This is a genomic window from Microbacterium nymphoidis (assembly GCF_021044885.1).
In the GTDB taxonomy this organism is placed as follows: Bacteria; Actinomycetota; Actinomycetes; order Actinomycetales; family Microbacteriaceae; genus Microbacterium; species Microbacterium nymphoidis.
In genome coordinates this window covers 1-112,405 of sequence record NZ_JAJNOD010000007.1, presented here as the reverse complement: position 1 = coordinate 112,405, position 112,405 = coordinate 1, and the positions used below count along the sequence as shown (strand labels likewise).

The window sequence follows — 112,405 nt, the reverse complement described above, 5'->3', positions numbered from 1 at the left end:
GCGCACCGCGGCCGTTGCTTGCGCTGGCCGTCCTGGCGGTGGTGACCCTCGCGGTCGTCTCGATCGTGACCCTGCGCTGGAAGCTCTCCATCCATGCGACGCTCGCGGTGTTCTTCGCCGGGCTGCAGGTCTGCCTGTACGGCGCGATCGGCCTGGTCGCGCTCGTGATCCCCGCGGCCGTCGTGTGGGCACGCTTTCATCTGCGCGCCCACACGCTCGGCGAGCTGGCCGCCGGCGCCGCGCTCGGTGCCGCGATGAGCATCGTCTACGCTCTCGCGATCACCGCGGCGTGAGCGTCGTGATCACGTCCGCGTGGCCCGGAGGGTGTAGCTGAGCGGCATCCGCTCCGGCCGGTCCGCGAGCGCGAACTCACCGTTGTCGCGCTCGATCATCTGTCCGGGGAGCGCCTCCCACGGCACGCTGTCATGCTCCACGAGGAGGTCGATGCGCATGCCCGCCTCGATGAGAGCAGTCACGATCTCTCCCATCGAGTGATTCCACTCGTAGGTGCGGGTGTGTGCAATCGGCGCGGTGACGTCCACGTAGGTGGTCGCGTCGTCCCACACCAGCGGCTCGTCATGCTCCCAGTACGGATAGTGCAAGTGCACGTCGTCGTCGCGGGTCTCGTCGGCGGCGAACAGCACCGGGTGCCCTTCGCGGATGAACAGGAATCCCCCCGGTTCGAGCACCGACGCCACGACACGAGCCCATCCACGGACATCGGGCAGCCACCCCAGCGCGCCGATACCGGTGAACACGAAGTCGAACTTCTCGCCGTCGAGGATCGTGGCGGCGTCGTAGACGTTGCCCTCGACGTAGCGGACGTCATCCCCGGTCTCCGCCACCAGGCGGCGGGCCGCGTCCACGGCCTCTCCGGAGAAGTCGAGCCCGGTCATGCGCGCGCCGCGACGGGCGAGCGAGAGGGTGTCGGTGCCGATGTGGCACTGCAGATGTACACCGCGACGTCCGTCGACATCGGGGAGCAGGGGGATGTCGAACCGGACGACGTCGCTCAGCAGCGCGCGATCCTCGATGAAGCGGCCCACCCCGTAGCCGCTGCCGTCGCGTGCGGCGTGCAGCACGGCACGGTCGTCCCAGTTGGCGCGATTCGCGTCGAAAAGCTCGTTCATGTGCGTCCTTCCGCCCGGCGCACGCCGAGCCGATCAGGCTATCAGCCGCGCCCGCAGCGACGCACGAGGGCCGTCCGACGAGGCGGGACACGCCAGATAGACTGAACCTGCTCGCCCACCCTCGAAATCTGGAGTGCAGCCGCGTGACTTCCGCCGCAGAATCCACCGCCCGCCCCGTCGCCGACACCGTCGAGAACGCCATCGCGACGCCGGAGAAGGAACAGCCGTACGCGGCGCTCGGGCTGAAGCCCGATGAGTACGCCCAGATCCGCGAGATCCTCGGCCGCCGCCCCACCTCGGGTGAGCTGGCCATGTACTCGGTGATGTGGTCGGAGCACTGCTCCTACAAGAGCTCGAAGATCTACCTGAAGAAGTTCGGTCAGAAGGTCACGCCCGAGATGAAGGAACGTCTCATGGTGGGCATGGGACAGAACGCCGGCGTGGTGGACATCGGCGAGGGCTGGGCGGTCACCTTCAAGGTGGAATCGCACAACCACCCCTCCTACATCGAGCCGTTCCAGGGCGCGGCCACCGGCGTCGGCGGCATCGTCCGCGACATCATCTCCATGGGCGCGCGCCCGGTCGCGGTGATGGATCAGCTCCGCTTCGGCGCCATCGACAACCCCGATACGGCGCGCGTCGTGCACGGCGTGGTGTCGGGCATCTCCTTCTACGGCAACTGCCTCGGCCTGCCGAACATCGGCGGCGAGACCGTCTTCGACGCCGTCTACCAGGGCAACCCGCTGGTGAACGCCCTGGCCGTGGGCGTGCTCCGCCACGAGGACCTGAAGCTCGCCAACGCCACGGGCGCCGGCAACAAGGTGGTGCTGTTCGGCGCACGCACCGGTGGCGACGGCATCGGTGGCGCGTCGATCCTCGCCTCCGACACCTTCGCCGATGGCGGGCCCACCAAGCGCCCCGCCGTCCAGGTCGGCGACCCGTTCGCCGAGAAGGTGCTCATCGAGGCGTGCCTCGAGCTCTACAAGGGCGAGCTGGTCGAGGCCATCCAGGACCTCGGCGCCGCGGGCATCTCCTGCGCCACCAGCGAGCTGGCCGCCAACGGCGGATCCGGCATGCGCGTGGACCTCGACGACGTGCTGCTTCGCGACTCCTCCCTCACCCCGGAGGAGATCCTGATGTCGGAGTCGCAGGAGCGCATGATGGCGATCGTCGACCCGGCCAAGCTCGACGCGTTCGTCGCGGTGCTCGACAAGTGGAACGTGGAGTACTCGGTGCTCGGTGAGGTGACCGGAGACGGGCGCCTGCAGATCTTCTGGCATGGCGAGGAGATCGTCAACGTCGACCCGTCCACGGTGGCCGTCGACGGTCCGGTCTACGAGCGTCCGGTGGCATACCCCACCTGGATCGACGCGCTGCAGGCCGATTCGGCCTCGGCACTCCCGCGCGACAACGCCCCCGAGGCCATCCGCGAGCAGATCATCCGGGTCACCTCGGCCCCGAACCTCGCCGACCCCAGCTGGATCACCAATCAGTACGACTATTACGTGCTGGGAAACACCGCGCTCAGCTTCCCCGACGACGCCGGCATGATCCGTGTGGACGAGGAGTCGGGCCTGGGCTTCGCCATCGCCACCGACGCCAACGGCCGCTACTGCCAGCTGGACCCGTACCAGGGCGCGAAGCTCGCCCTCGCCGAGGCCTTCCGCAACGTGGCCGTGACCGGCGCGGTCCCCGCCGCCGTCACCGACTGCCTCAACTTCGGGTCCCCGGAGAACCCGGAGGTCATGTGGCAGTTCGGCCAGGCCACCGACGGCCTCGCCGACGGCTGCGTGGAGCTGGGCATCCCGGTCACCGGCGGCAACGTGTCCTTCTACAACCAGACCGGCGACACCCCGATCTTCCCGACCCCCGTGGTCGGCGTGATGGGCATCATCGACGACGTCGCCCGCCGCATTCCGTCGGGCTGGCAGGATGCGGGCGAGAACCTGTACCTGCTGGGCGTGACCAGCGATGAGCTGTCCGGCTCCGAGTGGGCGGCCACCATCCACCAGCACCTCGGCGGACGCCCGCCGGCGGTGGACCTCGCGGGCGAGAAGCGCCTGGCCGAGACGCTGCGCGCCGGAGCCGAGCAGGGGCTGGTCTCCTCCGCTCACGACCTCTCCGAGGGCGGCCTCGCGCAGGCCCTCATCGACGCGGTCACCCGCTTCGGTGTGGGAGCGCGGGTCTGGCTGAGCGAGATCATGGAGCGCGATGGCGTCGATGCCGTCACCGCCCTGTTCTCGGAGTCCACCGGCCGCGTGATCGTCTCCGTCCCCCGTGAGGAGGACGTGAAGTTCCGCGGCCTCTGCGAGGGTCGCGGCTACCCGGTGCTGCGCATCGGCGTGACCGACACCGAGGCCACGCTGGAGATCCAGGACATCGCCACCTTCTCCGTCGACGAGCTGCGCTCCGCCAACGGCGCCACGCTGCCGAACGCGTTCGGCGCGGTCATCCCGCAGGGCGTCTGATGACGGACAACACCATCCCACCCGAGCTGGAGTTCGCCGAGGACGACGACATGCGACAGCGCGACCGCCGCCTCAACCGCACGCGGCTGGTGGCGTGGATCGTCATCGGCGCACTGATCCTCACGGGTGGCGGCGCCACGGTGCTGGCACTCATCTTCGGCTGACACGCCGAGAACGGTGGGTCGGGATTCGTCCCGGCCCACCGTTTCGCTGTACCCGGTGCGCGCGGGTGGAGGATGGAGGGGTGACAACTCCCGCACCGCTCACCCCCATGCCCGCACCCCAGTACGTGATGAGCGGGGAGGGCCATCGCATCGCGACCTACTCGTGGGGCGAGGACACCAGCCCCACCGTGCTCGCCGTGCACGGATTCGCGTCGTCGATGCGGGACACGTGGGTGGACACCGGGTGGGTCCGAGAGCTCCTGCGCCGCGGGTTCCGCGTCATCGGGGTGGATCTGCGCGGCCACGGCGCCAGCGACAAGCCGCATGACGCCGATCAGTACAGCATGGCGGCGATGGTGGCGGACCTGTTCATCGCCCTCGACACCTACCTGGTGGATGAGGCCGCGTACCTCGGCTACTCCCTCGGAGGGCGCGTGGGCTGGCAGTTCATGACCGCCCACGCTGAGATGATCACCCACGGCGTGCTCGGCGGCATCCCCGATGGCCGGCCGCTGGGCAGACTGCAGCTGGATGAGGCCCGCGCTCACGTGGAAAGCGGGTCGCCGATTCCCGACGACATCACCCGCCGCTACGTCACGCTCGCGCAGCGTCTGCCGAGCAACGACATCCGTGCCCTGCTGGCGCTCGCCGAAGGACTGCGCCTGCACGAGGACGTGCCGCCGATGGATCGTCCGCCCCAGCAGCCCACGCTCATCGCCACCGGCACGGATGACCCGATCCTGGCCGACTCGCGCACCCTCGCCGGCGTGCTGCCGCAGGGGTCGTTCCTGGAGATTCCCGACCGGGATCATGTCCACGCTCCGGGTGCGCGGGTGTTCCGCACCGAGGGTTCGGCGTTCCTCGCCGCGCGCTCCGGTCTCTGAGCGCACCTCCATCCGTCGCCGGCCCGCCCGCTCCTGCGCACTCCGGCCCCTCCTGAGCACCCCGCCCCCCGTGCTCAGCACCCCGGCCCCCCATTCGGCGGTCTCAGAGGGTGCGTTGGGCGGCGACCGACACAGCAGCAAGTGAGACCACACCGCTGCGAGTCCGCCGGGCAACCGGGCGACCACACGGGGAAGAGCAGAAATGCGGGGCCGGGAGTTCATCCCCGGCCCCGCATCATTCCCCCGGGGCTCTCGCATCACACCCCCACCGGGTGTGATGCTCGCTCCCCTTCGGACGGACGGCTGCGCGGCCGTCCGTTGCTGATTGCTCAGCGGCTTTCTTTGTTAAACAACGAAAGTCTGCGCCCTACGATAGACAGGTCGACCGATCAACGCAAGCCGTCACGGAGGTGAAGCGATCATCGGGCACTCCAACCACGAGGAGATGCGCCGCGCCAACACGCGGCGCCTGTTCCAGCTCATCGCCGACGGCGCCGGACAGCAGACCCGCGCGGGCCTGTCCCGCCGCAGCGGGCTCACCGCAGCCACCGTCTCCTCGATCGTCGCCGATCTGATCGAGACGGGTTACGTGCGTGAGGCGGGGCTCGCCGAGAGCACCGGCGGCAAGCCCGCGATGCGCCTGGCGCTGGACGGTGCACAGCACCGTGTCGCCGCCGTCGTGCTGACCCGTCACGCGTCGAGGTTCGTGTTCAGCAACCTCATCGGCGAGACGCTCACGGAAGCGGTGTCCCTGCCGGCTGTCGGATCTCCCGATGATCTCCGGGCCGTGCTCGCGGAGGTCGCCGCCGACGGCGGTGCCGACCTCCTCGCGATCGGCATCGAGGTCCCCGGCGCGGTGGACAACGACCACATCCTGCAGTGCGTCCAGCTGGGACTGGAGGACGTGGATGTGCGAGCGATCGCGGCGGGGGTCACCTCCGCGCCGACGTACCTCATCAACGACGCAGACGCCGACGCTCTGCGCGAATACGCGTTCCGCAGCATCGACGCCCCGAACGTGCTGTGCCTGAACGTGGGCGATGGCGTGGGCGCAGGCATGGTGATCGATGGCGCGCTGTACCGCGGCGAACACGCCCGCGCCGGCGAGCTCGGTCACGTGCGCGTGGACTTCGGCGACGACGCCCTGCCGTGCCCGTGCGGTCAGGTCGGATGCCTGGAACGATACGTCGGACTGAGATTCGTGTTCGATCTGCCCCTGGAGGAAGACCTCGACGCCGTCGATCTGGAGGATCTGGCGAAGGAGCCGGCACACGCCCGGTCCGTGGAGCGCATGGCGCTGCGCCTGGCCAACAATGTGCGGCTGCTCTCCGCGGTGCTCGACATCGAGACGGTGGTCCTCGGCGGCGCCCTGCCGCGCCTCGGTGACGAGGTGCTGGAGAAAGTCCGTCGCGCCGCCGAGTCATTGAGCCCCGTGGGCGCCACGACGATCGCGCTGGACTACGCACGGATCAGCCCCGAGGACCGCTTCCGCGGTGCCGCACAGCATGCGGTGCGCGAGCGTCTCGGCATCGTCCGCAGCTGACGCGCGCCTCGCTGGGGACCCTTCTCGTCCCGCTGCGCTTGCTGGGAGCCGGAGGGGTGCGACGCCGCGCTCACGCATCACGCTCCTCCTCTGCCGCTGGGCGCTGAACTTCCTCCACCAGGCCGGCGATTCGCGAGCGCCCCACGCCGGTGTTGACATTGCGCGACTTCCATGGTTCATTAGTCGAGTAACTAACCAACACACCGGAGGTGGACGTGATCGACGATGGGAAGCCGATCTTCGTGCAGATCGCCGAGATGGTCGAGGACTCGATCGTCGACGGCAGCCTGCCCGAAGGCAGTCAGGCTCCGTCGACGAACGAACTCGCCGCCTTCCACCGGATCAACCCGGCCACGGCCGCAAAAGGAGTGAACATGCTCGTCGACAAGGGTGTGCTCCTCAAGCGCCGCGGTGTCGGGATGTTCGTGGCAGAGGGCGCTCGCGACGCCCTCCTCACCGAGCGCCGCACGGCGTTCGCCGACCGATTCATCGGCCCGCTGCTGGCCGAGGCCGACAAGCTCGGCCTCACGGCGGCAGACGTGGCCGCACTCATCCGTTCCCGCGCCGGAGAGCACACCTCCGGCACAGACGAAAGGACCGCCCGATGACCGTCGTCATCGAGACCCGGGACCTCGGCAAGACCTACCGCGAGACCGTCGCGCTGGCCGATGTCACCCTCTCCCTCGAGAAGGACACGATCTACGGACTGCTCGGCCGCAACGGCGCCGGCAAGTCCACCCTCATGTCGATCATCACTGCTCAGAACTTCGCCAGTACCGGCGAGGTCCGGGTCTTCGGTGAGGATCCGTACGAGAACGCCGCGGTGCTCGGCCGGATGTGCTTCGTCCGCGAGAGCCAGAAGTACCCCGACGATTTCAAGCCCGGGCAGGCTTTCGCCGCCGCCCGCATGTTCTTCCCGAACTGGGATCAGGACCTCGCGGACGACCTGGTGAAGGCGTTCCTGCTTCCCATGAACCGCCGCATCAAGAAGCTCTCGCGCGGCCAGCTGTCCGCGGTCGGTGTCATCATCGGCCTGGCCGCTCGCGCGGAGATCACCTTCTTCGACGAGCCGTATCTCGGCCTGGACGCCGTCGCCCGTCAGATCTTCTATGACCGGCTGCTGGAGGACTACGCCGAACACCCGCGAACGATCGTGCTGTCCAGCCACCTGATCGACGAGGTCGCGAACCTCCTCGAACATGTGATCGTGCTGGATCAGGGGCGGGTGCTGATCGACGCCTCCGCCGACGATCTTCGCGGCCGCGCCGTCACGGTCGTGGGCGATGCCTCCGCCGTATCCGGCTTCACCAGCGGACGGGAGGTGCTGCACACCGAGAGCCTCGGACGTGTCACCTCCGCGACCGTACTCGGCACGATCGATGCCGCCGAACGCGATCGCCTCACCGCTGCGGGGCTCGACATCGCTCCGGTGTCGCTGCAGCAGCTCGTGGTCCGCCTCACGCAGAAGGAGGAGGTGCGCTGATGGATCGCATCCTCAAGGTCGTGCGCCTGCAGAACCTCAACAAGATGACCTTCATCGGCATCCCGCTGATCATCCTGGGCGGCGCATTCGTGCTGTCGCTGCTGATCTTCGCGCTGGTCCCGGTGACGCCCTCGCTCGGCTACAAGTTCGCCGGCGGCGCGCCCGTGGCACCGATGTGGTACTTCATGGGCGCAGGCATCTACGCCCTCACGCTGACGTTCCCGTTCTCGCAGGCGATGAGCGTCACGCGCCGGGAGTTCTACCTGGGGACGATGGCCACCGCCGCGCTCGCCAGCATCGGCATGGCCCTGATCTTCACGGTGGGCGGATACCTCGAGCAGGCCTTCGACGGCTGGGGGCTGAACGGACGGTTCTTCCGCATCCCCGGCCTCTGGGACGAGAGCCCCTGGCTGCAGGCGCTCACCTACTTCACCGCCATGATGCTGTTGTTCACGCTGGGATTCGTGTTCGCCGTCATCTACCGCCGGTGGGGACGGACAGTGATGCTCATCGTGATCTTCGCCATTGTCGCCGCACTTCTCCTGCTCGGATTCGCCGCCATCAAGCTCGGCTTCTGGGTACCGATGTTCGAGGCCATCGCGGGGATCGGCGTCTGGGGATGGACCCTCATCGGCATCGGCGTCACCGCCGTGCTGGCCCTGCTGTCCTACCTTCCGCTGCGGCGCTCGATCGCCTGAGATCGCACTGCCCCTTGTCCGCCGAGCAGAGAGACCTAGGCTGACCACATGAACGTGTTCGACTTCATCTCCGAATACTGGTGGATGGCGTTCCCGGCGTTCGGACTGGCCACCGCGGTCTACTACACGTTCGGCGGAGGCAAGAAGGTGGAGCGGGAGCGTCATCAGCGCAAACTCGAGCTCATGGCGGCGAAGCGGGGTGAGTTCCCGCCCGGGTTCCTGGAGTCACGCGCCACGGCCCCACGCCCGGCGGAAGACGCCACTCGTGAGAACGTGCAGCGACTGATCGACGAGCACGACGAGGTCACCGGCCGGTGGCTGGACTACGAGCTCGATGTGGCGAAGACCATCGCCTTCCCCGCGATGAGCGACGGTCGAGAACCCCTGACGGCGGCCTTCCTGCGAGCCAAGCGGGTGGCGGACCGCCTCCGCCCGGTGACCGCGGATGTCCGCCTCACACCGGAGCAGTTCGCCGAGTATCGCGAGGCCGTCACCGACTTCGCGGTGAAGTTCGACGTCGCCGAGCAGAACGCCCGGCGCGTGCGGGACACCGGCTTCACCGAGGAGGAGCGCCGTCGTCTGGAGCGCGCTCAGCAGCTGCTGAAAACCGCGGTGGACAAGTCGGCCACCGCCGCCGAGCGACAGGTGGCATACCGCCGCGTGCGCGAGGAACTCGACGGGCTCCTGGTGCTCTCGGACGACGCGGTCAGCATCCTGGAGACGCGGGTGGGCAAGGAGATCACGAGCGGCCCGGACGCGGCGGGAACGACCGGAACCGGAACCACCGGAGCCGGAGCCGGAACCGGAGCCAGCGGAACCGGAAGCGGAGCCACCGGAACCGCCAACGCGACTCACACGCGTGTCCCGCTCCAACCACCGGCTGCGCCCGGCACGCTGTGAGCAGCGCCGCATGACGAAGGCCGGGGCGTCACTGCCCCGGCCTTCGTCATATCCCTCCGCGTCAGACGCGGGCCGCTTCTCCCTCTGCGGCATCCGCCGTCGCCTCGGGCTCCTCGTCGGCGCTGTCGTCTGCGAACGGCAGCCCCTCCCGCTGGGCGTTGTACAGGTCGACGTCGAGGATGCCCTCCCGCTTCGCGACGATCGTGGGAACGAGCGCCTGGCCGGCGACGTTCACCGCGGTACGACCCATGTCGAGGATCGGATCGATCGCCAGCAGCAGGCCCACACCGTCCAGCGGCAGGCCGAGGGTCGACAGGGTCAGCGTCAGCATGACGACGGCGCCGGTGGTGCCGGCCGTCGCTGCGGAGCCGACCACCGACACCAGCACGATCAGCAGGTACTGCACGAACGACAGCTCGATGCCGTAGAACTGCGCCACGAAGATCGCCGCGATGGCCGGATAGATCGCCGCGCAGCCGTCCATCTTCGTGGTCGCGCCGAGGGGCACGGCGAAGGAGGCGTAGGAGCTCGGCACGCCCAGGTTTCGCTCCGTCACACGCTCGGTGACGGGCAGGGTACCGATGGACGAGCGGGAGAAGAACGCGACCGTGACCGCGGGCCACACGCCGGTGAAGTACTGCTTGATGGAGAGCCCGTGCGTCTTGATCAGCACCGGGTAGACCACGAACAGCACGATGGCGAGGCCGATGTAGATGGCACCGGCGAACCAGGCGAGGGAGGTGAGCTTGTCCCAGCCGTACTGGATGACCGCGTTTCCGATGAGGCCGAAGGTTCCGATCGGCGCGATGCGGATGATCCACCACAGCACGCGCTGGATCACCTTCAGCAGCGACTCGGTGAACGCCAGGAACGGCTCGGCACGTCGGCCCACCTTGATCGCCGCGATTCCGACGGCCACGGCCACCACGATGATCTGCAGCACGTTGAAGCCGACACTGGTGGTCGCCTTCTGCGCTTCGAAGTCCACCGCCGTCGAGGCGGTGAGGCCGAGGAAGTTCTGCGGGATGAGGCCCGTGAGGAAGTTCCACCAGGTGCCAACGGCGTATGGATCGGACGGGGTGAGTCCATCGCCGGCGCGAGCTCCCGGCTGCACGGTGACGCCGAGCACGATGCCGATGATCACGGCGATGAACGCGGTGATCGCGAACCACAGCAGCGTCTGACCCGCCAGGCGCGCGGCGTTCTGCACACGACGCAGGTTGGAGATGCTCGCCACGATCGCGGTGAACACCAGCGGGATGACCGCGGCCTTCAGCAGGGTGACGTAGGAGGAGCCGATCGTGGCCAGCGTCGCCGCCAGCCCGTTCGCGCCGCCCGCCTCGTCCGGCCCCAGCTGCTTGCCGATGAGTCCGGCGACGACGCCGAGGATCAGGGCGACGAGGATCTGGAATCCGAACGACGTGAGGAGCTTGCGTACCGGCCCGCGGGTATCGGGCGCCTTCGTTCGAGCTGTGGTCTGGCTCATGGGGGGTCCTTCTCGGCTGGAGCTGGCCGCAGAAAAGTGCGGCATCAGCCACGGTAGGAGTGTCGAGGCGCCCCTGTCTGCCGAGGCGCAACACGGCGTCACGGCACGTCACACCCGCCGAAACACGAGGCCCCGATCAGCCGCCTGCCGATGCGCGGGGTCTCGGCTCCATGCCGCGCGGTGAACCGCTGAGCGGGAGCGGTTCCCGAGGTTCCGGAAGGCCGTAGAGGCGGCGCACCCAGCGCCGCGCGTCCTCCAGCGGGTACGTGTCGCCAAAGACCGCGAACTTCACGAACACGCCCTCGAGGGTGCTGCGCAGCATCACCTCCTCCAGCCCTGGATCGGCAGCGCCGCGGGCGCGAAACAGCGCGCGGACGGCGTCCTCAGCCGCGGTGACGCCGGCCGCATGGCGCTGCTCCGACTCCGCGAACAGGCGGTGCGTGGCCGGCTGCAGCTGCATCGCCAGCACCGCCCGCTGCAGCGGCACGGCGAACGCGGTGGCGAGCAGGGCGCCGTCGATGATGGCGGCGAGTGCGTCGTCGGGGGTGCCCTCGACCCGCGAGATGCCGATCACCGTCTCGAACCAGCGGTCGATCACGGCGGAGATCAGCTGATCCTTGCCGCCGAAGTGATAGCTGACGAGACCCTGCGCGACCCCCGCGAGACGGGTGATCTCAGCGATGCTCGCGCCCGCGACACCGCGTTCGGCGAACAGGGTGATGGCGGCATCGAGAAGCGCCTCCCGCGCACGCTCGCGCGCCTGCCGGTTGTGCTCTTCGGAGCGCGCCATGGGGCCTCCTCCTCTGCACGCGAGCGTCGAACTTCCCAGTCGGACGTCTGCCGTATACATTAATCACTGAACAGTCGTTCAAGCTAAAACTTTCCGGAGACATTCATGCGCCCTGCCGCCCGCCTCGACCTCAACGATCTCGGTTCGCTCCTGGAATGGCTCGTCGCCCAGTGGTGGGTGTGGGCGATCGTCGGTGCCGTGGTGCTGTTCTTCATCGTCATCTGGATCCTGCCGGCCTCGAAGGTCAAGGCGGACGAGCGTTTCTCGACCACCGACCGCGAAGCGAACGAGCTGGCACTCGGCTTCCTGCAGATCGTGAACCTGCCGTCCGGCCACTGGAACGACCCCACGGCTTCGGCCCTGGGCGACCGCGAGAAGAAGGTCCTCGTCGAGCAGTGGGGCGTCTACAGCCGCCAGGACTGGCTCGACAACATCGAGCGCCTGGTCACCGTCCGCCGCCGCCGGGAGATGTGGGTGCTCTACCTGGCCGTGCGCGCACAGCTGGGCGAGCGGCTCGGCCGGGCACCCAAGGCGAAGGAATGGCTGAACGCGATCGTCGCGGAGGGCGGCGACAAGCGTGATGCACGCGCCTTCGTCACGGCGATCGAGTACACCGAGGCTCAGGTCCGCAAGCGCGTCGGCAAGGACATCGTCACCCCCGATCTGTACGTGAAGACCCTCGACGGCTACGCGATCGGTCAGGCGGTCGGCATGACCACGTGGGGAGTGGCGCTCGGACACGGCGACATCCCCGAGGCCCGCCAGATCATCCACCGGATCAACGAAGAGGCGCGTCCTGCGTTCTCGTCCTGGGCGGACTTCGGCCTGAGCTACAACGTGGGCCGTGTCATGCACTGGAGCGACGGAAACGTCGACGAGAAGGCCTTCGAGAAGTTCGAGGGATGCAACGACTTCCAGGCTGCGGCCACCGCGAAGCGCAACGGGCCGTGGACCACGCTGCCGTGGCGCCTGTAAGCGTCGACCTCGAGCCACTGCGGCACGGCGCGGGGCTGCGGGACATCCTCACCTACGAGAGGATCTGCCGCACCCCGCCGTACCGCCGGTTCCTCGTGCTGCTCGTCACAGTGCTGCTGTTCGCCGCGGCGATGCTCGTGGCCCTGTGGTGGCTGGTGCGCTCCGAGTTCCTGATGGTGGCGCCCATCCTCGGGCTCTTCGTCATCGGCTACACGGTGCTGGCCGCACTGTCCTTCGTCTGGCACACCGTGCTGCTCGCACGGCGCGTGAAGATCGCCGCCTTCGCGTGGGCCAATGGCTGGGCCTACGCCGACGCACTGGAGGACAACCGCCGGCCCGGGGCCGCGTTCGCCCGCGTGGCCCACAGTCAGGAACGCGCGGTCGTGGCCTGCGCAGATCCGCGCCTGCCGTTCGAGCTCGGCATCCACCACTCCGTGGCGCGCGGCCAGGGAGCCGCCACGATCCAGCGCCCATTCGGCTTCATCGAGGTGCCGCTACCGGCACCGGTGCCGCACATCGTGCTGGCGAATCGTCGACGCAGCATCATTCCCACACTGGGCCTGGGACGAGGCGCTGCGCGGATGGACCTGGAGGGCGACTTCGCGTCGGTGTTCCAGCTCATCGTGCCGGAGGGGTACCAGCGCGATGCGCTCTACATCTTCACGCCCGACCTCATGGCCCGGGTGATCGATCTCGGCTCCGGCGCGGAGATCGAGCTGGTCTCCGATCGCCTCTACGTCTACCTGCCGGCGAACACGCGCTTCGATCGCGCTGAGACGATGGCCACGGCGGTCACGCTCGCCGAGGAGTTCCACCGCCGTTTCGCGGCGCGCACCGAGTCGTACCGCGACGATCAGGCCGGCGAGCTGGCTGCACGGGCGGGGGTCGCCGTGGGTCTGCGCGGTCAGCGACTCGGCGGGAGCGGCGGGAGCGGTGTGTCGGTGATGGCGGTCGCGGCCACGGTGGGCGTACTGCTGCTCTCGGCCGGAGTGACGGCGTTCTCGCTGTTCGGCGGCGACATCCTCCGCACCTTCACGGGCTGACGCGAGCGCCCGTCAGCTGCCGAGCGATAGGCGGACGACCTGCTGGGGCGAGGCCTCGGTAAAGGTGGCCGTGGCTCCTGTCCCGTCGACTGTGGCGACCAGAGTGCCCGGGTTTCCGCCGGTGTAGATCCCATGCGTCAGCGTCTGCCCGCGCTCCGCGGTCACCGTGCACTCATGGAACGTGCGCTGCCACTGGAAGCTCACGCTCGTGGAGGCACCCGCGGGAACGGGGTCGCCGGGGCCGCTGCGCTGCTGCAGCAGGATCACCGTGTACGCGCCGAGCGGAACACCTTCCAGACCCACGACATCCTCACCGTCCGCGGGGATCTGCGCGGCCCAGCCGACCCGTCCGGTCGCAGCGTCCACCAGAGCGATCGTGATGGGCTCGGGGGCGGAGTAGTCGGTCTGGCAGCTGGCCAGCGCGTCCTGCAGCGGCACGTCCTGTTCAATGTTGCCGCTGTCCTCGATGAGCTTGACCTGCGTGGGAGCGGTCAGATACGCGTTGTACAGGTCGTGGATGCTGCCGAGGTCGACCGCGAGAGTTCCCGTGGGGCCCGTCTCAGTCGCCTCCGCACTCGGCTGCGCCGTGGCCGCGGCCGACGGCGGGCAATCGGCGGCTGCTGCGGGAGCCGGCGAGGCGAACATGCTGCCGCCGGCGAGGAGGAGCACTCCGATCGCGAGAGTGCCCGCACCGCCTCGGCGGCGCTTGGACACCACCGCGAGCACAATGCCGAGAACGATGATCACGGCGGCCACGCCCACGAGAAGCGGAAATGCCGGATTGCTCATGAACCCGGGAGGGCAGACAGCGTTCAAGATCGGTCCCCTTTCGCGCCGCCCGCCGATGAGGACGTCGCCGAACCACCCTACGCGAACGACGTGCACCGCACGCATTCGACGCCGCCCACGTCGCGAACCCATTGCACGGAACGACGTCGCCGCACGGCGACGACGGATCCCCTCACGCACATCGACGAGCTCCTCACACACGACGACGAAAGCCCCTCGGGCGGAAACGACGAAGGGCGAGTCCTGACGGACTCGCCCTTCGTGCGTTTGCGGGTGCTTACCAGCTGGACTTGGTGACACCGGGCAGCTCGCCACGGTGTGCCATGTCGCGGAAGCGAACACGCGAGATGCCGAACTTCGACAGGTGGCCACGGGGGCGACCGTCGATGACGTCGCGGTTGCGAACGCGCACCGGCGAAGCGTTGCGGGGCAGCTTCTGCAGGCCCACGCGAGCGGCCTCGCGCTCTTCGTCGGTCGACGACGGCGACACGAGGGCCGCCTTCAGCGCCAGACGCTTCTCGTTGTAGCGAGCGACGATGACCTTACGCTGCTCGTTCTTCGCGATCATGCTCTTCTTAGCCATGGATCAACGCTCCTCTCGGAATTCGACGTGCTTGCGGATCACCGGGTCGTACTTCTTGAGAACGATGCGGTCGGGGTTGTTACGACGGTTCTTGCGAGTCACGTAGGTGTAACCCGTGCCAGCCGTCGAACGGAGCTTGATGATCGGACGTACGTCCTGTGCCTTCTTCGCCATTAGAGCTTCACACCCTTCGCGAGGAGGTCCTTCACAACGGACTCGATGCCACGGGCGTCGATCACCTTGATGCCCTTGGCGGACACGTTCAGCGTGATCTTACGACCCAGCGACGGGACGAAGTACGTCTTCTTCTGCACGTTCGGGTCGAAGCGGCGCTTCGTCCGGCGGTGCGAGTGGCTGATGTTGTGACCGAAGCCGGGAACAGCTCCAGTCACCTGGCACACTGCGGCCATGGTGTCTCCTTCTGTACCGTGAAGCCGGACGGCTTCACCCAAGATCCCTTGTCTGCTCCCACGCCGGCATCCGCCCGGATGGGCGGAATGAAGAGTGGGAACGAGCTGCGTGCTGGAGTGCGCGCAGACAAAGAGCAATCCTAGCATGCGCGCGGACGCCCGCCGAATCCGCAGGAGAACGACGACGCCGCGAGCCCCCTCCGGGCTCGCGGCGTCGCGTGAATCGGGATCAGACGTCGGTGGACGAACCCGACGAGTCAGCGTTCACGCCGTCCGCCTCACGGCGTGCGCGACGCAGACGCGCGACGAGCAGCGCAGCACCACCGGCGACGATCACCACGACGGCGATGATGCCGATCACCAGAGCCTGCGAGCCGTCCGAACCGGTCGCCACCAGCGTGGGCTTGGGCGCCGGGTTGCTGGGCTCCGGAGCCACCGTGGCTTCCACCTGGCAGTCCACGGTCACCGGAATGGTCACGCTGGAGCCCGTGGGCTGGACGGTGATGCGCACCCACGCAGCCCCGACGGCCCCCGCCGGCACGGTAAGCGGCACGACGACCGTGTTCGGTGCGGCCGGGTCGACGCTCGCCTGCCCGATCTGCGTGGGCTCAGTCGTGGTGGTCCCGTAGTACAGGTCCACGTCGACCGCCTGGTTCTGCACGTAGCCGAGCGATGCCAGATCGAAGCCGGCAACCGTGATGCTCTGACCGATGCAAGCCAGCGGCTCGCGAGAGGCCAGTCCCTGCACCTCGATGCCGTTGCGGCGGTTGTCCGGAACGATCGCGGTGCCGGTCTCGCCCGAGACCATGCGGAACCACGCGGGGAAGGCATCGGTGTCGATGATTCCCACGCTCTGGTTGCCCACGTTGTCCAGCAGCGCACGGAAGTTGTCGCCGCCGGCAGCCAGGAAGGAGCTCATCGCCACGTTCCAGGTGAGGCCCGGATCCAGCGGCATCCCGTTCAGGGCCATGCCGGTGATGCGGTCGCCCTCGGGGCGCGTGGAGTCGTAGGTGTAGGTGAAGCCGTCCGACAGTCCCAGCTGCAGGTAGGGGCGTGAGGGGATCGAGCCGTCGACGTTGCGCTGCCACTGCTGCTCAAGGGTGGCCTTGAGCGTCTCCGTGGTGACCGTCACGACGTTGAGGTCGTTGGCGAAGGGCACCACGGTGGCGGCTTCCTTGTAGGTGATCTTGCCGTCGTCGTCGAGCAGGTCCGCGCGCACACCACCGGGGTTCATGAGGGCGAGATCCGCATGGGCGTTTCCGCGCGCGTTGATGACGTCGACCATCGACTGCGCGACGAGGTCGCTCAGGTTGGACGCGTTCGCCCGGTCGTCAGGAACCGAGACGGTGCCCGACGTGACGCCCGTAGCCGGGTCGACCGTGATCGATCCGTCCTCGTACTGCTTGGCTCGCGTGATGTCGCCCGTCTGGGTTCCGACGACCTCGCTGCCGAGCACATCCGCCTTCGCCACGGCGTCGGCCACGATCTGTGCCACCTGCTGAACGCGCGGGTCGGACTTCAGGTCGTCGGGGATGGCGTCAGCGGCGAGGGTCGGCACGACGGACGACGAGGAAGCGGTGACCTTCTTGTCGGCGTCGAGGGTGAGCACGACCTGCCCGATGAAGCCCGCGTACGAGCCCGCCTGCACGACGGGGCGGGTGCCGCTCTGACCGGGGATCGGCGCATCGTACGCATAGGTCTGGTGCGTGTGGGCCGTGTAGATGGCCGCGACCGAGGGGTCGGTGTCGTTCACGATGTGAGCGAACACCGCACTCTTCTCGTTCTCGTCGAGCGGCACATCGGACTGCGGACCGCCCTCGTGGTACGACGCAATGAGGACATCAGCCTCGCCGTTGGCCGGGTCACCGTCCGTCAGCTGGGCCGCGACACGGTTCACCGCCTCCACAGGGTCGCCGAAAGTGAGCCCTGCCACGGAATCGGGGGCGGACAACGCGGGCGTCTCCTGGGTGACCGCGCCGATCACGGCCACGCTCGTGCCGTTCACGTCGAAGACCGCGTACTCGTCGAACGGGTGCGCGCCGGTCGAGTCCGTCACGTTGGCAGCCAGGTCGGGGCCGTTCGTGGCGTTCTGGATGCGACCGATGGCGTCGTCATAGCCGTGATCGAACTCGTGGTTTCCCACCGTGAAGCTGTCGACCCCGAGCGCGTTCAGCGCGTCGATGGTGGGGGCGTCCTTCTGGATGGCCGACTCGAAGACGGAGGCGCTCACCGCGTCGCCGTTGGACAGCACCAGGGAGTTGTCCTCGCCGAACCCCTGCTGCGCCTGCAGCACGGTGGCGGCGAAGCGCTCGGCGTCCAGGATGCGGCCGTGGAAGTCGTTGAACCCGATCAGGTTGATCTGCGTGGTTCCCGAGGTGGGGGTGATCAACTCCGGCGTGTCAACGCTCGCCGATGCAGCCGCAGGCAGAGCGAGGGCGAGGGCGACGGCGGCTGATGCCGAGATCGCGGTCGCACGGACGATGGATTTCTTCACGGGAACTCCTCAGCAATCGCACGGACGGGTCCACTCTTGCAGATCCGAGCCGATCCCGCACCCCGTAGCGCGCTCCTGTGAACGGCTGTCCACAGGCCGCCGATTCAGCCCGCGGACGCCGCCTCCACGGCTCCTCGTCCGGCGCGGAAGACCGACACCGTCGGGTCGCCGGCCAGGAAGAACCGCCACGGGAACGCCGAGGTGCCGGCGATGCCCGCCACCCCCACGCGCGGTCCGGCGGCGATCCCCGGGGCCAGGGCATTGCGCAGGTGCAGGGACACGGGTCCGCCGCCCACGGCATCGACCCCGTCGTCGGCCGGATGGCGAAGCCCGATGGCCTGGCCGAAGCGACCAGGCCCCCGCGCGAGATCGCGATCGGCGATGGCGGGCGTGCATCGCACAGCACCGTCCGGACCGGGTTTGCGCTGCTGGCGGCGATGTCGTGCCAGGTCGGCCCCCTCCACCACTTCGCCGCCGCGAAGCAGCACACCACCGGCCAGCCCGTCCGGGCCGCACACCACGTTGACGCAGGAGTGGATTCCGTGACTGAGGTACACGTAGAGGTGACCCGGCTCGCCCCACATCGTCGCGTTGCGATCCGTCCGGCCCATGCGGGCGTGAGATCCCGGGTCCGGGATGTCGCCGGTGCCCTGGCCGTGGTACGCCTCCACCTCGGTGAGGCGGATCGCCACGGCGCCCTCCGCCGTCTCCACGCGCAGAATGCCGCCGAGGAGCCGGGGGGCAACCTCCAGCGGCAGTCCCGACAGCTCCTCGCGGGTGGCGAGGTGCAGGCCGTCAGCGACCGCTGTCATCGGTCCCGTCGGCAGATGTCCCTGCTGCTCGCGCCGCAGCGGCGCACTCCGCGCACAGGCCGAAGATGTCGACGACGTGCTCGGCCTGCTCAAACCCGTGCGAGGCCGCGACGTTCTTCGCCCACTGCTCCACGTCGGTTGCGGCGATCTCGACGGTGAGACCGCAGGAGCGGCAGATGAGGTGATGGTGATGGCCGGAGGAGGAGCAGGCTCGGTAGAGCGACTCGCCCTCGGGGCTCTGCAGGGAATCGGCTTCACCCGCTGTGGCCAGGCCCGCCAGTGTGCGGTACACCGTGGCCAGGCCGATGCCCGTGTTCTCATCGCGCAGCGTGGCATGCAGGGCCTGAGCGCTGACGAACCCCCGCGCATCGCCGAGGGCCTCGCGCACCCTCTCGCGCTGCCAGGTGTTCCGCTGAGCCATGCTCAGATCCTATCGCCGCCGGTCACCCGTGGGCTCGGCGTTCCCCCACGGCGCAATCCGTCGCTGCCGCCGCAGACCTCTCCGGGAAGAGCGAAAGAGCACCGCGGAGCGCGACCGGACGTGCGATCGCCCTCTTCCCTGCCGTCCGCACGGGCCTCAGAACGGACCACGCTCGCACCAGGACAGATCGAATCCGGCGAGGTTGCCGACCACCTCACCGCTGGCCACGTCGATGATGACGGTGCGCAGGGTGCTGGGCAGCGGACGATACGCGCCGTCCAGCGGATTGCGGGCATAATCCGGTGCGACGAGCGCAGCCACCTGCGAGCCGCTCGGTGATGCGCAGGCCTGCAGGATCGGGTCTCCGGTCACCCGGCGGTACAGCTCTCGCAGCTGGCCCGACGCATCCGATACCGAAATCACTCCCGCTGTCGGCATGCCGGCGGCGTCGCGCTCAGTGTGGTGCCACAGCGTGGTGGCGGGAGTCAACGGCAGGATCGCATCCACCGTCCCCGACAGGTCGGGCAGGCTGAGCGGCTCCTCGGTGCCGGCGCGAAGGTCGAGCGCCACCCAGCCGTCCACCTTGTCGACGATGGCCTGATACGTGCCTCGGGACAGCCCCTGGAGCTTGATCGCCGTGCCGAAGCGGACGGGCTCCGATCTCCCCGCCGGATCCACGAGCATGAGGTCGCCGCTGAAGGGAACCATCAGCACCGCATCCGAGTCCGGCACGAACGCCCAGTCGTCCACGCTCGGAGCCTCGCCGCCTGCCGCCACCGCGGTGACGGTGTCGTCGGTGAGCGAGGTCAGGAACAGCTGGCTCTTGATACCCGTGGTCTCGGTGAGCTCGCGATCGGAGTATGTGAAGCCGATGCGCCCCGAACGCTCCGAGACCTGGAGCTGGCCGAGGTAGCCGATGCCCGGGAGCGTGATGCGACGCGTGTCGCCGGTGGCAGGGTCCACGACCAGGAGCGCGGCCCGGTCGTTCTCCATCACCGACACCACCAGCTGACCGTCCAGCTCACGGAAGTCCTCGATGGCGGGGTGCAGGAAGACGATCTCCGCGTTCTCGCCGTCGACATCCGAGCGCGTGATGGTGTCCGCACCGGTGGTGCGCTGGAGGACGTAGATCTGCGCCTTCGGAGTGCTGACCGTGGTGTCGAGCGTCGCGGTGGGCCCGCCACCGATGCCGCGGACGTCGGACACGGTGATGCGGTAGTCGGTGTTCTGGTCCAGGGGCACCGTGAATCGCACGCCGATGCTGCGACCCGAGGTGTCCACGGTGAAGTCCGCGGCCGGCGACACGCTCACCTGGGCGGGATCGACGGGCGCGACCGCCTGATCGGTCGTGAAGATGACGCGGGCTCCCGCCGTGTCGATCGCGGCGGCGGGATCGGCGCTGACGCCGGTCTGTCGCGGCCCCTGTCCGAGTGCCACGACGGAGCCCGCCGCCACGAGCACCGACAGCAGCACCACGACTCCCGCGAACGCGACGAGGAACCGGCCGCGCGACCTGCGTTCAGTACTCATACGGGTCCGCCGGCTGGTCGATCGGGGTGACGGCCGTGGGCTGGACGAGAAGCACGCCGTTGCCGCTCTGCTCCACCGTCCCGGTGACCTCCACCCACTGTCCGGTGGCGAGGTCCGCATCGATGCTCGCCGTGGCAGCCGAGACGGCGACCGTGACCGCGGCGGGCTGGGCATCGATCACGCAGTGCGTGACCACCAGTCGCGTGAGCCGGATGTCGTCGCTGCCGTCGGCGGCCGGCGCGACGAAGCCCACGAGGTTGACCGGTGTTCCCGCGAGCGAGGCGGGGTTGGAGGTGGCGGCGAAGGCGGCGGCCCAGTCTCCCACCCCGAAGTTCGCAGCGTCCGCGGTGGTGGCCAGCGCCACCACGTCGGCGCCGCCGAACAGCGGTGGTGCGCCGAGGTCGCGCTCCATCGCCAGTTCCGCCGACAGGGCCGCCGGCGGAAGCAGCAGAGCCGGAACCATCACGGCCGTCGCGAGCACGCCCCCGGTCGCTGCGGCGACCCCGGATACGCGGCGACGCAGGGTCGGTGACGGCGCGGGGCGCGGAGCGGACTGCGGCTGTCGCGCGCGCAGTTGCGCACGCGTCAGAACCCCGGCCTGCTCCGGCAGTTCAGCCTCGCCGTGAGAGTGATCGTGATCATGCGCATGGTGATCAGCCCCGTCACCGTGGTCGTGACCGTGTTCCGCCTCGGCGCCCAACGGCAGGGCGAAGGATCCCGCCGCGGCCAGGAGGCCCAGCACCGCCATGCCCACGGTGAACCACGCGCCGTCGGGATTCACGTACATCGCGAGGCGGCCGGTGACCGCGAGCCCCACGGTGATGACGCACACCAGCGACGCCAGTCCGACCCCCAGCCACCGGGAGTCGATCGCATGCAGCACGCGGGAGCGCTCAGCCGACAAGATTCACCCCCAGGGCGATCGTGAACGCACTGAGGATGACGACCACCACGATGCCCGCCAGCGCGCGGACCGTGAACGTGGTGCGCATCAGCGCGAGCATCTTGACGTCCACGATCGGGCCGACGAGCAGGAAGGCGATGATCGAGCCGGTGGAGAAGGTCGATGCCATGGACAGTGCGAAGAACGCATCCACGTTGGAGCACAGCGCCACCGTGAGGGCCAGCACGATCATCGTCACGATCGACAGCACCGGGTTGGAGCCGATGGCCACCAGCACGTCGCGCGGGATGAGCACCTGCACCGCCCCGGCGATGGCGGAGCCGATGACCAGGGCTGGCATCACCGCCCGCAGCTCGATCACCAGCTGCGCGAGGGAGCGGCGGCCCCGGCTCCCGGTGACGGCTTCCTCGGCACGCTGGTCGAGGCGGAAACGCTCGGTGAGCAGCTTGTCCGGGTCGTCCTGTCGCGAGTAGAGCCAGCCGATGAGGTTGGCGATGACGAACCCGCCGATCACGCGCATCACCAGGATGCCGCCGTCCCATCCGAATGCCGCGTGGGTGGTGATGATGACGATCGGGTTCACGATGGGCGCAGCCACCAGGAACGTCAGCGTCTCGGCGGGCGCGAAGCCCCGCCGCAGCAGGCCGCGGGCGAACGGCACGTTGCCGCACTCGCACACCGGGATGACCATGCCGAGCAGCGACAGAGCGAGCCGCCGGGCCCACGCCCGCCGTGGCAGGACGCGCTCCAGCGCCCCGGGAGGCAGCCACACCTGCACGACGATCGAGAACAGCACGCCCAGCAGCACGAACGGCATCGACTCGATGAGCACGCTGAGCGACAGCGTGAGTCCGTCCTGCAGGCGTCGTTCCACCGGAAAGGCGAAGAACTGCGGCACGAGCAGGTTGACGATGATGAGGGCCGCCACCGCACCGAGCCCGATGATCAGGGCGTATCCGGCTCCCCCGCGGCTCTGCGGCGCACGATCGCGCACCGCGCGATCCGTGGAACGCGCGGTGCCGACGGGGGCAGAGGTCATGAAGACGAGCCTAAGCGGCCGCCCCGACAATCTCTCGGGAGTTCGCCCTGATTCGCGCCCGTCGCTCAGCGGGGCGGCCGATGATCCGGCACACCAGGTAGATGAGGAAGGAGACCGTGGTGATGTAGGGGCTCACCGGCAGCGTTCCGGCCACGGCGAGGAGGATTCCCCCGACCGCGGAGACCACGCCGAAGCCGGCGGCCAGCACGGGCACGAGGATGGGGCCCGTGGCCACGCGCATCGCCGCCGCTGCCGGCGTGACCACGAGAGCCATCACGAGCAGCGCCCCGATGATGTGCACGCTGACGGCGACGATGAGTCCGAGCAGCAGCATGAAGACGAGGGACACCGCGGTGGTGGGGACGCCGCGCGCCGCAGCGGACTGCGGATCCAGGGAGTCGAAACGCAGCGGACGCCAGATCAGGACCAGGCCGGCCAGGACGACGAGCCCGATGGCCGACAGCCACACCACCTGCCCCTGATCCACCGACACGATCTGACCGGTGAGGAGGCTGAACCGGGTGGCGCTTCGCCCGTTGTACAGCGAGAGGAACAGGATGCCGAGGCCCAGACCGAACGGCATGAGCACACCGATGATCGAATTGCGATCGCGCGCCTTCGACCCCAGCAGACCGATGATGGCCGCTGCCACCACCGAGCCGATGATCGATCCGGTGACCACATCCGCGCCGATGAGGAGGGCCGCTGCGGCGCCGGCGAAGGAGAGCTCGCTGATGCCGTGAACGGCGAAGGCCATGTCGCGCTGCATCACGAAGATGCCGATGAGGCCACCCACGAGGCCGAGGATGGCACCGGCCCAGAGGGAGTTCCCCACGAGCCCGAGGATCTCACCGTAGAAGGGCAGTCCGCCCCAGAGGGCTTCGCTGATGTCGTCCCAGTTCATTCGTGGTCCTCGTGATGATGATGCGCGGCCTCGGCCGCATCCGGTGCCCCGATGACCACCAGGCGGCCGTCCGAGTTCAGAACCGTGACCGGCGCCCCATAGAGCTCCGACAGTGTGCGCGAGGTGAGCACCTCCGACGGCGTTCCCAGCACGAATCCGCCGTGCGTCAGATACAGGATGCGATCAACGTGCTCCAGCACCGGGTTGATGTCATGGGTGACGAGCAGCACTCCGGCCTCATGCTCGCGCCGATAACTGTCGATCAGCGACACGACGGCCTGCTGATTGGCCAGATCGAGGCTGGTGAGCGGTTCGTCGCACAGCAGCAGCCCGGGATCGTCCGCGAGCGCCTGACCCGCCCGCAGTCGCTGCTGCTCACCGCCGGAGAGCAGGCCCACCGGGCGATCGGCGAACGTCGCCGCCCCCACGGCCTCGATCAGCCGGTCGACGCGCTGGCGGTCGGCGCGTCGTGGGAGCGGAATGCCGAAGCGATGACCGTTGACGCCGAGCGCCACCAGGTCGCGGCCCCGCAGCGACGTGTCCGCCGGCAGCGGTCGCTGCTGCGGGATGTAGCCGACCTTGCGGTTGCCGTGACGGACGACGCGCTCGCCCAGCACCTCCACGGTGCCGCGGCTCAGCGCGTCGAGGCCGAGCACGGCTCGCAGCAGGCTGGTCTTGCCCGCCCCGCTCGGGCCGAGGACGGCGACGAGTTCTCCTCGCTCGACCGTGAGATCCAGACCCGACCACAGCTCGCGGCCGGCGCGGTGCATCGCGCCGCCGGTGATCCGCAGCGGTGCGCTCGCCGATGGTGACGCAGCGCTCACGCGCCGCGGGCCAGGTCGGTGGTGAGGGCGGTGATGTTGGCCTTCATCCAGGTGAGGTAGCTCTGCCCTTCCGGCAGCAGCTCGGCGAACTCCACCACGGGGACGCCCTCCTTCTCGGCTTCCTGCGACACCTGGGTGGTCTCGGATCCGCCGGTCTGCGCGTTCACGATAACAGCGCCGAGAGTACCGGACTGGATGATCTTCAGTGAGGCGAGCAGCGTGGCGGGCGGGACGTCCTGCCCTTCCTCGACGGCCTCGGAGAATGCGCTGGGTGTCTCGTTGACGAGCCCCATCCGATCGGTGAGACGCAGCGGCACCGGCTCCGTGACGAAGATGCTCTTGCCCGCGTATTGGGCCTGGGCCTCGGCGAGCTGCGTGTCGAGCTCGTCGATGCCGGCACCGAACTCCGCGGCCCGCTTCTCGAAGTCGGAGGCGTGCGCGGGGTCGAGCTTGCCGAGCTCCGCGGCGATCTGGTCGGCGACCGTACGCATGATGTCCGGGTCGTACCAGACGTGCTCGTTGAACGCGGTCTCCTCGCCGTCCGCGCCTTCCGTGGCGTGGTCGTGGTCGTCCGCGGACTCGGTGGCGTGATCGTGGTCGTGGTCGTCCGCCGACTCCGTGGCGTGGTCGTGATCCTCCTCGGCGGCGTGGTCCGAGTGGTCGTGCTCGTTCTCGAGCACATCGGGAGCGTCGGACGCGGACTCCGCCGCGACGATCACCGGCGCACCCTCGGGGATCAGGCTCGGCATGTAGGAGTCGTAGCCACCGCCGTTCATGACGAACAGGTCGGCGTGGCTGGCCAGCAGCTTGTCGCCCACCGCGACCTCGTACTCGTGAGGATCCTGCGCGGCATTGGTGATGATCGCGTCGACCACCACGTCGTCTGCGCCGATCGCGGTGACGATGTCGGCGTAGACGTTCGTGGTGGCCAGCACGTGGGGACGCGGATCGTTCGTCGCGTCGTCGGTCGACACCGCCGATCCGGCGGCACTCGAGCAGCCCGCGAGGGCGACGATCGAGAGGGCGAGCGGGGCGATGAGGAGGACGCGACGGGAGGTCATGTCCTCACACTATCGCTAATGAGAATCGTTCTCAACTCGCGAGCCCGATGGGAGATGGAAACGCACCTGCGGCGCCGCTGGCGGGTGTGTTTCCATCTCCCCCGCGGCTAGGGCATGAACAGCGCGAAACAGGGTCCGATCAGCGTCACCCAGAACGCCCCGCCGATGATCACCATTCCCAAGCCGATTGATCGCGTCCTGCGACTGATCGTCAGCAGGCATCCGACGATGGGCAGCAGACCGGTGACGAGCAGGCGCAACGGACCGGTTCCGCCGGGGATGTCGTGGATCAGGAACGCGATGAGGATCACCAGCACCGAGATGCCAACGCCGATGAACACACCTCCCGACGTGATCGAGGACTTCTGCGGACCGTACGGCGGCGTGAACGGAGTGTTCTGGATGTACGGATTCGGTCCCGCGGCGGGCGGCGCGTACGACCCCGGCGGCGGGAAGCCCTGTGGCGGATAGCCCTGCTGCGGCGGGACCTGCTGCTGCGGCGCGACCTGAGGGGGTGGGCCCTGCTGCGGCGGGACCTGAGGGGGCGGGGCCTGACCCGGATACGGGGCGGCCGGCTGTCCCCCGGGCCAGGACGGCGCGGGTCCGGACGGCGCGCTCGGATCCGGCGGCCTCACCTCCGCCGGGGAGGGGTCGGGCGGTCCAGGCTGCCCGGACGGATCGGGCTCGCGGGACGGGTCGGACGGATCAGACGGTGACGACATCACGCACCTCCACGGATCGGAACAGACGTCCGCGGCGGGCGAGCCACACGACGCGCGCCACGAACAGGGGAATGGTGAACAGCAGGAACAGCTGGGGACGGGTGAGCCCGGCGAACGCCACGTCGTTTCCCCGTACGAACTCCACGAAGAACCGGAAGACGGCGTAGGAGCCGATGTACACCGTGAGCATCTCGCCGGGTGCCAGCACGCCGCGGCGGAGCCAGAACCACAGCACCGCGAAGGCGACGAGATGGAAGGCAATCTCGTACAGGAAGCTCGGGTGCAGCCCCACCCCGGCCGGCGATCCCAGCCTCGCCGCGGTCTCGGCGTCCAGCACGATGCCCCAGTCCCCGCCGGTGGGAGTGCCGGGACGTTCGGTGAAGAAGCACCCGAAGCGTCCGATCACGAGGGCGAGTGCCACCGCCGGAGCGAAGAGATCCCCGGTGCGGTCCGGATAGCGCACGAGGCGCTTGGCGATGTGCACGCCGAGCCAGGCGCCCACCAGCGACGAGAGAATCGACGCGTTTCCGCGCATCAGCTGCTCGACGAGGCTCAGATTCTGCGACGGGTCCAGGTGCTGGGCCCAGGTGCCCAATCGCGAGAGGACGGCCGCTCCCATCATCGCCCCGGCGACGAGGGCCCAGATCCGCGGATCGCGAACGTTGTGCCGGCGCAGCTGCAGCAGGAAGACGCCCCCGCCCACGAGCATGCCGATCCCCTCGAACACGACATGCGTATCGATCGCGGGCCCGAATCCGAGGAGCTGGTCGAGAGTGGGGAACATCTCAGCCGCCGAGCATCGATCGGATCACGGTGATCCAGCCCCAGATCCAGAACGGGGTGGCCACGACGGCGAGCACGGCGACGGCGATCAAATAGGCGAGCACCACGCGGGTGTCCCCCAGCTTGCAGCGCGAGCGGGTGAGCCCCGCCCGCCGGGCCCGGTCGTAGCCACGGATCGCGACGACAGCGAACACGAGGAGGGAGATCGGTCCGAACACGCACGTCAGCAGCGCGATGGTGGTGAACACACAGAGCCGAAGGGGATCGAACGGGAGTCCGACCTTCTCGTCATACTGACGAAGCGGAGGCGAGGCGCTCATGTCACCCCGTCACCGGTGCGCCCACGGGAATCACCGGTCCGAGCCCCACCGGCGCCGCGTTTCGCGCGCTCGCCGTCGAGATGCGCTGCCGTCCGAGCGGCGCCCAGGCCTGCAGCGCACAGAACGGGGCGCACTGGTGCGCGCGTGTCTCATCGTTGACCGTGGCCACGTGCACGCAGCACTGGGTGAGCCGCTCCTCGATCATCGTGTTGATGTCCATGAACGGCTTCACCGTGATGCGCAGCACACGCTCGGCGAGCATCTTGCGCAGCCGCTTGTGCTGACCGGGGAGCACCGACGTGGTCAGCTGTGTCAACGTACCGATGCCGATGTCGCAGTTCATGCAGATGTCCCGCCAGATGTTCGCCATCGACGGGTGCGTGAGGCTGGACTGCTCGCTGAAGAGGTCCAGCAGCGAGTTCTTGACCGCGTCCTTCATCTTCACGTTGATCTCGCTGTCCGCGATGCGGTTGGCGAGCATGTCGGGGTTCAGGTCCAGGAAAGTCTTCAGCCGGTCATGGCCCATGATGCCGGTGAGCGACTTCCACTGCTGCGAATCGTCACGCAGGAAGTAGCCGACCGAGCAGCAGTGCGGATGCGAGCAGGGGAGCGCGGTGAGGTCGCGCCAGGTGATCCGTCCGTCGGTCTGCGGACCCAGCCGGCGCAGCACGCCACCGTGCGTGAGCCGGTCGTTCGGATCGATCCCGGAGTTGCGGCCCGAGCCGAAGACGGGCTGGATCGTCACCCCGCCCACGTAGGGCGTCTTCATCGCGGTGGCGATCACCGCTCCGATCTCGTCGTCGTTCACGCCCTTTGCGGCCGTCATCGTCAGCGTCATGAAGACACCGGCATTGCTCAGACGCTCAACGGCGCGCTGTTTGAAGCGGCGGATGTCGGCGCCCCGATGGAACTTGGAGGACTCCGGCTTCTCTCCGTCGTACTGCAGGTACACCTCCACCCGTTCGCGGTGCTTCTTGAGGAAGGCGACGAACTCATCGTCGTTCGCGATCCGCAGGCCGTTGGAGTTCAGCAGCACGCGGACGATGGGGCGGGAGACGAGCTGCTCGATCAGCTGTTCCAGCCACGGGTAGAGGGTGGGCTCGCCGCCGGAGAGCATGAGCACGTCGATGCGCCCGTTCTCCTTGGCGAGGCGGTCGTCCACCGATGCGAGCACCTCCTCCAGCGGCGCCGTCGCCGTGGCGGCGGGTCCGGATTCGGCGAAACACGTGGGACAGCGCAGGTTGCAGTGGTCGGTGAGGTCCTCCAGCAGGATGCACGTGTGCTGCGACTGCATCGCGGGCATTCCGTCGAGGTACGCGCTGGGCACGGGCTTGAAGTTGGCCGTCGTGTCAGGGGCGTGCCATTTGGTGGGAGCAGTCCACTGCTCGAGGTAGGTGAGCATCTCGGCCGACTCGTCGTAGAGCGTGCGCACCAGGCCGTGCACCTCGCAGCCGCGCTCCAGCCAGACGGAGTCGTCCTCGTATGCGGCGAGCCAGCCGGTGAGGCGTTTCACCTCGGCGAGGTCGCGGTCCGGATCTTCCTCGTGGCACAGCGGACAGAACGCATTGACGTAGCGGTGGACGCGATAGTCCCGCAGCTGTCCGGCAACCTGTTCTGCCATGAATGACCCCCTTACGCCGGGCACGCCAGCGCCCTGCGAGCACGCTATCAGCGCCCCGGCGAGGAGGGCCACGGGCTGTGGGCGGTTTCGGATTCCGGCGGGTCCGAGCGCGTGGGCCGAAGCGGAGCGGAACGGCGGCAGCTGAGTGTGGCCCCGTCCAGAGGGCGGGGCCACACTCAGCTCATCGCTGATTCCTCGAGCGTCCGAGGAATCAGCTCCGTCGGCTGCGTCGTCTCATCACGGTCACGCCGAGCGCGATGATCACTCCTCCCAGCACGAGCGCACCCAACGGCGCGTCAGCGCCGGTGGCGGGGAGCCGTCCGCCGGGGGCCGTCGTCGGTGTGGACGACGGTGCGGGGTGCGTCGGCGTACCCGTCGGCGCCGGCGTCACGGTGGGCGTGGTCGTCGGCGTGGTCGTCGGCGCCGGCGTCACCGTCGGAGTCGGAGTCGGCGTAGGCGTAGGCGTGGTCGTCACCGTCGGAGTCGGAGTCGGAGTCGGAGTCGGCGCCGGAGTCGAAGTCGGCGTAGGCGTAGGCGTAGGCGTGGGAGTCGGAGTCACCAGCGGGTTCGTCACGACGACCGCAACGGTCGTTCCGGCACCCACCACAACGGAGGACGGAGAGATCACGGGAGTACCCCATGTCGCCCCGTCGACCGGCGCCGGAGTCCGCTCACTCAGAGTCAGTACGGCGCCCACCGGAAGGTCCGGGCTGGTGACGACCGTGCCGTCCGCCGCGACGGTCAGCGACCCTGTCCCCGCGGGGAAGCCATCACCTGCCGGATACGAGTAGTCGATGACGAAGGTGGCCGTGGACGCAACGAGCTCCGCGCCGTTGCCCGAAATCTGCTTCACGACGCTGAATCGGCCGGCGTTCTCGCCCTGACCCGTCCCGCCGCCGCCCTGACGCGTGACGGTGGAGCTCACGGTCTCGGTGCGCTCGGAGCCGATGGCCACGGTGGCGCGGTTGTCGTAGGTCTCCTGAGCACCGCCGTCGATGACACGGGTGGTGAACTTCACCTCGTAGAAGTAGCCCTTCTCTGCCACGAACGAGACCGTGGAGCCATCGGCGGAGACGGTCACCTCCGACGCGGGCTTCAGGGACCAGTTGCCCGGCCACTCCACGCCGTTGTCCATCATCACCAGCTCGTTGGTCTGGTAGACGTCACCCGTCTCGCCACCGGTCAGCAGGATCTCCTGCCCCGCTCCCGGGATGTCGGTGACGATCACCTGCTCCCCGCCGGCCATTCCCTCGCGGGGCGCACTGACGGCGACCGTCCAGTAGATGAGGTTGCTCTCGCGGTCGTAGTAGCCCCACTTGCCACTGTCCCGACCGGAGAACTCGCAGTTCACCGTGCAGGGACCGGGAGGTGGCGTAACGCGCACGTCGGCGGTCACTTCGCCGAAGTCGAACTCGACGACGGTCTCCTCCGTGACGGTCGTCGTGACCTCCACCCAGAACTCGAATGTTCCGTGCAGGTTGAGCGGGTGACTGGCGATGTATGCCGGGTCGATGTCACAGAAGAGCTGAGTCTCCGTGACCGTGCACTGCCCCATGGCGCTCCCGTCCGGGGCGAGCAGCGGGAAGGAGTCGGTGAGTCCACGCAGCCCCTCCGGAAGCGCGATGCTGAAGCCCGCCGGCGTCTGCGGGTTGTCCGGCAGAGACCATGACGCCTCCAGCGCGGCGCGCGCGCCTGATTCCACCGTGGTTTGCGAGAACTGCACGTCCTCCACGACGCCGGTGGTCGCGTACGGCGGAGCAGCGGCTGCTGTGGCACTGATGCCCAGAACCGCCAGTCCCGCGGCGATGATCGCCGCTACCCCCTTTTTCCCCCAATGTGTGATTTTCGTTTTCGACACGAGTTCCCCCCAAAGGTCCTCACGTCGCAGCCCGCGGACCGCGACGCTGTAATGAGCATTGCTTCCGCGTTGTCGGAACGCTGCTCCCATGCTAACCGGACCTTGCTCCGCCGCAGGTCAGCGAAGGAATCCGCTCCGCCTGCCGGTCTCTCGGGACGCGGGCTCGTCAGCCGGCTACGCGGGAGTATCGCGCGCGCATCACGGGGGCCAACGCGGCATCGGCCGGCGCGGCCGTGTCCAGCTCCACCACGAGCATGGTGCCCTCGGGACGCAGACGCATCACCGTGCGGCCTCTCGGGGAGCGACGATCCAGCACGAGCGTGTGGCCCTCCCAGCCGGCGGTCCCGGGCGCGTGAGGCACGAAACCGTAGGAGTCGAACCACCAGAATCCGGAGCCGACGAGTACCGCGTGAGCGGTGAGCGTGCCCCGGTCCTGGGTCTCGGAATAATCCAGGATGAGACCGCCCGGGCCCGGCTCGATGGTCAGCGCCCCGTCCGCGTACCCGCCCGTGGTCCAGGCGGTGGGGAAGAGCTCTTCGCGGCCGGTCCAGTGCCCCAGCAGTGCTGCCTCGGGTGCCATGTCTTCAGCGTAGGCCCGCCCGGCAGAAAAACGCCGGTTCTTCTCGGGCGGTTGGTCACGCGACATCCCCGGCGGCGGTTAGCGTTGCTCAACGCGATGCGAATCGCACGTGCAGCGCTGCATGAAGGAGGATGCCATGTCCCGCACCCACATCCGCGACTTCCACGGAGACGACCTCGATCAGCTCGTCCGCCTGTGGGGTGCAGTGACCGAGGACGCGCAGGCTCCGATCTACTCGCTCGCCGAGGTGATCGCCTCGTGCCAGGCCGACCACGCCGTCGTGGCGATGCGCGATCACGAGCTCGTCGGTGCCGCGGTGGGGCGCGCAGCACACGCCCAGGGGTGGATCGTGTTCTTCGGCCTGGCCGCGCCCGACCCGGACGGAGTACTGGCGGCGGGCCTGCTCGACGCGCTGGAGAGGCGGATGGCCGCACTGGGGCTGGCGAAGCTGTCGGCGCTCGTGCCGGAGTCCCATGGCCTCGCGCCCTTCACCGACAACGCGTTCTCCGTGCATCGATCGGTGCGCTACCTGGAGCGCGCGATGCCCGTGCAGCGACGAGAGCTAGACACGCTCAAGGAGGTCGGCGGGCGGATCCTGCCACGCAACCTCTGGCGGAAGGTCGCCGGGATGACGCACGAGAAGACGCTTCTCGAAGAGCGCCTGGTCACGCCGCTGTCCCGACCCGATCTCGCCGAACGATTCGGCGTGGTGCCGCCGCGTGCGGTGATGCTCTTCGGCCCGCCGGGCACCGGGAAGACCACGTTCGCGCGCGCCGTGGCCTCCCGCCTGGACTGGCCGTTCGTCGAGCTGTTCCCCTCCCGTCTGGCAGACGGCGGAGGACTCGCGGGCGCGCTGCGTTCCAGCTTCGAGGCCATCGCCGACCTGGAGCACGCGGTCGTGTTCATCGACGAGGTGGAGGAGATCGCCGCGCACCGAGGCGGCACTCCGCCTTCACCGACGCAGGGCGTCACGAACGAGCTGCTGAAACAGGTGGCCGAGTTCCGCGAGCACGAGGGCAAGCTGCTGATCTGCGCGACGAACTTCGTTCGCGCCCTCGACGCCGCTTTCCTGCGACACGGACGCTTCGACTACGTGCTGCCGATCGGCCTGCCCGACGCCGATGCGCGGCGCGCCATCTGGGGCCGCTACATCCCGGCGGAGGCCGTCGCCCGCGTCGACGTGGACCTGCTCGTCGAAGAGAGCGATGGCCTCACGCCCGCGGACATCGAGTACGCGGCCCGTCGCGCATCGCAGGACGCCCTGGCGCGCTCGTTACGCGATGACGGAGCGGACGCCGTGCTGGGAACCACCGACTACACCCGCGCCCTGGCAGGCACTCGCGCGACCGTCTCGCCCGAGGCGATCGCCGAGTTCACCGCAGACATCGAGACCCTGGCACGCCTCTGAACCGGCGAGGATCCGCTCCCCTAGGGTGGGTCGAATGACGGACACGGCGGTTCCGGCGGCGAGAGCCGCACGTCCGGCGAACCTGTTCGATCTGCTCCGGCTGGTGGCCGCAGCGATGGTGATCATCGGGCATTCCTGGTCGCTGCTGGGGTTGCGTGGCGTGCCCACCCTCGCCGGCATCACGATCCACCACCTCGGCGTCTACGTCTTCTTCGCCATCAGCGGCTTCCTGCTCAGCACGAGCTGGACGCGCTCCCCGCGCCCCGGCGCGTTCCTTCTCCGCCGGTGTCTGCGCATCTTTCCCGCGCTCGCGCTGGTGGTCCTGCTCACGATCGCGGTGCTCGGTCCGGCGCTGACCACCCTCACTGTCTCCGAGTACCTGAGCTCACCGGAGACGTGGCGCTATCTGTGGAACCTGGTCCTGATCGCACAGTACGACTTGCCGGGCCTCTTCTCCGACAACGACCAATCCGCGGTGAACGGTTCTCTCTGGAGCCTCGGACCGGAGTTCTGCTGCTACCTGATGATCGTGGCGCTGGGTGTCCTCGGCGCGCGCGTGAGCATCATCACACGCGGCGTCCTCGCCGGCGTGCTGCTGGTTGTCGCCGTGGCGGCGCCTCTGGATCGGCCTCTCCGAATCACCGTCGTGGCGGTGGTGTTCTTCCTCGCCGGGTCGCTGCTGACCGGGGTCCCCCGACTCTCGCATGTGCCCTGGTGGGCGCTGGTGCTCGGGCTCGCTGCCCTGGTACCCCTCCGTGGCGAGGCGGGCATCATCGCGGCCTGCATCGTCGTCCCTGTCGTGGTGGTCTCCGTCGGATCTCGGATCAGCGCGATCGCGCGCCGCGTCCAGCGCTGGGGCGACCCGTCGTACGGCATGTACCTGTGGGCGTTCCCGATTCAGCAGACTCTCATCGCGACAGGCCCGCCCCTGCCGATCGCCCTGAACATCCTCGTCGTCCTCGTGCTCTCCACCGGTGCGGGTTATCTCTCCTGGCACGTGCTGGAGAAGCAGGCGATCGCACTCGGTGCGCGCCTCAGCGCTCGATCAGTGACCGGCTGAGCCTCAGCGCGGGACCGCGCGAAGGGTGACGCGAGCAGCTCCCGGGCCGACGACCGAACCCACGATCGCGGCACCGTAGCGGTCGTACTTGCGGTGGTAGGCGGCGTCGATGTCGGCGTTCACCGGATCGGACGCCGACACCTGCTCGAAGTTCACGTCCTGCAGCACGCCGCGCGCGCTGAGCTTTCCGGCGAGCGAGCGCAGGGCGCGGCGGTACCAGAGCCCCTCGGGGCCGCGCGCGGAGCGGACGTAGAAGTCCGTTCCCACCCGCACGCCCCAGATGATCACCGGTTCATGCCGGGTGCCGTCGCCGCGTGCGATCTCGATGTCCAGCTCGTCGCCGTCGTCCAGGGCGGTCAGCGCCGCCTCGTCCCATGCCGCCATGCGCGCCTCCGATCGGTTCGCCTTCGACGCTAGCCGTGGCGCGCGCCGCGGACCAGGCCCTGGCGGTACTCATCACGGTGCGATAGCGCTGGTGGGCCACACAGGCGAAGGGGACGAGCGGTGCCCGTCCCCTTCGCCTGATCTGCCGCTCAGTCCAGCAGCAGGGCGGGCTCCTCCAGGATCGATGCGACGTCGGCGATGAAGCGGCTCATGCCGTCGCCGTCGATGACGCGGTGATCGAAGCTGCCCGACACCGTGGTCACCCACCGCGGTCGCACTTCGCCGTCGACGACCCAGGGCTTCTGCGTGATCGAGCCGAGAGCCACGATCCCCGCCTCGCCGGGGTTGATGATGGGAGTACCCGCGTCCATGCCGAACACGCCGATGTTCGTGATGGTGATCGTGCCGTTCTGCTGGTCCGCGGGTGCGGTCTTTCCCTCACGCGCCGTGAGTGTGAGCTTCTCCAGGGCCTTGGCGAGCTCGCGCATCGACAGGCTCTGCGCATCCTTGATGTTGGGAACGATGAGACCACGCGGGGTGGCGGCGGCGATTCCGAGGTTGACGTAGTTGCGGACCAGGATGGATGCCCCGTCCTCTCCGTCGACCCACGCCGCGTTGACCATCGGGGTGCGGCGGGCGGCCCAGATGACGGCGCGCGCCATGATCAGAAGTGGCGACACCTTGATGTCGGCGAAATCGGGCGATGCCTTGAGGCGCTTGACCAGTTCCATGGTGCGACTCGCGTCGACGTCCTTCCACACCGTGACGTGCGGGGCGGAGTAGGCGGAGCGCACCATGGCGGCGGAGGTGACCTTGCGGACACCGCGCACGGGGATGGCCTCCTCACGCTCGCCCGCCACGAGCGGTGCCGGGGCGGGAGACGCGGGAGCTGCGACGGGGATGGTCTCTTCGCGCTGCGCGCCCCACTCGGGCGTCTGGATGTTGCGGAACACACTCGCCTGCTCGGCGTGGCCGACGACATCGGCGCGGGTCACCTCCCCGGCCTCTCCGCTGCCGCGCACTTCGGCGAGGTTCACGCCGAGATCGCGGGCGAGCTTGCGGATCGGGGGCTTGGCGATGACACCGACCGACTGGGTCACCGGTGCCTGCGCCGGCTTGCGCCGCCGCGAGCGCACCTCGCCACCGGTGCCGTAGCCCACCAGCACCGATCCGCCGGCCTCCTCCGTGGCGGGCGCCGCCGGGGCGGCGGGAGCTGCGGGCGTGGACCCGTCGTCGACGGTGATGATGGGCGTACCCACGTCGATCGTGGTGCCCTCCCCCACCAGCAGCTCACCCACCGTGCCCGCGAACGGCGAGGGCAGCTCGACGAGGGACTTGGCTGTCTCGATCTCGCACAGCACGTCGTTGACGGCGACGGTGTCACCGGGGGCGACGCGCCACTGCACGATCTCGGCCTCGGTGAGGCCCTCGCCGACGTCGGGAAGGTTGAAGGTCTGCATGTCCGGCTCCGGTATCAGTACGCGAGTGAGCGATCGACGGCTTCGAGGATGCGATCCGCATCGGGGAGGTAGAGGCCCTCCAGCTTGGCGGGCGGGAACGGGGTGTCGAATCCGCTCACCCGCAGCACGGGCGCTTCGAGGGAGAAGAAGGCTCGTTCCATCACGGTGGCGGCCACCTCGCTTCCGACGCTGACGTTGCCCGGCGCTTCCTGACCGTAGACCATGCGACCGGTCTTCCGCACCGAATCCAGCACCGGCTGGTAGTCGATGGGAGAGAGCGAACGCAGATCGATCACCTCGCAGCTGACCCCTTCCGACTCGGCCTGGGCCGCCGCCTGCAACAGCACGGTGACCATGGCGCCGTGGCCCACGAGAGTGACATCGGTACCCGAGCGGGCAACGCGCGCCTGGTACGGGGTCGCGGCGGCGGGCTCATCCAGGTCCACCTCACCCTTCGGCCAGTAGCGGCTCTTGGGCTCGAGGAAGATGACGGGATCATTGCCCGCGATGGCCTGCTGGATCATCCAGTAGGCGTCGTTCGGCGTGGACGGGGAGATCACACGGAGACCAGGCGTGTGGGCGAAGTACGCCTCCGGGCTCTCCTGGTGATGCTCGACCGCACCGATGTGCCCGCCGTACGGGATGCGGATCACGACCGGGAACGACTGCGTGCCGTCGTGCCGGTTGGTGAGCTTCGCCAGCTGCGTGGTGATCTGATCGAAGGCCGGGAAGACGAACCCGTCAAACTGGATCTCCACCACGGGGCGGAAGCCGGCCATCGCGAGACCGATCGCGGTTCCCACGATGCCGGACTCTGCCAGCGGGGTGTCGAGCACGCGGCTCTCCCCGAACTCCGCCTGGAGGCCTTCGGTGATGCGGAAGACGCCGCCGAGCGGACCGATGTCCTCTCCCATGAGCAGCACACGCGAGTCGTCAGCCATTGCGCGACGCAATCCCGCGTTGAGGGCCTTGCCGAACGTCATCGTCTCCACGGTCATGCTCGACCCTCCTCGAAGGATGCCTCGTAGTCGGCGAGCCACGCGCGCTGCTCGGCCATCAGCGGGTGCGCGTCGGTGTAGACATGCGTGAACATGCTCTCCGCGGTGGGCGAGGGCAGCTGCGTGGTGCGCTGGCGCGCGTCTTCCGCCGTCGCGGCGGCCTCCTCGTCCACGTCATCGAAGAACGCCTGCTCGGCGCCACGGCTCTGAAGGTATGCGCGCATGCGGGCGATCGGATCGCGCTGCGCCCAGGCGGCCTCTTCATCGCGGGTGCGGTACTTGGTCGGATCGTCGCTCGTGGTGTGCGCACCGCGACGATAGGTGACGGCCTCGATCGCGCGCGGTCCGTCGCCGGCACGCGCCTCGTCGAGGGCGCGACGGGTGACCGCGAAGCTCGCGAGCACATCGTTGCCATCGACCTGCACGGAGGGCATGTACCCCGCGGCGCGGCGGTAGAGCGGCGTTCGCGACTGCCGCGAGACCGGGACGGAGATGGCCCACTGGTTGTTCTGCATGAAGAACACCTCGGGCGTGCGGTAGCTGGCCGCGAAGACCATGGCTTCGTGCACGTCGCCCTGGCTGGAGGCGCCGTCGCCGTAGTAGACCAGCACGGCTTCGTCGCGCTCGATGTCCCCGCCGGCGGCGCGGCCGTCGAAGTTCAGGCCCATCGCGTAGCCGGTGGCGTGCAGCGTCTGGCTGCCGAGCACCAGCGTGTAGATGTGCGTGTTGCCGTTCTTCGGGTCTTTCGGATCCCAGCCGCCGTGGCTGAGTCCGCGCATCAGCTTGATGATGTCGAGCGGATCCACACCACGGATCGCCGTGACGATGTGCTCACGGTAGGACGGGAAGATGTGGTCCTGCGCGCGCGCCGCGTGGGCTGAGCCGACCTGCGCGGCCTCCTGGCCGAACGACGGCGGCCACAGGGCGAGCTGGCCCTGCCTCTGCAGGTTGGTGGCCTGCTGGTCGAAGACACGGCTGATCACCATGTCCCGGTAGAACTGCTCGAGATCGAACTCGGTCAGTGCGTCGATGAGGGGCAGGTACTGCTCGGCCGCAGCGGTGGGCGCGATCGTCCCGTCCGGGTTCAGGATGCGCACCACATCGGGCGAATCGGCCGGAACCATTCCCGCCTGGTCGGAGGTGTCCAGGATGTCAGTCACGTGGTCAGCCTACGAGTGCCCGTATGCGTCGTGGCGCATCATTCGGCACCCGAAACAGATGCTTTCACGTCCATCTATCGAGGCCGGGGACGCGGCCACGGAGGCCCCGGGCGACCCGTCCGCCGTGCACGGACGCGCCCTTCTGCCCTGCGCCGAGCGACCCGGCGACCGAGCACCGAGCACCGAGCACCGAGCACCGAGCACCGAGCACCGAGCACCGAGCACCGAGCACCGAGCACCGAGCACCGAGCACCGAGCACCGAGCACCGAGCACCGAGCAAGCCGTACGGAACGGCTGGTCGGGTCAGTCCGCGAGGAGAGGGAGGGCACGGGCGGCGAGTGCGATGATGCGCTCGACCGCCTCCTCCTCGCCCACCGAGATCCGAACACCCTCGCCCGCGAACGGCCGGGTGATGATCCCGCCTTCGGCGAACAGCTCCGCCACGGCGAGCGCTGCCGGACCCGCGGGCAGCCAGAGGAAGTTCGCCTCGGTGTCGGGAACCGTCCAGCCGGTGGCGCGCACGCCGGCGACCAGGCGCTCGCGTCGCTCGACCAGCGTTCCGACGCGCTCGAGCAGCTCGTCCTCAGCGTCGAGGCTGGCGAGCGCTGCGGATTCCGCCTGTGCCGTGACCGACAGCGGGATGGCCGTGGAGCGGGCCGCATCGAGCACCCGCGGGTGGCCCACCGCGTAGCCGACCCGGAGCCCGGCGAGCCCGTACGCCTTGGAGAACGTGCGGAGCATGACCACGTTGGGGTGCGCGGCGAGGAAGCCCGTCGTGCGACCGTTCACGGCATCCGGCGATGTCACGAACTCCGCGTACGCCTCGTCGAGGATGACGAGCACATCGGCGGGGACTCCCGCGAGGAACTCCTCCACCTCGGCCTGTGCGAGCACGCCCCCCGTGGGGTTGTTCGGGCTGCACACGATGATCGCCCGCGTGCGGTCGGTGATGGCGGCGGCCATGGCCGGCAGATCGTGGCGGAAGTCCTCGGTGAGGGGCACCTGGATGCTGCGTGCTCCGGCGACCAGCGCGAGGCCGGGGTACGCCTCGAACGAACGCCACGCGTAGATGACCTCGTCGCCGGGTGCGGCGACGGCGAGGAGAAGCTGAGCGATGATCGCCACCGACCCCGAGGCGATGTGGACGCCGTCGGGGGTGGTGTCGTACCGCTCGGCGATGCGCGCCCGCAGACGCGCCGCCGTGGCGTCCGGATAGCGGTTGATCGTCGTCTCGGACTGGAGGGCGGTGACGACGGAAGGCAGCGGGGGGAACGGGTTCTCGTTGCTCGAGAGCTTGAAGGCGTCTGCACCGGCCGGCTTGCCCTGCTTGTACGGCGGGAGCGAGGCGATCTCGGGACGGATCTTCACAGGAGCGGGGGCTGCGGCATCGGTCACGTGATCACTCTACGACCCGGGCCGCACGGACACCCTGCCGCCGTTCATGCGGACATGCCACACTTCCCCTATGCGCTTCATCATCCGAGTCGTCGTCAACGCGTTCGCGCTGTGGGTCGTGAGCCTCATCCCGGCCCTCACGGTGACGATCACGGCATTCGCCCCGGGCGAAGACCTGCAGAAGGTGCTCACCCTGCTGGCGGTGGGCGCTGTCTTCGCCCTCGTGAACTCGGTGATCGGGACGGTCATCCGCATCGTCGCCTTCCCGCTGTACATCCTCACGCTCGGGCTCATCTCGTTCGTGGTGAACGGCCTGCTGCTGTGGATCACGGCCTGGATCACGAGCTTCTGGGGCTGGGGACTGGGTGTGGGCGAGTTCTGGTGGGGCGTGGTCGCCGCCATCGTGATCTCGCTCATCAACTGGTTCTTCGGTATTCTGCTGCGCCCGCAGAAGAAGAAGAGCCGCTGAGACCCGCCTGAGCCTCACGGGCGCGCTTCCCGCTCGGCACCGAACTCGTAGGCCGTGACTCGCTGCGCCCTCGCAAGCTCCGCCAGCTGTTGCCGCACGGCATCCATGCGGGGATCCTCCGAGCCATCCGCCCAGCGTGTGGTCTGCAGATAGCGCTCCAGCGAATGGCCGGGGATGCTCGCGTCCTCCGGCGTGACCTCGGGATGCGCCGTATCTCGGATCACCATGCTGTCACCGCTCCCGTTCTGGCCGGCAAATCCGCCGTCAGCGAGGAGCACGACCGGATCGTCGTCGTGACGGACGGCCACGTGCAGGGTGTCCGCGCCCATCTCGCCCTCCACCGGACCGCCGAGGGTGTACTGGCCCTCCACCTGGTAGCGCGGGTCCATCGCCAGGTACTCGGTGATCATTGCTCCCTGCGAATAGCCGTAGTTGATGATCGAGTCACCCGGCTGAACGCCGGCTTGCCGCATGGCCTCGGCGACGGCGACGGATGACGCCGACTGCGCACCGAAGTACAACTGCAGGTTGGACTCGCCGTCGAACGCTTCCGTGGGCGTGTCCTCCCGGGTGCCGGTGACGTAGACGGCGAATCTGTTCTCCCCGTCAGCCATCTCGTACTTCTCGATGCGGATGCGGGCATCGCCGGCGGAGTTCGGGATCCGCGAGAAGGCGTCGGTGAGGGAGACGGGCGCTTTCGCCGGCTCGGGCAGCCGGGTCTGGGTGACGGTGACAGCGGGCGACGGACCCGCGAGCGACGTTCCCGCGGCGATCCGGCCGCGTCCAGTGGCGTGAACGATGCCCTGCAGTGCCCACAGCGCTGCCACCGCCGTGGCTCCGAAGGGACCGGCGCCACGGAACACCTGGCCGATGGTGCTTCGCGAATCTCGGATGCGCCATTGCGCGATGAGCGCATCCGACTGCAGTGTGCCGAGGTAGGACGTTGCCGAGAAGCCGCTGAACAGGTGACGAATGCGCTGGTGAAGAGCATCGGCGTCGGCGCCGGGCTGCTGCAGCGCCAGTCGCAGCTCGGTGATCTCGTAGATGATCGCGGCGTTGCGCAGATCGGTCGCGAGCGCCCGGCCGTCGTCGGTGGCACGACGAGCCCGCACCGCGAGCTCGTTCCCATCTGCCGCGATGCCGACGGCGCATGCGGACTCGATGATGCCTGCGGCGACCAGCAGGCAGTCCGCCGCGTCCGTCATCATGCCGGCCGCCGCATCGGTGCGCTGAGCCGCTGCCCGCAGTTCGTCCGGATCAACCGTGATGGCACCGCCGGATGAGATGCTCGGCCCGCTCACGGCGCGCATCCCTCGACGATCTGCGACTCGGCCCACGCCAGTTGCTGCTCGTGCACCTGAACCAGCCCCATCAGCGATGCTGCCTCCCCCAGCCGGTCCTGGGCGCGGCCGTGGTAGCCACGGGAAGCGGGCGATTCCCAGGAGGTGATGCGCACCAGCGCGCTCCACGCTGCGCTGGCCTGCTGCAGGAGCAGGGATGCCTGATGAACGTGCTGGCGGGCGACTCGGATGCGGGAACGGGTCTCTTCGGCGGTGAGGGTCGGTGTGCTCATCACCCGATCGTCGGCCAGGAGTGGGAACGGCGGTATCCGAAGCCGCCGACGCTGAACAGTGGAGGTCGCTTTCCCGGTTGGGGAGGGGCAAATGCTCGGATCTTCGGCAGAATGTGCACATGGCCGATGCATCCGCACCGTTTCGGCTCGTGTTCGTGTGCACGGGCAACATCTGCCGCTCCCCCATGGCCGATGTGGTGATGCGCTCGCTTGCACAGCGTGCCGGCCTGAGCGAGCGGATCTCCTCCACGAGCGCCGGGACCGGCGACTGGCACGTGGGTGAGCGCGCCGATCGCCGAACCCTCGACGCCCTCGAGCGCCGCGGATACGACGGCAGCGCCCATCGGGCGAAGCAGTTCACGGCCGCTGCTTTCCAGGCCAACGACCTCGTGGTCGCGCTCGATCGTTCACACGAGCGCATCCTGCAGAACTGGGCCGCTGACGAAGACCAGGCGGAGAAGATCGCCCTCCTGTTGTCGTTCGATCCTGCCGCAACCGGACAGGACGTGCCCGATCCGTACTACGCGGGCGATGAGATGTTCGACGACGTGCTGGAAATGATCGAATCCTCCGTTCGTGCACTCTTCCACCAGCTCGAGCCCGCCCTGCGCACCCCCACGACCCCGATGAGGCGCATCGACGGCTCGGTATGATCGAGGGGTCGCATTCGCGGCGTGTCCCGCCTCTTCATCAGGAGAAACTGCCGTGGCCGCTCTTCCGATCCAGCCCCTCAGCCCGCTCGACGGACGCTACCGTGCAGCCGTCGCGCCGCTGTCCGAATACCTCTCCGAAGCAGGCCTGAACCGCGCCCGCGTCGAGGTGGAGGTGGAGTGGATCATCGCTCTCACCGACCGCTCGATGTTCGGCACGTCACCGCTGAGCGAGCAGAACAAGAGCGCACTGCGCGCCGCCTACCTCGACTTCGACCAGGCCTCGATCGACTGGCTGGGCGAGAAGGAGGCGGTCACGCGCCACGATGTGAAGGCGGTCGAGTACTTCGTCCGTGACCGGCTGTCGCGGCTCGGGCTCGACGCAATCGCCGAGCTCACGCACTTCGGCTGCACCAGTGAAGACGTCAACTCGCTCTCCTACGCCCTGGTCGTGCAGCGGGCCACCTTGCAGGTGTGGCTGCCGGCGCTGCGCCGGGTGATCGAGGCGCTGCGGACGTTCGCACACGCGAACGCCGATGCCGCGATGCTCTCGCACACGCACGGCCAGCCCGCAACGCCCTCCACCATGGGCAAGGAGCTCGGCGTGTTCGCGTGGCGCCTCGAGCGCATCGCGAAGCAGATCGAGCAGAACGAGTTCCTCGGCAAGTTCTCCGGCGCCACCGGTACGTGGTCGGCTCACGTGGTCGCCTCTCCGGAGACCGACTGGCCCACCGTCGCGCGGGAGTTCGTCGAATCGCTGGGCCTCGGCTTCAACCTCATCACCACGCAGATCGAGTCCCACGACTGGCAGGTGGAGCTGTACGACAAGATCCGCCACGCCGGTGGCGTGCTGCACAACCTCGCCACCGACATGTGGACCTACATCTCGATGGCCTACTTCGCACAGATCCCCGTCGCCGGAGCCACCGGGTCCTCCACCATGCCGCACAAGATCAACCCGATCCGGTTCGAGAACGCCGAAGCGAACCTCGAGATCGCCGGTGCGCTGCTGAACTCGCTCTCGACCACGCTCGTGACCAGCCGCATGCAGCGTGACCTCACCGACTCGTCCACGCAGCGCAACATCGGCGTCGCCTTCGGGCACTCGCTGCTCGCGATCGACAACCTCACCCGCGGCCTCACGGAGGTGTCGCTGTCGCAGCACGTGCTCGACGCAGACCTCGACGGCAACTGGGAGATCCTGGGTGAGGCGATCCAGACCGTCGTTCGCGCCGAGGTCGTCGCCGGGCGTTCCACGATCAGCGACCCTTACGCGCTGCTCAAGGAGCTGACCCGCGGTCACAAGGTGGGCGCCGCGGAGATGCGCGCGTTCGTCGAGGGACTCGAGATCGGCGACGAGGCCAAGCAGCGCCTGCTCGCGCTCACACCGGCGACCTACACCGGAGTCGCCGGGGAGCTCGCCCGCGGGATCTGATGCCACCGTCGCTGACACCCGCGCAGGCGTCGCTCGTCCAGACCTGGATCGGCGACGCCTCGCCCGTTGCGGACATGTCGTGGAACCTCGACACCGTCGTGCTGCACGTGCGCACCGCGGCGGGCGAGCGGATCGTGAAGGCGGCGGGCCCGAAGGCGCACCACCACCTGCTGCGCGAGATCGCCGCGCACACCGGGGCCACGGGTCCGCTCGTCGAAGCAGGACGGACCTCCCGGATGCTGCACGCCGACTCCGATGCCGGGGTGATCGTCCTGGAGTATCAGGACGGGGTCCTGGTGGAGGGATCGCCCGCCGAGTACGCGGCGGACACGTACCGGCAGGCCGGCGAACTCCTGCGCCTCCTGCACGACCAGGCCGCCCGCCTCGACGACGAGCTCGAGGAACGCGAGAACGCGAAGGCGCTCGCGTGGCTGGAGCGGCCGCACCGGGTGTCGTCCGATATCGCCGCGGAGGCCCGACGGGTCCTGCGCGCGGCACCGGCGCGCCCCGTCCGCATCGTCCCCACCCACGGCGACTGGCATCCCCGCAACTGGCTGATCGACCAGGGGAGGGTGCGGGCGATCGACTTCGGCCGCTTCGCCTGGCGGCCGCCGCAGACCGACCTCGCGCGCATGGATGCGCGCCAGTGGCTGATCGCCCCGGGTCTGGAGGCGGCGTTCTTCGACGGATACGGTGACGACCCGCGCGACGACACCTGGAACCTCGAGAAACTGCGTCAGGCGGTGGGAACTGCGGTGTGGGCGCACCAGGTGGGAGACGAGGCGTTCGAGGCACAGGGCCACCGCATGCTGGCGGCCGCTCTCACGGCGTTCTGATCGCCCGGATCACCGCGGAATACGCACTGTCCGCCCCGGGTTGCAAGTGGTGCCACAATGGCAACGACACACACGTGCTCCGGGGTCGGTGAAATTCCGAGCCGGCGGTCATAGTCCGCGACCCGGCGCCTCTTGAGGCGCCGGTTGACCTGGTGGGATTCCAGGACCGACAGTCACAGTCTGGATGGGAGAAGCACGGATGTGACGTGACGGTCGCGCACCCGCGCCCCGCGCGTCCATCTCCCCCGGAGCCGCCGCAACGGAAGGGAGAACAATGGACATCCTGCGGTGGCTCATCGACGCATTCAACGCACACATCGACTTCGGCAACGGCCAGACCCTCGTGGTTCGCGAGGTGATCGGCAACATCTTCGGCCTCGCCTCCGCCTTGGGCGGCATGAGGCGCAAGGTCTGGGCCTGGCCCGTGGGCATCATCGGCAACGCCCTGCTGCTCACCGTGTTCCTCGGATCGATCCTGGATCCGGCCTCCACGCTGCCGCATCTGCTGGGTCAGGCTGGACGCCAGGTGATGTTCATCGCCGTCTCGATCTACGGCTGGGTGCGCTGGCGTCAGACGAAGGGCGAGACCGGGGAGGCCGTGGAGCCGCGCTGGGCGAGCTGGCCCACACGCATCGGACTCGCCGTCGTGATGGTGGCGGGCACAGCGGCCCTCACCCCGCTGTTCGGCGCGCTGGGTTCCTACGATCCGGTGTGGGCGGACGCCTGGACGTTCGTCGGGTCGCTGCTGGCCACCTACGGCATGGCGCGCGGCTGGACGGAGTTCTGGCTCATCTGGGTGGCCGTCGACGTGGTCGGCGTGCCCCTGCTGTTCTCGGCCGGCTACTACGCGTCCGGCCTGATGTACCTGTTCTACGGCTTCTTCACGCTGGTCGGCTTCTTCGTGTGGTGGCGTCGCAGCCGGCAGAGGGCGAGCGAATCCCCCCTGGCTGCGGCCTGAACGAACGAGCGCCCCGGCAGATGCCTGCCGGGGCGCTCGTGTCAGCCGAGTCAGCCGTGATGCTTGTCGTCTCGTCCGGGGGCGGCGGTGGGACCGTCCGTGGCGGAGGCGGCGGGCGCCTCTCCCGGCTTGGAGTCGTACAGCACCGGGCGGTCGATGGTGCGGGTCACATCGGCGGGCTTCACGGCCAGCAGCAGCAGCGAGATGCTCAGCAGCACGACGATGAACGCGATGCCCGCGGCGATGAGGCCGCCGATCGCAGCGTGGGTGACGATCTCCTGATGCACCTCGGCACGCCGGGCGTCGGACCAGCCGGGCTTGGTGGGGTTCTGCAGCAGCCCCATGGACACAGCGGTCACCACACCCGCGAACACCGCGCACACGGCGGCCAGGCCCAGCATCTGCGCGGGGCGCATGAGGTCCTTGCGAGTGGTGGGCTGATCGTCAGTCATTGTCTGCCTTCCCGGTCACGGCGGTCGCCGCGGGTTCGGCCGAGAGGGCGGGCCGCGCGGGTGAGAATCCGAGGATCGCCTGGTGCACCGCGACGATTGCCGCATAGCCTCCGAAGACGCCCACGAGGATGGTGACGCCGGTGAGGGTGAACTCCTGGCCCGCGTCCTTGATGTAGTACGGCAGCTCGAAGCCGACGTTGATGAACAGTGCGGCGATGCCCAGCACAAGGGTGATCGCGCCGAGCGTGATCTCGTCGCGTGCGTTGCCTCGTCGCTCCGGCACGCGCCGATCGCGCAGTCCCCAGACCAGTTCGATGATTCCCGAGATCAGCGCCCACGAGATGATGAGCACGCTGAGCAGCACCGGCCCGCGGAACACGGTGCCCGCCGCGATGCCGGCGATGACGCTGACGACGGCCAGCAGGATCGCGGGGATGCGCTGACCGCTGGGGTAGACGAGCCAGGCCGACAGCGCCCACACCAGACCCGTGGCGACGGCGAAGCCGCTGAACACGGAGAGGCCGACGGCCGCGGAGTGATCTCCCGTGAACGTGATCATGACAGCGGCGATCGCCGCGACGGCGGCGCGCGCGAGAGCGACATGACGTTCGGTGAACGTCGGGGTGCTTGCGGAGGACATAGGCCTTCTCGATCAGGGCGAAACGGAAGCCCCGCCAGTCTATCCGCCGAACATCTGAACAAGGGTTGGGAGGTCAGGCGCTCAGAACGCAGCGCACAGCGCGGAACGGGAGTTAGATGGATGACGCGGGGGTGGATCGCTCGCGGAAAGAGGAGAAATGCAGATCGGAATGGTCGGCCTCGGCCGGATGGGCGCGAACATCGTGCGCCGCCTCATGCGTGACGGTCACGAGTGCGTGGTCTACGACGTCAACCCGGAGTCGGTCGACGCACTCGCGGCGGAGGGCGCGATCGGCGCGAAGACGCCCGAGGAGTTCGTCGCCGCGCTGCAGACCCCGCGCGTCGCGTGGTTCATGATCCCCGCCGGCATCACCGGCAAGGTCGTCGATCAGTTCGCCGAGCTGATGGAGGCCGGAGACATCCTCATCGACGGCGGAAACTCCAACTACAAGGACGACGTGCGTCGTGCGGCGAAGTATGCGCCGCGCGGTCTCAACTACATCGACATCGGCACCTCGGGCGGTGTCTTCGGCCTGGAGCGCGGATACTGCCTCATGGTGGGCGGTCCCGATGACGCAGTCGCGCACATCGACCCGATCCTGCGCACGATCGCCCCCGGATCCGGCGACGTGGAGCGCACGCCGGGCCGCTCCGGCGACCTGTCCCCCGAGGAGATGGGCTACCTGCACTGCGGGCAGACCGGCTCCGGTCACTTCGTGAAGATGGTCCACAACGGCATCGAGTACGGCATCATGGCCGCCTTCGCCGAGGGACTGAACATCCTTCAGCACGCCGACGCGGGCAAGGACGAGGCGGAGCACTCCGCCGAGGTGGCCCCGCTCGAGGAGCCCCAGTTCTACCAGTTCGACATCCCGGTGCCGAAGGTGGCCGAGCTCTGGCGCCGGGGATCGGTGATCTCCTCGTGGCTGCTGGATCTCACCGCAGCGGCGCTGCAGCAGAACCCGCAGCTGGACGGTCTGGCCGGTCGGGTCTCCGACTCGGGTGAGGGCCGATGGACCGTCAAGGCCGCCGTCGACGTGGGCGTTCCCGCCCCGGTGCTCTCCTCGGCGCTGTTCGAGCGGTTCGCCTCGCGCGACGAGGACCACTTCGCCAACCAGATCCTCTCGGCCATGCGCCAGCAGTTCGGCGGACACCAGGAGCTGCCCGCGGGCGACGTCCTGGAGGCCGGCGGAAAGAAGTCCGACGCCCAGTCCTGAGGGGTGTTTCCGAAGAGGCGCACGACACGTCGTGCGCCTCTTCCCTTTTTCCGGACCCGGGCGTACATTGGAGCAACTTCACCGGCGAAGGGAGTGCTTATGGCACCGGATGACAGTAAGACGGGCGACGTCTGACGGCGAACCCGCAGCAGAGAAAACCCGGCTGACAACTCGAAGAACCGACGCGAGAGATCGCGAATCGGGGCGAACAGACGACTCGCATACTCTTGGGCCGTCCGCTCCAGCGGAAACGAGGATCAGCCTTCAGATTCAGAAGGGGCACCGGATCCCGGTGCCCCTTCCTCACGTCTACGCGGATGTTCTCGTCGTGGAAGATGAAAAGCGCAGCTCCCGCATCGCTGGGGGCTGCGTTTTCGATCTTTTAGCCGGCGAGTCGATGCTCTTCGTAGGCTCGGACGAGATCGTCGACGACGGATTGCGGCAGCTGGCCCTGGCTGAGGGGCACGAGGTACTGGATCGGAGTCGCGTGCACCGGGGCGAGGAACGTCTCGTCGCGTCCGATGTGGCGGAGCAGGTCGCGGACGAGGTAGCCGCCGATCGGGTCCTGCAGCCATTCCTGCACGGTGGACTGCGCGCTCAGTGTCATCTCACTCCCCTCGCGACTCTCGATCCTACGGCTCATGCCACGGCGACGGCGGGGGCGACGGCGGCGCGGGCGCGGCGATGCTCGCGGAAGATGGCGACGACGGTGGCGAGCAGTCCGCCCACGAACCACAGCAGCAGGACCGTCCATGGACCCGACACGTCGGCAGCGGGGAAGTAGGACAGATCGCGCAGCAGCGTTCCGGCCGCTCCCGGAGGGAACGCCTGCCCGATCGCGCCCCAGGGTCGCAGCAGGAATTCGACGGGCATGGTCGCAGCGGACAACGGGTTGGCAAACAGCATCATGACGACCGCACCCGCCGGGATGCCCGGAGTCCCCAGCAGTCCGTAGAGGCCGGTCACCGTGGCGGAGATCGCGCCGACCGCGAGCCCCAGTGCGAGGGCGTTCAGTGCGTATGAGCCCTGCAGCACGCCGAACCACGCCTGCAGCACGCCCGCCACCACGAGTCCCGCGGCGGCCGAGTACACCACGACGGCGAACAGACGACGGGCGGCGCCCTTGATCAGAATCGACAGCAGCACACCGCCGAGCAGGCCGCCCAGCACGAGCGGGAAGGCTGCGACGGCCAGGCCCGTGCCGCGCTCATCGGTGTCGGCGAGCGGAACCACGTCGGTCACCTGCACCGTGACGGTCGGGATCGTGAACGGCGCAGCTGCGTCGGCAGCGGGAAGCTGCGGCTGCTGACCTGCCTGCACCGCCGCGAGCGCCTGCTGCATCTGCGTCGCCGCCTGCTGCTGGGCGGCGGCGATGCCGGCCTCCACCTGCGTTCGGATCTGCGCGTCCACCGCGGCCTGGACCTGCGTCGCGACGCCCTGCAGCAGCTGCGCCACCGCCGGGTTAGCCGCGGAGGCGGTCAGCACCTCGGGTGCCGTGGTCGCATCCGCGCCGAGGATGACGGCACCGTAGGCGTCGCGTCGCTCGATCGCAGCCACCGCGGCGTCCCGGTCGTCGTAATCGACGAGGGCAATGGCGCCGTCGGCCTTCTCATTCACCTGTTCCTCGACGGCCGCGAGCTGCTCGCCTGAGCCGACGATCCCCACCGGGACGTCCTTCGGCGACGCAGTCACCGAAGGCCAGGCGAAGGCGAGCAGGATCACCCCGATCACGATGGACAGCGCGACGCCGATGCCGGTGGCGCGCAGCAGCGGGGTGTGAAAGCGCGGGTCGTGCGCTGTGGCGTTCATGGGTGCCCCTCAAAATAAAAACGAATGTTCGTTCTGTATGATGCTCCCGAGCGATAAGGTTGTCAACACAGGGAGGTGGCGATGCCGAAGGTCAGCGACGAGCACCGCGCCGCGCGGCGCAGCGCGATCATCGACGCCGCTATGCGGGTGTTCCTGCGAAACGGCTACTCCCGCACCTCGATGGCGGACATCATCGCGGAGTCGGGGCTGTCCGCCGGCGCGATCTACGGCTACTTCGACGGCAAGCAGGCGCTGGTGCACTCGGTCGCGGAGCGAGTGCTGGGAGCGCGCATCGCCGAAGTGCAGGCGTTGTCGGGGTCGGACGTCCCCCACCCCTCCGCCGTGATGCGCGCCGTGCTCGAGGGCGTGCGAAACGAGCCGTTCAGCGGCGTCGTGGTGCAGCTCTGGGCCGAGGCGGCAGCGGATGAGCATCTCCGCGCTGGACTCACACGCGTCTTCTCCGAGCTGCGGGCCACACTCATCGCCGTGGTCAGCGCCTGGGGCGAAGCGCATCCGGAGGTCGTTCCCGCGGGCGTGGACGACTGGTCCCGGCGGGTGGGACTAGTGATCGCGGGGCTCGGCCCCGGCTTCCTGCTCTTCTCCTCGCTGCTGGAGGACTTCGATCAGGAGGCGTATCTCTCGGGGATCGCCCTCGCACTCGGCATCGAGCCCGTCGCGCTCGCCCGCTGACACTCAGTCGTCGTAGGCGAAGTCACCGGACTCATCGGTGAATCTCGCCGTCTGGCCGGTCTCCGCGATTCGCAGGAAGTGCTCGACCCACGGGAAGCGGGAGACGTAGGTCGACAGCGACCAGATCTCGAAGTTGGCGGCGTCGGCCATGTACTCCGGCGACTCGAGACCGGTCACCGAGCGGAACTCCCGCGGCGCGGCCGTCAGCCAGCGGGGCGGATGCTGCTCGTGCAGCCGCGACACGATCACCGGCGCGTCCGAGCGGTACCCCGGCGCGTCCTCGGGGGAGACCACGCCGGTGCGCGTCACATCCAGCAGCTCGTCGATGGAGCCCGCGCGCGTGGCCAGCCCGTCCCACCCGGCATGCGCGGCGAACCGGGCCTCGTCGTCCGTGAGCAGTCGCAGCGTGCGCACATGACCGACGGTGCGTCGCCGGACACGGACGTCGTCGAATCGGCTTCCCCACCGGGAACCCGTCGCCAGGATGGCCGAGATGCGCGTTCCGTTGAGGAACGGAACATCGTTGCGCCAGGGCACTTCCAGCGGCGGCACGCGACGGTTCTGCGCGATGTCGTCACAGACGATCGTGAAGGCGACGAACGCGGCACCCACCTGGTCCGGCAGCACCTCGATCGCCAGCTCCACACGTTCGCCCGAGTCGGTCTGCAGGCGCGACGCCCCCGAGGTCATCAGGGTGATCGGGCCGTTCTTCGGTCTCTTCTCCACCACCTGGATCGCGCCGCCGATGCGCTCCTCGAAAGGCACCGGAGGCGTTCCGAGCGCATCGAAGACGTGACGAGGGAAAGCGTCGTCGCCGGGTCGCAGCGGCAGATCCGTCATGAGCCGGTCCGGGGCTCGGAGAAGTACACCAGCTGATACGTCGTGGCCAGCAGTGCACCGGCCTCGCTCCAGATCTCGCCGCGCTGCTCGAACAGCCCGCGCCCGTACCGCGATGCTCCGGCCCGCAGCAGGAGGTGGGCGCCCGCGGCGGCGAGTTCACCGGCGGGCGCATGCAGGTAGGTGGTCAGCGTGATGGTGCTGGCGCGTACGGCGGGCCCGCGGCGGCGGAACACACGGGGGTAGAACGCGTCGCTCGCGGCGATGAGTGCGGGCGCATCCCAGGCTCGCTCCTCAGCGTGGCGGAGCCAGAACATCGTGTCCGCGTCGTCGGCCAGCGGAGCCGGCGGCATCGGGATCTCGCCCGCGATGAAGCGCATCCGATAGTTCTCCAGCCACTTCAGCGGGAACGGGATGCGGGTTTCGGCATAGGTGTCGGGCGCACCCACCTCCGGCATCACGGCCTCGGTATCGCCCCACGTGTCCCGGTCCACGCCCGTGACGGCCGTGGCGGTGAGGACCACGTCCGCACCCTGACGAGCGGTGATCGCCCAGTGCTGGCTGGTGCGATTGGTGCGCACCGGTTCGGCGACGATGCTCCACTCCCCCGCCGCGATGGGCGCTGCGAAATTCACCGTGACCGCGACGATCTCCCCGAGCAGGTCCGGATGCGAGAGCACGGCCGAAGCCACCGTGGCCGCGGTGATCCCGCCGAACGGGCCGACCATGTTCTCCCACTGCGGATGCGTTCGTGCCGCCACGGTTTCGTCGTTCGTGCGGGTGACGGCGATCGCTTCATCGAGAACATGCACCATGTCCCGACCCTATTGCCGAGAGCTCGCGCTGAGCCAGTCATCGAACGACGGTCCCAGCAGATCGGCATCGGGGCCGGGCAGGATGCGACCGTCGCGGAACGCCGCACCCCACGCACCGGGCAGCGGCACCTCGACGATCCGCCGGCGCTCGCCGTGATGCGCCGCCCACCGTCGCGACAGGTCGGCCATCCGCTCCTCGCGGGGACCGGCGATCTCCCGGGCGACGCCCTGCGGCCCCGTCTCCAGCAGCTCCACGACCCGGCGGGCGACGACGGACGCGGCGAGCGGCTGCGAGCGCATCTTCGGAACCAGGGACACGCCACCGATCCGGGCGGCGTCCAGCACCTGCCCCGCGAACTCGTGGAACTGCGTCGCCCGCAGAATCGTCCACGGTACCGGGCCGCCCCGCACAACGCGCTCCTGTGCCGCCTTGCCCGCGTAGTAGCCGAATGGCGCCTCGGGGACGCCCACGACCGACAGCGCGAGGTGGTGTTTCACGCCCGCGGCGGCACCGGCGTCCACCAGCGTCCGCGAAACGGTCCGGAAGAAGCGGATTGCCGCATCAGCAGCCGTGGCAGACACCGAGGAAACGTCGACCACGGCACCGACGCCGCTCAGATCGAGCCCCGTTCCTGTGGTGAGATCCACGCCGTCGGCACGCGAGAGCGAGATCACGTCGTGGCCACGATCGCGCGCCTCGGACACGATGAGCCGCCCCACCACGCCGGTGCCGCCGGCCACCGCCACGCGCATGTCAGTCGCCCGCGACCGCGTCCAGCGCGCCCTCGAGGTCGGCGATGAGGTCGCGGACGTCTTCGAGGCCGATCGACAGGCGCAGCACGTTGGCGGCCGGACGCGCCTCGGGCGGGACCGGACGGTGGGTGAGGGCGGCGGGGTGCTGGATCAGCGAGTCGACCCCGCCCAGTGACACGGCGTGCGTGAACAGCTTCACGTGCTCGGTGGCGCGGGCGGCGGCAGCGTAGCCGCCGACGAGCTCCACCGCGATCATGGCTCCGGGGCCGCGCTGCTGACGGGCGAGGATGCCCTGCGGGTCGCCGTCGAGCCCGGGATAGTGCACACGGGCAACGGCCGGGTGGTCCCCGAGCCGCCGCGCGATGATCTCGGCCGAAGCCTGCTGTGCCCGCACGCGCAGGGGCAGCGTGGGAAGGCCGCGGTGCAGCAGGTAGGCGGCGAGCGGATGGAGCAGGGCTCCGGTCACCGCTCGGACCTGGCGCAGCTTCACGGCAGTCGCCTCGTCGGTCGCGATGATGCCCCCGACTACGTCGCCGTGGCCGCCGAGGTACTTCGTGGCGCTGTGCAGCGAGAGGGCCGCTCCCAGATCCAGCGGGTTCTGCAGCACAGGGGTGGCGAAGGTGTTGTCGACGAGGACCGGCACGCCGCCGGCCGCCTCGACCACCGCGGCGATGTCCACCAGCTCCAGGGTGGGGTTCGCCGGCGATTCGATCACAACGAGAGCGGTGTCCTCACGCACCGACGCAGCCACCTCCGCCGCGGTGCAGAACGTGACCTCGGTGGCCAGAAGGGAGGTTCCGAGGAGGTGATCGGTGCCGCCGTAGATCGGACGCACGGCGACCACATGCCGCCCGCCGGCGGCCGTGAGGGCGAGGATGGCCGCCGTCATCGCCGCCATCCCCGATCCGAAGGCCACCGCGGCCTCGGCATGCTCCAGCTTCGCCAGCGCCTCCTCGAAGCGGGCGACGGTCGGGTTCCACAACCGCTGATACACCATCCCGCCCGCGGGGTCGGGGTGACCTCCGGTGGCCATGGACTCATAGGAGTCGCCGCCGTGCTCGATGTCCGGCAGCGGGTTGGTGCTGGACAGATCGATGGGCAGGGCGTGCACGCCGAGGGCCGCGAGATCGTCGCGTCCGGCATGCACCGCCATGGTGTCGAGGTGGAGTTCGTCGGTCATACCCCGATCCTGCCCGATCGCCGCCGCCACGTCAGGAGGCGGGCTCGGACACCGCCTCGCGTCGGCGTGCGATGGTGCCGCTCACCAGTGCCGCGACGAGGCACAGCACGGCGGCGGTGATCCAGGCGACCGTGTACTGGCCCGTCTGGTCGCGGACGATGCCGGCGAGGGTCGCAGCGAACGCGGCCCCCACCTGGTGCGCCGCGAAGACCCACCCGAACACCAGCGGCCCGCGTGCCCCGAACAGCTCACGGCAGAGGGCGATCGTCGGCGGCACCGTGGCCACCCAGTCCAGTCCGTAGATCACGATGAAGACCACGAGGCTGGGCTGCACGGTGGCCGAGAGCAGCGTCGGCAGCAGGAACAGGCTGACGCCGCGCAGCGCGTAGTACGCCGCCAGGAGGATGCGTGGATTGACCCGGTCGGTGAGCCACCCCGACAGCACGGTCCCGGCGATGTCGAAGATGCCCACCACCGCGAGCAGTCCTGCCGCGGTGGTCTGCGGCATCCCATGATCATGGGCGCTCGGGATGAAGTGGGTGCCCACCAGCCCGTTGGTGGTGGCGCCGCAGATCGCGAAACCGACCGCGAGCGCCCAGAACGCACGGGAACGGCTCGCCTCACGCAATGCACCCAGCGCCAGACGGACCGCGCTCTCCCGCGGCGCCATGGTCACCTCCGCAGCCGGCGCCACCGCCGTCTCCACATCCGCTGCCGCCGCGCCGTAGGCCAGCACACCGATATCCGACGGGCGATCCCGCAGCAGCAGCACCACCACCGGGACCACGACGAGGGCACCACCCGCGATGATGAGCGAGGCAATCCGCCAGCCCAGTTCCTCGGCGGTCGTGGCGATCACCGGAAGGAAGATCAGCTGACCGGTGGCGCTCCCGGCGGTGAGAACGCCGGAGACCAGACCGCGACGCTTCACGAACCAGGTGTCGGTGACGGTCGCCGCGAACACGAGGGCCATGGATCCGGTACCGAGCCCGATGAGCAGCCCCCAGGTGAGCAGCAGCTGCCAGGGAGCGTCGATGAACACGGTGAGTGCTGCACCGGCCGCGATCACCAGCAGCGCAGCCGTGGTGACACGGCGGATTCCGAAGCGCTGCATCAGGCCGGCGGCGAACGGCGCGGTGACGCCGTAGAGCACGAGGTTCACCGTCACCGCCAGGCTGATCTGCGTCATGGACCAGCCGAACTCCTCGTGCAGCGGCACCATCAGCACGCCGGGTGCGGCGCGGAAGCCCGCCGCACCGATCAGCGCCACCAGGGCGGCGCCTGCGACGAACCACGCCGGATGGATGCGGCCGGTGCCACGGCGGCTCACCGCGGGCCTCCCCCGACGACGGGGAACGGCTCACCCATGCTCGGACGCATCCACGTGGTGGATTCGGCATCGAGGGGGGCGGCACAGGTGGGGCACCAGTCCGCCGACACCGCCTCTGTGCCACATCGCGTACAGCTGATCCGCAGTCCGCCGTCGCTCGGCGGCTCGACCGCGCGCGTGAAGCCCGCATACGCGTGCAGGATCGGCAGGGTCCGCTCACCTGCGTTCGTCAGCGCGTATCCGCCGCTCTCTGCATGCCGGATGAGGCCCGCATCGGTCATGGTCCGCAGCCGGCGGGCCAGCACGCTGTCTGCCGCACCCGTCGCATCACGGAGCTCGTCGAATCGGCTGCGCCCGCTGAAGAGCTCACGGAGGATGACCAGCACCCAGGGGTCGGCGAGCACGTCGGCCGCGCGTGCGATGACGCACCCGGCCTCGGACCAGTCGGAACGCAAAGGCATGGGGATACTTTCTTGAAGAAAGTAGCCCCATGTCAAGTGCGATGATCAGATCTGGATCTGGCCCGCCGCCTGCGCCAGCTTGTGCCGAGCCAGAGCCAGGTTGGCGCGGGCGCGGTCGAGCACGAGGTAGACGAACAGCCCCTCGTTGCCCGCGCTGTGGAGCACGTTGATGAGGTGGTACTGCTGATCCAGCGTGATGAGGATGTCCTCGGTCGCGGCTGTCAGGCCGATATCGCGCATCGTCTGCACGTTGGTGCGGACCATGTTGGACGTTCCGGCTGCGGCGATGGCCAGATCGAAGCCCGGCTGTCCGCCCTCCGCGAGCGTCATCCCCGATCCGGAATCGACGATCGCCGCGCCGATAGCCCCGTCGATCGCCAGGAGGTCCTGTACTGACTGCTCCAGATGTGCCATTCTTGCTCTCTCTTCTTCGGTGCCGATACGGCCGGGCGACCACCCTCGCCCACGGTTGTCCGGCGGCGCCGGATCGGAATCGGCCGGGACGGGATCGATCATCTGGCCGGGCACAACGGTGCCGAGCGGTGCATCGGTGGCCGGCGCCGGACCGATGCCGGATGCGGGAGCGACGGGTGCCGCCGCTGGCGGTGCGGGTTCGATGAGTGTGGGCAGTTCCAGCGCAAGCGCCGCAGGCGGTGCGGGCGGTGCGAAGAGGGCCTCGATCGCACTGAGCGAGTCCTCGTCGGATGCCCGTTCCGCGACCGTACCGCTGCCCGGCTGCTCGTCGTCGTCGCGCCGACGTCGATTGAATAGCGCCATCAGGCCCCCGTCCCCCACACGCACCCATCATCGATTGCGAATCGCGACGAGTTCCCCAGATGCACGAACGAGTCGTCCCGAACTCGATCGTGCCGAAACTCTAGCTCCCGGACGGCGACGGCGTTCTCGCCCTGTGGATAGAAAGCGGAGGGCTCACCCTTCGTCTGGATGAGCCCTCCGCGACATCACTCGACGAGCTTGCCCGCGACGTCGGATGAGGTCTGCACCTGCGCAAGGTCACGGAAGGAGTCCGGCGCCTCCGGCAGTTCCTCGAACACCACGCCGCCGCCGGGGGTCCAGACCATGTTCCCGCGCAGCGCGGGATCCGTCTCGGGGAAGTCGGCGCGGTTGTGGCACCCGCGCGTCTCACGCCGTTCGAGAGCGCACTCGAGGGTGGCGCGTGCAGCCAGGAGGGAACCGAGCAGATCGTAGGCGTGCGCGAGGTCGTCGTATCCCGCGATGTCGGGGTGGGCGGAGACGTGGGTGGCGCGCTCTTCTACCTCCGCCAGGCGACGCAGCCCCTCGCGAAGGCCCTCTTCGGTGCGCACCACGCCGGCGTGCTCGGTCATGATGTCGCGGATCGCGCGCTGCAGCACCCGTGCGCTCTCCCCGCCTGCAGGGTCGAGGAGTCGCGCCATCTCCGCGCGCGCCTCCGCCACGGCCGCCGGTGAACGGTGGATCCGGGTGCGCGAGCGGGCGTACTCTGCCGCCGCTTCCCCCGTGATGCGTCCGTAGACCATGAGCTCGATGAGGGAGTTCCCGCCCAGCCGGTTCGCACCGTGCAATCCGCTGGATGCCTCACCGATGGCATAGAGCCCCTCCACACCGGTGCCGTGATCCGCCGCGTCCACCCATACGCCGCCCATCGAGTAGTGCGCGGTGGGCGCCACCTCCATCGGCTGCTGCGTGATGTCCAGCATCTGCAGATCGATCATGGTGCGGTACAACCGGGGCAGCTTCGCCATGATCGTCTCGCGCGGCAGGTGGGAGACGTCCAGCCAGACGCCGCCGTTCGCCGTTCCGCGGCCCTCCGCGATCTCCGTGTAGTTGGCCAGCGCCACCCGGTCACGGGTCGAGAGCTCCATGCGCTCCGGGTCGTAGCGCGCCATGAACCGCTCGCCCTGAGCGTTGGTGAGGATCCCACCCTCACCCCGCGCCGCCTCCGACACCAGGGTGCCGGCCATCTCCACCGGCTCGAGGATCCCGGACGGGTGGAACTGCACCAGCTCCGCATCGCGGATTCGAGCGCCCGCGAGGGCGGCCAGCCGGAACGAGTCCCCGGTGTTCTCGTCGCGCCGCGAGGAGGTATAGCGCCAGATCCGGTTGTGACCGCCGGCGGCGATGATGACGGCGTCGGCGTGGATGATCACGGGGGTTCCGTCGACCACGTCGAAGCCGTAGGCACCGAAGACCTGCCCGTCGGCGACGAGGAGCCGGGTCACGTACACGCTGTCGTTGATCGGGACGTCGAGTTCGGCAGCTCGGCGCAGCAGGGTCCGCTGGATCTCCAGACCGGTGTAATCCCCCGCATACGCGGTCCGCCGGTACGTGTGGGCGCCGAAGAAGCGCTGGCTGATGCGGCCGTCCTCCTCCCGGGCGAACGGCATGCCCCAGCGCTCCAGGTCTTCGATGCCGCGCGCCGCGTTGCGCGTGACGACCTCCACGATGCCGGGATCGGCGAGGAAGTACGACTCCCGCAGGGTGTCGGCGGCGTGCTGCTGCCAGCTGTCCTCGGGATCCATCGTCGCCAGTGCCGCATTGATGCCGCCCGCCGCGAGTGTGGTGTGGGCATCGTGCTTGCGGCGCTTTCCCACCGCGAGCACGTCGATGCCCCGCTCGGCCAGCTCGATGGCGGCGCGAAGGCCCGCGCCACCGGTTCCGATGACGAGGACGGAGGTGGTCAGTTGCCGCTCGGTGCGGAGGGTTGTGCTCATGTCTTCGACGCTAGGAGCGCGCGACGGATTACTCCAATGCATAGTTGGTCTCGATCCCATACGCTCAGGACATGCAACTCGCCCATCTCCGATCCTTCGAAGCGGTCGCCCGCAGCGGCAACTTCACCCATGCGGCGGACGAGCTCTTCCTCTCGCAGCCATCGCTGTCCCGCCAGATCGCGGCTCTGGAGGTCGAGCTCGGGGTGACGCTGTTCATCCGCGGCCGCACCGGGGCAGTGCTCACCACCGAGGGCGAGGCGCTGCTGCCGATCGCCCGGCGCATGCTCGCCGATGCGGAGGCGGCGCGGCAGGAGATGGACGAGTTCGCGCAGTTGCGTCGTGGCCGGGTGCGGCTCGGGGCGCCGCCCACGCTGTGCGTGTCGATCGTGGCGGATGCACTCGCCTCGTTCCGGCGTGCACATCCGGGGGTGGACGTGGTCATCCGCGAAGCGGGCTCGCGCGAGCTCGTCGAGGAGCTCGCCGGTGGCGCCCTGGACCTGGCGCTCACCGTCACACGGCCGAGCGTGCCAGACGATCCGGCAGTCGCCTCGGAACCGTTGTTCACGGAGGAACTGGTGCTGGCATCGGCTGCCGACGGGGAGCCCACCGGAAAAACGCCGATGACGCTGGCCACCCTGGCCACGCTGCCGCTCGTGATGTTCCACCGCGGCTACGACCTGCGCGTGGCCACCGATGCCGCCTTCGCCTCCGCGGGATTGGTGCCGACCATCGCCGTGGAGGGTGCCGAGATGGACGCTGTGCTGCGGTTCGTGGAGCGCGGGGTGGGCGTGGCCGTCGTCCCGCAGACGGTGCTGTCCGGCCGCCCGGCCCTCCGTGGAGACCGGCTCGGCGCCGACCTCCGCCGCACCGTCAACCTGTCGCGGCGCGTGGGGGTGCCGCTGGCCGCCGCACCCGCAGCCATGGAGCGTTTCCTGCGCGCCGCGGCGCCTCCGGATTCAGTTCTCACCGGCCGTTATCCGACCGTCACCTGAGCGTGGCCGAGCCGTGATCGGACGGAGACGCGATCGTGACCGGGAGCCGTAGCCGTCAGGCGAGGCAGAGACCTAACGTGTCGGCATGACGATCACGCAACGACGCCGATCGCTCGCCGCAGCACTCCTCACGGCCGCGATCCTGCTCACCGGATGCTCTGCCTCGAACGCGGGATCGGCGGGTTCCGCAGCCCAGCCCGCCGCCGTCCAGCCCGCCGATGCGCAGCCGGCGGCTGCCGATGCACCCGCCGAGGCTGCGGAGATCATCACGGGCACCATCTGGCTCACCGCGTCCGACCCGATGGCCGCGGCGCGCTCGGCGACGGAGGCCGTCGTCGCGGCGGGCGGGCGCATCGAGGATCGCGACGAGTACGCGTCGGCCGATCTCACGGAGGCACGCGCCACCCTCACGGCCCGCATCCCCGTGGCCAAGATCGAGGACGTGCGCGAACAGCTGACGAGCATCGGAACCGTCAGCCGAACCCAGGTGACGTCCGAGGACGTCAGCACCGCGCAGCGCGACCTCGAAGCACGGGCGAGCTCACTGCGCACATCTGTCGAGCGCTACGAGAGCTGGCTCGCCGCCGCGCAGACGCCCAGCGACCTGGCCGAGCTCGAGGAGTCGCTGAGCGAGCGCCAGACCAGGCTGGAGACCATCGAATCCGAGTTGCGGGCGATGGCCGACAAGGTCGCCATGAGCACGATCACCCTCGTCATCGGCGGCGACGGACACCATGACCCGACCCAGCCGCAGACGGTCGGCGACGCCCTGGCGGTCGGGTGGAACGGGTTCGCCGGATTCTGGCTGGCCACTCTGCTGAACGTGAGCGTCGCACTCCCCTGGCTGGTGCTGATCGCCCTCGCCGGGGCCGTGGTGTTGGTCATCATGCGGCGACGGCGAGACCGTGCCCGCGCGGCCGAGGCGGCAGCGGCGCCCACGCACACGACCCCTGATCTGGTCGCCGCAACGACTCACACCCCGCCGCCGACCACGTCACAGCAGCAGGGCGTGCGGCCCGCCGATCCCGGGGTGTGAGTCGAACCGTTGTTCTGAGACCGCGTGTCACGTACACTGAACCTCAGTCTCATCCATCGCCCTGAGGAGCATGCCGTGGCCGACGCATCCGAGTACCGCGCACCTATCGAGGACTATGCATTCCTGCTGAACGAGCTGTTCGGCGAGGACATCGTGTACCGTGCCACCGATGGAGCGCTTTCCGCCGACGACGGCGTCGAGGTGCTCACCGGTGCCGGCGAGTTCGCGAGCGCGGTCCTCGCACCGCTGGAAACGGTCGGTGATCGTGAGGGCGCTCGTTTCGAGAACGGTAAGGTGCACCTTCCCGCGGGCTTCGCCGACGCGTACCGGCAGTTCGTGGAGGCGGGCTGGATCAGCGCGGAGGCCCCCGAATCCGCGGGGGGCGACGGTCTTCCGGGCGCGATCCGCGCCGGCCTGGGCGAGATCTGGAACGCCTCCAACGCGGCGTTCGCGCTGTGCTGGCTGCTCACCGCGGGACAGATCCATGCCCTCGACGCCCACGCATCGGATGAACTGCGCGAGATGTACCTCACCCGGCTCGTTTCGGGCGAGTGGACCGGCACGATGAACCTCACCGAGCCCGAGGCCGGCACGGATCTCGGCGCCATCCGCACTCTGGCAACCCCCCGCGATGACGGCAGCTGGGGCATCTCCGGTCAGAAGATCTTCATCACCTGGGGCGATCACGACGTGGCCGAGAACATCGTGCACCTGGTGCTCGCGCGCACGCCCGGAGCGCCCGCCGGGGCCAAGGGCCTGTCGCTGTTCGTCGCCCCGAAGTTCCTTCCGAACCCCGACGGCTCCCTCGGCGCCCGCAATGCGATCACCACCGTGTCCATCGAGCACAAGCTCGGCATCCACGGCTCCCCCACCTGCGTGCTGTCCTACGAGGACGCGACCGGCTACCTCGTCGGTGAGGTGGGCGGGGGCCTCGCGGGCATGTTCATCATGATGAACTCCGCACGCGCCGGCATGGGCTTCCAGGCGACCGGTATCGCCGATCGTGCACAGCAGCTCTCCCGCTCCTACGCCGCGATGCGCGTCCAGGGTCCGGTGCTGGATCGCCCGGCCGGAGCCACCATCGCCGAGCATCCCGACGTGCGTCGTCTGCTGCTGTCTACCTCAAGCGAGATCTTCGCGATGCGCGCTCTCGGCGTGTACTCGGCCGACCTCCTCGACCGCAGCGAGAACGACGCGTCGCTCCGCGCGATGGCGGAGTTCTTCGTTCCGATCCTCAAGGGCTGGACCACCGAGGAGGCGCTGCGTCTCACCAGCGACGCCATCCAGGTGTTCGGCGGCATGGGCTACATAGAGGAGACCGGTGCCGCCCAGCACTACCGCGACGCACGCATCACCCCGATCTACGAGGGCACCACGGCCATCCAGTCGAACGACCTCGTCGGCCGCAAGACCATCCGCGACGGCGGAGCCACCGCCGCGGCGCTCCTCGCGTCAATCGAGACCACCATCGCCGATCTCGGCGCGCTGGCTCACCCCGTGGCCACCCGCTCCGCACGCCGGCTGGAACGTGCCGTGGAGGCAGCCCGCCAGGCGACGACGGATCTCCTCGGCTTCGCCGCCTCACCACGTGACGCCGCGGCGGTCAGCGTCCCGTACCTGATGCTCCTGGGCACTCTCGCCGGCGGCTGGATGCACGCCCTGGCCGTCATCGCGGTGCTGCGCCACGAGTCGCCCGCGGCCGACGACGCCGGGCGCCTGACCGCCGCCGACTTCTACGGCGCGCACCACCTCCCCCGCGTCGCCGCCTACGCCGAAGCGGTCGCCGCGGGCGAGATCGCCTGAGTCGCAGGGGCATCATGCGTGAACCCGGTGCCGGAGGGTCGTCTCCGGCACCGGGTTCGCGCGCTGCAGCCCCTGACCGGCCGATCCCGGGAGACTGGTACCCATGTGGAACTCTGAGGCCCGCCGCCTGCGTTCGCTGCTGTCCGCCGCAGACCCGATCACGTGGGTGCACACCGGCGACTCCATCACCCATGGCCTGGTGCACACCCAGGGCGCACGCAACTATGTCGACCACCTCCATGAGCTGGTGCGCGGGGATCTCGGCCGCTCCCGCGACGCGATGATCAACACGGCGATCAGCGGCTGGCGCACGGCGCAACTGCTCGCCGACTTCGATCAGCGCGTCGCCCGGTGGCGTCCCCACATCGTGACGCTGATGATCGGCACCAACGACTGCTCGGCCTCCGGAAAGGTGCCGCTGATCTCGGCGGAGGAGTACGCTGCGTCACTCGATGACTTCATCGCGCGCGTCCGACGACTGGGCGCGATCCCCGTGCTGCTCACGCCGCCTCCGGTGGACGAGCTCCATGCCCCCGAGCGGGCCCGCGTACCCGAGTTCGCCGAGGCGATGCGCGCCACCGCGAAAGCCCACCGAGTGATCCTGGTCGACGTCTTCGCGCGGTTCCAGGATCGCGGACGGGGGCGGATCGACGGCATCCCGTGGCAGCTCCTCGCCGATCCGTTCCACCCCAACGCCACCGGCCACGCACTGATCGCGCTCGAGGTCGCCACGGTCCTCGGGCTCGCCCGCAAGGATTCCGGCACCCTCACGCGGCTGCGCGGCATCGTCGGGGACCCGCGCTGATCGGGCCGGCGGCGAAGCCCGCACCCACGCTCGGTCGCCTGACCTGCCTATACTGACTGCTGGTCCGCGAGTCATCGGGACTCGCGGACAGGGATTCAGGGGGAATCATGAAGCGGACATCACTGTTGCTCGCCGGACTGCTCACGGCGGGTGCCATCGCTCTCAGCGGATGCAGCGCACCCGCGTCCGACTCCGGCGACACCTCGCCCAGCACCCCGGCCGCTGAGCCGACCGCGGAGGGCACGCCCATCACCGAGGAGCCGAGCGCTTCGCCCACAACGGATGCACCCGCATCCTCGGGTGAGATCGAGAAGATCACCGTCACCTCGCCGACTGTCACCGACCCGGCACGTGAGGACACCGCGACCGCCACGGCCATCGCCTTCGGCTTCACGGGTTCGGGAGACTGGGCCACCGCGCCCGGCGGTGCCACCTACGTCGGTGTGGAGTACACGGTCTCGCGCGGCGAGAAGTACTACGGCGGCGTGAGCTGCACCTCGCTCCAGCTCGCCACCTCGGACATGAACGTCCCGACCTCGGACATCACCTCCTCGGTGAAGGACGACATGGTCGCGCAGGGCCTGACGCCCCTCGACGACGTCGAGAGCGGTGCGACGGGGACCGGGTGGTGCATGTACTACGTGCAGAACCCGACGAAGGACAACATGACCGTCAGTTACACGCGACTCGCGGCGAAGGACGGCGACAAGGAGATCGCGGCGCTCGACGAGAAGATGCCTCTCACGGCGGGCTGAGCTCGCCACCCGGATGCCGGCGCGGAGTGATCCGCGCCGGCATTCGTCGTCTCCGCTCAGCGTGCCCGCGAGCGGACGAAGCGGGTCTTCCCGGCCGCCTGGCCGTCCAGCACCTCGGCGGGGGCACGCCCCTTCCCCACCGGCAGGGCCGCGAGCGCGCGCTCCTCGTCCATGAGGAACACGGTCTCTGTCGACTTGATCGAGGGCCACTGCGCCAGCTGCACGGATACCAGCAGGTGGATGTCGGTGACGTCGGTGGCGCGCACGAGCAGCATCGCATCGTGTTCGCCCGTGATCACCGCGAAATGCTCGAGTTCCTGGATCTCACCCAGCGATGCTCGAAACTCCGCCCAGCGGCTCTGTTCGATCGTGACGAACACCAGCGCCGACACCCCCAGTCCGACCGCGCGCGGGTCCACCTCCGCGGTGAACCGCGTGATCACGCCCGCCTCCACCAGCCGCTCGAATCGCTGATACGCGTTCGATCGCGAGATGCCCAGCTCGGCCGCCAGGGCGTTGACCGACATCCGCCCGTCCACACGCAACAGGTCGATCATGGCGCGATGCGTCTCATCGAGCTTCATTCTGTCCTCCCGGAGAACGTCGAAGTGGGCAAAATCTGGACGAATTGTCGGATTAGGCGGGCGATGCAGAAACGTTACGGCGATTCTATGGACTGAGTTGGTACGAAACGGTGGGATTGCAGAATAATCTCAGGTACCAGACGACAGGGAGGTGGCCGTGGCGAAGTATGTGATGAAGCGGATCGCCTTCATGCTCGTCGCTCTGTGGATCATCGCGACGCTCACCTTCTTCATGATGCACGCGATCCCGGGCGGACCGTTCACGTCGGATCGCAATCTGCCCCCCGCCGTCGAAGCCGCGCTGCAGGCGAAGTACCACCTCAACGACCCGATCATGGTGCAGTACGGCACGTACATGCTGGGGCTCCTGCGCCTGGACCTCGGCCCCTCGTTCAAGTACGAGGGCATGCAGGTGAACGAGCTGATCGGCTCCGGGTTTCCCATCTCGGCGCAACTCGGTGTGCTCACCGTCGCGTTCGCGCTGCTCATCGCCCTGCCCCTGGGAATCGTCGCCGCGGTGCGCAACGGCCGCTGGCAGGACTTCGTGACCATGGTGCTCGCGACGATCGGTGTCGCCCTGCCATCCTTCGTCATCGCCACGCTGCTGATGTACGTGTTCTCACTGAAACTCGGCGTGTTGCCCGCCTTCGGCCTCGACAGCCCCGCCGCGTACATCATGCCGATCATCGCCGGCAGCGGGTTCGCGCTGGCCTTCATCACCCGTCTGGTGCGGGCGAGCCTGCTCGAAGAACTCGGCCGCGACTACATCCGCACGGCGAAGGCGAAGGGGCTGCGCCCGAGCGCCATCGTGCTGCGCCACGCACTGCGCAACGCGATGATCCCCGTGCTCGCGGTTCTCGGGCCCATTCTCGCGGGCCTCATCACCGGCTCGTTCGTCATCGAGAAGATCTTCGCCATTCCCGGCCTCGGGCAGCACTACGTCAATTCAATCTCGAACCGTGATTACACGGCCATCATGGGCGTCACCGTGTTCTACGCGGCGATCCTCATCGCAATGATGTTCCTGGTCGACATCCTCTACAGCCTGATCGACCCGCGGATCCGGCTGAAATGAGCGAGCGCAAGATGGAGTTCGTCTCATGACCCAGGACATCACCGCCGCTGCCCCGGCCGACCCGTGGGCCCCGGCCACTCGCACGCCCCGCGACGCGGAGCAGCTGCGCCGCCCGAGCGAGTCCTTCGCGCGCCGTGCGGTCACCGGCTTCCTGCGCCGGCCCTCCGCCGTGACCGGGGTGGTGGTCGTCGTCATCATGGCTCTGTTCGCGCTGATCGGGCCGGCGCTGTCGCCATACTCGTACGACGAGCAGAACCTGGACCACGTCAATCTGCCACCGGTCATGCAGGCCACCGACGTCGACGGCCGGTTCTTCGTCGCGACGCAGAGCCTGACCCTCGTGGAACTGGATTCCGGCGGCCATCTGGTGGGAACCATCGGCGGTGGCGTGGACGATCCGGTCGCCAAGCGGATGACCTTCGACATCGGCGGCGGTGAGGAGCTCACGATCAACTACCGCGTGAAGCCGCCCACCCTGATGCAGGACGGCAAGACCATCACGCACTCCACGACGATGTGGAACACCGACCACGTGCTGGGAACCGACGGGCTGGGGCGCGACATGCTCACCCGCCTGATGTTCGGCCTGCGTATCTCTTTGCTCATCGCCCTGATCGCCATGGCCGTGAACCTCGTGATCGGCGTGATCTACGGCGGCATCTCCGGCTACATCGGCGGGAACGTGGATGCGGTGATGATGCGCTTCGTCGACATCGTCAGCACCATCCCGCTCATCCTGTACGTGGTGCTGATCCAGGTGCTGATGGCCGGCTCCAGCGGATTCCTCAGCATCGTGATCGCCCTGTCGACGGTGTACTGGGTCGACATGGCGCGCGTGGTCCGGGGGCAGGTGCTCACGATCCGCCAGCGCGAGTTCGTCGCCGCCGCGAAGACCATGGGCACCAGCGACGCGCGCATCCTCGGCCGGCACATCATCCCGCACGTGACGGGCTCGATCGTGGTGACCGCCACCATGCTCATCCCTTCCGCCATCTTCATCGAGGCGTTCATGAGCTTCATCGGCCTGGGTGTGGCACCGCCCATGGCGAGCCTCGGCACCATGTCCAACGATGCGCTCGCGACGCTGCGCTCCTCGCCGTTCCAGCTGTTCATCCCGGCAGGTGCCATCTGCATCCTGATGTTCGCCTTCAACTTCATCGGCGACGGGCTGCGCGACGCGCTCGATCCCCGGCAGAACAGGTCGTGACGACATGAGCACGAACGTCCTCGAGGTCCGCGACCTCCACACGTCGTTCTTCACCCGCAAGGGTGAGGTGAAGGCCGTCCGCGGCGTCGACTTCACGCTCGCTCCCGGCGAGACCCTGGGGATCGTGGGCGAGTCCGGCAGCGGCAAGAGCGTCACCGCGATGTCGATCATGCAGCTGCTGGCGCACGGCGGTCGCATCGTCGGAGGCTCCGTCACGTTCGACGGAAAGGACCTCGCCACGGCGTCGGATGCCGAACTTCGCGCGGTCCGCGGCGCGCGCATCTCGATGATCTTCCAGGACCCGATGTCGAGCCTGAACCCGCTGATCCCGGTGGGCAAGCAGGTGCGAGAGCTGCTGGACACCCACGAGAAGATGACCAAGGCCGAGGCCAAGGAGCGCGTTCTCGAGCTGTTCCGCATGGTGCGCATCCCTGAACCCGAGCGCCGCTATTCGGCGTACCCGCACGAGTTCTCCGGCGGCATGCGCCAGCGCGTGATGATCGCGATGGCGCTGGCGTGCAAGCCCGATGTGCTCATCGCCGATGAGCCGACCACAGCGCTGGATGTCACCATCCAGGACCAGATCCTGCGTATCCTCCGGCGCCTGCAGGCCGAGCTCGGGATGAGTGTGATCTTCATCACCCACGACCTGGGCGTGGTGGCAGAGGTCTGCTCGCGCGTGGCCGTCATGTACGGCGGGACCATCGTTGAGGAGGGGACGCTGGAGGAGATCTTCTCGCACACCGCGCACCCGTACACGCTCGGCCTGCTCGCCTCCGTCCCGCGCATCGACGGTGACCGGGACCAGCGGCTCGCCTCGATCCCGGGCACCCCGCCGGATCTCATGTTCCCGCCGCAGGGCTGTGCGTTCGCCGATCGGTGCGCCTACGCGCGACAGATCTGCCAGACCACTCCCCCGCCGGCCACCCGGCTGTCCGACACCCACGTGTCGCACTGTCATCTGCTCTCTCCGGAGGCGCCCAGCGAGAACAACCCGCTCACCCAGGTGAGGAGCGCTCATGCTTGAGGTCGAGGGTCTGGTCAAGCACTTCCCGGTCAGCGGGAAGCGGGGTGCCGTGGTGCACGCGGTCGACGGCGTGAGCTTCTCCGTGGGTGCCGGCGAGACGCTGGGGCTCGTGGGCGAGTCGGGCTGCGGCAAGTCGACGGTCGCACGCACCGTCATCCGGATGTATGAGCCGACGGCGGGCAGCATCCGGCTGGGTGGCGTCGACATCGCCCGGATGAAGGACCGCGAGCTGCGCCCCATCCGACCCCAGATCCAGATGATCTTCCAGGATCCAGCTTCGTCGCTGAACGACAGGATGACGGTGGGAGAGATCATCGCCGAGCCGCTGATCGCACAGCGCGTGGTGCGCAACGCGCGTGCGGCACGCGACCTCGTGGGCGACATGCTGGAGGCGGTCGGGCTGTCCGGGCAGCACATCGCGCGCTACCCCCACGAATTCTCCGGCGGCCAGCGTCAGCGGATAGGCATCGCACGCGCGCTCATCCTCAACCCTCGCGTCGTGATCGCCGACGAGGCGATCTCCGCACTGGATGTGTCGGTGCAGGCGCAGGTCATCAATCTGCTCCGCGACTTCCAGGAGGAGCGCGGGATCACCTACCTCTTCATCGCGCACGACCTCGCGATGGTGCGCCACGTCTCCGACCGGGTCGGCGTGATGTACCTCGGTCAGCTGGTGGAGCTGTGCGAGAGCGAAGAGATCTACCGCAACCCGCTCCACCCGTACACACAGGGCCTGCTGAAGGCGGTGCCGATCGCCGATCCTTCGGCGTCGAGCCGCCGCGTCGAGGCATCCATCGATGGCGACCTGCCCAGTCCCATCACGCCGCCGAGCGGGTGCCGTTTCCGCACCCGTTGCCCGCTCGCACAGGACATCTGCGCGACCGTCGTCCCCGAGATGCGCGATACCGGAAACGGACATCAGGTCGCGTGCCACATGGTCTCGTGACGGGCCCGCGCCCGTCGCACAGCAACACCACAATCGAAGGAGTAACGCAATGAAGAAGCTCGCTCTGGGCGCCACGGCGCTCGTGGCGGTCGCGGCCCTGCTGCTCAGCGGCTGCTCCGCCGGGGACACCGGCGGCGGGGGCAATGACACAGCCGCAGCCGACCAGAAGATCGTGTTCGCCGTCAACGAGGAGGCCGACAGCCTCGACCCGGGAGTGACGAGCAACAGCTTCGCCTCCCCCGTGATCATGAACACCTTCGAGCCGCTGGTGACCTACGACGCCAAGAACGAACTGGTGGGCGGCCTCGCGGAGACGTGGGACGTGAGCGCCGACGGCCTCGAGTACACGTTCCACCTGCGTCCGGATCTGAAGTGGTCCGACGGCAGCGCGCTCACCTCCGAGGACTTCCTGTACTCGTGGTTCCGCGTGCTCGACCAGGATCTCGCCGGGCAGTACGCGAACCTGCTCACCGACTACATCGTGGGTGCTGCGGAGTTCTACGCCGGAACCGGCGACAAGGAAGCCGTGGGCATCACTGCTCCTGACGCGAACACCTTCGTCGTGAAGCTGAAGACCCCCACGCCGTTCTTCCTGCCGATGCTGAACATGTACCCGTTCAACGCCGTCAAGAAGGACGTCGTCGAGGGCAACGCCGACACCTGGGCGAAGAAGGCCGACACCTACGTCAGCAACGGCGCCTTCATGGTCAGCGACATGACGTTCGGCAAGAGCATCACGCTGGTGAAGAACCCGAACTACTGGAACGCCGACAAGGTCAGCCTCGAGGAGATCACCCTCCGCGTGATCCCCGACCAGGCGACGGCCCTCACGGCGTTCGAGTCGGGCCAGGTCGACGGCATCTCCGCCGTGCCCACCGATGATCTCCCGCGCCTGAAGACCGACAGCGAGGACCTGTACACGGTTCCGCAGTTCGGCACGAGCTACTTCATCATGAACCTCACCAAGGCTCCCTTCGACAACCCGAAGGTGCGCCAGGCGCTGAGCCTCGCGATCGACCGTCAGGCCCTCATCGACAAGGTGCTGCAGTCCACCGACAAGCCGGCCACCGGCATCGTCGCCCCCGGCTATGTGCTGGACGGCACGGACTTCACCGAGGACCGGCCGGACTGGGGCATCACGCCCACCGGTGACGTCGAGGCCGCACAGAAGCTCCTGGCCGAGGCCGGTTACCCGAATGGTGAAGGCCTGCCGCCCATCGAGCTGTCCTACTACACGGACGACACGGTGAAGAAGGTGACCGAGGCTCTGCAGCAGATGTGGAAGAAGAACCTCGGCATCGACATGACCATCACCACCCAGGAGTGGAAGGTCTACTACGACGGCATCAAGGCCGGCAACTTCGACATCGCGGCGATGGGCTGGGGCGGCGACTACCTGCACCCCATGACGTTCCTCGCCGGATGGGCCAGCGGTTCCGAGCTGAACAACGCGAAGTACTCCAACCCGGCGTTCGACGCACTGCTCACCCAGATCAACTCGGAGACCGACGCCGCCAAGGGCGCCGAGCTCATGCACCAGGCCGAGGACATCCTCATCGGCCAGGACAGCGCCCTCATCAACACCTACTACCGTGCGCGCAACGTGATGTTCGCGCCCACAGTGGAGGGCTGGACGCTCACCCCGCTCAGCACTCTCTACTTCAAGGGCGCGCAGGAGGTCGCCGCTCAGTAAGCGCGACGACGGAAGGCGGGGCGGGGATCGCAGATCCCGGCCCCGCCTCTGTTCTGGGGCGTTCGGGACGGAGAGCGCCATAGGCTCGACACATCGATCGGCGAAGGGCTCACACATGGACACCGAGAACCTCGACAACGCACCCGTGCTGGTGACGGAGCTCGACCGCATTCATGCTGAATCGGGCGAAGCGGGCCAGGACGGTCAGATCGCGGTGTGGCAGGCTGCGGCACGGTTGGGGCTGTGGTTCTTCGTGAATCGGGGCACCCCCGACTCCCCCACGCCCTATGCCGTGCAGCCGCCGGGAATGGGTCCGGTCGTCTGCATCTACAGTTGCCGGGCTCGAGCACGGGAGGCGGCGACGCAGCTCGGTCAGGACGCGTCGGTGGTGCTTGCGCTGCCCACGCCCCGCGCGATCGACTACCTGGAATCCCTCGCTCCGCACGGTGTGGCCGGGGTCGTGCTGGACAAGGAGCACATCGGCATCTGGTCGCCGCTCGGGAACCTCTCGCGCATGCGCGACTGGCTGGTGCCGCAGACGATCATCGGCCGCGCGCCACGCGAGGAAAGCTGACGGGATCGGTGGCGGCTCCCGTTTCCGGACGGCTTTGCGATCCGCGGACGCGCCGGTTGTCGGCAGCCGAGTTGGCGCCCCGCAGTCCAGGGCGATTGGCGAGATGCTGAACCCCGGGTCCGCGCCACGGCGGCGCGGCGGATGACTGGCCGGCAGCGTCGTTCATGAGCGGCGCTGAGTCCATGACTGGGTGCGGTATCCATGACGGATCCGGCGAATACGTCATGAACTCGCGACGTGGTCATGACCTCACGACGTCGTGCCCCGGCTTCCCGACTTCATGGGGCAGTGGGGATGCGCCCGGCGACGCGGACGGCGTATCGACTTCACGCTCATGATCGGCGTCGAATCCATGACTGGGTGCCGAATGAATAATGAATCCAGCGGATTCGTCATGCATTCGGGACCTGATCATGGTTTCGCGCCGACGTTGACTGCTGTCCCGGCGCCCCCGCGCCGGTTCGCCTCAGTCGAAGCCGCCGCCGTCGTCGGGACCGGGGCCGCCGGGAGCCTCTCCGGGGGCCATGTCGGTGAAGCGGGAGTAGTGGCCCTGGAATGCCACGGGGACGGTCGCGGTGGGTCCGTTACGGTGCTTGGCCACGATGAGGTCGGCCTCGCCGGGGCGCACGTCCTTGTCGTAGGCGGACTCGCGGTGCAGCAGGATGACCATGTCGGCGTCCTGCTCGATGGAGCCCGACTCACGCAGGTCGCTGATGGCGGGCTTCTTGTCCTGCCGCTGCTCGGGACCACGGTTCAGCTGTGACAGGGCGATGACAGGCACCTGGAGCTCTTTGGCGAGCAGCTTCAGGGCCCGCGAGAACTCCGAGACCTCCTGCTGACGCGACTCGACGCGCTTGCCGCTCGTCATGAGCTGGAGGTAGTCGATGACCACCATCCGCAGGCCCACGCGCTGCTTGAGCCGACGGCACTTGGCGCGGATCTCGACGAGCGTCATGTTGGGGCTGTCGTCGATGTAGAGGGGGGCGTCGTTGATGCGTCCTCGCGTGGCGGCGACCTGCGTCCAGTCACGGTTGTCCATCATGCCCTTGCGGAGGTTCTGCAGCATGATGCCGCCCTCCGCGCTGAGCAGGCGCATCGCGATCTCGGCGCGGCCCATCTCGAGCGAGAAGAAGATGGTGGGCATCTCGTGCTTGATGGCGGCGGCTCGGGCGAAGTCCAGCGCGAGGGTCGACTTTCCCATGGCGGGACGCGCGGCGACGACGATCATCTGACCGCCGTGCAGACCGTTGGTGAGCTCGTCCAGCTCGCGGAATCCCGTGGGGATTCCGGTCATCTGCCCGTCGCGCCCGCGTGCCGCCTCGATCTCCTCGACGGCGGCGTCGACGGCGATGGTCAGGGGGACGTAGTCCTCGGCCGTCTGCTGCCCGGTGACGCCGTAGATCTCGGCCTGCGCGCTGTTGACGATCTCTGTGGCGTCTCCCTCCCCCGCGTAGCCCATCTGCACGATGCGCGTACCGGCGTCGACGAGGCGACGGAGGAGGGCCCGCTCGGCCACGATGCTGCCGTAATAGCCCGCGTTGGCCGCCGTGGGGACGATCGAGGTGAGGGTGTGCAGGTAGTCGGCTCCCCCGGCACGCTGCAGATCGCCCGTCTTGATGAGCTCATCCGTGACGGCGACCACGTCCGTGGGCTCGCCGTGGGAGTACAGCGAGAGGATCGCCTCGTAGATGACCTCGTGCTTGGGGATGTAGAAGTCGGTGCCCCGAAGCGTCTCGATGACATCGGCGACCGCGTCCTTCGACAGGAGCATGCCGCCCAGGGTGGACTGCTCGGCGAGCAGGTCGTGCGGTGGCGTGCGCTCGGGGCGCGGAGCCCCACCCATCCGGTCCTCCGTGATGTCAGCGATAGACACACGCACTCCTTCCCCGCGCCGGGCGCAACGACGTGACGGGAGATGCAGCCCGCCGGTTCCGACCGGAATCGCTTTCCAGCATCAGATCACGGGCCTCCGACATCCTCTGGATCGAGAGGTGAGGGACACGCGCGCGGGAACGAGATCCGGTCGTGAACCCACGCTAGGACCGACTCCTCCACAGGTCAAATGGCCCTGTGGATAACTCTGTGGAGAGGATGCGTGAAACGCCGTTCGAACTGTGGACAAACCCTGGGGAGAACTGGGGATAACTTGTGGACTGCCAACTTTTTTATGTAAGTTGATCGGGGCTTTCTCCGTCCACACCCGGTCTGGGGAAAGAATCTTGAAGTGGTCGTTGAAAGTTAACGCCAGCCGGGCGCGCCCTGTGTACAAGTCGGGGGATAACGGGGAGGGGATCCCGCTCGTATGAGCGGCGCGGCATGTTAACCACCGTGCCGGTGTGCGCCGCAGGATTGCGCTGCGTCGAAGGGGTGCCGACGAGATGAAACCGTCGCGACGCTGCTCGCCCTCGCCTCACCACGCTGTCCTCGGTTCGCGGCGTCGAGGCCCGGCGCGACGCCGCCGACGCACCGCCACACCGCACGCCTCCACAGCACCGGCACACCGCGCCTCCACACCGCCTCCACACCGCACCACCACACCGCCTCCACACCGCACCACCACACCGCCTCCACACCCGCCTCCACACCGCGCCTCCACACCGCCGCCACAGCGCCAACGCTCCGGGCGGCAGCGCGCCGGCTGCGCGCGGATAGCGGCACCCGCGCGTCGATCGACGTCGGCACAGCGCAGAGCGCCCCCCCTCCCGAAGGAGAAGGGGCGCTCTGCGGTGTAGCTGCTTACTTGGCAGCGACGACCTGAAGGGTGATGACCGCGGTCACGTCGTCGGTGAGACGAACGGTGGCCTCGTGCTCGCCCGTCGACTTGATCGCGGAGGTGATGTGCACCTTGCGCTTGTCGATCTTGCCCAGGCCAGCGGCCTCGACGGCGTTCGCGATGGTCTCGGTCTTCACCGAGCCGAACAGACGGCCCTCGGCGCCGGCCTTGACAGCCACGCGGACCTTGGCGCCCTCGATGCTGTTCTTCAGCGCGACGGCCTCATCGTGGTCGTGAATCGCACGAGCCTGACGAGCGGCCTGGATCGAAGCGACCTGCTTCTCGCCACCGCGCGTCCAGTTGACGGCGAATCCCTGGGGAACGAGGTAGTTACGGGCGTACCCGTTCTTGACCTCGACAACGTCACCGGCGCTACCGAGCCCGGCGACCTCATTCGTGAGAATCAGCTTTGCCATTCCGGTGCTCCTTAGCGGCCAGCGCCGGCGTAGGGCAGGAGCGCCATCTCGCGTGCGTTCTTGATCGCCTTGGCGATCAGACGCTGCTCCTGCACCGAGACACCGGTGATACGACGGGCGCGGATCTTCCCACGCTCCGAGATGAACTTGCGAAGGGTTGCGACGTCCTTGTAGTCAATGACGCCAACCCGGATCGACTTCGCGGGAGCGGCGTTCTTCGCGCCCTTCCGCGGCTTGCGGCGGTCGCCGCTCGACTTTCCAGCCATGGTTTTTCCTTATCGAGAATGTGTGCCCGAAGGCGAATCAGAACGGGGTGTCGTCGCCGTAGGCGCCGGGAGCTGCCCAGCCGTCGCCGCCCGAGGAACCCGGGGTCGACCAGGGCTCGTCCGAGACCTGCTGCTGCTGGGGGCGGCTCTGGCCGCCGCCACCACCGAAGCCTCCGCCGGCACCGCCGGACGAGGCTGCACGGGTGACCTGAGCCGTCGCGTAGCGCAGCGAGGGGCCGATCTCATCGACCTCCAGCTCGATCGCCGTGCGGTTCTGGCCCTCGCGGTCCTGGTAGGAGCGCTGCTTCAGGCGACCCGTCGCGATGACGCGCGAGCCCTTCGTCAGCGATCCGGCGACGTGCTCGGCGAACTCACGCCACACGCTCGCACGCAGGAACAGCGCTTCGCCGTCCTTCCACTCGTTCGCCTGACGGTCGAACGTACGCGGGGTCGAGGCGATCGTGAAGTTCGCCACCGGCAGCCCGTTCTGCGTGTAGCGCAGCTCGGGGTCTGCCGTGAGGTTACCCACGACGGTGATGATCGTTTCGCCGGCCATCGTGATTACGCGTCCTTCTTCGGAGCCTTAGGCTTGCGAGCGGCCTTCTCCTCGGCGCGCTTGGCCTCAGCAGCGACCTGAGCGATCGCCTCTTCGGCACGCAGCACCTTGGTGCGCATGACGAGCTCGCTCAGCTTCAGCTGACGGTCGAGCTCCAGCGTGGCCTCGCTGGTCGCGGTGAAGTCGACGACGGCGTAGATGCCCTCGTTCTTCTTCTGGATCTCGTATGCAAGACGGCGCTTGCCCCAGACGTCGACCTTGTCGATCGAGCCACCATCGTTCGTGATGACCTTCAGGAACTTGTCGAGGTTGGGGGCCACCTGGCGCTCGTCGAGCTCGGGGTGAAGGATCACCATGAGTTCGTACTGGTGCGTCACAGACCCACCTCCTTCGGACTAATCGGCCGCGAAGACTCTCTCCGCGGCAGGAGGGTGTGTTGCACGTGCCCGGGCAAAGTGAGCCCAGGCAACCACAACAGCCTACCGTACGGATCGGGGCGGGAACCTCCGAGTCCGCACAGCACTCCTCGCACCCCCTGGCGGAGGCGGCGCGGGGGTCAGGACTGCGCCAGTGCGGCGACCACCGCGACCGCCGACTCCCAGTACTTCGCGTAGTGCTCCTCGTCCCTGTTCACCTGGACGAGGTGGGCGACGATGGTGGGCTCCAGGTTGTCGCGGTCCGGGACCTTGCGCAGCATGGCGGCGTAGAACAGGCGGGCGCTGGTGGGCGGATCCAGTCGCTCGTCACGCGATCCCCACCAGTCCTGCTGCTGGAAGAGCCCGAGCGACGACGTCGGCGAACCGTCCGGATTGGTCCGCTGCGAGGTCTCCCAGTCGCCGTAGTCGATGTTGCGCAGGCTGGACTCACCCATGGCTGTCATCACGGCGATCGCCTGGTCGCGAGGTCCGAGCCCCAGCTGGTTGCCGACGTCGATGATCACGGCTGCGTTGACCAGCTGCTCCTGGTCGTAGCCGTCCACCGTCATCGCCGACACGGCGGATGGATCGACGCTGACGCTCACCACGTCGGGGAGCACGGGCGCCGGGGGAGCGGTGGCGATGACGGCGATCGTGATGCCGGCCACACCGACGATCGACGCCAGGATGACCCCCCGCAGCCGCCACTCGCGACGGACCGCCTGCTGCTTCTTCGTGAGGCGGCGCTTTCGCGGTCGCTTCCGGCGCTGCCGCGCGGAGCGTCGCGCACCTGCCCTCACCACGCGGCGCCTCCCGTGATGCACCGGGTGCACCGGTCCCGGGCGGTGGTGGTCTCGGGCTCGGAGGTCATCCGCTCAGTCCAGCACGCCGGCACGTGCGTGCACTGTCTCACCGCCGTGAGGTTGCCCTGCATCGGCAGGGCGCGCGGAGCGTACGAGGATGTCATCGACACCGTCCGCGCTCACCAGCACGAAACCGTGCCGTTCGTACAGGGGACGGGCGCGTGACCCGTCGAGCACCTGAAGCTGGACGTCGCGATCGGCCACCTCCGCGAGCACGATCTCCAGCACCGCGGAGCCGATGCCCCGGCCCTGTGCCACGGGCTCGAGGTAGAACATCTCCAGCCAGACCGCGCCGCCTTCGGGGCGCATCGTGATGGTTCCGACACGCTCGTCATCGTCGCGCACGATGCGCGTCCAGGCGGGGGAGAAGTGATCGCGGACACGCTGGGCGGATCGACTCGGGCTCCACGCCCCGACCGCGCGCTCCAGGTCGGCTCTCAGCACGGTCGCCTTGAGATCGATGACGTAGTCGACGTCGCCGGGGGCGGCGGGAATGAGGGTGATCACCACCCATCCAGCTTCGCATCCATCGGTGCACCGCCGGAGACGCACACGGGGCGACGCCCACAGGAACGAGCACGGCCGTCCCCGGAAGGCACCGAGGCTCATTCCGCTCACGGCATCGACAATCGGGCGCTGTGTCCGGCGTGGCGGCTAGCCCGTGGGATCCTCCAGGACCCGGTCGGTGCGCTGCGTCTCCGCATCCCGCACCCCGAAGGCGGCGAGCACCCGGCGCGCGATGCCCGTCTGCAGCGCCACGGCGAGCACGGAGCCCGCGATGCCCGCCGCCAGAAGGACGCCGCCGACCCACGCGGCCGGCACCCGAGCGTCGATGTCGATTCTCGCGGCATGGACGGCCACGTACGTGAGAACGGACAGCGGCAGCGACGCGGCGATGAGGGTCCGCGCCCAGCGCCGCGGGGCAGGATCATCACCCAGCACCACGCCGAGGTCGTCGCGAGAGGGACGCTCCTGGCGCACCTCCACCCCGCGCAGCATCCGGACGATCGCGTGAACCCGAAGAACGACCACGAGACCCGTGATCGCACTGCCGAGGATCGCGATGCCCAGACCGACCGCGAACAGCACGATCCAGATGTAGAGGGTCTCCTGGAGCCAGAGCGGCGGTGTGGACACCCGCCGCAGGGCATCGTTGGGCTGCCACGCGGTGAGCACGAAGAGCGCCACGACCATCAGGGCGGTGCCGGGCCACGTCACCACCCGACCCGCGAGCGCCACCCCGCGGAAGCGGGGGACAGGCGTGATCGTCAGCCGGGACGATCGTGCCGCCGCTGCGTTGTCCGCGCGCACCACGGCGCCTCGCGCCCACACCTGCGCCGCGCGACCCGATGCTTCCTGCAGCCGACGGTTGGCGGCGCCATGCGGGGCATTGGCCCGGATCAGCAGAACTCCGATGACGGCGATCAGCGCGGACGCCCCGAAGATCATCACTCCCACTCCGCCGTCGTTCTCGAAGAACATCACGAAGAAGGAGATGACCGCCAGCAGTCCGAAGATGGCAGCCAGCACCCAGCCCATGCTCACCATCACGGCGTTGTGACTGCCCGCGCCCAGCTGCACGCGCTGGTACCGCGGGGGGACGTCGTGCGGCGTCCGCTCCGCCCCGCGATGCATGGAGCGCAGCACCCCGATCTGCTCGGCCCGGTGGGCGAGCGGCCAGATGATCAGTGCCACGACGAGGATGCCGGATACGAGACCCAGCAACCCGCGGGCGTCGTTCGGGAAGCCGAGATCCTCGATCGGATAGTCGATCTGCTCGTGCAGGATGCCCAGTACGAGGGCGATCACAAAGGTGACCCCGGCGCCGAGGAGCGCACCGATCGACGCGTCGCGCAGCGTCGCCGCCAGCGAGCCGAGCCACCCCGGCGCATAGGCGACGAATCGATCCTGGTCCGTTGTCGAATCCCCCCGCACGCAACAACCGTATGCGCTGACGAGCACAGGCTCCACCCGGCCGAGGACAGATCGGGCCGCGGATATCCTGACGGGATGATGGCCATGAGCTCCTCGTCCGTGCCCCGACACGGTGACGAGGCCGACCGTTCCGGACTCCGCACCGACGCGCTCACCGGGCCGATCCGCTTCGGCGACGTCCGCCGGTACGCCCGCGCGGTGCGATCGGAGTTGCCGAAGCGGCTGTCGTCCGGAGCGCGGTACCTCGTGCTCATCGGCGTGCTGCTCGCGTTCGTCATGCTGATGATGGTGTGGCCGATGCTGGAGGACCTGCTCGGCGGTGACGTGGACGCGGCGGACCTGGGCATCATCGCCATCGCGCTGATCGCACCGCTCGGCGTCCTCGTGGTGTGGGTGTGGCTGTGCGTGCGTCTGATCCGCGAGGACCGTCGCCGCTACCGGCTCCACCGCTTCGCCGCGGACAACGGCTGGCGCTACGATCCGTGGCTGCCCACCAGCTGGTACCACGGGATGTACGCGATGCCCGGCGCGGTCGAGGACGTCTTCGACAGAACGGTGATTCCCGGGGCTTCGCCTGTGGAGGTGGCCACGTATCGGGGCACCACAGGGACCGGCAAGAGCCGCACGATCCGGCAAACCGACTACGTACGGGTGCAGCTGGGGGTGGTCCTGCCGCACATCGTGCTGGACGCGCGAGCGAACGATCGACCGTTCGGACGCACCAACCTCCCGATCGGCCTGACCTCCGATCAGCGCCTCATTCCGGAGGGCCCCTTCGCGGATGCGTTCCGCCTGTACTGCCCCAGCGGATACGAGACCGATGCCCTCTATCTGTTCCCGCCGGACGTGCTGGCCGTCATGCTGGATCACGCCCGCGACCTGGACGTCGAGATCGTCGACGACACGCTCTATCTGTGCGCGCCGAAGAACGTCGTCAGCACGGATCCCCAGCGCTGGCAGTCACTGCTCACCGCCGTGGACGCGATCTCCGCAAAGGCTCGTCAGTGGGAGGCGTGGCGAGATGACCGCCTCACGCCCGATTCGGCCGACCCGCTGGACCGCCCGATCGGCGTCGCCCCCGCAGGACGCCGACTCCGCCAGCGGTTCGAGTGGTGGTGGGTGATCGCCAGCGTGCTGCTGCTCGGCTTCGGCCTGTACTCGCTGATCAGCGACTTCGTGACCTGGCTGATCTCGCTCGGCTCGTAACCACACCGCGATCGAGGGCCCGCGACGCAGGTCGCGGGCCCTCGATCTCATATGCCGATTACGGCATGTGGCGCATCACTGACCGCGCGACGCCGCGCGAGCCTTCTCCCAGTCGGCCCGGCGGAGCTCCTGCGCCACCGGGTCCGGCACGGGAAGCGAGGCGAGCAGCTCCACCGTGTAAGGATCGGCCGGGCGGTTGAGTACCTGCGCTGTCGTCCCCTGTTCACGAATCACCCCGCGCTGGAGCACGATGATGCGATCGGCGACCTCGTCGATGACAGCCAGGTCATGACTGATGAACAGGCAGGCGAAGCCGAGTTCCTGCTGCAGCTGCACGAACAGCTCGAGCACTTTGGCCTGCACCGACACATCTAGCGCGCTGGTGGGCTCGTCCGCAATGAGCAGCTTCGGGTCCAGCGCCAGTGCCCGTGCCAGCGACGCACGCTGACGCTGCCCACCGGACAGCTCATGCGGATAGCGGTCACCGAAGTTGGTGGGCAGACGCACCGCATCCAGCAATTCGTTCACCCGCCCCCGCGCCTCCGCCGTCGATCCTGCGCGGCCGTGCACGACCAGCGGCTCGGCGATGCAGTCGGCGATCGTCAGCAGCGGATTGAAGCTGGTCGCCGGATCCTGGAACACGAAACCGATGTCCGCTCGCTGCGCGCGAAGCTGACGCGGTTTCACGTGGAACATCTCCTGGCCGAGCACAGTCATGGAGCCGCCGACCACCTGCGTCAGCCCCACCATTGCGCGGCCGATGGTCGTCTTGCCCGAACCGGACTCGCCGACGAGACCGACCACTTCGCCCGGACCGATCCAGAAGCTCGCACCCTTCACGGCGACGACGCCCGCGGTTCCGAAGCGGCCGGGGTAGCCGATCTGGACGTTGTCGGCGACCACGAGGCTGCCGGTGGGCGGCGACGTCGGGGCCTCAAGCGCAGGATCCTGGGTGGCAGACTTGCCCCTGCCGACGTGGGGCACGGCGGCCAGCAGCTCCCGCGTGTACTCCTGCTGCGGGGCGGCGAACAGCTCCCGCACGGGCGCCTGCTCCACGATGTCACCGCGGTACATCACGATGACCCGGTCAGCGAGATCCGCGACCACCCCCATGTTGTGGGTGATGAGGACGATGGTGGCACCGAACTGATCGCGGCACCGGCGGAGGAGATCGAGGATCTCCGCCTGAACCGTGACGTCCAGGGCCGTGGTCGGCTCGTCCGCGATGATCAGTCCGGCGTTGAGCACCAGCGCCATCGCGATCACCACACGCTGCTTCTGCCCGCCGGAGAACTGATGCGGATAGTCGTCGATGCGCCGCTCCGGATCGGGGATACCGACCCGTCGCAGGATGTCGATGGCCTGCGCGCGCGCGTCCTTCCGGTTGATCGTGCCGTGAGCGCGCAGGCCCTCGATGATCTGCCAGCCGATGGTGTACACGGGGTTGAGCGCCGTGGACGGCTCCTGGAACACCATTGCCGCGTCGCGGCCCCGCATGGCGCGCAGCTGCTTGTGCGTAGCGTGCACGACGTCGGTCTCCCGCCCGTCGCGGCCGCGGATGACGACGGCTCCGGACATGGTCGCCGTCTCCGGCAGCAGACCGAGCAGCGTGTTCGCTGTCACCGTCTTGCCGGATCCGGACTCGCCGACGATGGCCACAACCTCGCCGGCATGCGCCTGCAGGTCTATGCCGTTGATGGCATGTACGGGCTCGCCATCCGTGGCGAACGTCACCCGCAGATCACGGATCTCTGCGATGTCGGTCATGCCGCACCTCCCGCCCGGCGACGCTTGCGCAGTCGCGGATCGCTCAGGTCATTGAGGCTCTCACCCACGAGGGTGATGCCGAGAACCACCAGCACGATGGCGATGCCGGGGAACACGCCGGTCCACCAGATGCCGCTGGTGACGTCGGCGATGGCCCGGTTCAGGTCGTAGCCCCACTCTGCCGCCTGCGTCGCCTCGATGCCGAAGCCCAGGAAACCGAGGCCGGCCAGCGTCAGGATCGACTCCGAGGCGTTCAACGTGATGACGACGGGAAGCGACCGCGTGGAGTTGCGCAGCACGTGACGGATGAGGATGCGCCCGGTCGGAACGCCGATGACCTTGGCCGACTCCACGAAGGGCTCCTGCTTCACCCGCACCACCTCGGCGCGGATCACGCGGAAGTACTGCGGAACGAACACCACGGTGATCGAGAGCGCCGTCGCCATCACCCCACCCCAGAGGTTGGACTGCCCACGACTGATCACGATGGTCATGACGATGGCCAGCAGCAGCGACGGGAAGGCGTAGATCGCGTCGCAGATGACCACGAGGATGCGATCGAGCCAGCCGCCGAAGTATCCGGAGATCAGGCCGAGGGCGATGCCGAGGAAGATCGAGCAGACGATGCCGGCGACGATCACGAGGAACGCGGTCTGCGCACCCCAGATCACGCGGGAGAACACGTCGAAGCCCGAGACCGTGGTGCCGAGGATGTTCGTCGCGTTCGGCGGCTGCTGCGTGCCGAACGACGTGCCGTCCGGCAGCTTCTGCTGCGCCCAGCCGAAGGGGGCGATCAGAGGGGCGAACACGGCGATCAGGATGAACACCGTGACGATGATGAGGCCGGCCACCAGCATGCCGCGCTGCAGGCCGACGCTCTGTCGCAGTTGCGAGATCACCGGCAGGCGATCCTTCAGCGGTCGCTTCTGGGGCGCGATGGCCGCGAGCGTCGAGGTCTTCGGCGTGGGCAGGTCGCGAGAGGACTCGGACATGTCAGTACCTCACCCTCGGGTCGATCATGGCAGCCACGACGTCCACCAGGAAGTTGGTCACCGCGACGATCACGGCGATCATCACGACGATGCCCTGCACCGCCACGAAGTCACGCGCCTTCAGGTAGGACGCCAGCATGAAGCCGAGTCCCTTCCACTCGAAGGTGGTCTCGGTGAGCACGGCGCCGGCCAGTAGCATCGCGATCTGCATGCCCATCACCGTGATGATCGGGATCAGAGCGGGACGGAACGCGTGCTTGGTCACCAGTCGCGACTCGCTGACGCCGCGCGACCGGCCGGAGGTCACGTACTGCTGCCCCAGGGTCCCGATCACGTTCGTGCGCACCAGTCGCAGGAACACGCCACCGGTGAGCAGACCCAACGCGATCGCCGGCAGGACGGCGTGCTGCAGCACGTCGCCGACGGCGTTCATGTTGCCCACGCGCAACGCATCGATCAGGTAGATGCCGGTGGGATTCTGCACGCCGCTCATCAGCAGCTCGGTGTCGGTGCTGGCACGCCCCGCCACCGGCAGGACGTCCAGCCACACCGAGAAGACCAGCTTGAGGAGGAGTCCCACGAAGAAGATCGGCGTGGCGTAAGCGAGGATGGCCATGATCCGCAGCGCTGCGTCCTGCCACTTGTCCCGCTTGTAGGCGGCGATCAGACCCAGCGGAATGCCGATGATCAGCGCGACGATCACCGCGTAGATCACCAGCTCCAGAGTGGCTGCGCCGTAGAGGAAGAGGATTTCGATGACCGGACGGCCATCGGTGATCGTGGTGCCGAAGTCACCGCGGAAGACGTTTCCGAGGTACTCGACGTACTGCACGAGCACCGGCCGGTCATAACCGGCCTGATGGATGCGCTCCTGCAACGCGTCCGGGGTGAGGCGACCACCGAGTGCGGCGGTGATCGGATCTCCCGTCAGGCGCATGAGGAAGAAGACCATCGTCACCAGGATGAAGACGGTGGGGATGATCAGGACGAGGCGGATGAGGATGTACCGCCAGAGCCCGCCGGAGGGCGCTTTGGCAGCACTCTCCACGACGGGGTCCGCGACGACTGTTGCCATGCGTGAACCTTATCTGGAACGCGACAGAGGCCAGGGGATCCGGCGATGGAAGCGCTGGATCCCCCGGCCTCAGGTCGTCACTTCTTGGTGAGCGGTCCGTAGCGGAACTTGAACGACGCGTCCAGCGTCGTGCCGTCCACGTTCGTGCCGACGATCGCCACCTGCTTGCCCTGCAGCAGCGGCAGGGTGGACAGGTCAGCGGCCACCAGGTCCTGGATCTTGCCGATCTCCTCCAGGCGCTTGGCCGAGTCGGTCTCGGTCTGCTCCGTGGTGATGAGCTGCTGCACCTCGGCGTTGTTGTAGTGGTTGTTCAGGAAGTTGTCCGCCGTGAAGAACGGCGACAGGTAGTTGTCCGGGTCGGAGTAGTCCGGGAACCAGCCCAGCTGGTACATCGGGTACACGTCCGCGCTGCGGTCCTCGGCGTACTGCACCCACTCGGTCTGCTGCAGGTTGACCGTGAACAGGCCGCCCTCCTCCAGCTGGGTCTTCACGGCGGCGTACTCGTCGCCCGAGGACGGACCGTAGTGGTCGCCGTTGTACTGCAGGTTGAGCGTGACCGGGGTGGTGACACCGGCGGCGGAGAGGATCTCCTGCGCCTTCTCGAGCGAGGGGCCGCCGTTGCCGTCGCCATAGAGCTTCTTCAGCGGCTCGGTGGCACCGGGCATGCCGTCTGCGACGAACGAATAGAGCGGGCTGTAGGTGTCCTTGTAGACATCGGTGGCGAGCGCCTCGCGGTCGACGAGGGACGCCATGGCCTGGCGCACGGCCAGCGCCTTGGCGGGGTCCGCACCCTCGGCCTTGGCTCCGAAGGGCATGGTGTCGAAGTTGAAGACGATGTAGCGGATCTCACCACCCGGGCCGTCGACCACCTTGACCTTGTCGTTCTTGCTGAGGTCGTCGACGTCGGTGGCCGAGAGGCTGCGGAAGGCCACGTCGATCGCGTTCTTGCCGATGTCCAGCTTCAAGTTGGACGCATCGGCGTAGTACTTGACCGTGACGCCGTTGTTGTCCGGCTTGCCGAGGTTGCCCTGGTAGCCCTCGAACGGCTTGTACTGGATCAGCTCGTTGAACTTGTAGGAAGCGATGTCGTACTGGCCGGCGAACGCGTGGCCGTCGACGATGGCCTGGTCATCGGTGAGCGCATCGGCCGAGAAGACCTCTTCGTCGACGATGGGGCCCGCGGGGCTGGAGAGGATGAGCGGCCAGATCTGGTCGTTTCCGTTCTTCAGCGTGAAGACCACCGTGGTGTCGTCCGGGGTGGCGATCGAGTCGAGGTTTCCGAGCAGCGACGCGGGGCCGTTGGCGTCGGCGATCTTGACGACGCGGTCGAAGGAGAACTTCACGTCGGAGGAGGTCAGGTCATGGCCGTTGGCGAACTTCAGACCGGACTTGAGCTTGACGGTGTACTCGGTGGGGGAGGTGAACTCCGCCGACTCGGCGATGTCCGGCGTGACCTCGGCGGTGCCGTAGACGCTGTTCATGAGGAACGGGTACACCTGGTTCATCACCGCGAACGAGCCGTTGTCGTAGGAACCGGCCGGGTCCAGCTTGGTGATCTTGTCGGTGGTTCCGACGACGATGTCAGAGCCCGACGACTCGGAACCGCCGCTGGCTCCGTCAGACGGCGAGGTGTCGCCGCCCGTGCTGCTGGTGGTGCAGCCGGCGAGGATCAGTGCGGAGGCGCCCACGGCGCCGAGGGCGAGAACCAGACGGCTCCGCTTGTTGTGCGATGACATATGTTGCTACCTCTGTGAAATCGGGTACGGGGCCGGCCCTCCGGGCTCGACCGTTGCGTCATCCTCTCCCTTCAAGCGGTTTCACAGGAAGCGCACGTTGCACATCGTGACGAGACTGAGACTCTTCGAGCGTGACACTGCGCTCCGGCGCGCCGCACACGCTCTCGGTAAGATCTGTGGATCGTGCACAGCACGAAGGGGGATGCATGACCGTCACGTTCGACGCGGGCCCGCTGGTCCAGCCGATCACCGCCGAGGCCCTTCGGGACTTCCGGGCCACCTCCGGGCGCCGGCTGCGGCGCGGGGTGAGCTGGGCCTGGATCGGCGGTCTCGTGCTGATTCTGGGGTGGTGGCTGGTGCAGTTCGTGATGAAGGTGTTGGTGTGATGAGCGTTCCATTCGATCCCCGGCCTCTCCTCGCGCCCGTCGATGAGCGAGCCGCGCGCGCGGAAGGCAGCATGCGCCGGGAGCGTGATCCGCTGATCGCCCGTACGGCGGGGAGACAACGCCAGACGACGGTGATCCTGCTCGCCACTCTGGGCCCGTTCCTGCTGCTGACGATCGGCGTGACGATCCTGCCGATGATCGCGACCGCCGTGGCGAGGCCCACGCTCATTCCGGCACTGGTCTTCTTCCTGGTGCTGATGGCCGCCTTCATCGCGGGCATCGTCGCCCTCGCTGTGGCCGTCACGCGCTCCGCGCGCCGCGCCCAGGACGCCCAGTGGTACCGCTTCTCGCGCTTCGCCGCGGCGAACGGGCTCGAGTTTCATCCCTACATCCCCGAACCACCGCTTCCCGGCCTGCTGTTTCGCGGTCGCAACGGCACGGATCCGGCCAGCGAGAACGTGCTTCGCGGCATGGCGCCGCGCGTGGTGGAGTTCGGCGACTACGCCTTCACGGTGAGCAACGGCAAGAGCTCGACGCGGGTGCGGCGCGGCTACATCGCCATCCGGGTGGACAACCTGCTGCCCAACATCGTGCTGGATGCGAAGGGGAACGACGGCCCGTTCGGCGGACTCAGCCTCGATCGCAGGCAGAGGTTGAGCCTGGAGGGTGATTTCGACCGCTTCTTCACGCTGTACTGCCCCACCGGCTACGAGACCGACGCGCTGTATCTGTTCACGCCCGACATCATGCTGCGACTCATGACGCAGGCTGCGGTGCTGGATGTCGAGCTGGTGGACAACTGGATCTTCTTCTACGCCAACCGATCGATCCCGTCGATGGATCCGGCGGTCTGGGCCTGGCTGTTCTCGCTGGTGCACGCGATGCTCACCAAGGTGGAGCAGTGGGAGCGCTGGCGTGACGAACGTCTGGCCGGGGTTCGCCCGGGCAGCGGCATCGCCGTGGTCCCGTCGCCGTCAACACTGACACCGGGCGGATATGCGCCCGGTGCACCGGCACCTCACGCGGGGGTCCCGTTCGCGGCACCGGGTCATCCGGCGCCGCCGGCCGCGTTCGTGCTCCAGCCGCCCGGAGTCGCCCATCCCGGACGGCGCCTCCGCGGCGGCTGCAGCGGTCGGGCCTGGGTGATCGTGGTCGTCGCGCTTGCCGTGGTGGTGGTGCCGGCGATCGCGATCTTCGGCATCGTGCTGGGCTCGATCGCCGGATCCGTGCGCTGAGAGAGGGAAAACGCACCTCCGACAGGCGTCCGAGGTGCGTTTTCGATCTCCGCCGAAGTCAGGGAGTGAGAACAGGAGCCAGCCGAGCCGACCGACGCGCCCGCCAGGCGGTGATGCGGGGCAAGAAGACGCCGATCAGAGGTCCCACCCCGAACGCGAAGATCACCGTGCCCACGCCCACGGGGCCACCCAGCAGCCATCCGATCAGGAGCACGCTGCCCTCGATGATGGTGCGAACGATCCACACCTTCCACTTCGTCACGCGCACCAGCCCGGTCATCAGCCCGTCACGCGGCCCGGGACCGAAGTCCGCTGCGATGTACACACCGGTGGCGATCGAGAGCACCACGAGACCGGCCAGGAACAGCGCCGCCCCGGCGACGACGTTCGGCATCTCGGGGATGAGCCAGAGGCCCACGTTGGCGGAAGGCCCCACCAGCAGTGCGTTGAGCACGGTACCGAGCCCCATCCTCTGGCGCAACGGGATCCACAGCACCAGCACCACGATGGAGATGGCCACCGTGGCCGTGCCGTAGTCGATCGGCAGGTGAAGGGTGGTGCCCACCGACAGCACGTCCCAGGGCGAGAGCCCGATGCCCCCGCGGATCATCATCGCCAGACTGATGCCGTAGACGAACAGGCCGATCAGCAGCTGCACGAGACGCTCCGTGAGGTCGCGCGGCGACGTTGCGGTGATGGGCAGCAGGGGTGAGCGGAGGGCCATAGCTGCCATGGTGCTCCTGATCCGGCCCGTGGTTTCCGGTCCACTACCCGATAAGTGGCCTGTTACGTACAGGCCACATGGTGGCACAGTGGTCTCATGACCTCCCGGCTCGTCCTCCTCCTCGGCACCTGGCAACCCGATCGCGGCGTCGCGGCGTCGCTGGCGGAGCGGGTCCGCGCGCTCGTGCTGGACGGCCGGCTCACCGTGGGGGAGCGGCTGCCCAGCGAGCGCGTGCTCGCGCAGGAGCTCGGTCGGTCCCGTGCCACGATCACGGCGGCATACGGTCGGCTGGAAGCTGCTGGCTACGTGGTGCGAACCCATGGCGGAGGCACGCACATCGCCCTGCCGCACTCCTCGTCCGTGCGGCCGACGCTGCCCGGAAGCGCCCCGATCGATTTCTCGATCGCCTCCACCGGATCGGCGCCCGGCCTGCACGAGGCCACGATCCGCGCATTGCCGCGTCTCGCCGCCCAGCGCGGCGGCACCGGCTACACGCTGGAGGGGCTCCGGGAGCTCCGGGAGATGATCGCGGCCCGATACCGCGAGCGCGGCGTGCCCACGGAGGCCGACGAGATCATCATCACGTCCGGGGCGATGCATGCACTGGCGCTGGTGCTCGCGGCGTTCTCACGTCCGGGACGCGTCGCGGTGGTCGAGGAGCCCACGTTCCCGCACGCCATGGACGCCATCCGCCGTGCCGGACATCGTCTCGTGACCACTCCGGTCGGGGCGGGCGGCTGGGATGTGGGGCACCTGACGACGACTCTGCTCGACCTGCACCCGCACCTCGCGTATCTGATCCCGGATTTCCACAATCCGACCGGTGCGAACATGCCCGATGCGGATCGCAGCGTGGTGGTGGCCACGGCGCGCAGCGCGGGCACGATGCTCATCGTGGACGAAACGTGCGCCGACCTGGACATCGACCGCCCGTTCACGCCGAGTCCGTTCGCGGCCTTCGGCGACGTGATCACGCTGGGCTCCCTTTCGAAGATCGCCTGGGGGGGCCTGCGCATCGGGTGGATCCGGGCTTCGCGCGCGGTGGTCAGCCGTATCCTCGCGGTGCGCCCCACCATCGACCTCGGGACGGCACCGCTGGAACAGTGCATCGCCATCGAACTGCTCGATGACGTGCCGGCCCTGCAGCAGCACGTGCGCTCGCGACTGGCCGCGGGGCGTGCGGCAGTGCGCACCGGCCTGGAGTCGATCGGTCTCACGATGCCGGACACCCACGGAGGACTCGCCGTGTGGATTGGCCTGCGCGGCTTCGACTCCACGGCGCTCTCGCTCGCCGCCCACGACCACGGTCTGCGCCTGCCGCCCGGCCCCCGGTTCTCCGCGTCCGGCGTGCTCAACGGCTATCTGCGACTGCCGATCACGCTGGATCCGGAGACCACGGCTGACGGCATGCTGCGCCTGGCTGCGGCCTGGCAGGACGTGCACCGCGGACCCGTGACCCACGCCGCGATGGAGCATCTCGCGGTGGTGTGATCGCCTCATCCGCGGGGGATGAGCTCGAAGTGCTCCAGTTCAGGCGTGGTGAGCATCCGCGACCGCACGATGAATCGCCTCCCGGTGGGCGACTCGACGCTGAAGCCGGCCCCGCGCCCCGGAACAGCGTCGATGGTGAGATGCGTGTATTTCCAGTACTCGAACTGGCTCGACGACATGAACACGTCGACCGGATCGATGCCGGTGACCTCCAGCGTTGCGAGGTGGACGTCACCAGGACCGGTGATGAACATCCCTACGGGATAGCACATGGGGGCACTGCCGTCGCAACAGCCGCCGGACTGATGGAACATCAGGGGTCCGTGCTGAGCGGCCAGCTCGCGAAGCAGCTGCGCAGCCTCGGCGGTCACCGCAACACGTGTCAGATCGTCAGTCATAACATCACCTTCCACGGGGGAGCACCCGCCCGCATCGGCGGGCGCTCCCCGACGGATCAGAAGAAGCCCATGCTTCCTTCGGCATATGACACCAGGAGGTTCTTCGTCTGCTGGTAGTGATCCAGCATGCGGAGGTGGTTCTCCCGTCCGATCCCGGACTGCTTGTATCCGCCGAACGCTGCATGGGCGGGGTACTGGTGATACGTGTTGGTCCACACTCGTCCCGCCTCGATCGCGCGGCCCGCGCGGTAGGCCGTGTCTCCCGACCGGCTCCAGACACCGGCACCCAGGCCGTACAGGGTGTCGTTGGCGATGGAGATGGCGTCGTCGAAGCCGGTGAAGGAGGTCACCGACAGCACCGGCCCGAAGATCTCCTCCTGGAATATGCGCATGTCGTTGGTGCCCTCGAAGACCGTGGGAGCGACGTAGTACCCCTCGGAGAGATCGCCGCCGAGGTCCACGCGCTCACCACCGGTGAGCAGCTTTGCGCCTCCGGCCTTGCCGATCTCGATGTAGGAGAGGATCTTCTCGAGCTGGTCGTTCGAGGCCTGCGCCCCGATCATCGTGCGCGGATCCAGCGGGTTGCCCTGCACCACCTTGCCGACACGCTCCAGACCGTCGGCAAGGAAGCCGTCGTAGATGGATCGCTGGATCAGCGCGCGCGAGGGACAGGTGCACACCTCGCCCTGGTTCAGCGCAAAGAGCGTGAAACCCTCGAGCGCCTTGTCGTAATAGGCATCGGAGGTGTCGCGAGCGACGTCCTCGAAGAACAAGTTCGGGCTCTTGCCACCCAGCTCCAGCGTCACCGGGATGAGGTTCTGGGAGGCGTACTGCATGATGAGGCGACCGGTCGTGGTCTCACCGGTGAAAGCGATCTTGCGGATGCGCTTGTGCTGCGCCAGCGGCGCCCCCGCCTCGATGCCGAAGCCGTTGACGATGTTCACGACTCCCGGGGGAAGCAGATCGCCGATGAGATCGAAGAGGTAGAGGATCGATGCCGGTGTCTGCTCGGCGGGCTTCAGCACCACGCAGTTGCCGGCCGCGAGCGCGGGGGCCAGCTTCCACACCGCCATCAGGATCGGGAAGTTCCACGGGATGATCTGTCCCACCACTCCCAGGGGCTCGGCGAAGTGATAGGCGATGGTGTCGCCATCGATCTCGCTGATGCCACCCTCCTGTGCTCGCAGTGCGCCCGCGAAGTAGCGGAAGTGGTCGATGGCCAGCGGGATGTCCGCCGCCAGCGTCTCGCGCACCGGCTTGCCGTTCTCCCACGTCTCTGCGACCGCGATCTCCTCGAGATGCGCTTCCATGCGATCCGCGATGCGGTTGAGCACGAGCGCTCGTTCGGCAACACTGGTGCGCCGCCAGCTGCTGAAGGCGAACCATGCGGCTTCCACCGCGCGATCGATGTCCTCCGCGGTGCCGCGCCCCACTTCGCAGAACGGCTTGCCGTTCACCGGGGAGATGTTCTCGAAGTACTGTCCCTGGGCGGGCTCCACCCAGGCGCCACCGATGTAGTGGCCGTAGCGCGAGCGGTAGTTGGCGACGGCCCCGGGCTGTCCGGGTGCGGCGTACGCGGTGGTGACGTCCTCGTCGACGAGTGTCATGGTGTCTCCTTTGACCGATCCAGCAGCGGTGTCCCGCCGTGGCAGAGACGATATGCACGGCAACGTTGCACCGGGTTGCGGTCAGTGCGCGAGACGCTCGATACGTGCCACCAGCCCGGTGCGCTTCGGGGACCGGGGCGGCAGCAGTTCGAGTGCCAGTCGCAGCACCTCCTCGTCGTCCTCACCCGCAGCGGTGTCGGCATAGGACAGCAGCACATCGGCGCTTGCTTCCGCGATCAGGGCGTCGCGGAGCGTCGTGCGCACCGTGTCACGGAACTGCTCCACCCCCGGAGCCACCGAATCGGTGAGTACGTCGCCGGCGTAAGACGCCAACGCCACCCGATGAGCGCCGCGATCCAGCAGGGAGAGCACGCGTTGCGCGTCGGTGTCGATCTCGGCGGTCAGCCGATAGGGCCTGGACTCCACGCCGATGAAGGCAGCGACGCGAGCGAGAGTCTTGCGCAGCCGGACCATCTCCGGTCGGAGCGTGTCGACCGGAGCATCGGGACCGTACACGAGTTCGGTGAGGCGCTCGGCGCTGAGTCCCTGCCGGTGAAGGGTCAGCAGGAGGAGGATCTCCGCGTGACGACCCGAGAGCACGTGGCGGGTGAGTTCACGTCCGTCATCGACGTCGAGGAGGGCGCGCTCCTGGCCGAGCACGCGCAGTGTCGCACGCTGCGGACGTTGTGGGGGCGCACTCCGGCGCGGTGAGGATTCGCGGGAGCGCATGCGGGTGATCAGCAACTCACCCTCCACGGCGCGCGCGGCCGCATCGACGAGGAGCTGTGCCTGCGGTGTGATGACCTCGGTGCCGCCCGTGACATCGATGACGCCCACGATGAGTCCGGTCTCGGGGTCCCGCACCGGTGCCGCCGTACATGACCACGGCTGCACGAACCGATTGAAGTGCTCGGCCCCGAGGATCTGCACGCCGGTGCCCAAGGTCAGCGCCGTCCCGGGAGCGGAGGTGCCCACGGCGGACTCCGACCAGTCGGCACCTGCCACGAACCCCATCTCGCCGGTGCGACTGCGCACCTCCCGATCCCCTTCCACCCACAGCAACCTCCCCGCCGCGTCGCCGACGGCCACCACGACCCCCGCCTCCTCGGCGACTCCGGGCAGCAGAAGCGACCGGATCATGTCGCGGACGCCGGCGAGCGGGTGCGCGCGCCGATATTCCTCCAGAGCGGATCCCGAGAGCGCGACGGGCGGCAGAGCCTCTGCCGCCACCGCGCCGTCACGGCTGCGGCGCCACGATTCGCGCACGAGCTGGCGGACGTCCGCGAGACGACGGTCGTCGGCGTTGCCGGTGACGAACTCCTCGTGAGCGCGCTCCACCATCAGACGCGACGTCTGCGGCGAGACGTCGCGTCGTTGCGACCAGCTCGATGACATGGGAGATCCTGGGGCGAGATTGCGGCTGTGGCGCCAGTGTAGGCCAGCCCCGGCGTCGCGTCACCGCCGGTGCTCGTCAGTGCGTGACGGGCGGCTCTGCGTCGCCGGCCGGTAGGGCATCACAGTCGTTCGAGGGGGTTGCCCGCGAGCCTGGCCGCGACACCCCCGTCGAACAGGCGCCGGGCATGGCTGTGCGGTTTGCGTTCGGACTGGTCTCGCACACTCGTGCCGAACTCGTCGGCGAGAGTGAGGCGCGGGTGCGCGGCGAGCACTTCGCGGCGGAACTTCAGCGGGATGTCGGTGTCTCGCCGGCCCGCGATGTCGAGCCCGGTGGCGATCTCCAGCAGGTAGCCCTCGAGGTCATGGCCCGGATCGACCGCGGGCCAGTTGTGGCGCACGATGACCTCGGTGATGCGCTGTCGGCGGTGCTGGGGCCAGCCCGCACCCGCGGCCAACGCCGCACCCACGTGACCCCCCGCCTCCTCGTAGCCGAGGCGGTGATTGTCGAACTCGGGGGCCAGACCGATGTCGTGCAGCAGTGCGGCGGCGTACAGGAGTTCGTGGTCGACCCCGCTCCGCCCCTCAACCACGGCGAACGCCTCGGCCCACAGCCACGACCGCAGCACGTGGTTGCCGAGCGCGGGAGAGTGGTACTGCTTCACGAGGTCCCGCGCGCCGCGTGCGGCAGCGGTCTCCGGCACGGCGAAGTCGGCGATGCGCATGGAGTCAGGCTAGTGAACGTGGACAGCCGGCACCGTGCGAATGCCGCCAACGAACCGCGAGATCGCGCCACACCGCACGAACAGGCTCCCAGACGCGGCCCCCAGACGGCGCGCTCTCACCGATGTGCTCGGTACGGTGGAGCCATGGCGATGCGCGTGGGGATGACGACGAGTGCGCTCACCCGTCCACTCTCGTATCGAGAGGCTCGCGAGCTGATCGATGCGGTGACGCCGACGCCGCGCGAGCAGGCCTCGGGACGCAGCAGCCTGAAGCTGCCCCTGTGGTCGCGCATCCAGCTGGGAGCGCTGACGACCGTCGCCTGGATCATCGGAGCGGTCATCGTCGTGAGTGCCGCCGCGGGCATCATCGTCATCGCGCTGAACGTGTGGAACGATCCGATCGGCTCGCTGCGCTGGATCATCCCGCTGGGGCTGGTGGCGGTCGCCCTCGGCATCCTGCAGCAGTACGAGGAGCGTCAGCGCCTGATCCGGCGCGCACGCACCCTGCTGCTGGCGCGGGAGAACGGCTGGGACTTCGACATCGAGACCCTCGCCATCCCGCCGGCGCGCTCGATGAAGTTCGGCACCGATCGCAAGGTGCTCGATCTCGTGCGGTTGCGCCGCGCACCGCGCATCGAACTCGGCATCTTCCAGACCACCGTCGACTCCGGAAAGTCGACGGCGATCGTCCGTCAGGATTATCTCGCTCTCGCACTGCCGCAGAAGCTCCCGAACATCGTGCTGCAGGCGATGCCGACCGGGTTCCGTCTGGGCAACGCGGTCGCGGCTCCGAACGGCGTCGATCCGGATCAGTTCCTCAGCCTGGAGGGCGATTTCGACCGGTACTTCCGCCTGTACTGCCCGCCGGGTTACGAACGCGATGCGCTGTACCTGTTCACGCCCGACATCATGGCGCTGTTCATCGACCGCGCGCACGGCTGCAGCGTGGAGATCGTCGACAACTGGCTCATCGTGTCGGGGAACGAGCGGCGCCTGCGAGGGGCGAAGGTGGAGTCGTGGACGCGCACGCTCGAGCTCATCGCCGCGATCGAGGACAAACTCGAGCAGTGGGATCAGTGGCGGGATGACTCGAAGCGGCGCGTGGCCCCTCGCGGCACACCACGCGCGCTGGCACGCCCCAAGCCGGATGTGGCCGCCGCAGGCGCACGCCTGAAGGATCTCTCGCGGGCCAGCCGGATCAGGCGTCAGCTCACGACGGGCGGCATCATCCTCGGCGGAATCGCCGTCGTCTTCGGGTCGATCCTGATTCCCATCCTGATCGCCGACGCCAACTGAGGGACATTCCGCGCGCGGAATACGTTCAGATCAGCCCGAGCTCGCGAACCGCGTCGCGCTCGGAGATCAGCTCGGCCACTGATGCATCGATACGCGAACGCGCGAAGTCGTCCACGGCGAGACCCGGCACAATGCTCCAGTCTCCATCCGCGGTGGTCACCGGGAACGAGGAGAACAGGCCCTCCGGCACTCCGTAGGAGCCGTCCGAGACCACCGCCATCGACGTCCAGTCGTGACGAGCCGTTCCGCCGAGCAGATCACGCGCTGCGTCCACCGTCGCGGAGGCCGCCGACGCCGCCGAAGACAGGCCGCGAGCGGCGATGATGGCCGCACCGCGCTGCGCCACAGTCGGAATGAAGAACTCCTCCACCCACGCGCGATCCACATAGTCCACCGCGGGGGCGCCGTCGATCGTGGCCGCCGAGATGTCGGGGAACTGGGTGGCCGAGTGGTTGCCCCAGATGCTCATGCGCCGGATGGCGGAGACCGGACGGTGCGTGTGCTGGGCGAGCTGGGCCAGGGCACGGTTGTGGTCAAGACGCGTGAGCGCGCTGAAGCGCGAAGCGGGAACGTCGGGCGCGTGGGTCGAGGCGATCAGCGCATTGGTGTTGGCGGGGTTCCCCGTCACGATGACGCGCAGATCGTCGGCGGCCACGGTGTTCAGGGCGGCACCCTGTGTGCTGAAGATCGCGCCGTTGGCCGCCAGCAGATCGCCGCGCTCCATGCCGGGACCGCGGGGCCGGGCACCCACAAGGAGGGCCAGGTTGACGCCGTCGAAGACCTTCTCCGGGTCGGATCCGATCTCCACACCGGCAAGTCCCGGGAATGCTCCGTCCTGCAGTTCCATCACCACGCCCTCCAGGGCGGGCAGCGCTGGTTCGATCTCCAGCAGGCGCAGCTCCACGGGGCGATCGCCGGCGATTGCTCCGCTGGCGATGCGGAACAGCAGGTTGTAGCCGATCTGTCCGGCGGCTCCGGTGACGGCGATGCGAAGCGGGCTCTGCGTGGTGTGGGTCATGCCCTCACGCTACGCCACCCCGCACCGCCGCCGGGAGCGTCACATCCAGTCTTTTCGGCGGAACACCAGCCACAGTCCCACCCCGAGCAGGAGCATCGCCCCCACGGCCAGCGGGTAACCGAAATCCCAGTGCAACTCGGGCATGTTGTCGAAGTTCATGCCGTAGATCGCGCCGATGAGCGTGGGGGCGAACAGAATGGCCGCCCAGCCGGAGATCTTCTTCATGTCCTCGTTCTGGCGCTGTGTCACCAGGGTCGAGTTCACGCTGAGGATCTGATTGAGCGCGTCGCGCAGATCGGTGGTCCGGGTGGTGGCTCGGGAGAGGTGGTCACCCACATCCTGCAGATGGGTCTGCAGCTCTTCCGCGACCCGGTACTTGCCGAAACCCGCGCGCAGACGCACCAGGACGAGGCCCATCGGGCTCGCGGCGTGCTGCAGGTCGATGACCTCGCGACTCAGGCGATAGATGCGCTCCGTCACCGAGCGCTCCCCGGTGAACACCTGACGCTCGATCTGCTCCTTGTCCACGTCCAGGCCGTCGAGCGCAGAAGCGTAGCCGTCGACGATCGTGTCGAGCACGGTGTACACGACGGCCTCGGAGCCCAGCGCGAGCAGTTCGGGGTCGCCACCGAACTGCTCCAGGTCCCACTTCTGCTCCTTCTCACGGTCCTGGCAGATGACCGCCACGGTGTTGCCGCGGACGATGAGGTGGAACTCCGCGAACTCGACCTCTTCCGTCCAGTCGCGGTACAGGGCGGAGCGGACCACCACGAAGAGCACGTCTCCGTAGCGCTCCACCTTCGGACGCTGACCCGCGTTCTCCAGATCCTCCACGAGGATCGGGTGCAGGTCGAACTGCTCGGCCAGCTCTGCGATCTGATCCGGTGTGGGCAGGTCGTAGCCGATCACCGCGAGGTGGTTCGACTCGCCATCGGCGTACGCGACGGCCTCGGCGAGCGTGGCGGACTCGTCGCCGGGAATCCGTGAACCATCGCGGAAGAGGTGGACCGTGCGGGTGCCGCGGCTGCCCGCGGGCGGTGCTGGCGGGATGGGCCTTCGTGCCGGGATGAGGCGATGCGGATCCAGACGGTTCACTCGCGGCTGATCATTGCGGATACTCATCGGACCTCCCCGGGTTGTGTGTGCGTGTGCAACGTTCCACCGTACGCCCTCAACCGGAACGAACCGTGAACGCGCTCGTCACAGGAGTCGATGAGGAGAGGTGTCTCAGCCCGAGCGTTCAGCCCACCAGGCGCGCAGTCGCTCTTCCGCATCCGCCTCCGAGATCACACCCTCATCGAGCCGGATGTCCATGAGGAAGCGGTAGGCCTCGCCGACTTCGCGGCCGGGGCGGATGCCCAGCACCTCCTGGATGCGATTGCCGTCCAGGGCGGGACGCAGCGAATCCAGCTCCTCCTGCGCGGCGAGCTCGTCGATGCGACGTTCGATGTCGTCATAGGCACCGGCAAGACGCGCGGCCTTGCGCTTGTTGCGCGTGGTCACATCAGCGCGGGTGAGGATGTGCAGCCGTGCCAGCTCATCGCCGGCGTCACGGACATAACGACGAACGGCCGAGTCCGTCCACGTGCCCTCGGCGTAACCGAAGAAGCGCAGGTGCTGCTCGATCAGCTGAGTGACGGACGAGATGGTGTCGTTGTCGAAGCGCAGGGCCTGAAGCCGCTTGCGTGCCATCCGGGCACCCACGACGTCGTGGTGGTGAAAGCTCACGACACCACCCGGTTCGAGCTTGCGGGTGCGGGGCTTGCCGATGTCGTGCAGCAGCGCCGCAAGTCGAAGCGCGACGTCCGGCTCGGCATCCGGGAAACGGCTCTTCTCCAGCTGGATCGCCTGGGCGAGCACCGTCAGCGAGTGCTCGTAGACGTCCTTGTGGTGGTGGTGCTCATCCGTTTCGAGCCGCAGTTCGGAGATCTCCGGCAGGAACTCCTCGATCAGCCCGGTGTCCACCAGCAGTCGCAGCCCGCGCGAGGGATCGTCGGTCTGCAGCAGCCGGACCAGTTCGGACTGGATGCGCTCCGGGGAGACGATGCCGAGGGTGCTGCGCAGCGAGGTGATCGCCGCGACGGTCTCGGGAGCGACCTCGAACTCCAGCTGCGAGGAGAAGCGCGCTGCGCGCAGCATGCGCAGGGGGTCATCGCCGAAGCTGATGGCGGGGTCGATGGGGGTGCGCAGCACGCCGGCCACCAGATCCTCGATGCCGCCGGTGGGATCCACCAGCTGCGCCTGCGGAACGCGCAGCGCCATGGCGTTCACGGTGAAGTCACGACGGGTGAGGTCGGCCTCGAGGGAGTCGCCGAAGGCCACCACGGGCTTGCGGGTCACGCCGTCGTACTCGTCGGCGCGGTACGTGGTGATCTCGACGTTCTCGCCCTGGACGCGGGCACCGATCGTTCCGAACGCGCGCCCGATGTCCCAGTGCGTGCTGGAGATGGGCTTCACGATGGCGAGGATCTGGTCGGGGCTCGCGTCGGTGGTGAAGTCGAGGTCGTGCACCGGACGGCCCAGCAGCGCGTCGCGCACCGGACCGCCCACCAGCGACAGATCGTGACCGGCGGCGGCGAACGCCTCCGCGACCGTGGCTACCACCGGATTCGCTGCGATGGCGCCCAGGCGCGCAACTCCCTCAGCCATGTTCAGCATGACTTCCAGCCTACCGGGGCGGCTGTCACGCGTTCATGCGTGGTCCCCGAGACCGAGGAACGCGCGAACCGGAGCTACGCCGCTGACCTCAAGGTCCCATTCCGGGCGGACGAAGTCCTCCTTGCTCACACGGAGCCGGACCATCGTCTCGACGGTGTCCGGACGGGTGACAGCACGTTGTATGCCGTCATCGGTATATCCAAGAGCACGAGAGACTCCGAGCGAGGAGGCGTTCCATTCGGCGGCGCCCGACGTCGCCTCGCGCGCGCCGAGATGGTCGAAGGCGAAGCTCAGCACCGCCTGGCGCATCTCCTTGCCCAGCCCGCGCCCGTGCACGGACTGCGTGAGCCACGAACCGGTGGAGACCTCCCGAAGCTGCGGGAACTGGTGTCCGGCGAGGTCCTGCACGCCGATGACGACGCCGTCGTGGATGATCGCGAACAGCACGGTCCAGGACTGCGGCTGAATGGCGGCACGCATGCTCCAGTGATAGCGCGCGATGGCCGGGCCCATGACCTCGGGGGCCTGGTCGGTCCACGGGAACGAGAACGGCATCACCGCAGGATCGTGCACTCCGGCCGTCGCGGCGTCGACGACGGCGGGGATGTCCTCGTCCCGCGCCGGCCGGAGCACCAGCCGGGGCGTCCGCAGCTCCAGGCCGAACAGCGGCCACACATCGTCGATCGTCGTCATCGCGACAGCTTACGTGCCACCCGGCGGCGGCACGGAGCCTCAGGCGAACGGGAGCGGATACGGGTAGCGGTCGCCGAGCCCGGGGGAGATGGACTCCAGCATCATGTCCAGTCTCATCACGTCGTCGTCGGAGGCATCCGGGATGCGCTCGAAGGTGCGCAGCGCGTGCGCCAGCACCAGCCACTCCGTGATGTCGATGCGGAGCGCTTCGAACAGGTGCGCCGACTGCAGGCCGTGGTTGCTGTCGAAGAGCCAGACCCCGCCATCCGGGCCGAGCAGCCAGGTGTCGCCGTGGTCGTTGCCGCCGATCACCGCCCAGCGCGGGTCGACCTCGAGGCCCTCCCAGCGAGCCGGGTCACGGAAGCGGGCGGTCTCGCCCACGGCCATCGCCTCGTCGAAGGCGGTGATGTCCGCGCTGATCCGCGCCGGATGCTCCGGCAGCATGCGCAGCAGTGCGTCCACGCTCATACGGCATCCCCGCCCGGGAGGCGGAGGAAGCCGGTGAGCACGAGTTCGCGCACGCGCGGCATCACGTCGGCGCGGAGCTCTGCGGCGTCCACCTCCAGAAGCTGGGCGATGGCGGCCACGAGCGAGCCCACCGAGAGCTCGCCGTCGCAGGCACCCACGAGGCCGGCGACGGCGGGATCCACCGACAGAGCACGACCGAAGCCCGTCCCCTGGCGCAGCTCGATCACCGTGGGGTCTTCGTGCCCGGGAAGATGGTGTCGAACCTCTGACACGTCGGGGGCCGTGATGAGCGCGCGGGCCGCGAGCGCGTCGTCATCCAGCTCCGCCAGCTGGTCGTGCGCGGCCAGCATCGCGGCGAGGTGCGAGCCCAGCGAGCCTTCGGCGGGGATCGGGGTGTCGACGCGCTCGAAGCGCCGGAGGGTCGGTTCACCGATGGCGCGGCGCAGAAGGACGTAGCCGAAGCCGATCCGGGTGACGCGCCGGTGAGCGAAATCGTCCAGCCAGGCATTCAGCAGCGCCTCGTGTCCGGCGGTTCCTGGCACCGTGCCGCCGTCGCGGATCCACAGCGACGCGTACTCGACCGGGTCTAGCTGCTCGCGTTCGATGACCCAGGCGTCCAGGGGCACGGGAGACGATTGCACCCACTCACGGACGCGATCGAGCCCGTCCGAGCCCCAGCGGTATTCCCAGTTGCCGAGGAACTGGGCGATCCCGCCGTCGACCAGGTGCTCGCCGACCCCCGCGAACACCGCCGCCACCAGATCGTCACCCTGCATGCCGCCGTCCCGGTAGTCGAAGGCGGGGACGTCGTCGCGACGAGGGGTGATCACGAAGGGCGGGTTCGAGACGATCCGGTCGAACCGCTCACCGGTCACCGGCTCGAACAGGCTGCCCTCGCGCAGATCGATGTCGCCGACGCCGTTGAGCAGGGCGTTGAACCGTGCGTAAGCAAGTGCGGAGGGGGAGATGTCGGTGCCGGTCGCGCGGTCGGCGTAGCGACGCGCCCGCAGCGCCTGGATGCCGCATCCCGTGCCGAGGTCCAGCACCCGCCCTGCGGGGAGGGGGAGCTGGAGACCGGCGAGAGTGAGCGACGCACCGCCCACTCCCAGCACGTGGTCATCCGGCAGCGGACCACCCAGAGCCACTTCGTCCAGATCACTGGCGATCAGCCATTCACCCATTCCGGACTCGTCGACATAGGACTGCGGTCGAAGCAGCGACCGGGCGCGCACCTGATCCGCCTCGACGGCGACGATCCCCAGCGCGCGCAGCCCGTCCAATCCGATCGACGGCAGCGCTGCCGCAACCGCGGTGACAGGTTGCGGGACACCCAGCACGAACAGTCGCGCGAGCGTGGCGAGGGGGTCGGCCCGATCGGCCAGCGCCCGCACAGCAGCGACGCGGATCCCGCGTCCATATGCGTCATCGGCGCTCTCGCCCCACGCGGCCCGGATGCGCTCGGACGTGTAGTCGGCGGTTCGCAGGTCGTGCGCGAGGAGCGCGACGAGCTCGGGATCGGGATGCACGTTCACCTCCCCATTCAAGCGCCAACGGCCGTGGATCGGCATTCCCCCGGGGTGACGGCGGTCAGGGACACGACGCGGAGGATCCGAACTGTCAGGCGGCACGACCTAGAATCGACACGGGTTCGCGGGCGTCCGCCCGGGCTCCCGAAGACACAATGACTGCCATCAGCCTCGATGTCCGGGCGTCCCGGATCGCGCGCGGCCGTCGCCTGCGCTCTGCAGGTGCCGCCGCCTTCATCGTCATGGCCATCGTGCTCGCGGTCTTCGGCGGCGGGATCTCCACACCGGCATCCGCCGCGCCCACCCCGTCGCCCTCTCCCACGCTCGCGGAGCCCGAGCTCTCGGTGTCTCCGGCGGCAGGCGGCATCCTCCGCCCCGGTCAGCCCCTGCGCGTGACGGCCGATGTCGCCAATCCCGGCGACGAACCCCTTCCGGCGGGAACGGTCTCCCTCTCGCTCAGTCGCGAACCGCTCGCAGATCGCGCGGCGGTGCTCGGCTGGATGAGCGGCGCACGCACCGCCGACGCCGTTCCGGTATCCAGCACACCGGTCCCTGCGGTCAACGGGGGAGCGGTCGAGTCGGCGATCATCACCACCGCGGTGACCGATCCGATCGTGCTGGCTCTGATTCCCGGCGTCTATGCCGCTCAGGTGCATTACTCGGCGGGGACGCAGTCCCTCACGCAGCGCACGGTGATCACCCTCGTCGCCGCAGATGCAGCGCCGATCACCACCACCACGGTGCTGCCGATCACCGCGCCGGCTGCCGGCGGTGGTCTGCTGTCGCTGGATCGGCTCGCGGAGCTCACGGGTCCGACCGGAGCACTCACCGCGGCCCTGGAAGCGGCCGACGAGCCGAGCGTGGTCCTGGCCATCGACCCGGCGATCCCTGCGGCCATTCGCGCCCTGGGTTCGACGGCGCCCCCGTCCGCGGTCACATGGCTGGCGGAGCTGCTGTCGCTGAAGAACGAGCGCTTCCTCCTGCCCTTCGCCGATGCCGACCCGCAGGTGCAGGCGGCTGCTGGACTCACCGAGCTCCTTGCCCCGCTGTCGCTGGAGGCCTACCTCTCCCCGGACAACTTCCGCGAGTCTGCCGTGGGTCTTCCGGGAGCGGAGCCGCTCCCTTCCGAATCTCCGTCGCCGACACCCTCGGAATCGGTGACGCCGACGGCCGCGGACGCGCCGACACCCACGCCGACCACGCCCGCCCCCTCCGGTGCTCCTGCGCTGCCCTCGCTGGAGAAGCTGGTCGAGGTCGGCGACGCACTCGGCACGCTGGTGTGGCCCGCCGCCGGTACCGTGACGGACGCCGTCCTCCCGCTGGCCGCGGGCAACCCCGTTCTGGTCTCGAGCGACCAGCTCGCCACGATGGCCGCCCGGCAGGTCGTAGGCGACTCCTCCCTGATCGGATACGACGCCGCACTGGCCGATGTCCTGCGCGCCGCCGCGGAGGAGCCGTCCGCCACGGCTCGTGGCACCCTTCTCGCGACAGCAACCGCTCTGCTCCGCCTCGATGCCGAGCAGACGGGAGGCAGTGTCGTCGCCGTCATCGGCCGCGGCACCGGAACGCACCCCGAAGCACTGCGAGCCACCCTCGATGCCGTGTCATCCGGCTCGCTCATCACGGGGCAGCCGATGTCGCAACTGCTCGCCGCCCAGCCGGTCGCCGCAGCGCTGACGTCAGCGACCCCGACAGATGCCTCTGCCGATCATGCGGAGGCGTTGCGCGGGCTGCTGGCCGACGAGGAAAAGGTGACGGCGTTCTCCTCCGTACTCGCTGAGCCGGCCGTCCTCATCGGACGCGAACGCGCGCGCATCCTCCAGCTGCTTTCGGTGGCGGAGATCAGCCGCGACGACTGGGATTCCCTCGTCGCCGCCCAGCGCACACGCACGCGTGACGAGATCATCGGTGCAGTGAGCATCGTGCGGCCGGAGACCGTGACGCTGGTGAGCTCCGGCTCCAACATCCCGATGAAGATCCGCAATGATCTGGACCTGCCGGTGACCGTGGTGGTGACGGCCACTCCGCACGATCTGCGACTGGGCGTGCGCAAGACCACGGTCGTGGAGGCGGCAGCGCACAGCAACACCAGCTTCTCGGTGCCGGTCACCGCCGGGATCAGCAACGGGGACGTGACTCTCGAATTGAGTGCGGCGTCCCCGACCGGCGTGGCGATCGGGTCGGTGCAGTACGCCGAGATCCGCGTACGGGCCGATTGGGAGACGATCGGTCTCGTGGTGCTGGGCACCATCGTGGTCGTGCTCTTCAGTCTGGGTACCTGGCGCACGATTCGCCGACGCCGCGCTGATGCCGCCAGCGGCGTGGCACCTGAACCCGGTCGGCGCGAGGCGCGCGCCGCATATCGTGCCGGCTCGGCCGCGCCGGATGATGCGGCTTCCGCCGCGGAGAAGGAGCCCCGTGGCTAGTCTCGGACGCAGCAGCGCGATGATCGCCGCCGGAACCATGGCCTCGCGCGTACTGGGTCTGGTCCGAACGGTCCTGCTCGTGCAGGTGCTCGGCGAGTTCTTCGTCGGTGACGCGTTCGCGGTGGCCAACGGTCTTCCCAGCACGATCTTCAACATCATCTCGGCCGGCGTGCTCACCGCCGTGTTCGTGCCGCAGATCGTCAAGTCACGTCAGCACGAGGACGGCGGAAACGCGTTCGTCTCGAAGCTGTTCACCCTGTCGACCGTGGTTCTCACGGTGGTGACCATCGTGGCGACGATCGCGGCTCCGCTGTTGGTGCTGATCTACGCGAACAAGTTCAACGGCGGCGCCGCGCAGATCGCGCTGGCCACGGCCTTCGCCTACTGGTGCATCCCCCAGGTGCTCTTCTACGGGCTGTTCGCGCTGGTGGGGGAGACCTTCAACGCCCGCAAGGTGTACGGACCGTACACCTGGGCGCCCGTGGTCAACAACGTCTTCTCCATCGCGGGACTGGCGCTGTTCATGGCGATGTTCGAGACGCCGATGACGGAGATGGCGGACTGGACGCCGGATCGGATCGCCTTCATCGGCATCGTCACCACAGGTGGGATCATCGCCCAGTTCCTGGTGCTGCTGCTGTTCTGGCGGCGTTCCGGCCTCACGCTGCGACCGGACTTCCGGTGGCGCGGTGTCGGGCTCAGCGAGGTCGCCCGGCTCGGCGGCTGGACGTTCGCGATGGTGATCGTGGCGCAGATCGCCGGGGCGATCCAGTCCAACCTCGTCGCCGATGCGTCCGGTGTCTCACCCGCGCAGCTCAGCATGAACAATGCGTTCCTGGTGTACATCCTCCCGTACTCGATCATCGTGCTCTCGATCGGGACGCCGTACTTCACCCGCATCAGCGAGCACGCCGCGGCAGGACGCAAGTCTGAACTGGTCGACGACATCGACTCCTCGATCCGCACACTCGGCATCTTCATCGTGCTCGCCACCGCCGCTCTGGCCGTCGCCGCCGTTCCAGCCAGCCGCCTGTTCACCTCGAACGCGGATTCCGCGCTGCAGGTGGCACCCGTGCTGTGGGCCTACCTGGCGAACCTCATCCCGGTCGCCATCCTGTTCATCGTGCAGCGCACCTTCTACGTGTACGGCGACACGCGGACGCCCTTCTACTTCACGGTGCTGCAGCAATCGATCGTGATCATCACCGCATATGCCGCGTACTGGTTCCTGCCGAAGGAGTTCCTCGCGGTCGGCATCGCGGGCGGGCAGACGTTCGCCACCATCGTGCAGACCGTCGTCGCGATCCTGCTGCTGCGTCGTCGGATCGGATCCCTCCATTCGCGCAGCTGGCTCACTGCATACGCTCGCTTCATCGTGGCCGGCATCGCCGCCGCTGCGGTCGGATGGGTGACCTACGAGCTGCTGGGTGGATCGCACAGCTGGATGGTGTCGAACGATCCGTCCCTCGTGGGCAAGCTGACGGCCCTGCCCGGACTCGCCATCATCGGCGCAGTGGCTGCCGTCGTGTACGTGCTGGTGCTGCTTCTGCTGCGGGCTCCGGAGCTGCGCGTGGCCATCGACACCGGCAAGCGGATGCTCCGCCGCTGAACGCCCACAGCCTGCGGGAATGCGCCGCGCGTACCATTGGTTGAGCATGACGAACTCTGGAGGAACAGTGCGGAAAGTCATCATCATCGGATCGGGCCCTGCCGGCTACACGGCGGCCATCTACACCGCGCGCGCGGGCCTGGAGCCTCTCGTCATCGCAAGCTCCGTGGAGGCGGGCGGCGAGCTGATGAAGACCACCGAGGTCGAGAACTTCCCCGGCTTCCCGGAGGGCATCATGGGCCCCGAGCTCATGGACCTCATGCAGAAGCAGGCCGAGAAGTTCGGCGCCGAGGTCGTCTACGACGACGTCGAGGACCTCGACCTGTCGGGTGACGTGAAGAAGGTCGTGCTGGGCAGCGGCCGCGAGGAGGAGGCGGAGACCATCATCTACGCCACCGGTTCGGCGTACCGCCGCCTCGGCCTGGAGTCGGAGGACCGTCTCAGCGGCTACGGCGTGTCCTGGTGCGCCACGTGCGACGGCTTCTTCTTCCGCGAGAAGACCATCGCCGTGGTGGGTGGCGGCGACTCCGCGATGGAAGAGGCCACGTTCCTCACCCGCTTCGCGGACAAGGTGTACGTGATCGTGCGTCGCGACTCGCTGCGTGCCTCGAAGATCATGCAGCAGCGCGCCATCGACAACCCCAAGATCGAGTTCATCTGGAACGCAGAGGTCGCGGACATCCACGGCGAGTCCGCGGTGACGGCCGTGACCCTGCGCAACACCGTCGACGGAACGCTCTCCGAGCTCCCGTTGGAGGGGCTGTTCGTCGCGATCGGCAACGACCCGCGCACGCACCTGGTCCACTCCAAGCTCGACCTCACCGCCGAGGGCACCATCGCGGTGCAGGGGCGCACGTCGCGCACGTCCATCCCGGGCGTGTTCGCCGCGGGTGACGTGGTCGACCCGTTCTACCGCCAGGCGGTCACGGCGGCTGCCAGTGGCACCGTGGCGGCGCTGGACGTGGAACACTACCTCGCCGCCCGCGAGGCCGGCGCAGAGGACCTCGTCACCACGGCATGATGCCTGCCGGGAATGATCCTGCATCCTTCCCGGTTCTATCCATCGGGCTCTCGAAGTGTCAGCCCCAGATCAAGGAGATTCCGATATGACCGCTCAGGCGACGAGTTCGCAGACGTGGGATGCGGACGTCATCCAGGCCGAGGGTCCCGTGCTCGTGGACTTCTGGGCCGAGTGGTGCGGCCCGTGTCGCATGGTTTCGCCCATCCTCGACCAGATCGCTGCCGAGAACGAAGGCAAGATCACCATCCTCAAGCTCAACGTGGATGAGAATCCCGACCTGGCCATGAAGTACCAGATCACCTCCATCCCCGCGATGAAGGTGTTCAACGCCGGCCAGGTGGAGACCACCATCATCGGCGCCAAGGGCAAGCCGGCTCTGGAAGCCGACCTCGCCGCGTACCTGGCGTAATCGCACGTACGAAGGCCCCGGGTTCGCCCGGGGCCTTCGTCGTATCCGGGGTGCGCTGTGGGAGGTCAGTTCCTGTTCCGCGCAGGATCCCGGCTCCCCTGCCGGGGCACTGAGCTGACTGGGAGGACGGCGGTGACGCGCCCTCCGGGGGGGGCGGGGGCGAAACGAAAGTGCTGCTCCCGCTGTGGATCAGCGGTCTCCGACGGGAAGGTTCCCGCGAAGTCTCCGCAACTCGCGCAGATCAGCCGACGTCGACGCGCACCGTGGGATCCCAGCGACGGTGCGTGTTGGCATCACCGAGGAGCTTCCAGACCGCGGGCGTGAGTTCGGGATAGTCCAGTGAGATCTGGCGCAGCACGCGATAGTGACGAGCCTGGTTCGGGCGCAAGCCGTCGTTGGCCATGATCGTCTCCGCGCGGAGAGTGTAGACCACGAGTTCATCGACGCTGGGGAGTTCTTCCATGAAGTCCCACGGGTCCTCCCCGTTGCGAATGCGCTCGGCGATGAGCACGCTCAGCTCGTCGATCGCCTCAGCGCGCAGCAGCTCAAGGCTGGCGCGTCGACGGGGTTCGTACTCGGGAGTCATCCTTTCCAGACTACGGCCCGTCAAGCACCACGGCTCCGGATCGCGCGATGGTTCGCTTTCGGCGACATGGTTCCGTTCCGGCGTGGCGCTGCAGCGGGTCGCGGGATGACTCTGTTCCCACTCTCGCCTCCGGCGGCGGGAGACGCCGCGACATGCCCGCCCGCATGACGGGAGCAGGAGCGCGTCTGCCGGTCGACGGCGGCTGCTTCGGACAGTTCGCGCGGGATCCCGTGCAGGCCGGCGAGATCCAGCACGTCGTCGAACCCGACTCGGAATCTCCGGCCTCGTTGTCACTCGTTCCGGCCTCGGGAGCGTCACCGATCTGTCGCGCGTGCGGGACCGGATCGCATCGGACCACCAGGTACGGCGATCCAGCACGTGGTCCGCTTAGCGAGTCTCGCCCAGCCGCGCAGCGGCGGCTGCCCGGGAGGCTCCTCCGGGCCGCTGCAGCCGCCCTGCGGCGTCGTGGAGGCCACGGAGCCATGGATGGGGCGGCATGAGGGTGGTTGGAGGCTCGGTAGACGCGCACGGGGACGACGAGAGGATCGATGGGTCACTGGGGTTGCGAGTGCCGCCCCACAGGCCACGCTCGGGGGATAGGCGCTTAGCGCATCACACCAGTTGCGAAGGTGGCCCGGATAGGCGCCAGCGGCGAGGAGAAGCCGGAGGCGCCCCGTCGGCGGGGGGAGAGAGGGGCCCAGGGCCGGGGGGAAGCCCGAGGCGGGCCCAGGGCCGGGAGCGAAGGCGGGAGGCGCGCCCAGAGCCGGGGAGAAGCCAGAGGCGGGCCCAGGGCCGGGGGAGAAGCCAGAGACGTTCCGTGGCGAGGAGAAGCCAGAGGGCGCTCCGTGGCGAGGAGACGACGGGAGAATCCACGGGACAACGGCAAGGACCTGCGCTACGCGACGAGGAGGAGCGACGCGCGACAACACGAAGAAGCGCACGACCATGAGAGACACACGGCATGGGGACGAGGCCCCGGGGAACTGCGCCATGGTGCGCCCGCGGTCAGACGTGACCATGCGAGCCCAGCCGTCACCGTAAGGCGTAGCCGTGAAACGCAGCCGTGAGGCGCAGCCGTAAGGCGCAGCCGTAAGGCGCAGCCGTGAGGTGTAGCCGTAAGGCGCAGCCGTAAGGCGCAGCCGTAAGGCGCAGCCGCAAAGCGCAGCCGCAAAGCGCAGCCGCATGGTGTAGCCGCAATGCGCAGCCTTGAGGCGCAGCCGTAAGGCGATGGGCCGCGGTCGCCGGGGCTCATCGCCGGTCGGCCGAGCGCCGTGAACCACGGCCTGGCCCGCGCTTCATGCACGGCACGGGTACACCGCCGAAGCGGTTCGCACGGCGGCACTGTCTCACGTCATCGAAGAACACCGGCCGGGCTTAGGGATGGGCCGGAGAAGACCCCGTGCCCCGACCGATCATCAATCTCAGATTCGGTGAGACTGGTGACGCCTCGGCGTGCGATCACCGTGTCCCACAGCCGTCCACCACGCCGAATAATGTGTCCTCGACCTGGGGTTTTATCCTACTTTGCCCCGAACTCGTCTTCGCCGAGCTCTCCCAGGATGCGATTGAGGTCCTGAATGCTCGCGAATTCGATGCTCACCTGCCCCTTGCGCGCGCCGAGGGCGATCTTGACGCGCGTGTTCAGGCGGTCGCCGAGACGGCTAGCGACATCGTCGAGGAATGCTCGTCGAGCGCCGGCCTGCGGCTTGGTGGCACGACCGGTGGAACCTTCGATGGTCTTCGCCGCCGACTCCGCGGCGCGCACCGACAGATCTTCGTTCACGATCTTGTCCGCGAGTCGGGACATCGCCTCGGGGGAGTCGAGGGAGAGGATCGCGCGCGCGTGTCCTGCAGAGAGAACACCGGCCGCCACGCGCTGCTGGACGGCAACCGGCAGCTTGAGGAGACGCAGGGTGTTGGACACCTGCGGACGAGACCGTCCGATGCGGCTCGCGAGTTCCTCGTGCGTGATGCCGAAGTCGTCGAGCAGCTGCTGATAGGCCGATGCCTCTTCCAGCGGATTGAGCTCGGAGCGATGCAGGTTCTCGAGCAGGGCGTCACGAAGCAGGTCGACATCATCGGTCTCGCGAACGATCGCGGGAATGGTTGCCAGCCCGGCCTCCCGCGCGGCCCGGGTGCGCCGCTCACCCATGATGAGCTCGTATCCGTCGCCGCCGGGTGCGGTGCGCACAACGACAGGCTGAAGGACACCGAACTCACGCACAGAGTGGACGAGTTCGGCGAGATCCTCAGCATCGAACACTGTGCGCGGCTGGCGTGGGTTCGGAACGATGGAGTGCGGGTCGACCTGGATCAGCGTCAGTCCCGGAACGGGCACGAGCTCATCGTCAGCCGTGGGCTCCGCCTTCTGAACCGGCTTCGACGCCTGTGCCGCTGGCTTACGCGCAGCGGGCTTCTTCGCGGTCCGCTTCACCGGCGCCGGCTCTTCCTGCTGAGGTGCCGCGGGGGCACCCTCTGCAGCGGCAGCCTTGTTGCTGGCGTTGTTGTCGGGAAAGAAGACGTCGACGGGACGCGACTCATTGGGCTCACTCGTGGGGATGAGTGCTCCGATTCCTCGTCCCAGGCCAGTGCGCTTAGCCATCAGCGCGTCCCTTCTTTCGTTTCTGACGCGCTCCGCTGCACGATTTCGACAGCGGCCTCGCGGTATGCGATGGCTCCGGCCGACTGTGGGTCGTAGGCGACCACCGTCTGCCCGAAGCTCGGGGCTTCCGATACGCGGACCGAGCGCGGGATGACCGTGTCGAGAACCTGATCGGTGAAGTGAGAACGTACCTCATCCGCCACCTGCTGCGCGAGCCGCGTTCGGCCGTCGTACATGGTGAGGAGGATCGTAGACACGTGAAGGACCGGATTGAGGTGCTTCTGGATCATCTGCACGCTGCCGAGCAGCTGGCTCAGACCTTCCAGTGCGTAGTACTCGCATTGGATCGGAATGAAGACCTCGGTCGCTGCCGTGAAGGCGTTGATCGTCAACAGCCCGAGCGAGGGAGGGCAGTCGATGATGACGAAGTCGATCGGTTCCGGCGATGATTCGATGAAGTCGGTGAGGGCTGTGCGGAGCCGGTGCTCTCGGGCTACCTGGGATACGAGTTCGATCTCAGCACCGGCCAGGTGGATCGTGCTGGGAGCGCACAGGAGGTTCGGCGACTCCGGACTCACCTGCACGACGTCTGCCAGAGGGAAGTCATCGATCAGCACGTCGTAGATCGAGGCGGTGTCGGCACTGTGAGGGATCCCGAGTGCGGTCGACGCGTTTCCCTGCGGGTCCAAGTCGATGACGAGCACGCGTCCACCAACGGCAGCAATGGCGGCAGCGATGTTGACCGTGGTGGTGGTCTTACCGACGCCGCCCTTCTGGTTGGACACCGTCATGATTCGCGTGCGACCCGAGAACGTGACTTCGGACTGCTCCAGCCGGCGGCGACGAGCGCTCAGATCCGCAAGCTCACGCGCCAGCGGGGTGTCATCTCCAAAGCCGTCTGTCATGTCCGCGTTGGGGGACTGTTTCACGTGAAACACACTCCTTACGCGCGCGAATCCAGCACTTTCTACTCTATGCGATCGGACCCGATTTGGCTCGGGTTGAGGAGCGACCTGCGAGCCGTTCGAGGCCCTCAGAGTGGCTCCGAGCGCGGCATCGCGAGTACGGAATTCGGTGATTGTGTGAAGTTGCTGTACGAGTAATCCACAGATCTACTCACAGTCGAACAGACGTTCCCCCCGCGTAATTCTGCGGAATACACCGTCATTGCGTGCGCCTTTCCCCAGATTCCTCCACAGGCGATGCGGGCACGCCTTCGAAGGATGACAGCGTGCAGCCTGCAGCTCCTCGCCTCCCACCCTCCACTGGCCACCGGCGACGGGGACGAGCGCGCGTCCGACTGCTGGATCACGTTCGCGATGAGCCTACCGTCCGTCTGGCAGCGCTGTGCATCGTGCTCACGGGGTCGCCTCGTCTGGCTGTCTGGGTGTCTGGGTGTCTGGCTGTCTGGCTGGCTGGCTGGCTGGCTGGCTGGCTGCGCAACTGTCGTCGCGCGGCCGGCGGTGACGGCTATCCACGAGCGAGAGGGGTCGCCGTGCGTGGTGGATCACTCAGCATGCCGGGTGATCATGAGTGGCGGGCCGCCGAGGGCGGGCTCGACCGCGCCAGAGATCTGCGTGACCTCTCATCCCATCGTCATGCGCCACCGGGCATCACTGGTGAGAGGCCGACGGATGCCACCTCACCGTGCGCTGATCTCGCGCGGCCGTGTTCCTGTGACGCCTGAGCTGACGCTCCCGTCGCGTGCTGGGGGAGAGGGGCGGGCGGACCAGTGTGGGGGACACTTCGCGGATGCAGGGCTGTCTCACCCTTCATCATTTGCCGAAGCGCCAGGAGTCACACCGTTCGATGACCGCGATGACATGCCGGTGAGTTCATCGCGGCTTTGGTCTCGCAGTGGCCGATCCAGCGCTCGCGCGCCGACGGATGTTTCCTCTTCGCCCCACAGATAGGAGATGGTTCTCGCGGGACTCTTGCAGGTCGGTGCCGGGGCGGTGGTGACGTTCCCACAACTCACCAGGCTCCCCGACACGTCGCGGACCCGGGACGAACACCTCGCTGTTTCACGTGAAACAGAACGCACCCGCACGGCAGCGGTCTGCGCTCAACGTACTGGGCGCGGCGTCCATGATTCATCGCTCCCGTCCCGAACCAGCATCTAGCGCCATCGGGGCAGCGAAACATCCCTATGATGGCTCGCACAGTTCGTCCTACGAGCTGGGCAGCGCTCACGCCAGCGAAGGAGTGGGGAGCGTTCGGAGGGTCCTACTGTTTCACGTGAAACGCGCTCGGTTCAGTTCACCAGCGGCCGAACAGCAACGCATCGGCTGCGTCGAGCTCAGCTGAAGGCGTCTCTCGCCAGCGCCAGCGCCAGCGCATGCGTCAGCCAGTGCCACCCCCACACCCACACCCACACCCACACCCACACACGCAGCCACACCCACACACGCAGCCACAGCCACAGCCACAGCCACAGCCAATGTGTCACTGGCACCGCGCCTCAGTCGGTTTCACTAGGTATCGACCGACTCGGCCCGCGCCCCGCAGACTCCGATGTCGTGGAGTCCGATCGCTCCCGTCGCTCGTTTAAGGGCAAAGGCGACATCACGGCTCGAGCGGAGTCGCCCAGCACTCCCTGCCCGTATAGGAATGGGCTTCCGTTCGCACGTGACCCTTCGCCTTCTACGAGGTGATCTCGCGCATAGTGCGACCGAAGGGTCACCGCGTTGCGGCACATCGACGGCCTGGCTTGTAAATATCGGGGGAGGCGTCATCGAATTGAGAGGCCAGTCCCACCGTACGCGGACGCCCCAGCACGCAGATCGCCAGTGGTTCTTCGCGGCTGTCCCGATGCCGAGCGACTGGGTGCCAACGTTTCACGTGAAACAGCCCAAGGTCCAATGCTCAATGGGGTTGCGGGCGCATGGATCCGCAGGCTCACCCTCTCTACCTGGCCCTCGACACCCGAAGCGACAATGCTCACCGTGTCAGACGACCGGTCTCCGCAGGCGCTGGCGGTCAGACGAACCTCCTGTGGAAACACCGGAAGGGTGGAAGCGCTAGGTGGTCATCTCCGGACTTCCGCGACTGCCCTGCCATCAGCACGCACTCCGGAACATCGCCGTCGGTCAGTAGAGAACGGACTTCATCGGACCACTCCGGTCAAGTAGCCACCTAACCCCACGGATCGCGCCCCCATGGCTGCTAGCGCACGACCACGACAACGCGCACGGCCGGCGTCACATGCACCTCTACAGGCAAGAACACAAGCGCTCAGACGCGCGGACGCGGAAGCATACCGGGGCACGCACGCGGGTACAGGTACAGGTACAGGTACAGGCACAGGCACAGGCACAGGCACAGGTACACACCCCCACACGCACACACCCACACCCGCACCCACACCCAGACCAAAGCCCACAGCCACGCACACACCCAATCGCGCGTCCAAGCACACAGCCACGCAGGCAGCCATGGCCAGAGCCAGAGCCGCAGCCGCAGCCAGAGCCGCAGCCAGAGCCACAGCCACAGCCACAGCCACAGCCACAGCCACAGCCACAGCCACAGCCACAGCCACAGCCGAGCGCGCACCTAGGAACACAGGCCGAACGCACGCGCTCGCGCAGACGGACCACAGACATGCGCACAGGCACAGGCACAGGCACAGGCACAGGCACAGGCACAGGCACAGGCACAGGCACAGGCACAGGCACAGGCACAGGCACAGGCACAGGCACAGGCACAGGCACAGGCACAGGCACAGGCACAGGCACAGG

At 68.3% G+C, this 112,405-nt stretch carries 110 protein-coding genes and 1 riboswitch (1 of these 111 cut by a window edge); of the genes, 40 read left to right on the top strand and 70 right to left on the bottom strand.

What is annotated here, in order from left to right; all coding sequences use genetic code 11:
* Positions 1–293 carry the end of a hypothetical protein gene (locus LQ566_RS16405; RefSeq protein ID WP_231092851.1) on the top strand. The gene continues 325 nt to the left of window position 1, outside the view, so only the last 293 of its 618 coding nucleotides appear in the window; the start codon falls outside the window, past its left edge; it ends in the stop codon at positions 291–293.
* 9 nt (positions 294–302) lie between these two features.
* Here LQ566_RS16405 and LQ566_RS16400 read toward each other — a convergent pair whose 3' ends face one another.
* Positions 303–1,130, bottom strand: a complete 828-nt coding sequence (locus tag LQ566_RS16400; protein WP_231092850.1) for a class I SAM-dependent methyltransferase — start codon at positions 1,128–1,130, stop codon at positions 303–305.
* Positions 1,131–1,273: 143 nt separating this feature from the next.
* Between LQ566_RS16400 and purL the strand changes: the two genes are divergently transcribed.
* The 8 genes from purL (at position 1,274) to LQ566_RS16360 (ending at position 9,270) form a co-directional block, all read left to right on the top strand.
* Positions 1,274–3,598 carry a phosphoribosylformylglycinamidine synthase subunit PurL gene (gene purL / locus LQ566_RS16395; RefSeq protein WP_231092849.1) on the top strand — a complete coding sequence of 775 codons (2,325 nt, stop codon included), beginning with the start codon at positions 1,274–1,276 and terminating at the stop codon, positions 3,596–3,598.
* On the top strand, positions 3,598–3,762 hold the full coding sequence (locus LQ566_RS16390; RefSeq protein WP_231092883.1) for a hypothetical protein: 165 nt from the start codon (positions 3,598–3,600) through the stop codon (positions 3,760–3,762). The genes purL and LQ566_RS16390 overlap by 1 nt, the downstream gene beginning before the upstream one ends.
* An 80-nt stretch (positions 3,763–3,842) precedes the next feature.
* Complete coding sequence (locus LQ566_RS16385; RefSeq protein ID WP_231092848.1) at positions 3,843–4,646, top strand: alpha/beta fold hydrolase; 804 nt, start codon at positions 3,843–3,845, stop codon at positions 4,644–4,646.
* 445 nt (positions 4,647–5,091) lie between these two features.
* Positions 5,092–6,189, top strand: a complete 1,098-nt coding sequence (locus tag LQ566_RS16380; protein ID WP_231092847.1) for an ROK family protein — start codon at positions 5,092–5,094, stop codon at positions 6,187–6,189.
* A 215-nt stretch (positions 6,190–6,404) separates the two neighbouring features.
* Positions 6,405–6,797, top strand: coding sequence for a GntR family transcriptional regulator (locus LQ566_RS16375; protein WP_231092878.1), 393 nt, complete (start codon positions 6,405–6,407; stop codon positions 6,795–6,797).
* A complete protein-coding gene (locus LQ566_RS16370) occupies positions 6,794–7,672 on the top strand; it encodes an ABC transporter ATP-binding protein (RefSeq protein WP_231092846.1) in 879 nt (292 codons plus the stop codon). The genes LQ566_RS16375 and LQ566_RS16370 overlap by 4 nt, the downstream gene beginning before the upstream one ends.
* Positions 7,672–8,370: a hypothetical protein gene (locus LQ566_RS16365; protein WP_231092845.1), complete on the top strand. Its 699-nt coding sequence runs from the start codon at positions 7,672–7,674 to the stop codon at positions 8,368–8,370. The genes LQ566_RS16370 and LQ566_RS16365 overlap by 1 nt, the downstream gene beginning before the upstream one ends.
* A 48-nt stretch (positions 8,371–8,418) precedes the next feature.
* Positions 8,419–9,270, top strand: a complete 852-nt coding sequence (locus LQ566_RS16360; RefSeq protein WP_231092844.1) for a hypothetical protein — start codon at positions 8,419–8,421, stop codon at positions 9,268–9,270.
* 61 nt (positions 9,271–9,331) lie between these two features.
* On the opposite strand, the gene LQ566_RS16355 is transcribed toward LQ566_RS16360, so the two are convergent.
* Both LQ566_RS16355 and LQ566_RS16350 read right to left on the bottom strand, forming a co-directional pair.
* Positions 9,332–10,756 carry a dicarboxylate/amino acid:cation symporter gene (locus LQ566_RS16355; RefSeq protein ID WP_231092843.1) on the bottom strand — a complete coding sequence of 475 codons (1,425 nt, stop codon included), beginning with the start codon at positions 10,754–10,756 and terminating at the stop codon, positions 9,332–9,334.
* A gap of 136 nt (positions 10,757–10,892) precedes the next feature.
* Positions 10,893–11,546, bottom strand: a complete 654-nt coding sequence (locus LQ566_RS16350; protein ID WP_231092842.1) for a TetR family transcriptional regulator — start codon at positions 11,544–11,546, stop codon at positions 10,893–10,895.
* Positions 11,547–11,651: 105 nt separating this feature from the next.
* On the opposite strand from LQ566_RS16350, the gene LQ566_RS16345 reads away from it, so the two are divergent.
* On the top strand, positions 11,652–12,521 hold the full coding sequence (locus LQ566_RS16345; protein WP_231092841.1) for a DUF1266 domain-containing protein: 870 nt from the start codon (positions 11,652–11,654) through the stop codon (positions 12,519–12,521).
* Positions 12,509–13,564 (top strand): hypothetical protein, encoded by a 1,056-nt coding sequence (locus LQ566_RS16340; RefSeq protein WP_231092840.1) that lies wholly within the window; start codon positions 12,509–12,511, stop codon positions 13,562–13,564. The genes LQ566_RS16345 and LQ566_RS16340 overlap by 13 nt, the downstream gene beginning before the upstream one ends.
* A 12-nt stretch (positions 13,565–13,576) precedes the next feature.
* Here the strand turns inward: LQ566_RS16340 and LQ566_RS16335 are convergent, their stop codons facing one another.
* From LQ566_RS16335 to LQ566_RS16245, 19 genes are all read right to left on the bottom strand, one after another.
* Entirely contained in the window at positions 13,577–14,353 is a 777-nt protein-coding gene (locus LQ566_RS16335) for a hypothetical protein (RefSeq protein WP_231092839.1), read from the bottom strand.
* A gap of 277 nt (positions 14,354–14,630) precedes the next feature.
* Positions 14,631–14,936, bottom strand: coding sequence for a 30S ribosomal protein S14 (gene rpsN / locus LQ566_RS16330; RefSeq protein WP_231092838.1), 306 nt, complete (start codon positions 14,934–14,936; stop codon positions 14,631–14,633).
* Between the two features lie 3 nt (positions 14,937–14,939).
* Entirely contained in the window at positions 14,940–15,110 is a 171-nt protein-coding gene (gene rpmG / locus LQ566_RS16325) for a 50S ribosomal protein L33 (protein WP_005051772.1), read from the bottom strand.
* Positions 15,110–15,346: a 50S ribosomal protein L28 gene (gene rpmB / locus LQ566_RS16320; RefSeq protein WP_018187658.1), complete on the bottom strand. Its 237-nt coding sequence runs from the start codon at positions 15,344–15,346 to the stop codon at positions 15,110–15,112. Before rpmB ends, rpmG begins: the two co-directional genes overlap by 1 nt.
* Positions 15,347–15,575: 229 nt before the next feature.
* A complete protein-coding gene (locus tag LQ566_RS16315) occupies positions 15,576–17,840 on the bottom strand; it encodes a bifunctional metallophosphatase/5'-nucleotidase (RefSeq protein WP_231092837.1) in 2,265 nt (754 codons plus the stop codon).
* A gap of 104 nt (positions 17,841–17,944) precedes the next feature.
* Entirely contained in the window at positions 17,945–18,652 is a 708-nt protein-coding gene (locus LQ566_RS16310) for a DNA-3-methyladenine glycosylase (RefSeq protein WP_231092836.1), read from the bottom strand.
* Entirely contained in the window at positions 18,636–19,073 is a 438-nt protein-coding gene (locus tag LQ566_RS16305) for a Fur family transcriptional regulator (protein ID WP_231092835.1), read from the bottom strand. The genes LQ566_RS16310 and LQ566_RS16305 overlap by 17 nt, the downstream gene beginning before the upstream one ends.
* A 156-nt stretch (positions 19,074–19,229) precedes the next feature.
* Positions 19,230–20,603 carry a TolB-like translocation protein gene (locus tag LQ566_RS16300; protein ID WP_231092834.1) on the bottom strand — a complete coding sequence of 458 codons (1,374 nt, stop codon included), beginning with the start codon at positions 20,601–20,603 and terminating at the stop codon, positions 19,230–19,232.
* Entirely contained in the window at positions 20,593–21,507 is a 915-nt protein-coding gene (locus LQ566_RS16295; protein WP_231092833.1) for a TIGR03943 family putative permease subunit, read from the bottom strand. Before LQ566_RS16295 ends, LQ566_RS16300 begins: the two co-directional genes overlap by 11 nt.
* Entirely contained in the window at positions 21,497–22,546 is a 1,050-nt protein-coding gene (locus tag LQ566_RS16290; RefSeq protein WP_231092832.1) for a permease, read from the bottom strand. The genes LQ566_RS16295 and LQ566_RS16290 overlap by 11 nt, the downstream gene beginning before the upstream one ends.
* Positions 22,547–22,556: 10 nt before the next feature.
* Positions 22,557–23,450 (bottom strand): metal ABC transporter permease, encoded by an 894-nt coding sequence (locus LQ566_RS16285; RefSeq protein ID WP_231092831.1) that lies wholly within the window; start codon positions 23,448–23,450, stop codon positions 22,557–22,559.
* A complete protein-coding gene (locus LQ566_RS16280; protein WP_231092877.1) occupies positions 23,447–24,220 on the bottom strand; it encodes a metal ABC transporter ATP-binding protein in 774 nt (257 codons plus the stop codon). Before LQ566_RS16280 ends, LQ566_RS16285 begins: the two co-directional genes overlap by 4 nt.
* A 50-nt stretch (positions 24,221–24,270) precedes the next feature.
* A complete protein-coding gene (locus LQ566_RS16275) occupies positions 24,271–25,335 on the bottom strand; it encodes a metal ABC transporter solute-binding protein, Zn/Mn family (RefSeq protein WP_231092830.1) in 1,065 nt (354 codons plus the stop codon).
* 107 nt (positions 25,336–25,442) lie between these two features.
* Positions 25,443–26,057, bottom strand: coding sequence for a hypothetical protein (locus tag LQ566_RS16270; protein ID WP_231092829.1), 615 nt, complete (start codon positions 26,055–26,057; stop codon positions 25,443–25,445).
* On the bottom strand, positions 26,041–26,841 hold the full coding sequence (locus LQ566_RS16265; RefSeq protein WP_231092828.1) for a prolipoprotein diacylglyceryl transferase: 801 nt from the start codon (positions 26,839–26,841) through the stop codon (positions 26,041–26,043). The genes LQ566_RS16270 and LQ566_RS16265 overlap by 17 nt, the downstream gene beginning before the upstream one ends.
* A 1-nt stretch (position 26,842) precedes the next feature.
* Positions 26,843–27,160, bottom strand: coding sequence for a hypothetical protein (locus LQ566_RS16260; RefSeq protein WP_231092827.1), 318 nt, complete (start codon positions 27,158–27,160; stop codon positions 26,843–26,845).
* Position 27,161: 1 nt separating this feature from the next.
* Positions 27,162–28,781 (bottom strand): radical SAM protein, encoded by a 1,620-nt coding sequence (locus LQ566_RS16255; protein ID WP_231092826.1) that lies wholly within the window; start codon positions 28,779–28,781, stop codon positions 27,162–27,164.
* Between the two features lie 211 nt (positions 28,782–28,992).
* Positions 28,993–30,639: a DUF5979 domain-containing protein gene (locus LQ566_RS16250; RefSeq protein WP_231092825.1), complete on the bottom strand. Its 1,647-nt coding sequence runs from the start codon at positions 30,637–30,639 to the stop codon at positions 28,993–28,995.
* A gap of 166 nt (positions 30,640–30,805) precedes the next feature.
* Entirely contained in the window at positions 30,806–31,219 is a 414-nt protein-coding gene (locus tag LQ566_RS16245; protein ID WP_231092824.1) for a hypothetical protein, read from the bottom strand.
* 136 nt (positions 31,220–31,355) lie between these two features.
* Here LQ566_RS16245 and LQ566_RS16240 point away from each other — a divergent pair, with 136 nt between their 5' ends.
* Positions 31,356–32,627: an ATP-binding protein gene (locus LQ566_RS16240; RefSeq protein WP_231092823.1), complete on the top strand. Its 1,272-nt coding sequence runs from the start codon at positions 31,356–31,358 to the stop codon at positions 32,625–32,627.
* Positions 32,628–32,661: 34 nt separating this feature from the next.
* Complete coding sequence (locus tag LQ566_RS16235; protein WP_231092822.1) at positions 32,662–33,687, top strand: acyltransferase family protein; 1,026 nt, start codon at positions 32,662–32,664, stop codon at positions 33,685–33,687.
* Between the two features lie 3 nt (positions 33,688–33,690).
* On the opposite strand, the gene LQ566_RS16230 is transcribed toward LQ566_RS16235, so the two are convergent.
* The 5 genes from LQ566_RS16230 to LQ566_RS16210 form a co-directional block, all read right to left on the bottom strand.
* Positions 33,691–34,071, bottom strand: coding sequence for a DUF2255 family protein (locus tag LQ566_RS16230; protein WP_231092821.1), 381 nt, complete (start codon positions 34,069–34,071; stop codon positions 33,691–33,693).
* Between the two features lie 149 nt (positions 34,072–34,220).
* Positions 34,221–35,531 (bottom strand): dihydrolipoamide acetyltransferase family protein, encoded by a 1,311-nt coding sequence (locus LQ566_RS16225; protein WP_231092820.1) that lies wholly within the window; start codon positions 35,529–35,531, stop codon positions 34,221–34,223.
* A gap of 14 nt (positions 35,532–35,545) precedes the next feature.
* Positions 35,546–36,529 (bottom strand): alpha-ketoacid dehydrogenase subunit beta, encoded by a 984-nt coding sequence (locus LQ566_RS16220; protein ID WP_231092819.1) that lies wholly within the window; start codon positions 36,527–36,529, stop codon positions 35,546–35,548.
* The gene (locus LQ566_RS16215) at positions 36,526–37,653 is read right to left on the bottom strand and encodes a thiamine pyrophosphate-dependent dehydrogenase E1 component subunit alpha (RefSeq protein WP_231092876.1); all 1,128 of its coding nucleotides are present in this window, start codon (positions 37,651–37,653) and stop codon (positions 36,526–36,528) included. The genes LQ566_RS16220 and LQ566_RS16215 overlap by 4 nt, the downstream gene beginning before the upstream one ends.
* Positions 37,654–37,993: 340 nt before the next feature.
* Entirely contained in the window at positions 37,994–39,085 is a 1,092-nt protein-coding gene (locus LQ566_RS16210; RefSeq protein WP_231092818.1) for a histidinol-phosphate transaminase, read from the bottom strand.
* 70 nt (positions 39,086–39,155) lie between these two features.
* Between LQ566_RS16210 and LQ566_RS16205 the strand changes: the two genes are divergently transcribed.
* Positions 39,156–39,554, top strand: coding sequence for a phage holin family protein (locus LQ566_RS16205; protein WP_231092817.1), 399 nt, complete (start codon positions 39,156–39,158; stop codon positions 39,552–39,554).
* A 14-nt stretch (positions 39,555–39,568) separates the two neighbouring features.
* On the opposite strand, the gene LQ566_RS16200 is transcribed toward LQ566_RS16205, so the two are convergent.
* Positions 39,569–40,855 carry a hypothetical protein gene (locus tag LQ566_RS16200; RefSeq protein ID WP_231092816.1) on the bottom strand — a complete coding sequence of 429 codons (1,287 nt, stop codon included), beginning with the start codon at positions 40,853–40,855 and terminating at the stop codon, positions 39,569–39,571.
* Positions 40,852–41,127, bottom strand: a complete 276-nt coding sequence (locus LQ566_RS16195) for a hypothetical protein (protein ID WP_231092815.1) — start codon at positions 41,125–41,127, stop codon at positions 40,852–40,854. Before LQ566_RS16195 ends, LQ566_RS16200 begins: the two co-directional genes overlap by 4 nt.
* A gap of 119 nt (positions 41,128–41,246) precedes the next feature.
* Here LQ566_RS16195 and LQ566_RS16190 point away from each other — a divergent pair, with 119 nt between their 5' ends.
* The 4 genes from LQ566_RS16190 to pnuC all read left to right on the top strand — a co-directional run bounded on the left by LQ566_RS16190 (position 41,247) and on the right by pnuC (position 45,006).
* Positions 41,247–41,780 (top strand): low molecular weight protein-tyrosine-phosphatase, encoded by a 534-nt coding sequence (locus tag LQ566_RS16190; protein ID WP_231092814.1) that lies wholly within the window; start codon positions 41,247–41,249, stop codon positions 41,778–41,780.
* A gap of 52 nt (positions 41,781–41,832) precedes the next feature.
* Complete coding sequence (gene purB, locus LQ566_RS16185; protein ID WP_231092813.1) at positions 41,833–43,212, top strand: adenylosuccinate lyase; 1,380 nt, start codon at positions 41,833–41,835, stop codon at positions 43,210–43,212.
* The gene (locus LQ566_RS16180) at positions 43,212–44,048 is read left to right on the top strand and encodes an aminoglycoside phosphotransferase family protein (protein WP_231092812.1); all 837 of its coding nucleotides are present in this window, start codon (positions 43,212–43,214) and stop codon (positions 44,046–44,048) included. Before purB ends, LQ566_RS16180 begins: the two co-directional genes overlap by 1 nt.
* Before the next feature lie 71 nt (positions 44,049–44,119).
* Positions 44,120–44,248, top strand: a riboswitch (FMN riboswitch).
* Between the two features lie 74 nt (positions 44,249–44,322).
* Positions 44,323–45,006, top strand: a complete 684-nt coding sequence (gene pnuC, locus LQ566_RS16175; RefSeq protein WP_231092811.1) for a nicotinamide riboside transporter PnuC — start codon at positions 44,323–44,325, stop codon at positions 45,004–45,006.
* 50 nt (positions 45,007–45,056) lie between these two features.
* Here pnuC and LQ566_RS16170 read toward each other — a convergent pair whose 3' ends face one another.
* Both LQ566_RS16170 and LQ566_RS16165 read right to left on the bottom strand, forming a co-directional pair.
* Positions 45,057–45,458 carry an amino acid transporter gene (locus LQ566_RS16170; protein ID WP_231092810.1) on the bottom strand — a complete coding sequence of 134 codons (402 nt, stop codon included), beginning with the start codon at positions 45,456–45,458 and terminating at the stop codon, positions 45,057–45,059.
* Complete coding sequence (locus LQ566_RS16165) at positions 45,451–46,098, bottom strand: acyl-CoA synthetase (protein ID WP_231092809.1); 648 nt, start codon at positions 46,096–46,098, stop codon at positions 45,451–45,453. The genes LQ566_RS16170 and LQ566_RS16165 overlap by 8 nt, the downstream gene beginning before the upstream one ends.
* Positions 46,099–46,255: 157 nt before the next feature.
* Between LQ566_RS16165 and gnd the strand changes: the two genes are divergently transcribed.
* Entirely contained in the window at positions 46,256–47,314 is a 1,059-nt protein-coding gene (gene gnd, locus LQ566_RS16160; protein WP_231092808.1) for a phosphogluconate dehydrogenase (NAD(+)-dependent, decarboxylating), read from the top strand.
* A gap of 382 nt (positions 47,315–47,696) precedes the next feature.
* Here gnd and LQ566_RS16155 read toward each other — a convergent pair whose 3' ends face one another.
* Entirely contained in the window at positions 47,697–47,921 is a 225-nt protein-coding gene (locus tag LQ566_RS16155) for a hypothetical protein (protein WP_231092807.1), read from the bottom strand.
* A 32-nt stretch (positions 47,922–47,953) separates the two neighbouring features.
* Positions 47,954–49,123: a hypothetical protein gene (locus LQ566_RS16150; RefSeq protein WP_231092806.1), complete on the bottom strand. Its 1,170-nt coding sequence runs from the start codon at positions 49,121–49,123 to the stop codon at positions 47,954–47,956.
* An 81-nt stretch (positions 49,124–49,204) separates the two neighbouring features.
* Between LQ566_RS16150 and LQ566_RS16145 the strand changes: the two genes are divergently transcribed.
* Entirely contained in the window at positions 49,205–49,813 is a 609-nt protein-coding gene (locus tag LQ566_RS16145; RefSeq protein WP_231092805.1) for a TetR/AcrR family transcriptional regulator, read from the top strand.
* 3 nt (positions 49,814–49,816) lie between these two features.
* Here LQ566_RS16145 and LQ566_RS16140 read toward each other — a convergent pair whose 3' ends face one another.
* The 8 genes from LQ566_RS16140 to LQ566_RS16105 all read right to left on the bottom strand — a co-directional run bounded on the left by LQ566_RS16140 (position 49,817) and on the right by LQ566_RS16105 (position 57,900).
* Positions 49,817–50,653: a suppressor of fused domain protein gene (locus LQ566_RS16140; RefSeq protein WP_231092804.1), complete on the bottom strand. Its 837-nt coding sequence runs from the start codon at positions 50,651–50,653 to the stop codon at positions 49,817–49,819.
* The gene (locus tag LQ566_RS16135) at positions 50,650–51,465 is read right to left on the bottom strand and encodes an acyl-CoA thioesterase (RefSeq protein WP_231092803.1); all 816 of its coding nucleotides are present in this window, start codon (positions 51,463–51,465) and stop codon (positions 50,650–50,652) included. Before LQ566_RS16135 ends, LQ566_RS16140 begins: the two co-directional genes overlap by 4 nt.
* A gap of 9 nt (positions 51,466–51,474) precedes the next feature.
* Positions 51,475–52,218 carry an SDR family oxidoreductase gene (locus LQ566_RS16130; protein WP_231092802.1) on the bottom strand — a complete coding sequence of 248 codons (744 nt, stop codon included), beginning with the start codon at positions 52,216–52,218 and terminating at the stop codon, positions 51,475–51,477.
* A gap of 1 nt (position 52,219) precedes the next feature.
* On the bottom strand, positions 52,220–53,398 hold the full coding sequence (locus LQ566_RS16125; protein ID WP_231092801.1) for a trans-sulfuration enzyme family protein: 1,179 nt from the start codon (positions 53,396–53,398) through the stop codon (positions 52,220–52,222).
* Between the two features lie 31 nt (positions 53,399–53,429).
* Positions 53,430–54,728, bottom strand: coding sequence for an MFS transporter (locus LQ566_RS16120; protein WP_231092800.1), 1,299 nt, complete (start codon positions 54,726–54,728; stop codon positions 53,430–53,432).
* Positions 54,725–55,189, bottom strand: a complete 465-nt coding sequence (locus LQ566_RS16115) for a winged helix-turn-helix transcriptional regulator (RefSeq protein ID WP_231092799.1) — start codon at positions 55,187–55,189, stop codon at positions 54,725–54,727. The genes LQ566_RS16120 and LQ566_RS16115 overlap by 4 nt, the downstream gene beginning before the upstream one ends.
* A 45-nt stretch (positions 55,190–55,234) precedes the next feature.
* Positions 55,235–55,966 carry a roadblock/LC7 domain-containing protein gene (locus LQ566_RS16110; protein WP_231092798.1) on the bottom strand — a complete coding sequence of 244 codons (732 nt, stop codon included), beginning with the start codon at positions 55,964–55,966 and terminating at the stop codon, positions 55,235–55,237.
* Positions 55,967–56,151: 185 nt separating this feature from the next.
* On the bottom strand, positions 56,152–57,900 hold the full coding sequence (locus LQ566_RS16105; RefSeq protein WP_231092797.1) for an L-aspartate oxidase: 1,749 nt from the start codon (positions 57,898–57,900) through the stop codon (positions 56,152–56,154).
* A 71-nt stretch (positions 57,901–57,971) separates the two neighbouring features.
* On the opposite strand from LQ566_RS16105, the gene LQ566_RS16100 reads away from it, so the two are divergent.
* From LQ566_RS16100 to LQ566_RS16080, 5 genes are all read left to right on the top strand, one after another.
* A complete protein-coding gene (locus LQ566_RS16100) occupies positions 57,972–58,892 on the top strand; it encodes a LysR family transcriptional regulator (RefSeq protein ID WP_231092796.1) in 921 nt (306 codons plus the stop codon).
* An 85-nt stretch (positions 58,893–58,977) separates the two neighbouring features.
* The gene (locus LQ566_RS16095) at positions 58,978–59,928 is read left to right on the top strand and encodes a DUF4349 domain-containing protein (RefSeq protein WP_231092795.1); all 951 of its coding nucleotides are present in this window, start codon (positions 58,978–58,980) and stop codon (positions 59,926–59,928) included.
* 75 nt (positions 59,929–60,003) lie between these two features.
* Complete coding sequence (locus tag LQ566_RS16090) at positions 60,004–61,731, top strand: acyl-CoA dehydrogenase family protein (RefSeq protein WP_231092794.1); 1,728 nt, start codon at positions 60,004–60,006, stop codon at positions 61,729–61,731.
* Positions 61,732–61,834: 103 nt separating this feature from the next.
* Entirely contained in the window at positions 61,835–62,536 is a 702-nt protein-coding gene (locus tag LQ566_RS16085) for an SGNH/GDSL hydrolase family protein (protein WP_231092793.1), read from the top strand.
* Positions 62,537–62,643: 107 nt separating this feature from the next.
* The gene (locus tag LQ566_RS16080; protein WP_231092792.1) at positions 62,644–63,291 is read left to right on the top strand and encodes a hypothetical protein; all 648 of its coding nucleotides are present in this window, start codon (positions 62,644–62,646) and stop codon (positions 63,289–63,291) included.
* 56 nt (positions 63,292–63,347) lie between these two features.
* On the opposite strand, the gene LQ566_RS16075 is transcribed toward LQ566_RS16080, so the two are convergent.
* Positions 63,348–63,875 (bottom strand): Lrp/AsnC family transcriptional regulator, encoded by a 528-nt coding sequence (locus LQ566_RS16075; RefSeq protein ID WP_231092791.1) that lies wholly within the window; start codon positions 63,873–63,875, stop codon positions 63,348–63,350.
* 157 nt (positions 63,876–64,032) lie between these two features.
* On the opposite strand from LQ566_RS16075, the gene LQ566_RS16070 reads away from it, so the two are divergent.
* The 6 genes from LQ566_RS16070 (at position 64,033) to LQ566_RS16045 (ending at position 70,397) form a co-directional block, all read left to right on the top strand.
* Positions 64,033–64,950 (top strand): ABC transporter permease, encoded by a 918-nt coding sequence (locus LQ566_RS16070; protein WP_231092790.1) that lies wholly within the window; start codon positions 64,033–64,035, stop codon positions 64,948–64,950.
* A gap of 25 nt (positions 64,951–64,975) precedes the next feature.
* Entirely contained in the window at positions 64,976–66,157 is a 1,182-nt protein-coding gene (locus LQ566_RS16065) for an ABC transporter permease (RefSeq protein ID WP_231092789.1), read from the top strand.
* A gap of 4 nt (positions 66,158–66,161) precedes the next feature.
* The gene (locus tag LQ566_RS16060) at positions 66,162–67,184 is read left to right on the top strand and encodes an ABC transporter ATP-binding protein (RefSeq protein ID WP_231092788.1); all 1,023 of its coding nucleotides are present in this window, start codon (positions 66,162–66,164) and stop codon (positions 67,182–67,184) included.
* Positions 67,177–68,130, top strand: coding sequence for an ABC transporter ATP-binding protein (locus LQ566_RS16055; protein WP_231092787.1), 954 nt, complete (start codon positions 67,177–67,179; stop codon positions 68,128–68,130). The genes LQ566_RS16060 and LQ566_RS16055 overlap by 8 nt, the downstream gene beginning before the upstream one ends.
* Positions 68,131–68,179: 49 nt before the next feature.
* Entirely contained in the window at positions 68,180–69,823 is a 1,644-nt protein-coding gene (locus tag LQ566_RS16050) for a peptide ABC transporter substrate-binding protein (RefSeq protein ID WP_231092786.1), read from the top strand.
* Between the two features lie 115 nt (positions 69,824–69,938).
* On the top strand, positions 69,939–70,397 hold the full coding sequence (locus tag LQ566_RS16045; RefSeq protein WP_231092785.1) for a hypothetical protein: 459 nt from the start codon (positions 69,939–69,941) through the stop codon (positions 70,395–70,397).
* A 466-nt stretch (positions 70,398–70,863) separates the two neighbouring features.
* Here LQ566_RS16045 and dnaB read toward each other — a convergent pair whose 3' ends face one another.
* The 8 genes from dnaB to LQ566_RS16005 all read right to left on the bottom strand — a co-directional run bounded on the left by dnaB (position 70,864) and on the right by LQ566_RS16005 (position 77,622).
* Positions 70,864–72,240, bottom strand: coding sequence for a replicative DNA helicase (dnaB, locus tag LQ566_RS16040; RefSeq protein ID WP_231092875.1), 1,377 nt, complete (start codon positions 72,238–72,240; stop codon positions 70,864–70,866).
* 893 nt (positions 72,241–73,133) lie between these two features.
* Entirely contained in the window at positions 73,134–73,586 is a 453-nt protein-coding gene (gene rplI / locus LQ566_RS16035; protein WP_231092784.1) for a 50S ribosomal protein L9, read from the bottom strand.
* Between the two features lie 11 nt (positions 73,587–73,597).
* Positions 73,598–73,852: a 30S ribosomal protein S18 gene (gene rpsR / locus LQ566_RS16030; RefSeq protein ID WP_040168021.1), complete on the bottom strand. Its 255-nt coding sequence runs from the start codon at positions 73,850–73,852 to the stop codon at positions 73,598–73,600.
* A gap of 37 nt (positions 73,853–73,889) precedes the next feature.
* Positions 73,890–74,408 (bottom strand): single-stranded DNA-binding protein, encoded by a 519-nt coding sequence (locus LQ566_RS16025; protein WP_231092783.1) that lies wholly within the window; start codon positions 74,406–74,408, stop codon positions 73,890–73,892.
* Between the two features lie 5 nt (positions 74,409–74,413).
* Complete coding sequence (gene rpsF, locus LQ566_RS16020; RefSeq protein WP_231092782.1) at positions 74,414–74,785, bottom strand: 30S ribosomal protein S6; 372 nt, start codon at positions 74,783–74,785, stop codon at positions 74,414–74,416.
* A gap of 179 nt (positions 74,786–74,964) precedes the next feature.
* Positions 74,965–75,627, bottom strand: coding sequence for a peptidase M23 (locus LQ566_RS16015; protein ID WP_231092781.1), 663 nt, complete (start codon positions 75,625–75,627; stop codon positions 74,965–74,967).
* A 72-nt stretch (positions 75,628–75,699) separates the two neighbouring features.
* Complete coding sequence (locus LQ566_RS16010; RefSeq protein ID WP_231092780.1) at positions 75,700–76,197, bottom strand: GNAT family N-acetyltransferase; 498 nt, start codon at positions 76,195–76,197, stop codon at positions 75,700–75,702.
* Positions 76,198–76,341: 144 nt separating this feature from the next.
* Positions 76,342–77,622 (bottom strand): hypothetical protein, encoded by a 1,281-nt coding sequence (locus LQ566_RS16005; protein WP_231092779.1) that lies wholly within the window; start codon positions 77,620–77,622, stop codon positions 76,342–76,344.
* Positions 77,623–77,706: 84 nt separating this feature from the next.
* Here LQ566_RS16005 and LQ566_RS16000 point away from each other — a divergent pair, with 84 nt between their 5' ends.
* On the top strand, positions 77,707–78,828 hold the full coding sequence (locus tag LQ566_RS16000) for a hypothetical protein (RefSeq protein WP_231092778.1): 1,122 nt from the start codon (positions 77,707–77,709) through the stop codon (positions 78,826–78,828).
* A gap of 75 nt (positions 78,829–78,903) precedes the next feature.
* On the opposite strand, the gene LQ566_RS15995 is transcribed toward LQ566_RS16000, so the two are convergent.
* From LQ566_RS15995 to LQ566_RS15980, 4 genes are all read right to left on the bottom strand, one after another.
* Complete coding sequence (locus tag LQ566_RS15995) at positions 78,904–80,595, bottom strand: dipeptide ABC transporter ATP-binding protein (protein WP_231092777.1); 1,692 nt, start codon at positions 80,593–80,595, stop codon at positions 78,904–78,906.
* Positions 80,592–81,587, bottom strand: a complete 996-nt coding sequence (locus LQ566_RS15990; RefSeq protein WP_231092776.1) for an ABC transporter permease — start codon at positions 81,585–81,587, stop codon at positions 80,592–80,594. The genes LQ566_RS15995 and LQ566_RS15990 overlap by 4 nt, the downstream gene beginning before the upstream one ends.
* Before the next feature lies 1 nt (position 81,588).
* Complete coding sequence (locus tag LQ566_RS15985) at positions 81,589–82,662, bottom strand: ABC transporter permease (RefSeq protein WP_231092775.1); 1,074 nt, start codon at positions 82,660–82,662, stop codon at positions 81,589–81,591.
* A 77-nt stretch (positions 82,663–82,739) separates the two neighbouring features.
* Complete coding sequence (locus tag LQ566_RS15980; RefSeq protein WP_231092774.1) at positions 82,740–84,398, bottom strand: ABC transporter substrate-binding protein; 1,659 nt, start codon at positions 84,396–84,398, stop codon at positions 82,740–82,742.
* A 206-nt stretch (positions 84,399–84,604) separates the two neighbouring features.
* Here LQ566_RS15980 and LQ566_RS15975 point away from each other — a divergent pair, with 206 nt between their 5' ends.
* Positions 84,605–84,784, top strand: a complete 180-nt coding sequence (locus tag LQ566_RS15975) for a hypothetical protein (RefSeq protein ID WP_231092773.1) — start codon at positions 84,605–84,607, stop codon at positions 84,782–84,784.
* A complete protein-coding gene (locus tag LQ566_RS15970) occupies positions 84,784–86,019 on the top strand; it encodes a hypothetical protein (RefSeq protein ID WP_231092772.1) in 1,236 nt (411 codons plus the stop codon). Before LQ566_RS15975 ends, LQ566_RS15970 begins: the two co-directional genes overlap by 1 nt.
* A 58-nt stretch (positions 86,020–86,077) precedes the next feature.
* Here the strand turns inward: LQ566_RS15970 and yczE are convergent, their stop codons facing one another.
* On the bottom strand, positions 86,078–86,743 hold the full coding sequence (gene yczE, locus LQ566_RS15965) for a membrane protein YczE (RefSeq protein ID WP_231092771.1): 666 nt from the start codon (positions 86,741–86,743) through the stop codon (positions 86,078–86,080).
* Between the two features lie 96 nt (positions 86,744–86,839).
* On the opposite strand from yczE, the gene yczR reads away from it, so the two are divergent.
* Positions 86,840–88,234 carry a MocR-like transcription factor YczR gene (gene yczR / locus LQ566_RS15960; protein ID WP_231092770.1) on the top strand — a complete coding sequence of 465 codons (1,395 nt, stop codon included), beginning with the start codon at positions 86,840–86,842 and terminating at the stop codon, positions 88,232–88,234.
* Between the two features lie 5 nt (positions 88,235–88,239).
* On the opposite strand, the gene LQ566_RS15955 is transcribed toward yczR, so the two are convergent.
* The 4 genes from LQ566_RS15955 to LQ566_RS15940 all read right to left on the bottom strand — a co-directional run bounded on the left by LQ566_RS15955 (position 88,240) and on the right by LQ566_RS15940 (position 92,356).
* A complete protein-coding gene (locus tag LQ566_RS15955) occupies positions 88,240–88,632 on the bottom strand; it encodes a DUF779 domain-containing protein (protein WP_231092769.1) in 393 nt (130 codons plus the stop codon).
* Between the two features lie 56 nt (positions 88,633–88,688).
* Positions 88,689–90,239, bottom strand: a complete 1,551-nt coding sequence (gene exaC, locus LQ566_RS15950; RefSeq protein ID WP_231092768.1) for an acetaldehyde dehydrogenase ExaC — start codon at positions 90,237–90,239, stop codon at positions 88,689–88,691.
* A gap of 81 nt (positions 90,240–90,320) precedes the next feature.
* Positions 90,321–91,634 (bottom strand): GAF domain-containing protein, encoded by a 1,314-nt coding sequence (locus LQ566_RS15945; RefSeq protein WP_231092767.1) that lies wholly within the window; start codon positions 91,632–91,634, stop codon positions 90,321–90,323.
* A gap of 119 nt (positions 91,635–91,753) precedes the next feature.
* On the bottom strand, positions 91,754–92,356 hold the full coding sequence (locus LQ566_RS15940; RefSeq protein ID WP_231092766.1) for an HD domain-containing protein: 603 nt from the start codon (positions 92,354–92,356) through the stop codon (positions 91,754–91,756).
* Positions 92,357–92,500: 144 nt separating this feature from the next.
* On the opposite strand from LQ566_RS15940, the gene LQ566_RS15935 reads away from it, so the two are divergent.
* On the top strand, positions 92,501–93,652 hold the full coding sequence (locus LQ566_RS15935) for a hypothetical protein (RefSeq protein WP_231092765.1): 1,152 nt from the start codon (positions 92,501–92,503) through the stop codon (positions 93,650–93,652).
* 25 nt (positions 93,653–93,677) lie between these two features.
* Here LQ566_RS15935 and LQ566_RS15930 read toward each other — a convergent pair whose 3' ends face one another.
* The 6 genes from LQ566_RS15930 to LQ566_RS15905 all read right to left on the bottom strand — a co-directional run bounded on the left by LQ566_RS15930 (position 93,678) and on the right by LQ566_RS15905 (position 100,057).
* On the bottom strand, positions 93,678–94,670 hold the full coding sequence (locus tag LQ566_RS15930) for a malate dehydrogenase (RefSeq protein ID WP_231092764.1): 993 nt from the start codon (positions 94,668–94,670) through the stop codon (positions 93,678–93,680).
* A gap of 39 nt (positions 94,671–94,709) precedes the next feature.
* The gene (locus LQ566_RS15925; RefSeq protein ID WP_231092763.1) at positions 94,710–95,792 is read right to left on the bottom strand and encodes a magnesium and cobalt transport protein CorA; all 1,083 of its coding nucleotides are present in this window, start codon (positions 95,790–95,792) and stop codon (positions 94,710–94,712) included.
* Between the two features lie 105 nt (positions 95,793–95,897).
* On the bottom strand, positions 95,898–97,328 hold the full coding sequence (locus LQ566_RS15920) for a CCA tRNA nucleotidyltransferase (RefSeq protein ID WP_231092762.1): 1,431 nt from the start codon (positions 97,326–97,328) through the stop codon (positions 95,898–95,900).
* Positions 97,329–97,361: 33 nt separating this feature from the next.
* Entirely contained in the window at positions 97,362–98,021 is a 660-nt protein-coding gene (locus LQ566_RS15915) for a GNAT family N-acetyltransferase (protein ID WP_231092761.1), read from the bottom strand.
* A gap of 39 nt (positions 98,022–98,060) precedes the next feature.
* A complete protein-coding gene (locus LQ566_RS15910; RefSeq protein WP_231092760.1) occupies positions 98,061–98,489 on the bottom strand; it encodes an SMI1/KNR4 family protein in 429 nt (142 codons plus the stop codon).
* Positions 98,486–100,057 (bottom strand): DUF7059 domain-containing protein, encoded by a 1,572-nt coding sequence (locus LQ566_RS15905; RefSeq protein ID WP_372459817.1) that lies wholly within the window; start codon positions 100,055–100,057, stop codon positions 98,486–98,488. Before LQ566_RS15905 ends, LQ566_RS15910 begins: the two co-directional genes overlap by 4 nt.
* Positions 100,058–100,170: 113 nt before the next feature.
* Between LQ566_RS15905 and LQ566_RS15900 the strand changes: the two genes are divergently transcribed.
* From LQ566_RS15900 to trxA, 4 genes are all read left to right on the top strand, one after another.
* The gene (locus LQ566_RS15900; RefSeq protein ID WP_231092758.1) at positions 100,171–102,441 is read left to right on the top strand and encodes a DUF6049 family protein; all 2,271 of its coding nucleotides are present in this window, start codon (positions 100,171–100,173) and stop codon (positions 102,439–102,441) included.
* Positions 102,434–104,050: a murein biosynthesis integral membrane protein MurJ gene (gene murJ / locus LQ566_RS15895; protein WP_231092757.1), complete on the top strand. Its 1,617-nt coding sequence runs from the start codon at positions 102,434–102,436 to the stop codon at positions 104,048–104,050. The genes LQ566_RS15900 and murJ overlap by 8 nt, the downstream gene beginning before the upstream one ends.
* A 67-nt stretch (positions 104,051–104,117) precedes the next feature.
* Positions 104,118–105,071: a thioredoxin-disulfide reductase gene (gene trxB / locus LQ566_RS15890; RefSeq protein ID WP_231092874.1), complete on the top strand. Its 954-nt coding sequence runs from the start codon at positions 104,118–104,120 to the stop codon at positions 105,069–105,071.
* An 85-nt stretch (positions 105,072–105,156) separates the two neighbouring features.
* The gene (gene trxA, locus LQ566_RS15885) at positions 105,157–105,480 is read left to right on the top strand and encodes a thioredoxin (protein WP_231092756.1); all 324 of its coding nucleotides are present in this window, start codon (positions 105,157–105,159) and stop codon (positions 105,478–105,480) included.
* Between the two features lie 241 nt (positions 105,481–105,721).
* Here trxA and LQ566_RS15880 read toward each other — a convergent pair whose 3' ends face one another.
* The 5 genes from LQ566_RS15880 to LQ566_RS15860 all read right to left on the bottom strand — a co-directional run bounded on the left by LQ566_RS15880 (position 105,722) and on the right by LQ566_RS15860 (position 112,220).
* Positions 105,722–106,066, bottom strand: a complete 345-nt coding sequence (locus tag LQ566_RS15880) for a tryptophan synthase subunit alpha (RefSeq protein WP_231092755.1) — start codon at positions 106,064–106,066, stop codon at positions 105,722–105,724.
* Positions 106,067–107,585: 1,519 nt separating this feature from the next.
* The gene (locus tag LQ566_RS15875) at positions 107,586–108,668 is read right to left on the bottom strand and encodes a ParB/RepB/Spo0J family partition protein (RefSeq protein WP_231092754.1); all 1,083 of its coding nucleotides are present in this window, start codon (positions 108,666–108,668) and stop codon (positions 107,586–107,588) included.
* A complete protein-coding gene (locus LQ566_RS15870; protein WP_308071099.1) occupies positions 108,668–109,573 on the bottom strand; it encodes a ParA family protein in 906 nt (301 codons plus the stop codon). The genes LQ566_RS15875 and LQ566_RS15870 overlap by 1 nt, the downstream gene beginning before the upstream one ends.
* Before the next feature lie 1,394 nt (positions 109,574–110,967).
* Complete coding sequence (locus tag LQ566_RS15865; RefSeq protein ID WP_231092753.1) at positions 110,968–111,117, bottom strand: hypothetical protein; 150 nt, start codon at positions 111,115–111,117, stop codon at positions 110,968–110,970.
* Positions 111,118–111,902: 785 nt separating this feature from the next.
* Positions 111,903–112,220, bottom strand: coding sequence for a hypothetical protein (locus LQ566_RS15860; RefSeq protein ID WP_231092752.1), 318 nt, complete (start codon positions 112,218–112,220; stop codon positions 111,903–111,905).
* Positions 112,221–112,405 lie beyond the last annotated feature (185 nt).

What these genes read in the sequence shown, in the direction of transcription:
- LQ566_RS16245 (WP_231092824.1), bottom strand. Translation starts at nt 31,219, where the DNA reads ATGGCACCCGAGGCAGCACTGCTGGGGCACTGGACCGGCCGCGAAGAG.
- LQ566_RS15920 (WP_231092762.1), bottom strand. Translation starts at nt 97,328, where the DNA reads ATGCTGAACATGGCTGAGGGAGTTGCGCGCCTGGGCGCCATCGCAGCG.
- LQ566_RS16150 (WP_231092806.1), bottom strand. Translation starts at nt 49,123, where the DNA reads ATGAACGCCACAGCGCACGACCCGCGCTTTCACACCCCGCTGCTGCGC.
- pnuC (WP_231092811.1), top strand. Translation starts at nt 44,323, where the DNA reads ATGGACATCCTGCGGTGGCTCATCGACGCATTCAACGCACACATCGAC.
- LQ566_RS16400 (WP_231092850.1), bottom strand. Translation starts at nt 1,130, where the DNA reads ATGAACGAGCTTTTCGACGCGAATCGCGCCAACTGGGACGACCGTGCC.
- LQ566_RS16355 (WP_231092843.1), bottom strand. Translation starts at nt 10,756, where the DNA reads ATGAGCCAGACCACAGCTCGAACGAAGGCGCCCGATACCCGCGGGCCG.
- LQ566_RS15995 (WP_231092777.1), bottom strand. Translation starts at nt 80,595, where the DNA reads ATGACCGACATCGCAGAGATCCGTGATCTGCGGGTGACGTTCGCCACG.
- LQ566_RS16130 (WP_231092802.1), bottom strand. Translation starts at nt 52,218, where the DNA reads ATGCGCGTGGCGGTGGCCGGCGGCACCGGCGTGGTGGGGCGGCTCATC.
- LQ566_RS15955 (WP_231092769.1), bottom strand. Translation starts at nt 88,632, where the DNA reads ATGACTGACGATCTGACACGTGTTGCGGTGACCGCCGAGGCTGCGCAG.
- LQ566_RS16135 (WP_231092803.1), bottom strand. Translation starts at nt 51,465, where the DNA reads ATGGTGCATGTTCTCGATGAAGCGATCGCCGTCACCCGCACGAACGAC.
- LQ566_RS15875 (WP_231092754.1), bottom strand. Translation starts at nt 108,668, where the DNA reads ATGGCTAAGCGCACTGGCCTGGGACGAGGAATCGGAGCACTCATCCCC.
- LQ566_RS16255 (WP_231092826.1), bottom strand. Translation starts at nt 28,781, where the DNA reads ATGGCAGAACAGGTTGCCGGACAGCTGCGGGACTATCGCGTCCACCGC.
- LQ566_RS15975 (WP_231092773.1), top strand. Translation starts at nt 84,605, where the DNA reads ATGACCGTCACGTTCGACGCGGGCCCGCTGGTCCAGCCGATCACCGCC.
- LQ566_RS16305 (WP_231092835.1), bottom strand. Translation starts at nt 19,073, where the DNA reads ATGGCTCAGCGGAACACCTGGCAGCGCGAGAGGGTGCGCGAGGCCCTC.
- LQ566_RS16390 (WP_231092883.1), top strand. Translation starts at nt 3,598, where the DNA reads ATGACGGACAACACCATCCCACCCGAGCTGGAGTTCGCCGAGGACGAC.
- LQ566_RS16105 (WP_231092797.1), bottom strand. Translation starts at nt 57,900, where the DNA reads ATGAGCACAACCCTCCGCACCGAGCGGCAACTGACCACCTCCGTCCTC.
- rplI (WP_231092784.1), bottom strand. Translation starts at nt 73,586, where the DNA reads ATGGCAAAGCTGATTCTCACGAATGAGGTCGCCGGGCTCGGTAGCGCC.
- LQ566_RS15900 (WP_231092758.1), top strand. Translation starts at nt 100,171, where the DNA reads ATGACTGCCATCAGCCTCGATGTCCGGGCGTCCCGGATCGCGCGCGGC.
- LQ566_RS15905 (WP_372459817.1), bottom strand. Translation starts at nt 100,057, where the DNA reads ATGCCGATCCACGGCCGTTGGCGCTTGAATGGGGAGGTGAACGTGCAT.
- trxA (WP_231092756.1), top strand. Translation starts at nt 105,157, where the DNA reads ATGACCGCTCAGGCGACGAGTTCGCAGACGTGGGATGCGGACGTCATC.
- LQ566_RS16000 (WP_231092778.1), top strand. Translation starts at nt 77,707, where the DNA reads ATGAGCTCCTCGTCCGTGCCCCGACACGGTGACGAGGCCGACCGTTCC.
- LQ566_RS16075 (WP_231092791.1), bottom strand. Translation starts at nt 63,875, where the DNA reads ATGAAGCTCGATGAGACGCATCGCGCCATGATCGACCTGTTGCGTGTG.
- LQ566_RS16050 (WP_231092786.1), top strand. Translation starts at nt 68,180, where the DNA reads ATGAAGAAGCTCGCTCTGGGCGCCACGGCGCTCGTGGCGGTCGCGGCC.
- LQ566_RS15945 (WP_231092767.1), bottom strand. Translation starts at nt 91,634, where the DNA reads ATGTCATCGAGCTGGTCGCAACGACGCGACGTCTCGCCGCAGACGTCG.
- LQ566_RS16190 (WP_231092814.1), top strand. Translation starts at nt 41,247, where the DNA reads ATGGCCGATGCATCCGCACCGTTTCGGCTCGTGTTCGTGTGCACGGGC.
- LQ566_RS16285 (WP_231092831.1), bottom strand. Translation starts at nt 23,450, where the DNA reads ATGAACTGGGACGACATCAGCGAAGCCCTCTGGGGCGGACTGCCCTTC.
- LQ566_RS16280 (WP_231092877.1), bottom strand. Translation starts at nt 24,220, where the DNA reads ATGCACCGCGCCGGCCGCGAGCTGTGGTCGGGTCTGGATCTCACGGTC.
- LQ566_RS16335 (WP_231092839.1), bottom strand. Translation starts at nt 14,353, where the DNA reads ATGAGCAATCCGGCATTTCCGCTTCTCGTGGGCGTGGCCGCCGTGATC.
- LQ566_RS16265 (WP_231092828.1), bottom strand. Translation starts at nt 26,841, where the DNA reads ATGTTCCCCACTCTCGACCAGCTCCTCGGATTCGGGCCCGCGATCGAT.
- LQ566_RS15980 (WP_231092774.1), bottom strand. Translation starts at nt 84,398, where the DNA reads ATGTCATCGCACAACAAGCGGAGCCGTCTGGTTCTCGCCCTCGGCGCC.
- LQ566_RS16180 (WP_231092812.1), top strand. Translation starts at nt 43,212, where the DNA reads ATGCCACCGTCGCTGACACCCGCGCAGGCGTCGCTCGTCCAGACCTGG.
- LQ566_RS16145 (WP_231092805.1), top strand. Translation starts at nt 49,205, where the DNA reads ATGCCGAAGGTCAGCGACGAGCACCGCGCCGCGCGGCGCAGCGCGATC.
- LQ566_RS15930 (WP_231092764.1), bottom strand. Translation starts at nt 94,670, where the DNA reads ATGACCCACACCACGCAGAGCCCGCTTCGCATCGCCGTCACCGGAGCC.
- LQ566_RS15940 (WP_231092766.1), bottom strand. Translation starts at nt 92,356, where the DNA reads ATGCGCATCGCCGACTTCGCCGTGCCGGAGACCGCTGCCGCACGCGGC.
- LQ566_RS16350 (WP_231092842.1), bottom strand. Translation starts at nt 11,546, where the DNA reads ATGGCGCGCTCCGAAGAGCACAACCGGCAGGCGCGCGAGCGTGCGCGG.
- yczR (WP_231092770.1), top strand. Translation starts at nt 86,840, where the DNA reads ATGACCTCCCGGCTCGTCCTCCTCCTCGGCACCTGGCAACCCGATCGC.
- LQ566_RS16290 (WP_231092832.1), bottom strand. Translation starts at nt 22,546, where the DNA reads ATGACCTCTGCCCCCGTCGGCACCGCGCGTTCCACGGATCGCGCGGTG.
- LQ566_RS16110 (WP_231092798.1), bottom strand. Translation starts at nt 55,966, where the DNA reads ATGGCGCTATTCAATCGACGTCGGCGCGACGACGACGAGCAGCCGGGC.
- LQ566_RS16270 (WP_231092829.1), bottom strand. Translation starts at nt 26,057, where the DNA reads ATGTCGTCACCGTCTGATCCGTCCGACCCGTCCCGCGAGCCCGATCCG.
- LQ566_RS16080 (WP_231092792.1), top strand. Translation starts at nt 62,644, where the DNA reads ATGAAGCGGACATCACTGTTGCTCGCCGGACTGCTCACGGCGGGTGCC.
- exaC (WP_231092768.1), bottom strand. Translation starts at nt 90,239, where the DNA reads ATGACACTCGTCGACGAGGACGTCACCACCGCGTACGCCGCACCCGGA.
- LQ566_RS16300 (WP_231092834.1), bottom strand. Translation starts at nt 20,603, where the DNA reads ATGAGTACTGAACGCAGGTCGCGCGGCCGGTTCCTCGTCGCGTTCGCG.
- LQ566_RS16085 (WP_231092793.1), top strand. Translation starts at nt 61,835, where the DNA reads ATGTGGAACTCTGAGGCCCGCCGCCTGCGTTCGCTGCTGTCCGCCGCA.
- LQ566_RS16235 (WP_231092822.1), top strand. Translation starts at nt 32,662, where the DNA reads ATGACGGACACGGCGGTTCCGGCGGCGAGAGCCGCACGTCCGGCGAAC.
- LQ566_RS16055 (WP_231092787.1), top strand. Translation starts at nt 67,177, where the DNA reads ATGCTTGAGGTCGAGGGTCTGGTCAAGCACTTCCCGGTCAGCGGGAAG.
- LQ566_RS16310 (WP_231092836.1), bottom strand. Translation starts at nt 18,652, where the DNA reads ATGACAGCGGTCGCTGACGGCCTGCACCTCGCCACCCGCGAGGAGCTG.
- LQ566_RS16240 (WP_231092823.1), top strand. Translation starts at nt 31,356, where the DNA reads ATGTCCCGCACCCACATCCGCGACTTCCACGGAGACGACCTCGATCAG.
- LQ566_RS15915 (WP_231092761.1), bottom strand. Translation starts at nt 98,021, where the DNA reads ATGACGACGATCGACGATGTGTGGCCGCTGTTCGGCCTGGAGCTGCGG.
- LQ566_RS15970 (WP_231092772.1), top strand. Translation starts at nt 84,784, where the DNA reads ATGAGCGTTCCATTCGATCCCCGGCCTCTCCTCGCGCCCGTCGATGAG.
- LQ566_RS16370 (WP_231092846.1), top strand. Translation starts at nt 6,794, where the DNA reads ATGACCGTCGTCATCGAGACCCGGGACCTCGGCAAGACCTACCGCGAG.
- LQ566_RS15870 (WP_308071099.1), bottom strand. Translation starts at nt 109,573, where the DNA reads ATGACAGACGGCTTTGGAGATGACACCCCGCTGGCGCGTGAGCTTGCG.
- gnd (WP_231092808.1), top strand. Translation starts at nt 46,256, where the DNA reads ATGCAGATCGGAATGGTCGGCCTCGGCCGGATGGGCGCGAACATCGTG.
- yczE (WP_231092771.1), bottom strand. Translation starts at nt 86,743, where the DNA reads ATGGCCCTCCGCTCACCCCTGCTGCCCATCACCGCAACGTCGCCGCGC.
- LQ566_RS15985 (WP_231092775.1), bottom strand. Translation starts at nt 82,662, where the DNA reads ATGGCAACAGTCGTCGCGGACCCCGTCGTGGAGAGTGCTGCCAAAGCG.
- LQ566_RS16220 (WP_231092819.1), bottom strand. Translation starts at nt 36,529, where the DNA reads ATGACCGTGGAGACGATGACGTTCGGCAAGGCCCTCAACGCGGGATTG.
- LQ566_RS15990 (WP_231092776.1), bottom strand. Translation starts at nt 81,587, where the DNA reads ATGTCCGAGTCCTCTCGCGACCTGCCCACGCCGAAGACCTCGACGCTC.
- LQ566_RS16360 (WP_231092844.1), top strand. Translation starts at nt 8,419, where the DNA reads ATGAACGTGTTCGACTTCATCTCCGAATACTGGTGGATGGCGTTCCCG.
- dnaB (WP_231092875.1), bottom strand. Translation starts at nt 72,240, where the DNA reads ATGGGTGGGGCTCCGCGCCCCGAGCGCACGCCACCGCACGACCTGCTC.
- LQ566_RS16095 (WP_231092795.1), top strand. Translation starts at nt 58,978, where the DNA reads ATGACGATCACGCAACGACGCCGATCGCTCGCCGCAGCACTCCTCACG.
- LQ566_RS16205 (WP_231092817.1), top strand. Translation starts at nt 39,156, where the DNA reads ATGCGCTTCATCATCCGAGTCGTCGTCAACGCGTTCGCGCTGTGGGTC.
- LQ566_RS16100 (WP_231092796.1), top strand. Translation starts at nt 57,972, where the DNA reads ATGCAACTCGCCCATCTCCGATCCTTCGAAGCGGTCGCCCGCAGCGGC.
- LQ566_RS16065 (WP_231092789.1), top strand. Translation starts at nt 64,976, where the DNA reads ATGACCCAGGACATCACCGCCGCTGCCCCGGCCGACCCGTGGGCCCCG.
- LQ566_RS16345 (WP_231092841.1), top strand. Translation starts at nt 11,652, where the DNA reads ATGCGCCCTGCCGCCCGCCTCGACCTCAACGATCTCGGTTCGCTCCTG.
- rpmG (WP_005051772.1), bottom strand. Translation starts at nt 15,110, where the DNA reads ATGGCGAAGAAGGCACAGGACGTACGTCCGATCATCAAGCTCCGTTCG.
- LQ566_RS15910 (WP_231092760.1), bottom strand. Translation starts at nt 98,489, where the DNA reads ATGAGCGTGGACGCACTGCTGCGCATGCTGCCGGAGCATCCGGCGCGG.
- rpsR (WP_040168021.1), bottom strand. Translation starts at nt 73,852, where the DNA reads ATGGCTGGAAAGTCGAGCGGCGACCGCCGCAAGCCGCGGAAGGGCGCG.
- LQ566_RS16045 (WP_231092785.1), top strand. Translation starts at nt 69,939, where the DNA reads ATGGACACCGAGAACCTCGACAACGCACCCGTGCTGGTGACGGAGCTC.
- rpsN (WP_231092838.1), bottom strand. Translation starts at nt 14,936, where the DNA reads ATGGCTAAGAAGAGCATGATCGCGAAGAACGAGCAGCGTAAGGTCATC.
- LQ566_RS15880 (WP_231092755.1), bottom strand. Translation starts at nt 106,066, where the DNA reads ATGACTCCCGAGTACGAACCCCGTCGACGCGCCAGCCTTGAGCTGCTG.
- LQ566_RS16275 (WP_231092830.1), bottom strand. Translation starts at nt 25,335, where the DNA reads ATGACCTCCCGTCGCGTCCTCCTCATCGCCCCGCTCGCCCTCTCGATC.
- LQ566_RS16115 (WP_231092799.1), bottom strand. Translation starts at nt 55,189, where the DNA reads ATGCCTTTGCGTTCCGACTGGTCCGAGGCCGGGTGCGTCATCGCACGC.
- LQ566_RS16195 (WP_231092815.1), bottom strand. Translation starts at nt 41,127, where the DNA reads ATGAGCACACCGACCCTCACCGCCGAAGAGACCCGTTCCCGCATCCGA.
- LQ566_RS16125 (WP_231092801.1), bottom strand. Translation starts at nt 53,398, where the DNA reads ATGACCGACGAACTCCACCTCGACACCATGGCGGTGCATGCCGGACGC.
- LQ566_RS16225 (WP_231092820.1), bottom strand. Translation starts at nt 35,531, where the DNA reads ATGCAGACCTTCAACCTTCCCGACGTCGGCGAGGGCCTCACCGAGGCC.
- LQ566_RS16380 (WP_231092847.1), top strand. Translation starts at nt 5,092, where the DNA reads ATGCGCCGCGCCAACACGCGGCGCCTGTTCCAGCTCATCGCCGACGGC.
- LQ566_RS16060 (WP_231092788.1), top strand. Translation starts at nt 66,162, where the DNA reads ATGAGCACGAACGTCCTCGAGGTCCGCGACCTCCACACGTCGTTCTTC.
- LQ566_RS16170 (WP_231092810.1), bottom strand. Translation starts at nt 45,458, where the DNA reads ATGACTGACGATCAGCCCACCACTCGCAAGGACCTCATGCGCCCCGCG.
- LQ566_RS16260 (WP_231092827.1), bottom strand. Translation starts at nt 27,160, where the DNA reads ATGAGCGCCTCGCCTCCGCTTCGTCAGTATGACGAGAAGGTCGGACTC.
- LQ566_RS15935 (WP_231092765.1), top strand. Translation starts at nt 92,501, where the DNA reads ATGGCGATGCGCGTGGGGATGACGACGAGTGCGCTCACCCGTCCACTC.
- LQ566_RS15925 (WP_231092763.1), bottom strand. Translation starts at nt 95,792, where the DNA reads ATGAGTATCCGCAATGATCAGCCGCGAGTGAACCGTCTGGATCCGCAT.
- LQ566_RS16140 (WP_231092804.1), bottom strand. Translation starts at nt 50,653, where the DNA reads ATGACGGATCTGCCGCTGCGACCCGGCGACGACGCTTTCCCTCGTCAC.
- LQ566_RS16215 (WP_231092876.1), bottom strand. Translation starts at nt 37,653, where the DNA reads ATGGTTCCGGCCGATTCGCCCGATGTGGTGCGCATCCTGAACCCGGAC.
- LQ566_RS16165 (WP_231092809.1), bottom strand. Translation starts at nt 46,098, where the DNA reads ATGTCCTCCGCAAGCACCCCGACGTTCACCGAACGTCATGTCGCTCTC.
- LQ566_RS16230 (WP_231092821.1), bottom strand. Translation starts at nt 34,071, where the DNA reads ATGGCGGCATGGGACGAGGCGGCGCTGACCGCCCTGGACGACGGCGAC.
- LQ566_RS16155 (WP_231092807.1), bottom strand. Translation starts at nt 47,921, where the DNA reads ATGACACTGAGCGCGCAGTCCACCGTGCAGGAATGGCTGCAGGACCCG.
- LQ566_RS16365 (WP_231092845.1), top strand. Translation starts at nt 7,672, where the DNA reads ATGGATCGCATCCTCAAGGTCGTGCGCCTGCAGAACCTCAACAAGATG.
- rpmB (WP_018187658.1), bottom strand. Translation starts at nt 15,346, where the DNA reads ATGGCCGCAGTGTGCCAGGTGACTGGAGCTGTTCCCGGCTTCGGTCAC.
- LQ566_RS16025 (WP_231092783.1), bottom strand. Translation starts at nt 74,408, where the DNA reads ATGGCCGGCGAAACGATCATCACCGTCGTGGGTAACCTCACGGCAGAC.